The organism is Arthrobacter crusticola, assembly GCF_004357995.1.
In the GTDB taxonomy this organism is placed as follows: domain Bacteria; phylum Actinomycetota; class Actinomycetes; order Actinomycetales; family Micrococcaceae; genus Arthrobacter_D; species Arthrobacter_D crusticola.
Genome location: NZ_SMTK01000002.1, coordinates 450,029 through 563,546 on the forward strand (window position 1 = coordinate 450,029; position 113,518 = coordinate 563,546).

General features: G+C 70.2%; 102 protein-coding genes and 1 tRNA gene (2 of these 103 cut by a window edge). 62 read left to right on the top strand and 41 right to left on the bottom strand.

What is annotated here, in order from left to right; all coding sequences use genetic code 11:
* Both E2F48_RS06060 and E2F48_RS06065 read left to right on the top strand, forming a co-directional pair.
* Positions 1-700: the final stretch of a DUF5671 domain-containing protein gene (locus tag E2F48_RS06060; protein WP_246018543.1), read on the top strand. It extends 935 nt beyond the left edge of the window; 700 of the gene's 1,635 nt are visible here — the last part of the coding sequence; its start codon lies beyond the left edge, outside the window; the stop codon is at positions 698-700.
* A gap of 63 nt (positions 701-763) precedes the next feature.
* Complete coding sequence (locus tag E2F48_RS06065; protein ID WP_133403101.1) at positions 764-1,120, top strand: VOC family protein; 357 nt, start codon at positions 764-766, stop codon at positions 1,118-1,120.
* Between the two features lie 21 nt (positions 1,121-1,141).
* On the opposite strand, the gene E2F48_RS06070 is transcribed toward E2F48_RS06065, so the two are convergent.
* Both E2F48_RS06070 and E2F48_RS06075 read right to left on the bottom strand, forming a co-directional pair.
* Complete coding sequence (locus E2F48_RS06070; RefSeq protein WP_133403102.1) at positions 1,142-1,876, bottom strand: class F sortase; 735 nt, start codon at positions 1,874-1,876, stop codon at positions 1,142-1,144.
* A gap of 14 nt (positions 1,877-1,890) precedes the next feature.
* Positions 1,891-2,670, bottom strand: coding sequence for a CHRD domain-containing protein (locus tag E2F48_RS06075; RefSeq protein ID WP_133403103.1), 780 nt, complete (start codon positions 2,668-2,670; stop codon positions 1,891-1,893).
* A gap of 205 nt (positions 2,671-2,875) precedes the next feature.
* On the opposite strand from E2F48_RS06075, the gene E2F48_RS06080 reads away from it, so the two are divergent.
* The 5 genes from E2F48_RS06080 to E2F48_RS06100 all read left to right on the top strand — a co-directional run bounded on the left by E2F48_RS06080 (position 2,876) and on the right by E2F48_RS06100 (position 6,957).
* Positions 2,876-3,367: a hypothetical protein gene (locus tag E2F48_RS06080; RefSeq protein WP_133403104.1), complete on the top strand. Its 492-nt coding sequence runs from the start codon at positions 2,876-2,878 to the stop codon at positions 3,365-3,367.
* 92 nt (positions 3,368-3,459) lie between these two features.
* A complete protein-coding gene (locus E2F48_RS06085) occupies positions 3,460-4,260 on the top strand; it encodes an exodeoxyribonuclease III (protein ID WP_133403402.1) in 801 nt (266 codons plus the stop codon).
* A 17-nt stretch (positions 4,261-4,277) separates the two neighbouring features.
* Entirely contained in the window at positions 4,278-5,318 is a 1,041-nt protein-coding gene (gene trpS / locus E2F48_RS06090) for a tryptophan--tRNA ligase (protein WP_133403105.1), read from the top strand.
* Positions 5,319-5,333: 15 nt separating this feature from the next.
* Positions 5,334-5,915, top strand: coding sequence for a 2'-5' RNA ligase family protein (locus E2F48_RS06095; protein WP_185149796.1), 582 nt, complete (start codon positions 5,334-5,336; stop codon positions 5,913-5,915).
* The gene (locus E2F48_RS06100) at positions 5,881-6,957 is read left to right on the top strand and encodes a YihY/virulence factor BrkB family protein (RefSeq protein ID WP_133403107.1); all 1,077 of its coding nucleotides are present in this window, start codon (positions 5,881-5,883) and stop codon (positions 6,955-6,957) included. The genes E2F48_RS06095 and E2F48_RS06100 overlap by 35 nt, the downstream gene beginning before the upstream one ends.
* A gap of 160 nt (positions 6,958-7,117) precedes the next feature.
* On the opposite strand, the gene E2F48_RS06105 is transcribed toward E2F48_RS06100, so the two are convergent.
* The 4 genes from E2F48_RS06105 to sdhC are packed head-to-tail and all read right to left on the bottom strand — an operon-like array spanning position 7,118 to position 10,588.
* A complete protein-coding gene (locus E2F48_RS06105; protein ID WP_120167038.1) occupies positions 7,118-7,903 on the bottom strand; it encodes a succinate dehydrogenase iron-sulfur subunit in 786 nt (261 codons plus the stop codon).
* Positions 7,903-9,681, bottom strand: coding sequence for a succinate dehydrogenase flavoprotein subunit (gene sdhA, locus E2F48_RS06110; protein ID WP_133403108.1), 1,779 nt, complete (start codon positions 9,679-9,681; stop codon positions 7,903-7,905). The genes E2F48_RS06105 and sdhA overlap by 1 nt, the downstream gene beginning before the upstream one ends.
* 55 nt (positions 9,682-9,736) lie before the next feature.
* Positions 9,737-10,204, bottom strand: a complete 468-nt coding sequence (locus E2F48_RS06115; RefSeq protein WP_133403109.1) for a succinate dehydrogenase hydrophobic membrane anchor subunit — start codon at positions 10,202-10,204, stop codon at positions 9,737-9,739.
* Between the two features lie 3 nt (positions 10,205-10,207).
* A complete protein-coding gene (gene sdhC / locus E2F48_RS06120) occupies positions 10,208-10,588 on the bottom strand; it encodes a succinate dehydrogenase, cytochrome b556 subunit (RefSeq protein WP_120167033.1) in 381 nt (126 codons plus the stop codon).
* 228 nt (positions 10,589-10,816) lie between these two features.
* Here sdhC and E2F48_RS06125 point away from each other — a divergent pair, with 228 nt between their 5' ends.
* The 19 genes from E2F48_RS06125 (at position 10,817) to E2F48_RS06215 (ending at position 32,503) form a co-directional block, all read left to right on the top strand.
* A complete protein-coding gene (locus tag E2F48_RS06125) occupies positions 10,817-11,953 on the top strand; it encodes a mannose-1-phosphate guanylyltransferase (protein WP_133403110.1) in 1,137 nt (378 codons plus the stop codon).
* Positions 11,954-12,065: 112 nt separating this feature from the next.
* Positions 12,066-13,268, top strand: coding sequence for an amidohydrolase (locus E2F48_RS06130; RefSeq protein WP_133403111.1), 1,203 nt, complete (start codon positions 12,066-12,068; stop codon positions 13,266-13,268).
* Positions 13,269-13,511: 243 nt separating this feature from the next.
* Positions 13,512-14,612, top strand: a complete 1,101-nt coding sequence (locus E2F48_RS06135) for a BMP family lipoprotein (RefSeq protein WP_133403112.1) — start codon at positions 13,512-13,514, stop codon at positions 14,610-14,612.
* 141 nt (positions 14,613-14,753) lie between these two features.
* On the top strand, positions 14,754-16,298 hold the full coding sequence (locus E2F48_RS06140; RefSeq protein ID WP_133403113.1) for an ABC transporter ATP-binding protein: 1,545 nt from the start codon (positions 14,754-14,756) through the stop codon (positions 16,296-16,298).
* Complete coding sequence (locus E2F48_RS06145) at positions 16,295-17,692, top strand: ABC transporter permease (RefSeq protein ID WP_425455748.1); 1,398 nt, start codon at positions 16,295-16,297, stop codon at positions 17,690-17,692. Before E2F48_RS06140 ends, E2F48_RS06145 begins: the two co-directional genes overlap by 4 nt.
* Positions 17,689-18,978 carry an ABC transporter permease gene (locus E2F48_RS06150; RefSeq protein ID WP_133403114.1) on the top strand — a complete coding sequence of 430 codons (1,290 nt, stop codon included), beginning with the start codon at positions 17,689-17,691 and terminating at the stop codon, positions 18,976-18,978. The genes E2F48_RS06145 and E2F48_RS06150 overlap by 4 nt, the downstream gene beginning before the upstream one ends.
* A gap of 123 nt (positions 18,979-19,101) precedes the next feature.
* On the top strand, positions 19,102-19,518 hold the full coding sequence (locus tag E2F48_RS06155; RefSeq protein ID WP_120167346.1) for a cytidine deaminase: 417 nt from the start codon (positions 19,102-19,104) through the stop codon (positions 19,516-19,518).
* A 42-nt stretch (positions 19,519-19,560) separates the two neighbouring features.
* Positions 19,561-20,847: a thymidine phosphorylase gene (locus tag E2F48_RS06160; RefSeq protein WP_133403115.1), complete on the top strand. Its 1,287-nt coding sequence runs from the start codon at positions 19,561-19,563 to the stop codon at positions 20,845-20,847.
* Positions 20,848-21,098: 251 nt separating this feature from the next.
* A complete protein-coding gene (locus E2F48_RS06165; RefSeq protein ID WP_133403404.1) occupies positions 21,099-21,767 on the top strand; it encodes a DedA family protein in 669 nt (222 codons plus the stop codon).
* A 39-nt stretch (positions 21,768-21,806) separates the two neighbouring features.
* Positions 21,807-22,949: an adenosine deaminase gene (locus E2F48_RS06170; protein WP_133403116.1), complete on the top strand. Its 1,143-nt coding sequence runs from the start codon at positions 21,807-21,809 to the stop codon at positions 22,947-22,949.
* A gap of 6 nt (positions 22,950-22,955) precedes the next feature.
* The gene (locus tag E2F48_RS06175; protein WP_165968704.1) at positions 22,956-23,717 is read left to right on the top strand and encodes a MazG nucleotide pyrophosphohydrolase domain-containing protein; all 762 of its coding nucleotides are present in this window, start codon (positions 22,956-22,958) and stop codon (positions 23,715-23,717) included.
* 111 nt (positions 23,718-23,828) lie between these two features.
* Positions 23,829-25,109 (top strand): phosphopyruvate hydratase, encoded by a 1,281-nt coding sequence (gene eno, locus E2F48_RS06180; protein ID WP_133403117.1) that lies wholly within the window; start codon positions 23,829-23,831, stop codon positions 25,107-25,109.
* Positions 25,110-25,184: 75 nt separating this feature from the next.
* Complete coding sequence (locus E2F48_RS17590; RefSeq protein ID WP_246018544.1) at positions 25,185-25,883, top strand: FtsB family cell division protein; 699 nt, start codon at positions 25,185-25,187, stop codon at positions 25,881-25,883.
* A gap of 47 nt (positions 25,884-25,930) precedes the next feature.
* Positions 25,931-26,584, top strand: a complete 654-nt coding sequence (locus E2F48_RS06190; protein WP_133403118.1) for a DUF501 domain-containing protein — start codon at positions 25,931-25,933, stop codon at positions 26,582-26,584.
* On the top strand, positions 26,581-27,525 hold the full coding sequence (locus tag E2F48_RS06195; RefSeq protein ID WP_133403119.1) for a Ppx/GppA phosphatase family protein: 945 nt from the start codon (positions 26,581-26,583) through the stop codon (positions 27,523-27,525). The genes E2F48_RS06190 and E2F48_RS06195 overlap by 4 nt, the downstream gene beginning before the upstream one ends.
* Positions 27,526-27,529: 4 nt before the next feature.
* Positions 27,530-28,972 carry a S8 family serine peptidase gene (locus E2F48_RS06200; RefSeq protein WP_133403120.1) on the top strand — a complete coding sequence of 481 codons (1,443 nt, stop codon included), beginning with the start codon at positions 27,530-27,532 and terminating at the stop codon, positions 28,970-28,972.
* Between the two features lie 59 nt (positions 28,973-29,031).
* On the top strand, positions 29,032-30,474 hold the full coding sequence (locus tag E2F48_RS06205; protein WP_133403121.1) for an NAD(P)/FAD-dependent oxidoreductase: 1,443 nt from the start codon (positions 29,032-29,034) through the stop codon (positions 30,472-30,474).
* Positions 30,475-30,647: 173 nt separating this feature from the next.
* Positions 30,648-30,723 (top strand) — tRNA-Leu (locus tag E2F48_RS06210).
* Positions 30,724-31,099: 376 nt separating this feature from the next.
* Positions 31,100-32,503: an ABC transporter substrate-binding protein gene (locus E2F48_RS06215; RefSeq protein WP_133403122.1), complete on the top strand. Its 1,404-nt coding sequence runs from the start codon at positions 31,100-31,102 to the stop codon at positions 32,501-32,503.
* Positions 32,504-32,654: 151 nt separating this feature from the next.
* Here E2F48_RS06215 and E2F48_RS06220 read toward each other — a convergent pair whose 3' ends face one another.
* The 7 genes from E2F48_RS06220 to E2F48_RS06250 all read right to left on the bottom strand — a co-directional run bounded on the left by E2F48_RS06220 (position 32,655) and on the right by E2F48_RS06250 (position 40,906).
* Positions 32,655-33,359 carry a hypothetical protein gene (locus E2F48_RS06220; RefSeq protein WP_133403123.1) on the bottom strand — a complete coding sequence of 235 codons (705 nt, stop codon included), beginning with the start codon at positions 33,357-33,359 and terminating at the stop codon, positions 32,655-32,657.
* A gap of 209 nt (positions 33,360-33,568) precedes the next feature.
* On the bottom strand, positions 33,569-34,207 hold the full coding sequence (locus tag E2F48_RS06225; RefSeq protein ID WP_133403124.1) for a DUF305 domain-containing protein: 639 nt from the start codon (positions 34,205-34,207) through the stop codon (positions 33,569-33,571).
* Between the two features lie 61 nt (positions 34,208-34,268).
* On the bottom strand, positions 34,269-36,488 hold the full coding sequence (locus E2F48_RS06230) for a copper-translocating P-type ATPase (protein WP_133403125.1): 2,220 nt from the start codon (positions 36,486-36,488) through the stop codon (positions 34,269-34,271).
* 290 nt (positions 36,489-36,778) lie between these two features.
* Entirely contained in the window at positions 36,779-37,519 is a 741-nt protein-coding gene (locus tag E2F48_RS06235; protein ID WP_133403126.1) for an ABC transporter ATP-binding protein, read from the bottom strand.
* The gene (locus tag E2F48_RS06240) at positions 37,516-38,505 is read right to left on the bottom strand and encodes an ABC transporter ATP-binding protein (RefSeq protein WP_133403407.1); all 990 of its coding nucleotides are present in this window, start codon (positions 38,503-38,505) and stop codon (positions 37,516-37,518) included. The genes E2F48_RS06235 and E2F48_RS06240 overlap by 4 nt, the downstream gene beginning before the upstream one ends.
* A 110-nt stretch (positions 38,506-38,615) precedes the next feature.
* Positions 38,616-39,596, bottom strand: coding sequence for a branched-chain amino acid ABC transporter permease (locus tag E2F48_RS06245; RefSeq protein ID WP_133403127.1), 981 nt, complete (start codon positions 39,594-39,596; stop codon positions 38,616-38,618).
* A gap of 8 nt (positions 39,597-39,604) precedes the next feature.
* Complete coding sequence (locus E2F48_RS06250; RefSeq protein ID WP_133403128.1) at positions 39,605-40,906, bottom strand: branched-chain amino acid ABC transporter permease; 1,302 nt, start codon at positions 40,904-40,906, stop codon at positions 39,605-39,607.
* A 297-nt stretch (positions 40,907-41,203) separates the two neighbouring features.
* Between E2F48_RS06250 and E2F48_RS06255 the strand changes: the two genes are divergently transcribed.
* Positions 41,204-42,058: a Bax inhibitor-1/YccA family protein gene (locus E2F48_RS06255; protein WP_133403129.1), complete on the top strand. Its 855-nt coding sequence runs from the start codon at positions 41,204-41,206 to the stop codon at positions 42,056-42,058.
* Positions 42,059-42,183: 125 nt separating this feature from the next.
* Here E2F48_RS06255 and galK read toward each other — a convergent pair whose 3' ends face one another.
* Genes galK through E2F48_RS06270 form a run of 3 tightly spaced genes read right to left on the bottom strand, consistent with a single transcriptional unit; the run spans position 42,184 to position 45,259 of the window.
* Complete coding sequence (galK, locus tag E2F48_RS06260; protein ID WP_133403130.1) at positions 42,184-43,338, bottom strand: galactokinase; 1,155 nt, start codon at positions 43,336-43,338, stop codon at positions 42,184-42,186.
* Positions 43,335-44,468, bottom strand: coding sequence for a galactose-1-phosphate uridylyltransferase (gene galT / locus E2F48_RS06265; RefSeq protein WP_133403131.1), 1,134 nt, complete (start codon positions 44,466-44,468; stop codon positions 43,335-43,337). The genes galK and galT overlap by 4 nt, the downstream gene beginning before the upstream one ends.
* A complete protein-coding gene (locus E2F48_RS06270) occupies positions 44,465-45,259 on the bottom strand; it encodes a DeoR/GlpR family DNA-binding transcription regulator (RefSeq protein WP_133403132.1) in 795 nt (264 codons plus the stop codon). Before E2F48_RS06270 ends, galT begins: the two co-directional genes overlap by 4 nt.
* A 181-nt stretch (positions 45,260-45,440) precedes the next feature.
* Between E2F48_RS06270 and E2F48_RS06275 the strand changes: the two genes are divergently transcribed.
* The 4 genes from E2F48_RS06275 (at position 45,441) to E2F48_RS06290 (ending at position 49,593) form a co-directional block, all read left to right on the top strand.
* Positions 45,441-46,355, top strand: a complete 915-nt coding sequence (locus E2F48_RS06275; protein WP_133403133.1) for an aldose 1-epimerase family protein — start codon at positions 45,441-45,443, stop codon at positions 46,353-46,355.
* 169 nt (positions 46,356-46,524) lie between these two features.
* Complete coding sequence (locus E2F48_RS06280; RefSeq protein WP_133403408.1) at positions 46,525-47,688, top strand: AI-2E family transporter; 1,164 nt, start codon at positions 46,525-46,527, stop codon at positions 47,686-47,688.
* A gap of 71 nt (positions 47,689-47,759) precedes the next feature.
* A complete protein-coding gene (gene ilvA, locus E2F48_RS06285) occupies positions 47,760-49,004 on the top strand; it encodes a threonine ammonia-lyase (RefSeq protein ID WP_133403409.1) in 1,245 nt (414 codons plus the stop codon).
* A gap of 1 nt (position 49,005) precedes the next feature.
* The gene (locus E2F48_RS06290) at positions 49,006-49,593 is read left to right on the top strand and encodes a rhomboid family intramembrane serine protease (RefSeq protein ID WP_133403134.1); all 588 of its coding nucleotides are present in this window, start codon (positions 49,006-49,008) and stop codon (positions 49,591-49,593) included.
* A 30-nt stretch (positions 49,594-49,623) separates the two neighbouring features.
* Here E2F48_RS06290 and greA read toward each other — a convergent pair whose 3' ends face one another.
* Positions 49,624-50,115, bottom strand: coding sequence for a transcription elongation factor GreA (gene greA / locus E2F48_RS06295; protein WP_120166981.1), 492 nt, complete (start codon positions 50,113-50,115; stop codon positions 49,624-49,626).
* A 325-nt stretch (positions 50,116-50,440) separates the two neighbouring features.
* Complete coding sequence (locus E2F48_RS06300; protein WP_221411632.1) at positions 50,441-50,881, bottom strand: DUF4307 domain-containing protein; 441 nt, start codon at positions 50,879-50,881, stop codon at positions 50,441-50,443.
* 87 nt (positions 50,882-50,968) lie between these two features.
* Between E2F48_RS06300 and mca the strand changes: the two genes are divergently transcribed.
* The 3 genes from mca (at position 50,969) to E2F48_RS17720 (ending at position 54,422) form a co-directional block, all read left to right on the top strand.
* The gene (gene mca / locus E2F48_RS06305) at positions 50,969-51,892 is read left to right on the top strand and encodes a mycothiol conjugate amidase Mca (RefSeq protein ID WP_133403135.1); all 924 of its coding nucleotides are present in this window, start codon (positions 50,969-50,971) and stop codon (positions 51,890-51,892) included.
* A gap of 64 nt (positions 51,893-51,956) precedes the next feature.
* Positions 51,957-52,301: a hypothetical protein gene (locus E2F48_RS06310; protein WP_133403136.1), complete on the top strand. Its 345-nt coding sequence runs from the start codon at positions 51,957-51,959 to the stop codon at positions 52,299-52,301.
* Between the two features lie 3 nt (positions 52,302-52,304).
* Positions 52,305-54,422, top strand: a complete 2,118-nt coding sequence (locus E2F48_RS17720) for a thioredoxin domain-containing protein (RefSeq protein WP_133403137.1) — start codon at positions 52,305-52,307, stop codon at positions 54,420-54,422.
* Between the two features lie 14 nt (positions 54,423-54,436).
* Here the strand turns inward: E2F48_RS17720 and trhA are convergent, their stop codons facing one another.
* Positions 54,437-55,165: a PAQR family membrane homeostasis protein TrhA gene (trhA, locus tag E2F48_RS06320; protein ID WP_133403138.1), complete on the bottom strand. Its 729-nt coding sequence runs from the start codon at positions 55,163-55,165 to the stop codon at positions 54,437-54,439.
* A 155-nt stretch (positions 55,166-55,320) separates the two neighbouring features.
* Here trhA and E2F48_RS06325 point away from each other — a divergent pair, with 155 nt between their 5' ends.
* The 3 genes from E2F48_RS06325 to E2F48_RS06335 all read left to right on the top strand — a co-directional run bounded on the left by E2F48_RS06325 (position 55,321) and on the right by E2F48_RS06335 (position 58,191).
* The gene (locus E2F48_RS06325) at positions 55,321-56,082 is read left to right on the top strand and encodes an isoprenyl transferase (protein WP_133403411.1); all 762 of its coding nucleotides are present in this window, start codon (positions 55,321-55,323) and stop codon (positions 56,080-56,082) included.
* 114 nt (positions 56,083-56,196) lie between these two features.
* Complete coding sequence (phoH2, locus tag E2F48_RS06330) at positions 56,197-57,642, top strand: RNA 5'-3' helicase PhoH2 (RefSeq protein ID WP_133403139.1); 1,446 nt, start codon at positions 56,197-56,199, stop codon at positions 57,640-57,642.
* Positions 57,643-57,720: 78 nt separating this feature from the next.
* Positions 57,721-58,191, top strand: coding sequence for an NUDIX hydrolase (locus E2F48_RS06335; protein ID WP_133403140.1), 471 nt, complete (start codon positions 57,721-57,723; stop codon positions 58,189-58,191).
* Positions 58,192-58,311: 120 nt separating this feature from the next.
* On the opposite strand, the gene E2F48_RS06340 is transcribed toward E2F48_RS06335, so the two are convergent.
* The 5 genes from E2F48_RS06340 to E2F48_RS06360 form a co-directional block, all read right to left on the bottom strand.
* Positions 58,312-59,943 carry an MDR family MFS transporter gene (locus E2F48_RS06340; RefSeq protein ID WP_133403141.1) on the bottom strand — a complete coding sequence of 544 codons (1,632 nt, stop codon included), beginning with the start codon at positions 59,941-59,943 and terminating at the stop codon, positions 58,312-58,314.
* Positions 59,940-60,578 carry a TetR/AcrR family transcriptional regulator gene (locus E2F48_RS06345; RefSeq protein ID WP_133403142.1) on the bottom strand — a complete coding sequence of 213 codons (639 nt, stop codon included), beginning with the start codon at positions 60,576-60,578 and terminating at the stop codon, positions 59,940-59,942. Before E2F48_RS06345 ends, E2F48_RS06340 begins: the two co-directional genes overlap by 4 nt.
* Positions 60,579-60,711: 133 nt before the next feature.
* Positions 60,712-62,151 carry a class II fumarate hydratase gene (locus E2F48_RS06350; RefSeq protein WP_133403143.1) on the bottom strand — a complete coding sequence of 480 codons (1,440 nt, stop codon included), beginning with the start codon at positions 62,149-62,151 and terminating at the stop codon, positions 60,712-60,714.
* 22 nt (positions 62,152-62,173) lie between these two features.
* The gene (locus tag E2F48_RS06355; RefSeq protein WP_133403144.1) at positions 62,174-62,788 is read right to left on the bottom strand and encodes a carbonic anhydrase; all 615 of its coding nucleotides are present in this window, start codon (positions 62,786-62,788) and stop codon (positions 62,174-62,176) included.
* A gap of 20 nt (positions 62,789-62,808) precedes the next feature.
* Positions 62,809-63,453, bottom strand: a complete 645-nt coding sequence (locus tag E2F48_RS06360) for a DUF4245 domain-containing protein (RefSeq protein ID WP_246018546.1) — start codon at positions 63,451-63,453, stop codon at positions 62,809-62,811.
* A 160-nt stretch (positions 63,454-63,613) separates the two neighbouring features.
* On the opposite strand from E2F48_RS06360, the gene glpX reads away from it, so the two are divergent.
* Complete coding sequence (gene glpX / locus E2F48_RS06365) at positions 63,614-64,666, top strand: class II fructose-bisphosphatase (RefSeq protein ID WP_133403145.1); 1,053 nt, start codon at positions 63,614-63,616, stop codon at positions 64,664-64,666.
* 80 nt (positions 64,667-64,746) lie between these two features.
* Positions 64,747-65,895: a Gfo/Idh/MocA family protein gene (locus tag E2F48_RS06370; protein ID WP_133403146.1), complete on the top strand. Its 1,149-nt coding sequence runs from the start codon at positions 64,747-64,749 to the stop codon at positions 65,893-65,895.
* Positions 65,896-65,900: 5 nt separating this feature from the next.
* On the opposite strand, the gene E2F48_RS06375 is transcribed toward E2F48_RS06370, so the two are convergent.
* A complete protein-coding gene (locus tag E2F48_RS06375) occupies positions 65,901-67,658 on the bottom strand; it encodes a BCCT family transporter (protein ID WP_133403147.1) in 1,758 nt (585 codons plus the stop codon).
* A gap of 225 nt (positions 67,659-67,883) precedes the next feature.
* Between E2F48_RS06375 and E2F48_RS06380 the strand changes: the two genes are divergently transcribed.
* Positions 67,884-68,909, top strand: a complete 1,026-nt coding sequence (locus E2F48_RS06380; protein ID WP_133403148.1) for a lipid II:glycine glycyltransferase FemX — start codon at positions 67,884-67,886, stop codon at positions 68,907-68,909.
* Positions 68,910-68,944: 35 nt separating this feature from the next.
* On the opposite strand, the gene manA is transcribed toward E2F48_RS06380, so the two are convergent.
* The 4 genes from manA to E2F48_RS06400 are packed head-to-tail and all read right to left on the bottom strand — an operon-like array spanning position 68,945 to position 73,540.
* Complete coding sequence (gene manA, locus E2F48_RS06385) at positions 68,945-70,243, bottom strand: mannose-6-phosphate isomerase, class I (protein WP_133403149.1); 1,299 nt, start codon at positions 70,241-70,243, stop codon at positions 68,945-68,947.
* Between the two features lie 20 nt (positions 70,244-70,263).
* On the bottom strand, positions 70,264-71,844 hold the full coding sequence (locus tag E2F48_RS06390) for an LCP family protein (RefSeq protein ID WP_133403150.1): 1,581 nt from the start codon (positions 71,842-71,844) through the stop codon (positions 70,264-70,266).
* The gene (gene purE / locus E2F48_RS06395; protein WP_133403413.1) at positions 71,841-72,344 is read right to left on the bottom strand and encodes a 5-(carboxyamino)imidazole ribonucleotide mutase; all 504 of its coding nucleotides are present in this window, start codon (positions 72,342-72,344) and stop codon (positions 71,841-71,843) included. Before purE ends, E2F48_RS06390 begins: the two co-directional genes overlap by 4 nt.
* A 26-nt stretch (positions 72,345-72,370) precedes the next feature.
* The gene (locus E2F48_RS06400; protein WP_133403151.1) at positions 72,371-73,540 is read right to left on the bottom strand and encodes a 5-(carboxyamino)imidazole ribonucleotide synthase; all 1,170 of its coding nucleotides are present in this window, start codon (positions 73,538-73,540) and stop codon (positions 72,371-72,373) included.
* Between the two features lie 219 nt (positions 73,541-73,759).
* On the opposite strand from E2F48_RS06400, the gene E2F48_RS06405 reads away from it, so the two are divergent.
* Positions 73,760-74,317: a GtrA family protein gene (locus E2F48_RS06405; protein WP_133403152.1), complete on the top strand. Its 558-nt coding sequence runs from the start codon at positions 73,760-73,762 to the stop codon at positions 74,315-74,317.
* Positions 74,318-74,341: 24 nt separating this feature from the next.
* Here the strand turns inward: E2F48_RS06405 and E2F48_RS06410 are convergent, their stop codons facing one another.
* Positions 74,342-75,109: a TIGR03089 family protein gene (locus tag E2F48_RS06410; protein WP_133403153.1), complete on the bottom strand. Its 768-nt coding sequence runs from the start codon at positions 75,107-75,109 to the stop codon at positions 74,342-74,344.
* Positions 75,110-75,430: 321 nt separating this feature from the next.
* Here E2F48_RS06410 and E2F48_RS17600 point away from each other — a divergent pair, with 321 nt between their 5' ends.
* Genes E2F48_RS17600 through E2F48_RS06425 form a run of 3 tightly spaced genes read left to right on the top strand, consistent with a single transcriptional unit; the run spans position 75,431 to position 81,326 of the window.
* Positions 75,431-76,000 carry a WhiB family transcriptional regulator gene (locus E2F48_RS17600; RefSeq protein ID WP_133403154.1) on the top strand — a complete coding sequence of 190 codons (570 nt, stop codon included), beginning with the start codon at positions 75,431-75,433 and terminating at the stop codon, positions 75,998-76,000.
* Positions 76,001-76,002: 2 nt separating this feature from the next.
* Positions 76,003-79,527 carry a glycosyltransferase family 2 protein gene (locus E2F48_RS06420; protein ID WP_133403155.1) on the top strand — a complete coding sequence of 1,175 codons (3,525 nt, stop codon included), beginning with the start codon at positions 76,003-76,005 and terminating at the stop codon, positions 79,525-79,527.
* Positions 79,524-81,326 (top strand): DUF5719 family protein, encoded by a 1,803-nt coding sequence (locus E2F48_RS06425; RefSeq protein WP_133403156.1) that lies wholly within the window; start codon positions 79,524-79,526, stop codon positions 81,324-81,326. Before E2F48_RS06420 ends, E2F48_RS06425 begins: the two co-directional genes overlap by 4 nt.
* A gap of 61 nt (positions 81,327-81,387) precedes the next feature.
* On the opposite strand, the gene E2F48_RS06430 is transcribed toward E2F48_RS06425, so the two are convergent.
* The gene (locus tag E2F48_RS06430; protein WP_133403157.1) at positions 81,388-81,882 is read right to left on the bottom strand and encodes a metallopeptidase family protein; all 495 of its coding nucleotides are present in this window, start codon (positions 81,880-81,882) and stop codon (positions 81,388-81,390) included.
* Between the two features lie 102 nt (positions 81,883-81,984).
* Between E2F48_RS06430 and E2F48_RS06435 the strand changes: the two genes are divergently transcribed.
* From E2F48_RS06435 to E2F48_RS06450, 4 genes are all read left to right on the top strand, one after another.
* Positions 81,985-82,368, top strand: a complete 384-nt coding sequence (locus E2F48_RS06435; protein ID WP_133403158.1) for a DUF3499 domain-containing protein — start codon at positions 81,985-81,987, stop codon at positions 82,366-82,368.
* Between the two features lie 87 nt (positions 82,369-82,455).
* On the top strand, positions 82,456-82,665 hold the full coding sequence (locus tag E2F48_RS06440; RefSeq protein ID WP_133403159.1) for a Trm112 family protein: 210 nt from the start codon (positions 82,456-82,458) through the stop codon (positions 82,663-82,665).
* An 8-nt stretch (positions 82,666-82,673) separates the two neighbouring features.
* On the top strand, positions 82,674-84,173 hold the full coding sequence (gene ahcY / locus E2F48_RS06445; protein ID WP_133403160.1) for an adenosylhomocysteinase: 1,500 nt from the start codon (positions 82,674-82,676) through the stop codon (positions 84,171-84,173).
* Between the two features lie 112 nt (positions 84,174-84,285).
* Positions 84,286-85,566 (top strand): L,D-transpeptidase, encoded by a 1,281-nt coding sequence (locus E2F48_RS06450; protein WP_133403161.1) that lies wholly within the window; start codon positions 84,286-84,288, stop codon positions 85,564-85,566.
* A 33-nt stretch (positions 85,567-85,599) separates the two neighbouring features.
* Here the strand turns inward: E2F48_RS06450 and E2F48_RS06455 are convergent, their stop codons facing one another.
* Positions 85,600-86,403, bottom strand: coding sequence for an RDD family protein (locus E2F48_RS06455; protein WP_133403162.1), 804 nt, complete (start codon positions 86,401-86,403; stop codon positions 85,600-85,602).
* Between the two features lie 74 nt (positions 86,404-86,477).
* Between E2F48_RS06455 and E2F48_RS06460 the strand changes: the two genes are divergently transcribed.
* The 4 genes from E2F48_RS06460 (at position 86,478) to E2F48_RS06475 (ending at position 90,078) form a co-directional block, all read left to right on the top strand.
* The gene (locus tag E2F48_RS06460; RefSeq protein WP_133403163.1) at positions 86,478-87,470 is read left to right on the top strand and encodes a stage II sporulation protein M; all 993 of its coding nucleotides are present in this window, start codon (positions 86,478-86,480) and stop codon (positions 87,468-87,470) included.
* Between the two features lie 933 nt (positions 87,471-88,403).
* A complete protein-coding gene (locus tag E2F48_RS17605) occupies positions 88,404-89,138 on the top strand; it encodes a TIGR01906 family membrane protein (RefSeq protein WP_246018547.1) in 735 nt (244 codons plus the stop codon).
* A 158-nt stretch (positions 89,139-89,296) separates the two neighbouring features.
* On the top strand, positions 89,297-89,713 hold the full coding sequence (locus E2F48_RS06470) for a VOC family protein (protein WP_133403164.1): 417 nt from the start codon (positions 89,297-89,299) through the stop codon (positions 89,711-89,713).
* Between the two features lie 2 nt (positions 89,714-89,715).
* Positions 89,716-90,078 (top strand): VOC family protein, encoded by a 363-nt coding sequence (locus tag E2F48_RS06475; RefSeq protein ID WP_133403165.1) that lies wholly within the window; start codon positions 89,716-89,718, stop codon positions 90,076-90,078.
* Between the two features lie 11 nt (positions 90,079-90,089).
* Here the strand turns inward: E2F48_RS06475 and E2F48_RS06480 are convergent, their stop codons facing one another.
* The 6 genes from E2F48_RS06480 to E2F48_RS06505 form a co-directional block, all read right to left on the bottom strand.
* Positions 90,090-90,404, bottom strand: coding sequence for a DUF6510 family protein (locus tag E2F48_RS06480; protein ID WP_221411633.1), 315 nt, complete (start codon positions 90,402-90,404; stop codon positions 90,090-90,092).
* A complete protein-coding gene (locus E2F48_RS06485) occupies positions 90,401-91,132 on the bottom strand; it encodes an FAD-binding oxidoreductase (RefSeq protein WP_221411634.1) in 732 nt (243 codons plus the stop codon). The genes E2F48_RS06480 and E2F48_RS06485 overlap by 4 nt, the downstream gene beginning before the upstream one ends.
* Positions 91,129-91,722, bottom strand: a complete 594-nt coding sequence (locus E2F48_RS06490; RefSeq protein WP_133403166.1) for a sulfite oxidase-like oxidoreductase — start codon at positions 91,720-91,722, stop codon at positions 91,129-91,131. Before E2F48_RS06490 ends, E2F48_RS06485 begins: the two co-directional genes overlap by 4 nt.
* Positions 91,723-92,021: 299 nt before the next feature.
* Entirely contained in the window at positions 92,022-92,663 is a 642-nt protein-coding gene (locus E2F48_RS06495) for a phosphoribosyltransferase (protein WP_133403167.1), read from the bottom strand.
* A 135-nt stretch (positions 92,664-92,798) separates the two neighbouring features.
* Entirely contained in the window at positions 92,799-94,427 is a 1,629-nt protein-coding gene (locus tag E2F48_RS06500) for a dolichyl-phosphate-mannose--protein mannosyltransferase (RefSeq protein WP_133403168.1), read from the bottom strand.
* A 43-nt stretch (positions 94,428-94,470) separates the two neighbouring features.
* Positions 94,471-95,382, bottom strand: coding sequence for a cation diffusion facilitator family transporter (locus tag E2F48_RS06505; RefSeq protein WP_133403169.1), 912 nt, complete (start codon positions 95,380-95,382; stop codon positions 94,471-94,473).
* Between the two features lie 171 nt (positions 95,383-95,553).
* Here E2F48_RS06505 and E2F48_RS06510 point away from each other — a divergent pair, with 171 nt between their 5' ends.
* From E2F48_RS06510 to E2F48_RS06520, 3 genes are all read left to right on the top strand, one after another.
* On the top strand, positions 95,554-96,318 hold the full coding sequence (locus E2F48_RS06510) for a pullulanase X25 domain-containing protein (RefSeq protein WP_342772583.1): 765 nt from the start codon (positions 95,554-95,556) through the stop codon (positions 96,316-96,318).
* 182 nt (positions 96,319-96,500) lie between these two features.
* Positions 96,501-97,322, top strand: coding sequence for a 16S rRNA (cytidine(1402)-2'-O)-methyltransferase (gene rsmI, locus E2F48_RS06515; protein WP_281274794.1), 822 nt, complete (start codon positions 96,501-96,503; stop codon positions 97,320-97,322).
* Between the two features lie 185 nt (positions 97,323-97,507).
* Complete coding sequence (locus E2F48_RS06520; protein WP_133403170.1) at positions 97,508-98,989, top strand: NAD-dependent succinate-semialdehyde dehydrogenase; 1,482 nt, start codon at positions 97,508-97,510, stop codon at positions 98,987-98,989.
* A 39-nt stretch (positions 98,990-99,028) separates the two neighbouring features.
* Here the strand turns inward: E2F48_RS06520 and E2F48_RS06525 are convergent, their stop codons facing one another.
* From E2F48_RS06525 to E2F48_RS06535, 3 genes are read right to left on the bottom strand one after another with little or no spacing between them, the layout of a single operon-like run.
* Complete coding sequence (locus E2F48_RS06525; protein WP_133403171.1) at positions 99,029-101,389, bottom strand: transglutaminase TgpA family protein; 2,361 nt, start codon at positions 101,387-101,389, stop codon at positions 99,029-99,031.
* Positions 101,386-102,948, bottom strand: coding sequence for a DUF58 domain-containing protein (locus E2F48_RS06530; protein ID WP_246018635.1), 1,563 nt, complete (start codon positions 102,946-102,948; stop codon positions 101,386-101,388). Before E2F48_RS06530 ends, E2F48_RS06525 begins: the two co-directional genes overlap by 4 nt.
* The gene (locus E2F48_RS06535; RefSeq protein ID WP_133403173.1) at positions 102,917-103,948 is read right to left on the bottom strand and encodes an AAA family ATPase; all 1,032 of its coding nucleotides are present in this window, start codon (positions 103,946-103,948) and stop codon (positions 102,917-102,919) included. The genes E2F48_RS06530 and E2F48_RS06535 overlap by 32 nt, the downstream gene beginning before the upstream one ends.
* Positions 103,949-104,132: 184 nt before the next feature.
* Between E2F48_RS06535 and E2F48_RS06540 the strand changes: the two genes are divergently transcribed.
* From E2F48_RS06540 to E2F48_RS06570, 7 genes are all read left to right on the top strand, one after another.
* The gene (locus tag E2F48_RS06540; RefSeq protein ID WP_133403174.1) at positions 104,133-105,131 is read left to right on the top strand and encodes a TatD family hydrolase; all 999 of its coding nucleotides are present in this window, start codon (positions 104,133-104,135) and stop codon (positions 105,129-105,131) included.
* 332 nt (positions 105,132-105,463) lie between these two features.
* On the top strand, positions 105,464-106,636 hold the full coding sequence (locus E2F48_RS17725) for a resuscitation-promoting factor (protein WP_133403175.1): 1,173 nt from the start codon (positions 105,464-105,466) through the stop codon (positions 106,634-106,636).
* A 90-nt stretch (positions 106,637-106,726) separates the two neighbouring features.
* Complete coding sequence (gene rsmA / locus E2F48_RS06550; protein ID WP_133403176.1) at positions 106,727-107,599, top strand: 16S rRNA (adenine(1518)-N(6)/adenine(1519)-N(6))-dimethyltransferase RsmA; 873 nt, start codon at positions 106,727-106,729, stop codon at positions 107,597-107,599.
* A 46-nt stretch (positions 107,600-107,645) separates the two neighbouring features.
* Positions 107,646-108,617, top strand: a complete 972-nt coding sequence (locus tag E2F48_RS06555; protein WP_133403177.1) for a 4-(cytidine 5'-diphospho)-2-C-methyl-D-erythritol kinase — start codon at positions 107,646-107,648, stop codon at positions 108,615-108,617.
* Between the two features lie 38 nt (positions 108,618-108,655).
* Complete coding sequence (locus E2F48_RS06560) at positions 108,656-110,479, top strand: ABC-F family ATP-binding cassette domain-containing protein (RefSeq protein WP_133403178.1); 1,824 nt, start codon at positions 108,656-108,658, stop codon at positions 110,477-110,479.
* A gap of 117 nt (positions 110,480-110,596) precedes the next feature.
* Positions 110,597-112,633: an Hsp70 family protein gene (locus tag E2F48_RS06565; protein ID WP_133403179.1), complete on the top strand. Its 2,037-nt coding sequence runs from the start codon at positions 110,597-110,599 to the stop codon at positions 112,631-112,633.
* A gap of 6 nt (positions 112,634-112,639) precedes the next feature.
* Positions 112,640-113,518, top strand: partial view of a LuxR C-terminal-related transcriptional regulator gene (locus E2F48_RS06570; RefSeq protein WP_246018548.1) — the beginning only. 1,731 nt of this gene lie beyond the right edge of the window; 879 of the gene's 2,610 nt are visible here — the first part of the coding sequence; the start codon lies at positions 112,640-112,642; the stop codon falls past the right edge of the window.

Below are 113,518 nucleotides of genomic sequence, written 5' to 3' on the forward strand. Positions count from 1 at the left end.
CCGCCTCGCCGGCAGGCTTGTCACCTCGGGTGTTTCCCTCGCGGCTGCGGCGGCCGGCGTCGGGGTGATCGTCAATGCCCTCCTCGCAGCGCTCGCCTCGCCCGTGGTGGGCGCCGACCCCCGGACCCTGCTGCTGGGGGGAATCAGTTCGCTGGCGGTGGGCGGCCCGGTCTGGTGGTCTGCGTGGCGCCCGACGGCGGCACCCGGCGGCGGGGAACGGTCCCGGCGCAGGGTCTACCTCGTGGCGGTCTTCGGCATCAGCGCCCTGGTCGCCCTCATCACGCTGCTGGTGCTCGGATACCTGATCTTCGAGTTCCTGCTCGCCGACGTCGGCGGGGCGGCCCTGATCGAGCGCGTGCGGGCACCCCTGGGGCTGCTCCTGACGACGGGCGGCACGGCCGCCTACCACTTCAGCGTCTGGCGCCAGGACCGGGCGGCCGGAGCAACCGCGTCCGCGGACCGCGGGGCGATCGGCTCGGTGGTCCTCGTGGCCGGAGCCGGCGCTGAACCGCTTGCGGAGCTGATCGGCGGGATCACCGGCGCCGGGGTGACATTCTGGCGCCGGGCCGATCCCGCCGCGGACGCGGCGGTGCCCTCCGGCGAGGAACTCGCCCGGGCCCTCGACGGCGTGGTGGGGGAGAAGGTGCTGGTGATCGTGGGCGCGGGCCCGGGCATCGAGGTCATCCCGCTCGCCGGGTAGGGCACCGCCGGAGGTTGCCTCCAGCATCTACCGGAGGGGCGGGCCCCGACGCATACTGGGACGATGATTGGATCCTGGCAAGCAACTGTCCTTGACTGTCCCGACCCCGGGCAGCTCGCCACCTTCTACCAGAACCTGTTCGGCATGGTCCGGGTCGATGAGTCAGACGACTGGATCACCATCGGCGACGCCGCCGACCGGCCCGCGCTGGCCTTCCAGCTGGTGGAGGACTACACCCCGCCCCAGTGGCCAGGGCAGGAGGTCCCGCAGCAGATGCACCTCGATGTGCTCGTTGCGGACCTCGACGAAGCCGAGGCGCAGGTCCTCGCCGGCGGCGCCGTGAGCCTCAACGCGGGCACGGACACCTTCCGGGTCTACCTCGATCCGGCCGGCCACCCGTTCTGCCTGGTCGCCGGCTGAGGCCGGATCCGCCGGGCGGAGTCACACCACGAGTGCCGCGTACACCACGTAGTTGTCGTCGAACTCCCCGGTGGCGGGGTCGTAGCCGTCACAGGTGATGAGCCGCAGCTCCGCGCCGGGGGTGTTCCCATAGACCTTTGCGGTCGGGAAGGCCGCCTTGGCGTACGCTTCCCCGCGCAGCACCTGAAATTCGACGGTGCTTCCGTCCTCGCGCGCCACGCTGATGCGGTCGCCGGGCTTCATCGCCCGGAGGTCGGCGAAGACGCCCTTGCCGCCGTCGGTGGCGTTCACGTGGCCCAGCAGGACGGCCGGCCCCCGCTCGCCCGGGGTGGGGGACTCTGTGTACCAGCTGGCGGGGGCGCCGGGGCCGTCCGGCGGCACCTCGAGGGTCTTATCCGCGCGCAGCCCCAGCCGGAGCAGCTCCGAGGTGGCGCCGATCGAGGGGATGGAGAGGGATACCGGTGGAGAGGGGGCCAGGACCGCCGGCGCCTGCGGTGCAGGGGCCTTGGGGGAAGGTGCCCGTGCCGCAGGCGCCGGGGCCTTGGTGGGCGCCGTGGTCTCGGCCGGCGCCGGGGAGTCCGCGGTCGGCGCCGGGGAGCCGGGGGCCGCAGACGGATTGGGGGAGGATGTGCTCGTCGAGGGTGAGGACGTCCCGGGGCCGGAGGCGGCGGGGGCTCCGGCGCAGCCGCCAAGGAAGAGGAGGACGGCCGCCGCCGGGGCTGCGAAGCCCCAGCGGCGGCCGCATGTTCTGCTCATTGCGGGTCGAGGCGTTACGCGTTGTCCGCTGAGCGGCGGCGGACGGCGTAGGTGCCGCCGGCCGCTGCCGCGAGAAGCAGGCCGCCACCGAGGGCGATCATGGCGGTGTTATCGCCGGTAGCCCCCTGTTCGACGCCGGTGTCCGCACCGCCGTTAGGCATTGCCCCCATCTGGGAAGCGACGAGCGTGCCGCACAGTGCGGGCGAGGTGGCACCCAGCGGGAGGTCGGGGTTCAGGTCGCTGGGCGAGTTGAACGCCTCCTCCGAGCCGGTCGAGGTGGCGGGGTCGAGGCCATGGACCACCACGACGGCGGTTCCGGCTTCGAGAGCGGCCTTGGTGGCGTCGTCGAGCTCGATCGAACGCTGGATGGAGTAGGTTCCGCCCTGTCCGCCCAGTGCCAGGTTCAGGCCCTCGGCGGGGGTCGTGGCGCCGCTGGTGCTCAGCGTGGTCACGATGCCGCCGTAGCCCGGGGCACCTTCACTGACGCTGATGATGCCGTCGCCGTTGGCGTCGGCCTCGGGGGTGGGGCAGACGCCCTGGGCACCACCGTGGATGTGCTGGACGTGCGGGTAGGGCCCGTCCATGAAGGTCTCTGCGAGGCCGGAAACCTGAAGGTTGACCATGGCGGTGTTGCCGGTGACATCGACGGTGATGCTGCCGGTTCCCGTGGTCCCATTCAGCTGGCCAAGGGTCGATGAGTAGGAGCCGTCCGCGGCCAGGGCGGGGGATCCCGCCAGGGCGACCGCGCCGAGGGCAAGGGCTGGGGCTGCAAGGAGACGCATTTTCTGCTTCATAAGAATTTCCTCCATAAGTGCGGATGATGCAGGCCGGTAGTGGGCGCGCACACAGGAGGTTCGGGGTGAGATGGATCACGGATGGGTGGATCGGCGAAAACTTTTCCGGCCCCGGTGCGGTGAGGGCTCGCGCGCAGGCGTGCGTGGGCGTTCGCCGGTGGTGGAAGCCGTCGGGAGGGGGTTCGTTGTTTGGAAGAATGGGCCCATGCAGTCATTGGGAAGCACAGGAAAGCCCGCCCGCCGGGGTATCAGCGTCCGCATGGGGACGGTGGGCATGGCCATCATGATCGTCGTTTTCCTCGTCGCCGTGGTGTTCGCGGCCAACGAGAACGACGTCGTCGGCTGGCTCGTCGTGCTCATCTCCCTCGGCTGGCTGCTCATCTTCTCCTACGTGGTCTTCACCCTCCGCGGGGCCGCACGGAAGGCCGCTGACCGTTTCAGCGAGGCGCAGCAGGGCTTCGCCCCCGCACGGCGTACGGCCGGCCCCTCCGACGAGGCGGCCCGCGCCCGTGACCTGAAGCTCGATCACAGCTTCAAGATCGTCCAGGTCCAGGTGGGCGTCGTCCGGGAGTACCTCGGCCGCGACGAGGGCATGGTCGAGCGCGCCTTAGAGACCATCGAAATCACCTCGCACAACGCCCGGTCGATGATGAAGAACGCCGGTGAGGGGCCCGTCGAGGGCACCATCGTCGACTGAATCGGCCGCCGTTCCGATCGGGTTCTGCCAACATGATTCGCCCGGTGCTCCGGGGTAAGGTGGGTCGAGTGAGTGCCGCTTCCGATATCCCGATGAAACCCCTCCGGATTGCAACAGTAAACGTCAACGGAATCCGTGCCGCCTACAAGCGCGGCATGGACCAGTGGCTGGCCGGGCGCGATGTCGACATTCTCTGCCTGCAGGAGGTGCGCGCCCCCGACGCCGTGGTGCGCGAACTGCTCGGTGATTCCTGGCACCTGCTCCACGCCGAGGCGGAGGCCAAGGGCCGGGCAGGGGTGGCCATCGCCTCCCGCATTGAGCCCTCCGCCACCCGGTCCTCGATCGGGGAGCCCTACTTCGACACCTCTGGGCGCTGGGTCGAGGCCGACTTCAAGGTCAACGGCTCCTCCCTGACGGTGGTGAGCGCCTATGTCCACTCCGGCGACGTCGGCACTCCCAAGCAGGACGACAAGTACCGCTTCCTCGACGTCATGGAGGCCCGGCTGCCGGCGCTCGCCGCCGAGTCGGACCATGTGCTCGTTGTGGGGGACCTCAACGTGGGCCACACCGAGCGGGATATCCGCAACTGGAAGGGCAACCTGAAGAAGGCCGGCTTCCTGCCCGAGGAGCGCGCCTACTTCGACCGGTTCTTCGGAGACGGCGTCGGCTATGTCGACGTCCACCGGGCCCTCTCCGGCGACGTCGACGGCCCCTACACCTGGTGGTCCTGGCGCGGGAAGGCCTTCGACAATGACACCGGTTGGCGGATCGACTACCACCTCGCGACCCCCGGGCTCGCCGCGGCGGCGCTCGAGGCCACCGTCGACCGCGCACCGTCGTGGGACACCCGCTTTTCCGACCACGCCCCCGTGGTCGTTGACTACTCTCTCTAGACGACAGGAAGCGCGCCATGACACTCACCGCACCCACCGGCCGCCAGCGCATCCTTTCGGGGATGCAGCCCTCCGCGGGATCGCTCCACCTCGGCAACTACCTCGGTGCGCTGGTGCACTGGGTGAAGATGCAGGAGGACTACGACGCTGTGTTCTTCATCCCGGACCTGCATGCGATCACCGTGCCGCAGGACCCCGCCGAGCTCGCCGCACGGACCCGCATCACGGCAGCCCAGTACATCGCCGGCGGGGTGGACGTGGACAAGGCCACGCTCTTCGTCCAGTCCCACGTGCCCGAGCACGCCCAGCTGGCCTGGGTGCTCAACTGCATCACCGGGTTCGGTGAGGCCTCGCGGATGACCCAGTTCAAGGACAAGGCCTCCAAGCAGGGCTCCGAGCAGGCCAGCGTCGGCCTGTTCACCTACCCCATCCTGCAGGCGGCGGACATCCTGCTGTACCAGCCGGAGGGCGTCCCGGTGGGGGAGGACCAGCGCCAGCACGTCGAGCTCAGCCGTGACCTCGCGCAGCGGTTCAACGCCCGCTTCGGTGAAACGTTCGTGGTGCCCAAGCCCTTCATCCAGAAGGAATCGGCCAAGATCTATGACCTGCAGAATCCGACGGCCAAGATGTCGAAGTCGGCCTCGTCGCCGATGGGGCTGGTGAACCTGCTCGACGATCCGAAGGTCACGGCGAAGCGCATTCGATCCGCGGTCACCGACACGGGCACGTCGATCACGTTCGACCGCGAGGAAAAACCCGGGGTTTCGAACCTGCTGACCATTTACTCCGCCCTGACGGGGCGTTCCATCGCCTCGCTCGAGGCGGAGTACGAAGGCAAGATGTACGGGCACCTGAAGGTGGACCTGGCCGAGGTGGTCGCCGGGTCCCTCGGGCCCATCCAGGCGCGTGCCGCCGAGCTTCTCGACGATCCGGCCGAACTCGACCGCCTGCTCGCCAAGGGTGCGGCCAAGGCGCGGGAAACCGCCTCGGCGACGCTGGCCGACGTGTACGCGAAGGTGGGGTTTCTCCCCACTCCGGTCCCGGCCGGAGCCCGTTAAGCCATGCGGCAGCGGATGAGTGAGCTGCGCCGCGACCCGGCCGACGCCGGGCCTGGACTGCCGGAAACCACCTGCGTGGGGGTCACGCTGCCGGTACCCGAACCACTGGCAGGGGAGCTCGAACGCTGGCGGGCATCCTTCGGGGACCCGATGGCCTTCCTCGTACCCCCGCACATCACCCTCATCACCACGACGCCGGCCACCGACTGGGAGTGGACACTCGAGCATGTCCGCGCCGTGGCCGCGAAACAGGGACCCTTTACCGTGACGCTCAGCGGAACCGGCTCCTTCCGGCCGCTGTCACCGGTGGTGTTCCTCAACGTGCGGTCCGGATTCCGGGAGTGCGTCGAGCTTCACTCCCGGCTGCAGGCCGGACCCCTCGAACGCACCCTCGAGTTCCCCTTCCACCCGCACGTCACCGTCGCACACGACGTGAGCGAGGCGAGCATGGACGAGGCCGCGCAGCAACTGCGGTCCTTCGAGGCCTCCTTCGAGGTCCGTACCATGGGACTGTATGAGCATGAGCATTCTGGGCTGTGGAAACTGCGGGAAGAGCTGAGCTTTGGCGAAAACACCGAGGACCGCGAGGAGCGCTGATCCCGCCTCTCCGGCCGACCACGCCCGGCTGGTCCTGAGGATCCTCGAAGCACGCCAGAACCTCACCCGCGCCGAGCGGGACCACGCGGGCCCCGCGGCCGTCGCCACCGCCCGGCTGCGGGTGGCACTTGCCCGGCTGAGCGCCCTGCGCCCGCTGCGGGCGCTCCAGCTTTACGCGCTGCGCCGCGGAGCGCTGCTGGCCGCAGGCATCGCCTACCGCATGTTCTTCGCGATCGCTGCGATGCTCGTGGCCGGGTTCTCCATTCTCGGCCTGGTCATCGCGGGGGACACCCGGCTGCAGGAGCTGATCGTCCGCACGGTCGCGGCCACCACGCCCGGCCTCATCGACACCGGCGACGGCGGGCTCGCCACCCGGGAGGAACTGTTCTCGGGTGCGGGGTTCGGCGCCGCGCTCGTCATCTCGACGGCCGTCATGCTCCTCTCCTCGCTCGTCTGGATGGCCGGCATCCGGGCGGGCATGCGGAGCATCTTCGCCCTGGGCCCGGTGACCGAGAGTGCCCTGAAGATCATCCTCAAGGATCTCGCGGTGCTGCTCGTCCTGGCCGTCGCGCTGCTGGTGACAACGGGTGTCGGGTTTATCGCCAATACGATGCTCGACCTCGCCCTCGACCTGGTGGGACTGACCGAGGCGTCGCGTCCGCTGACCCAGCTCGCAGGCTTCGCCATCATGCTCGTCCTCGATACGGCGGTCGCCTCTCTCCTGCTCCACACCACCTCTGCGATCGACATGCCGCGGAAGGTCCTGCTGCAGGCCGCGGTCTTCGCCGGGGTGGGCAGCACGGTGCTGCGCACCGTGAGCGCGTCGCTCCTGGCAGGTCTTGCCTCGACGCCGCTGCTCGCCCCGTTCGCCGTGATCCTCGGCCTCTTCGTTTGGTTCTACGTGCTGAGCCAGGTGTACCTCCTGGCGGCGGCGTGGGGCGCCGTGGGAACGGCCGACGCCGCGGCGCTGGCCGCGCACGAACACCGGGAGAAGGCGGGGACGCTGCGGCAGCAGAGCCGGAAGGCCCGCCGCAGGCCCTGACCCGGTGGCGCCCGAAGCGGGGACGCAGCCCGGAGCGGGGACGCCCGGCCGGCAGGCGAAGGCGGGGCGCGGAAACGGCGGGGACGCGAAAAGGGCGGCCCCTGAGGGGCCGCCCTTGATCGGACGCACGGGTGGCCGGGGCCACCGGTACCGCGTCGGGTCAGATCTTGCGGGTAAGGATTGCCTGCTTGACCTCGGAGATGGCCTTGGTGACCTGAATGCCGCGCGGGCAGGCTTCCGAACAGTTGAAGGTGGTGCGGCAGCGCCACACGCCTTCCTTGTCGTTGAGGATTTCGAGGCGCATGTCACCGGCGTCGTCGCGGGAGTCGAAGATGAAGCGGTGCGCATTGACGATCGCGGCGGGGCCGAAGTACTGGCCGTCGGTCCAGAACACGGGGCAGGACGAGGTGCACGCGGCGCACAGGATGCACTTGGTGGTGTCGTCGTAACGCTCGCGGTCCTCGGCGGACTGCAGGCGCTCCCGGGTGGGCTCATGGCCCTTCGTGATGAGGAACGGCATGATCTCGCGGTAGGACTGGAAGAACGGCTCCATGTCCACGATCAGGTCCTTCTCCACCGGCAGGCCCTTGATCGGCTCGACCAGAATGGGCTTGGAGGTGTCGAGGTCCTTCAGCAGGGTCTTGCAGGCGAGCCGGTTGCGGCCGTTGATCCGCATCGCATCCGATCCGCAGACACCGTGGGCGCAGGAGCGGCGGAAGGACACCGATCCGTCGTGCTCCCACTTGACCTTGTGCAGGGCATCGAGCACGCGGTCGGTGCCGTACATGGTCAGCTGCCATTCGTCCCAGTGGGCCTCGTCGGAGACCTCGGGGTTGTAGCGGCGGACCTTGAGCGTGATGTCGAAGGAGGGGATTTCCCCGCCCCCGACGCCGGCGGGAAGCTCTACCTTTGAGGCCGGCTCTTTTTCGATGGTTGGGGTGCTCATCAGTACTTACGCTCCATCGGCTGGTAACGGGTGAAAATGACCGGCTTGGTTTCAAGGCGGACGCCGCTGGTCTCGACGGCGCTGGGATCCTTGTAGGCCATCGAGTGGGTCATGAAGTTCTCGTCGTCGCGGGTCGGGTAGTCCTCGCGGAAGTGGCCCCCGCGGGACTCCTTGCGGTGCAGGGCCGCGGCGGTCATGACCTTGGCCATGTCCAGCAGGAACCCGAGCTCAACGGCCTCGAGGAGGTCGAGGTTGAAGCGCTTGCCCTTGTCCTGGACGGAGATGCGCTTGTAGCGCTCCTCGAGCCCGTCGATGACGCGCAGCGCCTCAAGGAGGGTCTCCTCGGTGCGGAACACCTGGACGTTGGCGTCCATGATGTCCTGGAGTTCCTTGCGGATCTGGGCGACGCGCTCCCCGCCCTCGGAACTGCGGGCTGTATCGAGCAGGGCGACGGTATCGGCCAGCGGGTCCGCGGGGATGTCGACGAAGTCGGCGCTGAGGGCGTACTCCGCGGCGTAGATGCCGGCACGCTTGCCGAAGACGTTGATGTCGAGCAGCGAGTTCGTGCCCAGCCGGTTCGAGCCGTGCACCGAAACGCAGGCCACCTCGCCGGCGGCGTAGAGCCCGGGCACGATGGTGTCGTTGTCCTGGAGGACCTCGGCCTTGATGTTCGTGGGAATCCCGCCCATGGCGTAGTGGGCCGTCGGGAAGACCGGCACCGGCTCCGTGTAGGGCTCAACGCCGAGGTAGGTGCGGGCGAACTCGGTGATGTCCGGGAGCTTCGCGTCGATGTGAGCCGGCTCAAGGTGCGTCAGGTCGAGCAGGACGTAGTCCTTGTTCGGCCCGGCGCCGCGGCCCTCGCGAACCTCGTTGGCCATCGACCGGGCGACGATGTCGCGCGGTGCCAGGTCCTTGATGGTGGGGGCGTAGCGCTCCATGAAGCGTTCGCCCTCGGAGTTGCGCAGGATCGCGCCCTCGCCGCGGGCGGCCTCCGACAGGAGGATGCCCAGGCCGGCCAGGCCCGTCGGGTGGAACTGGAAGAACTCCATGTCCTCGAGGGGGATGCCCCGGCGGAAGGCGATGCCCATGCCGTCGCCGGTGAGGGTGTGGGCGTTCGAGGTGGTCTTGTAGACCTTGCCGACGCCGCCGGAGGCGAAGATGACGGACTTGGCCTGGAAGACGTGCAGCTCACCGGAGGCGAGGTCGTACGAGACGACGCCGGCGACGCGCTTCTGCAGCCGGGTCGCGCCGTTCTCGGTGACTTCCTGGTCGACCATCAGCAGGTCGAGGACGTAGTACTCGTTGTAGAACTCGACGTTGTGCTTGACGCAGTTTTGGTACAGCGTCTGCAGGATCATGTGGCCGGTGCGGTCCGCGGCGTAGCAGGACCGGCGGACCGGGGCCTTGCCGTGGTCGCGGGTGTGGCCGCCGAAGCGGCGCTGGTCGATCCGGCCCTCGGGGGTGCGGTTGAACGGCAGCCCCATCTTCTCGAGGTCGAGGACGGCGTCGATGGCTTCCTTGGCCATCACCTCGGCGGCGTCCTGGTCGACGAGGTAGTCACCGCCCTTGACGGTGTCGAACGTGTGCCACTCCCAGTTGTCTTCCTCGACATTGGCGAGAGCGGCGCACATGCCGCCCTGGGCGGCGCCCGTGTGGGAGCGCGTGGGGTAGAGCTTCGTCAGTACAGCCGTGCGCGCCCGCTGACCGGACTCGATGGCCGCGCGCATCCCTGCGCCGCCTGCTCCGACGATGACGACGTCGTACTTGTGGACCTGCATGCTTGTCGCTCTTTCTGTTGAAACAATGAGGCAGGCCGCCGGGCGGCCCGCGCCCCTACGCCGTGGGGCAGTACGAGGCGACGTGGGCCACGCCGTCGATGACCGGGCAGGGATCGAAGGTGAAGATGACCAGCGTGCCCAGGAGGATGATGACGACGGTGGCCGTGTAGAGCACGCCCTTGAGCCACATGCGCGTCGAGTTCTTCTCCGCGTAGTCGTTGATGATGGTGCGCACGCCGTTGGTGCCGTGCAGCATGGCCAGCCAGAGCAGCACCAGGTCCCAGACCTGCCAGACCGGGCTGGCCCACTTGCCGGCCACGAAACCGAAGTCGACCTGGCTGATGCCGTCGCCGGCCACCAGGGACGTCCACAGGTGGACGAAGATCATCACCACGAGGACCACCCCGGACAGGCGCATGAACAGCCAGGCGCCCATCTCGAAGTTGCCGCGGGAGGAGCGGGTGCGGGAGTAGGCGGGGGAGACGCGCCCCGAGCGGGGGCTTTCTACAGTGGGGACAGCCATGGCTTAGTGACCTCCGAAGACAACCGAAAGATGGCGGATGGAGAAGGCGAGCATTGTCAGCGCCCAGAGGCCGACGACGCCCCACAGCATCTGGCGGTGGTAGCGCGGGCCCTTCTTCCAGAAGTCCACGGCGATGACGCGGAGTCCGTTGAAGGCGTGGAACACGATGGCGCCGACGAGCCCGAGCTCGCCCAGGCCCATGATGGGGTTCTTATAGGCGGCGATGACCGCGTCGTACGCTTCCGGTGAGACCCGGACCAGCGATGTGTCCAGGACGTGGACGAGGAGGAAGAAGAAAATCACTACCCCGGTGATGCGGTGTGCTACCCACGACCACTGGCCCTCGCGGCCACGGTAGAGGGTGCCAGCTGGTGTCTTCGGCATTGAATTTACCTCCCTGCATCGCACGGGCGTTAGCGTGTCTTCCACGCAGGAATGTCGCCGGTGCGAGAGCACTCTAAGTCAAGGATAATCTAGGCCGGGGACGGCCCGCCTTCAATTTAGGCTCCCCTATACTGTGAGGCTGTTCACATTGACGGCCCGGCCGGTGGGGTGGATGTTTGCCAAATCGTTTCCCGCGCGCGCGGGTGGTGTCAGCTAACGTGGGAGGGGATGACTACCGAGAGGGCAGCCGCCCAACCCCAGAACGTGTTCGACCGCTTCCACGGCGTGATCCCCGCGGGCGGTGTCGGCACCCGGCTGTGGCCGCTCTCCCGCGCCGCCGCGCCCAAGTTCCTCCACGATCTCACCGGCTCCGGCAGCACCCTGATCCGGGCGACCTACGACCGGCTCGGCCCGCTCTGCCCGGGACGCACCATGGTCGTCACCGGCGTAGTGCACCGCGGGGCGGTCCTGGCCCAGCTGCCCGAACTCGAGGACACCAACCTCGTCCTCGAGAGCGAGCCCAAGGATTCGGCGGCGGCCATCGGGCTCGCCGCGGCCATCCTGTACCGCCGGGACCCGAACATCATCATGGGCTCCTTCGCCGCGGACCAGGTGATCACCCCCGTCGACGTCTTCCAGGCTGCGGTGCGCGAGGCGATCCACACGGCGGCCGAGGGCTATATCGTCACCATCGGGATCGAGCCGACGCACCCCTCCACCGGGTTCGGCTACATCCGGGCGGGCGAACCGCTTGCCATCGAGGGGGCGCCCAGCGCGCACGCCGTCATCGAGTTCGTGGAGAAACCCTCGGAGCCGGTCGCGCGCGGCTACCTCGAGTCGGGCAAATACAGCTGGAACGCCGGCATGTTCGTGGCGCCGGTGGCTCTGATGCTCAAGCACCTCGAGGCGAACGAGCCCGAGCTCTACGCAGGCCTGAGCGAAATCGCCGACGACTGGGACACCCCGCGCCGCGTGAAGACCGCGCGGCGGGTCTGGCCGTCCCTGCCGAAGATCGCCATCGACTACGCCGTGGCCGAGCCCGCAGCGGCGGCCGGCGACGTCGCCATGATCCCGGGCAGGTTCACCTGGGACGACGTCGGAGACTTCGCAGCGATCGGCAGGCTGCGCCCGGCCACCGAGAACAGCAAGATCATGGTGATGGGGGAGGGGGCGCGGGTCTTCGCCGAAAACGCCTCGGGCATCGTCGTGTCCGACACCAAGCGGGTGATCGCGCTGATCGGCATCGACGACGTCGTCATCGTCGACACCCCCGATGCGCTGCTGGTGACGACCAAGGAACACGCCCAGGAGGTCAAGAAGGCCGTGGAGCACCTGCGGGCCAGCGGCGACACCGACGTCCTCTGATCCGGTCACGCCGACGGGACCAGGCCCGGCCGGGGACGGCGTTGAGACCTTCGGTGACGCCTGCCGGCGCCCTCTTTACGGTTCCGGGGGCGAGGGTCGGTAGGCTTGGAGCGTGGAACTCAAACGCCCCGACGCAGCAGTACCGCACATCGGCGTGTGGCTCGCCCCCCTGCTCGAAGAACTGACCCGCTTCCGGCGCGACCTCCACTCCCATCCGGAACTTTCGTACAAGGAATACCGGACCACCGACCGCATCGTCGAACGCCTCGAGCAGGCCGGCCTGCAGCCCAAGCGGCTCGAAAACACGGGCGTGTGCGTCGATATCGGGCAGGGGCCCATCAAGGTGGGCCTGCGCGCGGACATAGACGCGCTGCCGATCGTCGAGGAGACCGGCCTGGCGTACGCCTCGGTCAACCCGGGCGTGGCCCACGCGTGCGGCCACGACATCCACACCACCGTCATGGTGGGGGTGGCGCTGGTGCTCGCCTCGATCGACGCCCAGACCCCCCTCGACGGCACGGTACGCATTATTTTCCAGCCCGCCGAGGAGACGATGCCCGGTGGTGCGATCGAGGTGATCGCCCAGGGCATCCTCGCCGACGTTCCGCGCATCCTCGCCCTGCACTGCGACCCCCGCATCGACGTCGGCCAGGTGGGCACCCGCATCGGGGCGATCACCTCGGCCTCCGACACCCTCCGCGTCGAACTCACCGGACGCGGCGGCCACACCTCGCGCCCGCACCTGACCGAGGACCTGACCTTCGCGCTGGCCTCGATCGCCGTCAATGTGCCCGCCGTGCTCTCCCGGCGCATCGACGTCCGCAGTTCGGTGTCGGTGGTGTGGGGCCAGATCCACGCCGGCTCGGCGCCCAACGCCATCCCGGCCCACGGTTTCCTCTCGGGCACGCTGCGCTGCCTCGACGGCGAGGCCTGGCAGTCGGCCGGCGACCTGTTCGACCATGCGGTGCGCCAGGCCGCCGCGCCGTTCGGGGTGGAGGTGCAGCTCGAACATATCCGGGGCGTGCCCCCGGTGATCAACTCCGAGGCGGAGACGGGACTGCTCGAGGCCGCAGCCCGCGCCGAACTGGGCCCCGACGCCGTCGTCCTCACCCCGCAGTCGATGGGCGGGGAGGACTTCGCGTGGATGACCCAGGAGGTCCCCGGCGCCATGATGCGCCTCGGCACGCGCACTCCGCGCGGCGAGACCTTCGACCTGCACCGCGGCGACTACGTTCCGGACGAGCACGCCATCGGCTGCGGCGTACGCGTCATGGCCGCCGCGGCGCTGCGCGCGGTGCTCGGACTGCGGCACTGAGGAGGGGTAGGACGGCCTTGGTGGGATAAGCTACGTGTAACAAATCCCAAACGATTATCAGGGGCCTGACGGCGGTGGTAGTGTCGCGCGTCGCCCGCCCATTAGAGTGTTTCCATACTGTGCCGCACACTCAAGGTGCGGCCAGCGCCGCGAACACCAGTGAACACCCAGGCTTCGAGCGCGACTCGTAACAGATTCTCACTGGCGATCTGCCGCGGGGCTAATTTTCTTATCGGAGGAATATTGAAGAACTCACTGCGCACACCCGGGCGCGGCGCCGCCCTTTCGGCTGCCGTCCTTGGTGCGTCGGCCCTCATTCTCAGCGCCTGCGGCGCACCGCCCGCCGAGGAGGCCGGTGGATCCGGCGAGAACTCGGACTACCTCGGCTGCATCGTCTCCGACTCGGGTGGATTCGACGACCGCTCCTTCAACCAGTCGAGCTACGAAGGATTGAAGAAGGCCGAGAAGGAACTCGGTATCGAGATCAACCAGGCCGAGTCCCAGGCTGAGACGGACTTCGGGCCCAACGTCGACCAGATGGTCCAGCAGGGCTGCGACCTCACGGTCACCGTCGGCTTCCTGCTCGCGGACACCACCAAGGAAGCGGCCGAGGCCAACCCCGATTCGCACTTTGCGATCGTCGACGACAACTCGATCGAAGCCGACAACGTCAAGCCGATCATCTACGACACGGCCCAGGCCGCGTTCCTGGCCGGCTACGCCGCGGCGGCGACCTCCGAAACCGGCAAGGTGGCCACCTACGGCGGTATCAACATCCCGACCGTGACCATCTTCATGGACGGCTTCGCCGACGGTGTCTCCTACTACAACGAGCAGAAGGACGCCGACGTCCAGCTGCTCGGCTGGGACAAGGAAGCCCAGAACGGCACCTTCATCGGCAACTTCAACGACCAGGGTGCGGGCAAGACCAACACCCAGAACTTCATCAATGAAGGGGCCGACGTCATCATGCCCGTCGCCGGCCCGGTCGGCCTCGGCACCCTCGACGCCGTGATCGAAGCCAATGAAGGCGGCAAGAAGGCCACCGTCGTGTGGGTCGACTCCGACGGCTACGAGACCGCAGGCAAGGGCGAGGAGTTCATCCTCACCTCCGTCATGAAGCTCATGGGCGACGCCGTCAACGAGGTCATCAGCTCCGACGTCGAGGGCGACTTCGACAACACCCCGTACATCGGCACCCTGGAGAACGGGGGCGTGGCCCTGGCCCCGTTCCACGACCAGGAAGCCAACGTTCCCGAAGAGCTGCAGGGCGAGCTCGACGAGATCAAGGAACAGATCGTCTCGGGCGACATCGCGGTTGAGTCCGCAGCGAGCCCCAAGTAGCACCGAGCAGTCCTTGAACCGCTTCCCTCCTGCGGGTCCAATCCCCGGGAGGGAAGCGGTTCGTTTTTGTGGACCGGGACGGGGGCACCCGGTGCCGGCACTTACAACGAAAGTCTCCGCACAGAACAGATTGGGTGGGTTGTGAAACTCGAACTCAAAGGAATCACCAAACGGTTTGGTTCCCTGGTCGCCAACGACCACATCGACCTCGTGGTCGAACCCGGACAGGTCCACAGCCTCCTGGGCGAAAACGGTGCCGGCAAGTCGACGCTGATGAACGTCCTCTACGGGCTGTACCAGCCGACCGAGGGCACCATCCTCGTCAACGACAAGCCCGTGACCTTCTCCGGCCCCGGAGAGGCCATGGCCTCCGGCATCGGCATGGTGCACCAGCACTTCATGCTGGTGCCCGTCTTCACCGTCGCGGAGAACGTGGCGCTGGGCAACGAATCGGTCGGCGCGGGCGGGATCCTCAACCTCGCCGAGACCCGCACCCGGATCCGGCAGATCTCCGACCAGTACGGGTTCGACGTCGACCCCGACGCCATCGTCGAGGACCTCCCGGTGGGCGTCCAGCAGCGCGTCGAAATCATCAAGGCCCTGGTCCGTGACGCCGAGGTCCTCATCCTCGACGAACCGACGGCCGTCCTGACGCCCAAGGAAACCGACGAGCTGCTCGGCATCATGGGCCAGCTCAAGGCCGACGGGAAGTCGATCGTCTTCATCTCCCACAAGCTGCGCGAGGTCAAGGCCGTCTCCGACGTCATCACCGTCATCCGGCGCGGCAAGGTGGTCGGCACCGCCGAACCGGGCGCGTCGACCACCGAGCTCGCCTCCCTGATGGTGGGCCGCTCGGTCAGCCTGACCCTCCAGAAGGCACCGGCGGCCCCCGGCGAGGTGACCTTTAAGGTGCGCGACCTCACGGTGCGCGCCGCCAACGGGCAGCACGTCGTCGACGGGCTCAGCTTCGACATCGCCCAGGGCGAGATCCTGGCCATCGCCGGCGTCCAGGGCAACGGCCAGACCGAGCTCACGGAGGCCATCATGGGCCTCCAGGAGCACGTGAGCGGCTCGATCACCCTCGATGGTGAGGAGCTGCTGGGGCGCAGCGTCCGCGACGTCATCAAGGAGGGCGTCGGGTTCGTCCCCGAGGACCGCAGCGTCGAGGGCCTTGTGGGCACCTTCTCGGTCGCCGAGAACCTCATCCTCAACCGCTACGACGAGGCGCCCTTCGCCCGCGGCCTGAGCATGCGTCCCGCCGTGATCGAGAAGAACGCGCAGGAGAAGATCGCCGAATACGACGTGCGCACCCAGTCCGCCGCGGCGGCGGCCGGAACGCTCTCGGGCGGCAACCAGCAGAAGGTCGTCATGGCGCGGGAGTTCTCCCGGCCGCTTAAACTGTTCATCGCGTCCCAGCCCACCCGCGGCGTCGACGTCGGCTCCATCGAATTCCTCCACAAACGCATCGTCGCCGAACGCGACGGCGGCACCCCCGTGATGATCGTCTCCACCGAGCTCGACGAGGTCCTCGAGCTCGCCGACCGCATCGCCGTGCTGTACCGGGGGCGCCTGATGGGCATAGTCCCGGCCGACACTTCCCGGGATGTGCTGGGCCTGATGATGGCCGGCATGCACGCCGATGAGGCCCTGGCGCAGGCCACAGAACTTCAAGGAGGGGACCAGTGAGTCCGCAGGAAAACCCGCCGGTGACACCGGATACCGCCGGCGGCCAGCCGCCCACCCGCCGCGCCGCCCAGGAGGCCGCCCGCGAGGAGGAACGGCGCCTCGAGGCCGCCGCCGAAACCGGCGGCGGGCAGGTGCCGCCGCCGGCCGTGCCCGCCTCCCCGGCCGCCCTCACCGCGGCCGGACCGGGGGATGAGCAGCCGCTGATGCAGCGGATCATGACCGGCAACGCCCTGGTGGCCGTCCTGGCCGTGGTCCTCTCGCTCATCCTGGGCGGGCTGCTGATCGCCGTCACCGACGAAGACGTGGCCCGCTCCGCCTCCTACTTCTTCTCCCGGCCGATGGACACCATCGGCGCCGCCTGGTCTGCCGCTTCCGGCGCGTACGCCGCCCTGTTCCAGGGCTCGGTCTTCAATGCGGGCGGCGACAGCTTCGCCCGCATGATCTACCCGCTGACCCAGACCCTCACCGTCGCCACGCCCCTGATCTGCGCCGGCCTCGGCGTCGCCCTGGCCTTCCGCGCCGGGCTGTTCAATATCGGCGCCCAGGGCCAGATCCTGATCGGCGCCACCCTCGCCGGCTGGGTCGGGTTCACCGCCAACCTGCCCTTCGGCCTGCACCTGCTGCTCGTGATCCTCGCCGGCATGCTCGGCGGTGCGATCTGGGGCGGGCTCGTCGGCGTGCTCAAGGCGCGCACCGGCGCCCACGAGGTCATCCTCACCATCATGCTCAACTACATCGCCATCAACCTGGTGCTGTACCTGCTGAGCACCCCCGGCTTCCAGCGCCCGGGCTCGACGAACCCGATCAGCCCGCAGCTCGAGGCGACGGCGCTGTACCCGCCGCTGCTGGGCAGCGGCTTCCGGCTCCACTGGGGCTTCATCGTCGCCGTGCTGGCCACGGTCTTCGTCTGGTGGCTGCTGAACCGCTCCACCGTCGGCTTCGAACTGCGGGCCGTGGGCGCCAACGCCACCGCCGCCCGCACCGCCGGAGTGAGCGTCAGCAGGGGCTACATCCTCGCGATGGCCATCGCCGGAGCCCTCGCCGGGCTCGCCGGTGTGGCGCAGGTCGCCGGCACCGAGAAGGTCCTCACCTCCGGGGTGGCCGCGAGCTTCGGCTTCGACGCCATCACCGTGGCGCTGCTGGGCCGCTCCAGCCCGTGGGGCACCTTCGCCGCGGGGCTCCTGTTCGGCGCCTTCCGCGCCGGCGGCGTCACCATGCAGGCCTCGACCGGAACGAGCATCGACATCGTCCTGGTCGTGCAGTCCCTGATCGTCCTGTTCATCGCGGCCCCACCGCTGGTGCGGTCGCTCTTCCGCCTGCCCACCCCGGGAGCCATCCCATCAGCCGGGGCCCGCAGGAACCGCAAGACCGCAGCCACCGGAGGCGCAGCATGAGTACAGTCACCACCGCAGCCCCGGACCGCTCCGCAGCACCCGCAGGAGCCGTCCGCAGCTGGAAGACCCCGATCCTGCTGGCGGTCCTGGCCCTCGTCGCCCTGCTGGTCTTCGGTGCGGGAGCACCCCGCAACAATGTGACGTTCCGGCTCTCGGACCCCAACGACGCCATCGTGCTGCCCGACCTCGTGCTGCCCGCCGTGGCGACCGGCTGGCTCACCGCCGTGGTGCTGGCCGCCCTCGCGGTCCTGGCGGTCCTCGCGGTCCGGCGCGGGGCGGCGGTGCCCGTGTGGCTCGTGGCCGTCTTCGCGGTGCTCTTCCTCATCGGCTTCCTCACCTGGGTGGTCGGCAGCGCCAACAACCCCAACGTCGCCCTGTACGGGCTGCTCGCCGGGTCGGTGACCCTGGCCGTGCCGCTGATCTTCGGCTCGCTCTCCGGGGTGCTCAGCGAACGCTCCGGCGTCGTGAACATCGCCATCGAAGGCCAGCTGCTCTTCGGGGCGTTCGCGGCGGCCGTCGCCGCGTCGGTCTCCGGAAGCGCCATTGTCGGCCTGTTCGCGGCCGCCCTCGCCGGCGTCATCGTCTCCTTCCTCCTGGCGGTGTTCAGCATCCGCTACATCGTCAACCAGGTGATCGTCGGCGTCGTGCTCAACGTGCTCGTCTCGGGCCTGACCGGCTTCCTGTTCTCCTCCGTGCTGAGCAAGGACGCAGAGATGTGGAACTCGCCCCCGCGGCTTCCCGTGCTGAGCATCCCGGTGCTGTCCGAGATCCCCATCCTGGGCCCGATCCTGTTCGAGCAGACCATCGTGGGCTACCTCATGTACATCGCCGTTGCCGTCGTCTACGTGGCACTCTTCCGCTCGCGCTGGGGACTGCGGACCCGCGCGGTCGGCGAGCACCCCAAGGCCGCGGACACCCTGGGCGTCAACGTCAACCGGATGCGGTTCATGAACGTGCTGCTCGCCGGTGTCGTCGCCGGCGTCGGGGGGTCCTTCTTCACCCTGGTCTCGGTCTCCGGATTCGGCCGGGACATGACGGCCGGACAGGGCTACATCGCGCTGGCCGCACTGATCTTCGGCCGGTGGAACCCGATCGGTGCGTTCTTCGCCGCACTGCTCTTCGGCTTCGCGACGAACCTCTCGAACGTGCTCAGCCTGCTCGGGACCCCGGTCCCTGACCAGTTCCTCCGCATGCTGCCCTACGTGGTGACGGTGTTCGCCGTCGCCGGCCTCGTCGGGCGCTCCCGCGCACCGGGAGCCAGCGGCATCCCCTACGTCAAGGGCTGAGCACCGGGGCCGCCCGCGCCATCCGCCGGGCAGCCCCGGGCTCCCACTGCAGCCACGCAACGCCCCCCGAATCCCCACGACCGACCCGATCCCGACAAGGGACCCCAACCAGATACAGGAGCGATACCGGTGACCGACCCGGCCCTCGAATCCCGCGACCTCCCCTGGGAGGAGCTGAAGCAGGCGGCTACCGCCGCAATGCAGCGCGCGTACGTCCCCTACTCGAAGTTCCCCGTCGGGGCTGCTGCCCTGATCGACGACGGCCGCATCATCTCCGGGTGCAATGTCGAGAACGCCTCCTACGGGCTGACCCTCTGCGCCGAGTGCGCGCTGGTGAGCAGCCTGGCCATGACCGGCGGCGGCCGCATCGTGGCCTTCAGCTGCGTCGACGGCTCCGGGAACACCCTGATGCCGTGCGGGCGCTGCCGACAGCTGCTCTACGAATTCCGCGCCCCCGGCATGGTGCTTCAGACAGTCAGCGGCATCCGCACCATGGACGAGGTCCTCCCCGACGCCTTCGGGCCCGAGAACCTCTCCTGAATCCCAGCGCGACCCACCCCCACGAACCCCAGAGGTAAAACCATGAGCGAAGCCTTCGACGCCGTCGACATCATCCGGACCAAGCGGGACCGGGGCACTCTCACCCCCGAACAGATCGACTGGACGATCGACGCCTACACGCGCGGCGCCGTCGCCGACGAGCAGATGGCGGCACTGAACATGGCCATCCTGCTCAACGGCATGGACCGGGCGGAGATCTCGCGCTGGACCGCCGCGATGATCGCCTCGGGGGAGCGCCTCGACTTCTCGTCCCTGGGCCGGCCCACCAGCGACAAGCACTCCACCGGCGGCGTGGGCGACAAGATCACCCTGCCGCTGGCACCGCTCGTGGCCGTCTTCGGGGTCGCCGTGCCCCAGCTCTCGGGCCGCGGCCTCGGGCACACCGGCGGCACCCTCGACAAGCTCGAGTCGATCCCCGGCTGGCGGGCACACCTGAGCAACGACGAGATGATGCGACAGCTCGCCGACGTCGGCGCCGTCATCTGCGCGGCGGGGACCGGCCTGGCCCCCGCCGACAAGAAGCTCTACGCGCTGCGCGACGTCACCGGCACCGTCGAGGCCATTCCGCTCATCGCCTCCTCGATCATGAGCAAGAAGATCGCCGAGGGCACCGGGTCGCTGATCCTCGACGTCAAGGTCGGCACCGGCGCCTTCATGAAGACCCGCGAGGACGCGCTCGAACTGGCACGCACCATGGTCGACCTCGGCACGGACGCCGGGGTGCGCACCGTGGCGCTGCTGACCAACATGAGCACCCCGCTCGGACTCACCGCAGGCAACGCCATCGAGGTCGAGGAATCCGTCGAGGTCCTCGCGGGCGGAGGGCCCGAAGACGTCGTCGAACTCACCGTGCGCCTGGCCGAGGAGATGCTCGCCGCGGCGGGCGTGCCCGACGCGGACCCCGCCGCGGCGCTGCGCGACGGCCGAGCCATGGACGTCTGGAACCGCATGATCGAGGCCCAGGGCGGCGATCCCCGTGCCACCCTGCCCGTGGCCCGGGAATCCGAAACCATCTACGCCCCCGCCGACGGCGTGCTGGTCGAACTCGACGCCCTCTCCGTCGGCGTGGCCGCGTGGCGGCTCGGCGCCGGCAGGGCCCGCAAGGAGGACGCCGTGCAGGCGGGCGCCGGGGTGCGGATGCACGCCAAGCCCGGTGCGCTGGTGCGTGCGGGAGAGCCCCTGATGACCCTGCTGACCGACACCCCGGAGCGGTTCGAGCGGGCCCGCGAGGCCCTCGCCGACGCCGTCGTGATCGCCCCGGAGGGCTCCCGCCCGGCCCAGGAACTCATCCTCGACCGGGTCTCCTAGCCCCGGGTGTCCTGGTGCGGCGCTCCTCGCCGGCCCGCACCCGGGCCGGCGGGGGCGCCAGTGCCTGAAGGGGCGCGGCAATGGGAGAGGTGGTCCGTTCCAGGGGTGCGAAGCAGGGGTGAGAGGGGGGGCAATTAGGGGGTCTCCCTGATGTGGGCCCTCCCGGCGCCGGAGCAGAATGATCCAATGCTTGATAACGAGGATCCCGCCCGGCGGGGACCCGCGGCGGCCGGCGGCTCCCCGTGGACCTGATGTTCTCCCTGCTCGCCGGGATCAACGGGTGGGTCATCGACGCCGCGGCACAGCCCTGGGTGTACCTGGTGGTGTTCCTCTGCTGCACCGTCGACGGGTTCTTCCCGCCCTTCCCCAGCGAATCGGTGGTCGTGGGCCTGGCGTCCCTGATCCTCACCCAGGGCCACCCCGACCCCTGGCTGCTGATGCTGGCGGCCTCGCTCGGGGCCTTCCTCGGCGACAACACCGCCTACGCCATCGGCCGGGGGATCGGACTGACCCGTTTCCGGTGGATGCGCCGGCCCCGCATGCGCCGCTCCTTCGCCTGGGCGAAGTACGAGCTCGACAAGCGGGCCGCCTCACTGCTCCTGGTGGGCCGCTTCCTGCCGATCGGCAGGGTGGCGGTGAACCTTGCCGCCGGCACCACCGGCTACCCGCGCCGGCGCTTCGTCGCCCTGTCCGCCCTCGCCGGGGGCGTCTGGGGTGCGTACTCCGTAGGCATCGGCGCGCTGGCAGGTGCCTGGTTCGCCGGCAACCAGCTGCTGGGGGTCGCTGTGGCCATCGCGGTGGCCGTGGCAATCGGCGTGGCCGTCGACCGGGTGCTCAGCGCAGCCTCCGGCAGGGCGGCGCCCCGGGTGCTTCCGGCGGCGGCCGGTCCCGAGGTTCCCGACCTCGACCAGGCCGCCTGAGGGTGCGGCCCGTCCGGGCCCACCTGTAGGGTTGACCGCGTGACGAACTCCTCCCAGACTCCCGCCCCTGGCACCTCCTTCGACATCCGCAGCCTCCCCAAGGTCTCCCTTCACGACCACCTCGACGGGGGCCTGCGCCCGGCGACCATTCTCGAGCTGGCGGCCGAGGTGGGGCATACCCTGCCGGCCTCCGACGCGGAAGCGCTCGGCCGGTGGTTCCGCGACTCCGCCGATTCCGGGTCGCTGGTGCGCTACCTCGAAACCTTCGACCACACCATCGCCGTCATGCAGACCCGCGGCGCCCTGGCGCGGGTGGCCCGCGAATTCGTCGAGGACCTCGCGGCCGACGGCGTCGTCTACGGCGAGGTGCGCTGGGCCCCCGAGCAGCACACCGCCCAGGGCCTGAGCCTGGATGAGGCCGTCGAGGCCGTCCAGGAAGGGCTCTCCGCCGGCGTCGCATCCGCCCGGGCCGCCGGTCGGGTCATCCAGGTCGGCCAGCTGATCACCGCCATGCGCCACGGCGACCGCGGCCAGGAAATCGCCGAGCTCGCCGTCCGGCACCGCGACCGCGGCGCCGTGGGCTTCGACATCGCCGGAGCCGAGAAGGGCTTCCCGCCCTCACGGCTTGCCGACGCGTTCACCTACCTCGCCGCCCACCAGTTCCCCGCCACCGTCCACGCCGGCGAGGCCGACGGGCTGGAGAGCATCGTCGACGCGCTGGTTTCCGGGCGCGCACTGCGCCTAGGGCATGGGGTGCGGATCGCCGAGGACATCTCCCTCGAGGACGCCGATGCCGCCGGAAACGGGGACGAGGGCGTCGAGACCGCCGTCCTGGGCCGGGTCGCCGCCTGGGTGCGCGACCGCGGAATCGCCCTGGAGCTGTGCCCGTCGTCGAACCTGCAGACCGGGGCGGTTGAGGCCTTCGGGAACGACATCGGCAGCCACCCGATCGACATGCTGTACCAGCTGGGCTTCAAGGTCACCGTGAACACCGACAACCGGCTGATGAGCGGGGTGAGCCTGACCGGGGAGTTCGAACTCCTCGCCGACACCTTCGGGTACGACCTCAGCGACCTGCTGGAGCTGACCCTCAACGCCGTCGACGCCGCCTTCCTCCCCCTTGAGGACCGGGAGGCCCTGACGGAGTTCGTGGTGTCCGAGTTCGAGACCGCAGCCTCCTAGGCCGTCATGCCCGACGCACCAGGATCCGCCGACCTGGCGGGCGGCGCCGGCGCCGCGGTTGACCGCCTCGTGGAGGTCATCGCCGTCCTGCGGGCCCGGTGCCCGTGGATGGGCGCCCTCACCCACGCCTCGCTCGTGCAGTACCTGATCGAGGAGAGCTACGAACTCGTCGAGGCCCTCGAAGCGCTCGGAGGGCCCGCTGGAGCGGAGGCCGGGAACCCCGGGGCGCGGACCGAGCTGCTGGGGGAGCGGGGCGACGTGCTGCTGCAGGTGGTGCTCCACGCCCAGCTCCAGCACGAGCAGGGCGGCTTCGGCCTGCGGGAGGTCGCCGAGGGGCTGACGGCCAAGATGATCCGCAGGAACCCCCACGTCTTCGCGGCCGACGGCTCGCTGCTGGACCCCGACGGCGGTGCGGGCGCCAGCAGCGAGCAGATCGCCAGGACCTGGCAGACGGTGAAGGAGCGGGAACGCCCGGACCGCGCCTCCGCCTTCGACGGCATCCCGCGGCACCTCCCCGCCCTCGCCCGCGCCGCCTCGAGCCTGCACCGGGCCGGGACGCTCGGCGCGGAGCCCGCCCCCGACGGAGCGGCCGGCCCCGAGAGAGCCGCCGCGGCCGGCCCGCGCACCGAGGAGGAGCTCGGCGACGCCCTCTTCGCGCTGGTGCGCGGAGCCGCCTCCCGGGGGCTTGACCCGGAGCGGGCCCTGCGCGCCGCCGTCCGGCGGTTCCAGGACTCGGTGGCCGGTTCACCACCGGCCGGGGCCGGGTGACGGGCGTCCGCCGCCCGCGGCGGTGAACTACGCTTAAGGCGGCACTGCCAACGCTTTGACCACCGTCCCCGCGGTGGAATCTCGACCCCTCCAACCCAAAGGAGCATTTCCATGGCAATCATCGACGCCATCCACGCGAGGGAAATCCTCGACTCCCGCGGCAACCCCACCGTTGAGGTGGAGGTCCTGCTCGACGACGACACCTTCGGCCGCGCCGCCGTCCCCTCCGGCGCCTCAACCGGTGCCTTCGAAGCCAACGAACGCCGCGACGGCGACAAGGCCCGCTACCTGGGCAAGGGCGTCCTGCAGGCCGTCGAGGCGGTCATCGACCAGATCCAGCCCGCCCTCCTCGGCTTCGACGCCGCCGACCAGCGTGCCATCGACCAGGCGATGCTCGACCTCGACGGCACCGAGAACAAGTCAAGCCTCGGCGCCAACGCCATGCTGGGCGTCTCCCTCGCCGTGGCCCGCGCCGCCGCCGAATCCTCGGCCCTGCCGCTCTACCGCTACCTGGGCGGCCCCAACGCGCACGTCCTTCCCGTGCCCCTGATGAACATCCTCAACGGCGGCTCCCACGCGGACTCCGACGTCGACATCCAGGAATTCATGATCGTCCCCCTCGGTGCCGCCTCCTTCTCCGAGGGCCTGCGCTGGGGCGTCGAGGTCTACCACGAGCTCAAGGCCGTCCTCAAGGAAAAGGGCCTCGCCACGGGCCTCGGCGACGAGGGCGGCTTCGCCCCGAACCTTCCGTCGAACCGGGACGCGCTCGACCTGATCACCACCGCGGTGGAACGGGCCGGCTACAAGCCCGGAACCGACATCGCCTTCGCCCTTGACGTCGCGGCCTCCGAGTTCTACAGCGACGGGGTCTACACCTTCGAGGGCAGGTCCCTCAGCACCGCCGAGATGAGCGCCTACTACGAAGAGCTGGTGCGCGACTACCCGCTGGTTTCCATCGAGGATCCCCTGGACGAGGAGGACTGGGAGGGCTGGAAGGCCCTCACCGCGTCCCTCGGCGACAAGGTGCAGATCGTCGGCGACGACCTGTTCGTCACCAACCCCACCCGCCTCGAGCGCGGCATCACCGCCGACACGGCCAACTCACTGCTGGTCAAGGTCAACCAGATCGGCACGCTGACCGAAACCCTCGACGCGATCTCGCTGGCCCAGCGCTCCGGCTACACCACGATCACCTCGCACCGCTCCGGCGAGACCGAGGACACCACGATCGCCGACATCTGTGTTGCCACGAACGCCGGCCAGATCAAGACCGGCGCCCCCGCCCGGTCAGAGCGCGTCGCGAAGTACAACCAGCTGCTGCGCATCGAAGAGGAACTCGACGACGCCGCCCGTTATGCCGGGCGCAGCGCCTTCCCGCGTTTCACTGCATAGTTGAACCGGAGGGCAGTTACCCTCGTTAGACGGGGTCCGTAGGGATCCCGTCGCAGAAACCAGCCGAGGAGTGCCATGTCTGCCCGCCGCCCCAATGTGCCGCATGCCGTCCGTCCGTCGCCCCACACGGCGGACCGGACGGCTGCCGGGGCGCCGCCGGCGAAACCCGGCGCCCATCCGGGCCAGGTCGGAGGGCCGGCGGCGGACCGGGTCCGGACCAAGCCCGCCGCCGGCGCGGCACCCGCACCCCAGCCCGCCCCGACCCGGAAACACGCAACGCCATCCGAGGTCCGGGCCGCCGAACGTGAGCAGCTCGCCGGGGCCATCCGCAGGGCCGGGGCCAGCGCCGTTCGGCCCCGGAACCGCGTGATCGTTCCGGCCGAGGACGCCAAGCCCATTCCCGCGCAGTCGTTTTCCGGGCGCATGCTGGCGCTGGCCCTCGTCCTCGTAGCGGTGATCGTGCTGCTCGTCCCCTCGGTGAGCAACTACCTCCGCCAGCAGGGCGAGGTGGCGGCCCTGCGGGAGCAGATCGCCGAGCAGCAGCAGGCCCAGGAGCAGCACCGGGCGGACCTGGCCCGCTGGGACGACCCCGCCTACATCAAGCAGCAGGCCCGCGAACGCATCTTCCTCGTGATGCCGGGGGAGAAGCGTTACCTCGTCAAGGGCGGCTCGGGCATCGAGGAATCAACCGGCACCGGCTCCGCCGGACAGCCCGAGGACCTCCCGTGGGTCGATTCCCTGTGGGAATCGGTCTCCCGCGCCGCGACGGACTGACAACACCAGAACACCTGCCCGCATCGGGCAGCAAGGAAGGACCATAAGTGGCTCAGCAGGACGAGCGGACCCCCACGGCCCGGGACCACGAGGTCCTGAGCCGCCAGCTCGGGCGCCCGGTCCGCGACGTCGTCGAGATCGGGGCACGGTGCGTGTGCGGCAATCCGCTGGTGGCCGTGACCGCACCCCGCCTCAGCAACGGCATTCCCTTTCCCACCACCTACTACCTGACCCACCCGGTGATCACCTCCGCCGTGTCCCGGCTCGAAGCCGACGGCGTGATGACGGAAATGACCGAGCGGCTCGGCCGCGACGCGGACCTCGCCGCACGGTACCGGGCCGCGCACGAGGCCTACCTCGCCGCACGCGAGGAGGTCGGGAAGCGGGCCGGAACCGGCCCGGTGCCCGAGATCGCCGGGGTATCCGCCGGCGGCATGCCCACCCGGGTGAAGTGCCTCCATGTCCTGGTCGGGCATTCGCTGGCCGCGGGCTCCGGCGTCAACCCGCTGGGCGACGAGGCGCTCCAGGGCATCGCCGAATGGTGGACCGCCGACGTGTGCTACTGCACCGGCGCCTGGGACACCTCCGGCGACCCGCCGTCGGCCGACCTCAGCCGGCACACCAAGACCCAGGGACTCAGCCCCGAAGAGCTCGAGCGCAAGCGCGCCGGGCGACGAGCCGAAGCACAGGAGAAACAATGAGGACCGCCGCGGTTGACTGTGGAACGAACTCCATCCGGCTGCTGATCGCCGACATCGAGGACGGCGTGCTGACCGACGTTGAACGGCGCATGAGGGTCGTGCGCCTCGGGGAGGGGGTCGACGCCACCGGCCGGCTCTCCGAGGCCGCCCTGGCCCGGACTTTCGAGGCCACCGAGGAATACGCCGAACTGATCCGCCGGCACGGCGCCGAAGGGCTCCGCTTCGTCGCCACTTCCGCCTCCCGCGACGCCGAGAACCGGCACGTCTTCATCGAGGGCATCCGCCAGCGCCTCGGCGTCGAGCCCGAAGTGGTCAGCGGTGACGAGGAGGCGTCGCTGTCCTTTCGCGGCGCTGTGAGCGTGCTGGACGTGCCCGACACGGACACCGTGATGGTCGTGGACCTCGGCGGCGGCAGCACCGAGTTCGTCGCGGGGCGCGGCGGCGCCGTGACCGCGGCCCGCAGCATGGACATGGGCTGCGTCCGGTTCACCGAACGCTTCCTGCGCTCCGATCCGCCCACCGGAGCCGAAATCGAGGCGATGGAACGCGAGGTCCGTGCGCTGATCGGCGAGGCCGGACGAGAGGTGCCCTTCGGGGAGGTGAGCACCCTGATCGGTGTCGCCGGAAGCATCACCACGGTGACAGCGCACGCGCTGCAGCTTCCCTCCTACCTTCCGGAGCGCATCCACGGCGCACGCCTGAGCACCGCCGTCATCGCCGGCGCCGCCGACGACCTGCTGCGGCGCGACCGGGCCGCCCGCGCGGCCCTGCCCTACATGCACCCCGGCCGGGTCGACGTCATCGGCGCCGGGGCCCTGATCTGGAAATGTGTCGTCGAATACATCGCCGAGGCCACCGGCGGGCGGGTCGACTCCGCCGTAGCCAGCGAACACGACATCCTCGACGGCATCGCCCTCAGCGTTCCCGCCCTCCGGAAGTGATTTTTTGACCTTTTCGCACTCCAGCACCGCACCTGTTCCCACCCAAGCAGCCCGCCGTAGAGCCTCCCGTGCCTCCGCCGCGGTCGTCGCCGCGGCACTGCTGCTGTGCACTGCGGCTCCGGCCCGGGCCGACGCCGTCCGGGACAAGCAGTACTGGCTGCAGGACTACGGGGTGACCGAGGCCTGGAAGTCTACCCAGGGCGAAGGCGTCAAGGTCGCGGTGATCGACAGCGGTGTGGACGGCTCCCACCCCGACCTCAGCGGCGCCGTCGCCGGCGGGATCGACGCCTCGGGCGCCGGCCGCGCGGACGGCCAGCAGGGCATCGGTGAGGTGCCCGAGCACGGAACCCTCGTCTCCACACTCCTGGCCGGCAGGGGGCACGGGCCGCGCCCCACCGAGGGCGCCGCGCCGTCCCCGCTCGCCGCGTACGGCGAGGGCCCCGACGGCATTGTCGGGGTGGCACCGAAAGCGGACCTGCTCGCCGTGTCGGTCTGGATCGAGGGGCCCAACAGCGGCCCCAACCCCGCGGGAATCGGCACGGACGAGCAGATCCCGAATGCGGTGCGCTGGGCGGTGGACAACGGGGCCAAGGTCATCAACATGTCTCTCGGGAGCACCTCGACCACCTGGCCCGAGAGCTGGGACGAGGCGTTCCTCTACGCCGAGAAGCGCGACGTCGTCATCGTGGCCGCCGCGGGCAACCGGGCCGGCGGGCTCACCCAGGTCGGCGCACCCGCCACCATCCCCGGCGTCCTGTCGGTCGCGGGGCTGGACCGCAGCGGGGTGGCGAGCAGGGAATCCTCATCCGAGGGCATCAGCATCGCCGTCGCGGCGCCGTCGGAGAACCTCGTCGGCGGGCTGCCCGGGGCGTTCTACGCCGAATGGTCGGGAACCTCGGGCGCGGCGCCGCTCGTCTCGGGGGTGGCGGCGCTGATCCGCTCCAAGTACCCGGAGCTGAGCGCCGCGCAGGTCGTCAACCGTATTGTGGGCACTGCCCGCGACGCCGGTGCGCCGGGCTTTGACACCATTTACGGGCACGGCATCCTCGACGTCGCCGCTGCCGTCGGTCCAGGGGTCGAGGTTCCCAAGGCCAACCAGCTCGGCAGCATGGAGCAGTGGATCCAGGTGTACCGGCGGGGGAAGCCGCCCGCCGAGGCGGCACCTCCGGCTCCAGCCGAGAACACGGCCGCCCCCGACATCCCGGCAGCCCCGGTCCCGCAGGCCCACGAAGGGGCCGGATCCTCGACGGTGCTGCCCCCGGTGGTGGTCCTGGGTTTCTCCGGCCTGTTCGTCCTGCTCCTGGTGGGCGGAACCGTCCACGTCCTGCGGGTCCGGCGCGCCGAGCGCCTGGCGCCCCAGCGGGAGGAGCCGGACACCGGTGCCTTCGACGTCCCGCAGCGGGCCGACCGCCCCGCGGAAACCGGCCACGGAAGCCCGCGCAGCTGAGCAGGTAGAGGTTCCTCACAGTTAGTGAAGACTTTCACAAAGTCCGGTACTATCGAGCCATGGCATCGAACTCACTGTTCTCTGATCGTCCGCGTATCCTCGTCGTCGGAGGCGGCTATGTCGGCCTCTACGTGGCCCGCAAGCTGCAGAAGAAGGTCAAGTCCCACGGTGGCATCGTCACCCTGGTCGATCCCCTTCCCTACATGACGTACCAGCCGTTCCTCCCCGAGGTGGCCGCTGGAAGCATCGAGGCGCGCCACGCCATTGTCTCGCACCGTGTGCACCTTCCCCAGACTGAACTCATCAGCGGCCGGGTCACATCGGTCGACCACGCCGCGCGGACCGCCACGATCGAGCCCGCCGGCGAGGGTGAGCCGTTCACACTCGGCTACACCGACATCGTCATGGCCGCCGGCGCCATCACCCGCACCTTCCCCATCGAGGGGCTGAAGGACCAGGGCATCGGCCTGAAGACGATCGAAGAGGCCGTCGCGCTGCGCAACCAGATCCTCGAGCGCATCGAGACCGGCTCGCTGATGCCCGCCGGCCCGGCCCGGGACCGGATGCTGACCTTCGTCGTCGTCGGCGGCGGATTTGCCGGCATCGAAGCCATCACCGAGATGGAGGACATGGCCCGCGATGCGGTGAAGAAGAACGCCCGCCTCAAGCGCTCGGACGTCCGCTTCGTACTGATCGAGGCCATGCCGCGCGTCATGCCCGAGGTCAGCGAGCAGCAGGCCGTCTGGGTCGTCGAGCACCTGCGCTCGCGCGGCATCCAGGTCCTGCTCAACACCTCGCTCGCCAGCGCCGTCGACGGAAACCTGAAGCTGATCAACATGCCGGACAAGACCCCGGCCGATGAATTCGCCACCGACACCCTCATCTGGACCGCCGGTGTGCAGGCCAACCCGGTCGTCCGCTCCACCGACTTCCCGATCGATGACCGCGGCCGCCTGCGGGCAAACGCCGAGCTGCGCATCACCGGCGACGACGGACCCCTCCAGCACGCCTGGACCGCCGGGGACGTCGCGGCCGTGCCCGACCTCAGCGGCGGCGGTGTGGGCGGGTTCTGCGTCCCCAACGCCCAGCACGCGGTCCGCCAGGCGAAGCGCCTGGCCAAGAACATCTATGCCCAGAACTACGGTGTGGGCCGCGTCCAGGAGTACAAGCACACCAACCTGGGTGCCGTCGCGGGCTTCGGCACCTTCAAGGGTGTCGCCAACATCATGGGCTTCGGAATGCGCGGGTTCCCGGCGTGGCTGGCCCACCGCGGGTACCACGGCATGGCCATGCCGATGTTCGAGCGCAAGGCGCGGGTCATCTCCAACTGGTCGATGAGCTTCATCTTCGGCAGGGACCTGGCTCCGATCGCGGACCTGCAGACCCCGCGCCGCCAGTTCCGCAACGCCGCCACCCCGCCGCCGAAGAAGGACACAGCCCTTCAGTCGGCACCTCCGGCCCCGGCCGGAAAGGCGAGCGGCAAGGCCGCCTCGAACGCCTGATCCATCCGGTCCGCCGGAGACGACGGTGGGTTCCCGCAGACGCGGGGGCCCGCCGTCGCCGCTTAACCCGTGATGCCCTCCAGCCGGGGTTCATGCGGCGCCCTGCGACGCCCGCCGCCCCCGGGGGCGGGCGCGGGTGGCCCGGCGCGATATTCTTGACCTGCGGAGCATCCGCCCCAGTAGCCCAATGGCAGAGGCACCAGACTTAAAATCTGTTCAGTGTCGGTTCGAGTCCGACCTGGGGTACCACGGGCCTGCGGGCGCGGAACCTGGACAATCCCTCCCCATCGGTCGGCTGCCGCCGCCGGGCCGAGCCCCCTTTGAGGCCCGCCGACGCTGCGCTGACACCGCGCTGACGCTGCCGCGGGCCCGCCCGACCGGTTCCCACGGTCCGCAGCGATCCCGTCCTGATCCTCGACGCAGCTGAGGGGACGCAGCCCCGCCCGATCACTGCCCGGCCGCCCCGGTGTCAACCCCGCCAGGGCCCCGGTGTGACGAGCGTTACAAGGTCGTAACCCGATTCCCTTATGTTGGGCCCGTTTTTGCATTAGCTTTTCTACATACCAGGAACACCTGGTGAGTGCATCAAAGGCTGACGACGCCTTTCGGTCGAGGAGAAAAATTGATGACTGTAACACGCAACCCGATGCGGTCCGGCATCGGGGAGAATGCTCCGCGCGCAGCGAAGATCGCAGCCCTCAGCCTGGGTATTGCACTCTTTGCCTCGGGCTGTGGCGGCGGAGGCGGCGGATCCACGGCACCCGAAGACGGTGCCGATCCCAGCGCCTCGGCGTCCGCCCAGACCGCGGGCGCACTGTCCTGCCCGCCCAGCGAGGGCGGCAAGGCAGCAGAAGCCGGCGAGAAGGGCGACCCCTCCGCTGTCCCCGAGGCGAAGACCGTCACCGACACACCCCTGAAGTTTGGATCCATCCTGCCGACCACCGGAGCCCTCGCGTTCCTCGGCCCGCCGGAAATCGCGGGCGTGAACCTCGCTGTCAAGGAAGTCAACGAAGCAGGCGGCGTCCTCGGCAAGGAAGTTTCGGTGGTCCACCGCGACTCGGGCGACACCACCACCGACATCGCCACCCAGTCGGTCACCGAGCTGCTGTCCCAGGATGTCAGCGCCATCATCGGCGCTGCCTCGTCCGGTGTCTCCAAGACCGTCATCAACCAGATCACCGGAGCAGGCGTTGTGCAGTTCTCCCCGGCGAACACCTCCCCGGAGTTCACCGACTGGGATGACAAGGGCCTGTACTGGCGCACCGCCCCCTCGGACGTCCTGCAGGGACGCACCCTCGGCAACTACATCATGTCCTGCGGCGCCCAGACCGTCGGCATGATCGTCCTCAACGACGCCTACGGCACCGGCCTGCAGGCCAACATCACCGAAACCGTCGAGGGAGCCGGCGGCAAGGTCGTGGCCGCCGAGCTGTTCAACGAAGGTGACTCCCAGTTCAGCAGCCAGGTCGATGCGGTGGTTGCGGCCAAGCCCGACGCCATCGTCATCATCACCTTCGACCAGGCCAAGAGCATCGTTCCGCTGCTCACCGGCAAGGGCATCGATCCTTCGAGCATGTTCATGGTCGACGGCAACACCACCGACTACAGCAAGGACCTGGAGCCGGGCACCCTCGAGGGCGCCCAGGGCACCATCCCCGGTCCCTTCACCGGAGACGCCTTCCAGAAGGCGCTGCTTGAGCTCGATCCCAAGCTGACCAGCTGGAGCTACGCCGGTGAAAGCTACGACGCCGTGAACCTGATGTCGCTGGCAGCCGAGGCTGCGGGCAGCACCGAGGGTACCGCCATCGCCGGAGAGCTCGAGGCTGTCTCGAAGGACGGCGAAAAGTGCTTCGACTTCGCCGGCTGCGTGACCCTGCTGCGCGACGGCGAGGACATCGACTACGACGGTATCTCCGGCCCGGTCTCCTTCGACGAGAACGGCGATCCCACCGAAGCCGCCATCGGCATCTACCAGTACGACGAGAACAACGTGCCGCAGCCGAGCCGTTCCGAGGTTGGCAAGCTCTAACCTCAGGATCTTGGGTCAGCACATCCGCTGTACCGGAAGGCCCCGTCCACCAGGGCGGGGCCTTCCGCCTGTCCTGGCCCTTCCGTGCGCCCATGCCCTCCCGTGCGCCGCTTAACGACGAACGCACCCGATATATCGGGTGCGTGGGTCGTTATCGGGTGCGTTCGTCGGTTTCATTGTGCCGGGGGGAACGGGCGACGGCGTAGGAGCCCCGGCGCAGCTCCGCGGCCCACTCGTAGGTCGATGCCGTGGGCAGGGGATTGCGGACCGGGTCGAACCGCAGGTCCTCCTGGCCCTGGTCGGGGTCAACGGTGAGCGTGAGGGTTCCAAACCGGATCCAGGGCCCCAGCGGACTGGCATAGGACAACTCCATCGGCCAGGCACGTCCCGCGAGCCTGCGCCGGAAGGCCGGCAGCGATGCCGGCAGCCGGGCGGGGGTGCGCCGTCCGGAATGATCGGGGGTGGGCCGCTGCCCGGTGGTCCGGGCGGCCAGCAGGACCGGCCCCTGCGCTCCCCGGTACGGCATCATGGTGGTCAGCGGGGAGCGGGCGATGTTCAGCCGGGGGATCAGCACGAACCGGCCCAGCGGGGAACTCCCCGTCGAGGCCAGCAGCAGATCGGCGTACGCGTCACCCGAGGGAATTCTCACCGCGAGTCCGATGATGTCCGGCAGGGGACCCGGCAGGCCCACCGACCGTGAGAGCCGCGCCTCGACCGGGGTACTGCCCGCGGTGTCGAGCCACGGGATGCCGCTCGAGGCGCCGCCGTCGACGGCGAGGTATCCTGTCAGGCGTACCCCGCGGGGATGGATGGGGCGGGACGGCCGGAGCACCTTCAGCGCCCGAAACGCCCCCATAAACCCCCTGCCGACCAGCCGGGCCGGTAGTGTGCCCCTCGGTTCTGTGCCCCCTCGTTCTGGGATCCTCGGTGCCCTGCCCCTCCGCGCCGCGCCCTTCATATGCGTGCGCCCTGGTGCCGCGCTCCCTTGCCCTGCGATCATCGCGTCCTTCCCCGTCCGCCGTGGAAAACCGTCCAGGCCCTGCGGTCGAGACGGTCCCCGGCAGTCTAAAGGCCCGCCAGCAGGGCTTCCATCTCCTTAATTTCGGCCTCCTGCGCTTGCACTATCGACGCGGCGAGGTCCTTGGCACCGGGATCGGCGCCCGCATCCAGCTCCTGTTCCGCCATATCGATAGCACCCTTGTGGTGTTCGATCATCCCGGCAAGGAACAACCGCGACGCTTCCGCGCCCTCGGCGCCCGCGAGCTCCTCAAGCTGTTCGCCGCTCATCATCCCGCCGCCCCCGCCGGCGGCCTCCCCGCCGTGTCCGGAACTGTGGCCGGCTCGGCTGCCGCCGCCCGCGTCGGGCTTTCCCCAAGTTTCGAGCCAGGCCTTCATCGTTCGGATCTCCGGCGCCTGGGCGGCCTTTATGCGGGTGGCCAGAGCAGTCACCTCCGGGTCGATCCCGGTCTTGGTGAGCATCGAATCGCTCATCTCCACGGCCTGCTCGTGGTGCGGGATCATTCCGGCGGCGAACTCGACGTCGGCGGCGTTGGGCAGCCCTGCTGACACGGTCGCAGAGCTGGACGCCCCCGGCTGCGCCTGCCCGGAGTCATGGCCGGAGCCGTGTCCGGTCTCCGGGCCGGCTCCACAACCGGCAAGGACAAGGACCAGGGCGAGGCCGGTCAGGGTCGAATAGCGTTTCATGGTAATCATCCTTTGAGTACTCGAGTGGACCGGCACTTCGGTCCCGGGGTGTTCACGGCGTTCAGCGCGGGGTTCCCGCGAGGCGCCGCGGGTCGAGATTGAGCCGGCGCAGCAGCTGGGCGTTGAGTGCCACGACGATCGTCGAGACGCTCATCAGCACGGCTCCGGCCGCAGGCGACAACAGCACCCCGGCGAACGCCAGCACGCCGGCCGCCAGCGGCACCGCGGCGACGTTGTACCCGGCGGCCCAGACGAGGTTCTGAATCATCTTCCGGTAGCTGGCCCGCGACAGGTCGATCATCGACAGCACCGCGCGCGGGTCGTTGCCGGCAAGCACCACCCCGGCGGTCTCGATGGCGACGTCGGTCCCGCCGCCGATCGCGATTCCGACCTCCGCCCGTGCCAGCGCCGGGGAGTCGTTGACCCCGTCACCGACCATCGCCACCGTCAATCCCCGCGCCTGGAGCTCTGCGACCTTCGCGTCCTTGTCCTGCGGGAGGACCTCGGCGAAGACCTCGTCCACGCCCAGATCGCGGGCCACCGCGTCGGCGACCTGCCGGGCGTCGCCGGTGATCATCGCGACCTTGACCCCGCGGTCCTGCAGCGCCCTCACCGCGGCCCGGGACTCGTCCCGCACGCGGTCCTCAAGCGCCAGCGCCCCGATGACGCTGCCGTCACGGACCACGGAGAGCACCGACGCCCCACGGGAGGTCCACTGGGCCACCGGCCCGGCGATGCCCGCCGGGATGTCGAGGGAGAGCTCCCGCAGGAGGTTCGGCCCACCGACAAGGACCTCGGACCCGGCCACGGTGGCCCGCACGCCGCGTCCGGTCATCGAGGAGAACCCGGTCCCCACATAGGCGAGCTCCGCCGCACCGGCGTCCCCGGCGGCGGCCTGGGCCACGGCCCGTGCCACGGGATGCTCGCTGTCGGCCTCGGCCGCCCCCGCAAGCGCCAGCAGCTGGGAGTGGCTCACGCCGGGCACCGCGGCCATGCCGGTGACCTCCGGGTGGCCCTCGGTGAGAGTCCCGGTCTTATCGAAGAGGACGACATCGATGGTGCGCATCCGCTCCAGCGCCAGCCGGTCCTTGATCAGCACCCCGGCCCGGGCGGCCCGCTCGGTCGACAGTGCGATCACCAGTGGGATGGCCAGGCCCAGGGCGTGGGGGCAGGCGATGACCAGCACCGTCACCGTGCGGACGACGGCGTCCTCGGGGCTCCCGAGGGCCAGCCAGGCGAGGAAGGTCACGATGCCGGCGCCCAGGGCAAAGTAGAACAGCAGGGCGGCAGCCCGGTCCGCAAGGGCCTGCGCCCGGGAGGAGGAGGCCTGCGCGTCGGCGACGAGCCGCTGGATGCCCGCCAGTGCCGTGTCACCGCCGACTGCTGTCACCGCCACGCGCACGGCGTTGTCGGTGGCCACAGTGCCCGCCGTTACGGGGTCGCCCTGTCGGCGCAGCACCGTGCGCGATTCGCCGGTGATCATCGATTCGTCGAACTCCGCCGCGCCCTCGGTGACCGTGCCGTCGGCGGGCACCCGGGCCCCGGACCGCACCAGTACGACGTCTCCGGGCGCCAGGGATGACACCGGGACGGTTTCGATCCCGTCCGCGGTGACGCGATCGGCCTCGTCGGGCAGCAGGGCGGCGAGGGCGTCGAGGGCGCCGGCGGCTGAGCCGAGGGCGCGCATCTCCATCCAGTGCCCCAGGAGCATGATGACGATCAGCAGGGCGAGTTCCCACCAGAAGTCCAGGTCGAACCCGCCGAGGCCAAGGGTGGTGCTCCAGGAGGCGGCGAAGGCCACGGTGATGGCCATGGCGATGAGCAGCATCATTCCGGGCCGCCGCGACCTCAGCTCGCCCCACCCGCCGCGGAGGAACGGGGTGCCGCCGTAGATGAAGATGGCCGTGCCGAGCACCGGGGAGATCAGTGCCGCGCCCGGGAAGGTCGGCAGGCTGTACCCCAGGATCATGGCGAACATGGGGCTGAAGGCGACGACCGGGACGGCGAGGGCGAGGCTGATCCAGAACCTGCTGCGGAACATGGCGGTGCTGTGGCCGGCGTGCTGGCCCGAGGCATGGACCTCGTGGTCTCCGTGACCGGCATGACCGGCAGGATCGGCATGACCGCTGGGTGGGGCGCCGTGGTGTGCCACCGCGGGTGTGGACTGCTGTTGGGGCCGGCCGGGCGGAGAGCCCGGGGACCCGCCGGGGCGCGGGGGAGAGCCGGGCGCCGCAGGGGAGTGCTGGTGCGCCTCGGGGGAGTGCTGGGTTCGATGCTGCATGGGGGGGCTCCTTGACCTGGCCCGGGAATCCTGACGTACGGAAACATATACCCCCAGGGGGTATCCGTCAAGGGGTTTCGACCGAGGAGTCCCTGACTCCTTTCACGCTCCCGTCTGTCCGGCCGCGGACCGGGGAGGTTGCAGGGGAGGCCGCCCTGCCGGGGCGCCGGCCCGCGCCTGCAGGGTTCAACGGCTGCGCGGCGGCCCGCCTATCGGGTGCAGCGGCTACGGGGTTAAAAGGCTGCGGGCGGCCCGTTTCCGGTGCCGCCCGCAGTCGTGTATTGAGGAGGTCAGGCCGTGTCCGCCAGGGTGCCCAGATACAGCTGGATCACCTTGGGGTCCTTCATCAGCTCGCGCCCGGTGCCGGTGTAGGCATCCTTGCCCTGGTCGAGCACGTAGGCGCGGTCGCAGATCTGCAGGCACCGCCGCGCGTTCTGCTCGACCATGATCACCGAGACGCCGGCCCGGTTGATCTCGTGGACGCGCAGGAACGTCTCGTCCTGTTTGACGGGGGACAGGCCCGCGGAGGGCTCATCGAGCAGCAGCACCGCGGGCTCCATCATCAGCGCCCGGCCCATGGCCACCATCTGGCGCTCGCCGCCGGAGAGGGAGCCGGCCCGCTGGGCGCGCCGCTTGCCCAGTTCCGGGAACAGGCCGGTGACGAAGTCGAACCGCGTCTTGAAGTCCTTGGGCCGCTGGTACATGCCCATCTGGAGGTTTTCCTCAATGGTCAGCGTCGAGAAGACGTTGTTGTTCTGGGGCACGAAGCCCACGCCCTGGCTGACCAGGCGGTTGGCCTTGAGGCCGGTGAGGTCCTTGCCGCGGACCATCACCTGCCCTGAGTGGATTTTCACCAGACCGAACATCGCCTTCAGCAGGGTCGACTTGCCGGCGCCGTTCGGTCCGATGATGCCGATCAGTTCGCCCCTGCGGGCCTCGATGCTGCACCCGTTGAGGATGTTGACCCCGGGCAGGTAGCCGGCCACCAGGTCGGTGACCTTCACCACGGAGTCGCCGTCGTACTCGCTCATCGCTTTGTCTCCTCAGTGCCGGTCGATCCGGTGCGGGTGGATCCGGGTTCGCTGACCTCGGTGATTGAGTGGCCGAGGATTCCCTCGTCCTCTGTGCCGACGACCGACTCGGAGTCGTGGGCGAGCTCCTCTTCGAGGCGCTCGACGCCGGTCGAGTCGCCAAGGTCGACGTCGTGGTGGGCGCCCAGGTACGCGTCGATGACGGCCTGGTCCTTCATGACGATGTCGGGCGGTCCCTCGGCGACGACCTTCCCCTCGGCCATCACCACCACCCAGTCGGCGATGTGGCGGACCATGTGCATGTCGTGTTCGACGAACAGCACCGTCATGCCTTCGGCCTTGAGGTTCTTGATGTGGTCGAGCAGCGACTGGGTCAGGGCCGGGTTTACGCCGGCCATGGGCTCATCGAGCATCACCAGGCGCGGCTTGACCATGAGGGCCCGTGCCATTTCCAGGAGCTTGCGCTGCCCACCCGAGAGGGAGGCGGCGTAGTCGTCGCGCTTGGTGTCGAGCTTGAACTTGGCGAGCAGCACCTCGGCCTGGGCGGTGATCTCCTTTTCGCGGGCACCCCACAGGCCCTTGAAGAGCGCCCTGGCCAGGCTCTCGCCGGGCTGCTTGGTGGCGCCGAGCCGCATGTTCTCGATGACGGTGAGCTTGCCCATCACCTTGGTGAGCTGGAAGGTGCGCACCATACCCATCCGGGCCACCTTGTACGGCGGGACCTTCGCGAGCGGCGTGCCGTCGAACTCCCAGTCTCCGCTGTTGGGGGTGTCGAACCCGGTCAGCAGGTTGAACAGCGTCGTCTTTCCGGCGCCGTTGGGGCCGATCAGGGCCGTGATCTTGTTGCGCGGGATCTCGAGGTATTCGACGTCGACGGCGTTGATGCCGCCGAAGCTGCGGGTGACGTTCTTCGCGACGACGATCGGGTCCCGCTTGCGGCAGCCCGGGCCGGTCTCGCCGGTGGCGATGGGCCGGGTGTCGTTCATGTAGTCCTCGCCCGCGGGGGCCTGGGCGACGGCGGACCCCGCCGCCGAATCCGACGGCGTGGCGCGGTGCGCGCCGCCGCCGGACGGGACGTGGTTGGTGGAATTCTCGCTCATGCGAATGCCAGCTCCTTCTTATTGCCCAGCACGCCCTGCGGTCGAAAGACCATCAGCAGCATCAGGGCGATACCGACGAGGATGTAGCGCAGCTGCCCGGCCTGGGTGTTGGTGAGGAAGGTGATGGCACCCGACTCGATCGCCCCGTACAGGATGCCCTGGGTCAGCGACAGAACCACCCAGAACATCATGGCGCCGATCACCGGTCCCAGCACGGTGGCCATGCCTCCGAGCAGCAGGCAGGTGTAGAGGAAGAACGTCAGCTCGGTGGCGTAGTTTGCAGGCTGGACGGCGCCGCGCGGGAGGGTGAACACCATCCCCGCGAGCGAGCCGAGGATGCCGCCGATCACCAGTGCCTGCATCTTGTAGGCGTAGACGTTCTTGCCGAGGGCGCGGACGGCGTTCTCGTCCTCCCGGATGCCCTTGAGCACGCGCCCCCAGGGGCTGCGCATGAGCAGCCACACGGTGAGGCACGCGAGGATGACGACCGTCCAGCCCACGACGCGGATCCAGAAGTTGCGCTCGTTCATCGCCAGGGGGCCGATGTTGTAGGTGCCCGCGGGGAAGGGGTTGAGGGCGTAGAACCCGCCCTCGAAGGCCGCCAGTCCGTTGGCCGAACCGGTGACCTCCGTGAGGTCATTGGTGGTCACCACGTACCGGATGATCTCCGCGGCGGCGATCGTGACGATTGCGAGGTAGTCGGTCCGCAGGCGCAGTGTGGGTATGCCCAGCACGATGGCGAACACCACCGACGCGAGCATTGCGACGAGCACCGCGACCGGCAGGGGGGCGTTGAAGGTCAGCGTGGAGATGGCGAAGCCGTAGGCTCCGACGGCCATGAAGCCGGCCTGGCCGAAGTTGAGCAGGCCCGAGTAGCCGAAGTGGACGGCGAGGCCGAGGGCGGCCAGCGCGTAGGCTGCCGTCGTCGGGCTGATGAGTTCGCCGAAGGCGTTGACAAGGATGTTTCCGAAATCCATTGGAACCCCTAACCTATGCGCTCGCGGCGGCCGAGGATACCCTGCGGCCGGAAGAGGAGCACGAGAATCATGATGAGCAGAGCGCCGACATACTTCAGGTCGGCCTCAAGCCAGAGCGTTGAGATTTCGACGAACAGCCCCACGATGATCGACCCGATAAGCGCGCCGAAGACCGTGCCGAGGCCGCCGAGCACAACGCCGGCGAAGATCAGCAGCAGGATCTGCTGGCCCATGTTGAAGGAGACCCCCGGGCGGTAGTAGGCCCACAGGATGCCGCCCAGTGCGGCGAGCATGCCGCCGATCACCCAGACGATCCGGATGACCCGGTCGACGTCGATGCCCGACGCCGCCGCCAGGGCGGGATTGTCGGCCACCGCGCGGGTCGCCTTGCCGATGCGGGTCTTCAGCAGCAGGAACGCCACCAGCAGGATGACGACGAGGCTCACGATGAGCGAATTCAGGTTGTTCCGCGAGATGGAGAGCGCCCCAAGATTGATGATCTCGCCCTGGGAGCCGGGAAGCTGGGTGGTTGCCCCGCCGAAGTTGAACTGGATGATGTAGCGCAGCGCCAGCGCCAGGCCGATGCTGACGATCATCATTGGGACGAGGCCGGTGCCGCGGTTCCGCAGCGGCTTCCACAGGGCGGCATCCTGTACGTAGCCCAGCACGCCGCCGCCGATCACCGCCAGGACGATGGCGACCGGCGCGGGGAGCCCGAGCGCGGCGAAGCCGAAGGTCAGGACGGCCCCGAGGGTGACCATCTCGCCGTGGGCGAAGTTGGTCAGGCCCGTGGTGCCGAAGATCAGCGAGAGTCCGACGGCGCTCAGCGCGAGGAGCAGCCCGAAGCTGAAGCCTGCGAGGGCGCGTTCGCCGAGGGTGTCCCAGAAGGTTCCGCCCTGGGCGACGATTCCCTCGCCGAACAGGAAGAGGGTCGTGGCGTTGGAGGTTCCGGCGAAGGTGACCGTGCGCGGGTTCTCCTGGCCCTCGGCGAGGGTGATTCCCTCGGGGAGGGTGTCTTCGTCGACCTCGACCTCATAGGAGCCCTGTTCCGGCACGCCGATGGACCAGAAGCCGTTCTCGCCGGAGGTGGTCTCACCTTCGAAGCCGTTGCCCGTGGCCGTGATGGTGACATCGGCGATGGGTCCGTCGACGCCACGGAGGACGCCGCTGATGCGGTCCTGGAACTCTTCCGCCTGAACAGCTGCAGGTACTGCCGAATTCATCGCCCTTCCGGGCGGCTGGGTGAACGCCTGCGCTGACGGTGCGCTGAGAAGCACGGCGAGAAGGACGCTGAAAAGGGCAGCGAACATCCTCCCGAGCCGTGCAGGCGTCGGTTGGGTTATCAAGATAGGAACCTCCACTGTGGGGGCCGCCTGCCGGACGGGCAGGAGATCATGCGTGTGACTGGTGTCACTCAATGTGGAGCTTATGTTACTCGGGCGCAGTTTCCGTTCCGCACCAATCGGCCCCGTGCAGGTAGCGATTGGATAACAACTGCGTGCAACGGCGCGGAGGACGCGGCCCGGGGCGGGAACAAAAGCCCACTTACAGCGTTGATATGGGTAGGGTTGGAACACTTACAGCCCCCAATTGGAGGACTACACAAAATGGCAATCGGCGGAAATCCGGTTTTCAACGGAAAGACCTTCCGTTCTGCCGCGCGCGGCACCAGCCCGGCGGCCTATGGCACGACGACCTTCGCGGGTCAGTCGGCCCTGAACCAGCAGCAGCTGGAGCACATGTACAACCGCCCTGCGGCGGGACCGGCCGAAACCGGCCGGATGACCTACGACGACGTCATCGTCAAGACGATCCTCTCCATCGCAGTCGTGCTTGTGGGTGCGGCCATCCCGGTGTTCCTCGTGCCGGGGCTTGCGCCGGTCCTGATGATCGTTGGCCTGATCGGCGGCTTCGTCCTGGGCCTGGTCAACTCCTTCAAGCGTGAGCCGGTCCCGGCCCTCATCCTTGCCTACTCGGCGCTCGAGGGCCTGTTCCTCGGCGGGATCACCATGATCCTCGAGGCGCGGTTCGAAGGCATCGCGTTCCAGGCCCTCCTCGGCACCCTGACGGTGTTCGGCGTGACCCTGGCCCTGTTCAAGAGCGGCAAGGTGCGTGCGACGCCCAAGGCGATGAAGTTCTTCATGATCGCCATGCTGAGCTACCTGGCGTTCTCGCTGATCAACCTCGGTCTGATGGCGTTCAACCTCAATGACGACCCGTGGGGCCTGCGCAGCGCCGACTTCCTGGGCACCGGCATTCCGTTCGGCGTCATCATCGGCATCCTGGCCATCGGCCTGGCCGCGTTCTCGCTGATCATCGACTTCACCTCGATCGACGAGGGCGTCAAGCACGGCGCCCCGCAGCGCTACTCGTGGACGGCCGCGTTCGGGCTCACGGTCACGCTGGTCTGGCTGTACGTCGAGTTCCTGCGCCTGCTCGCGATCCTGCGCGGCGACGAGTAACCGACAGGCAGCACCGCTGACGAACTGAAGAAGCACAAAGGAAGGGCCCGCAGCAGGTGCTGCGGGCCCTTCCTTTTGGATCCGGTGATACCTGCCGGTACCACCGGATCGTCGGCGGCCGGGGCTCAGGCCACCCGGCGGGCCCCGGCGTCGGGCCGAACGCTGAAGATCACCGGCGACCTGAACCCGGCGTCGGCGAAGGCGGCGGTGACCGCCTCGGAGACGGTGCCGGCGTCCTCGGTGGGAACGAGGGCGATCGCGGCGCCGCCGAAGCCGCCGCCGGTCATACGCGCACCCACGGCTCCGGCCGAGACCGCGGTGTCGACGGCGAGGTCGAGTTCGGGGCAGCTGATTTCGAAGTCATCGCGCATCGAGGCGTGGCTCTGGTTCAGCAGCGGCCCCAGGGCGCCCGGGCCCTTGGTGGTCAGCACGGCAACGGCGTCCTCCACCCGGGCGTTCTCGGTCACCACGTGGCGCACCCGCCGGAAGGTCTCCTCGTCGAGGATCCCCGCGGCATTGCCGAGGTCGGACACCGAAAGATCGCGCAGGGCGGGCACGCCCATCTGCCGGGCTCCCTCCTCGCAGGATGCGCGGCGGGAGGCATAGCCGCCGGTCGAGTGGGAGTGGCTTACCCGGGTGTCCATCACCAGCAGGGTCAGCCCCGCACCGTCGAGGTCGAGCGGCACGAGCATCGTCTCGAGGCTGCGGCAGTCGAGGAAGACGGCGTGGCCCACCTCGCCCAGCAGCGAGGCCGTCTGGTCCATGATGCCGGTGGGAGCGCCCACCATTTCGTTCTCGGCCAGCCGCCCGATCGAGGCGAGCTGGGAGCGCGAGAGTCCCGCCGAGGCCAGGTCGTTCGCCGCCGCGGCGACGGCGCACTCAAGCGCTGCCGAGGAGGAGAGCCCGGCCCCGACCGGCACGGAGGAGTCGACGAGCAGGTCCATGCCCGGGACCGCGTGGCCCGACCGGCCGAGCGCCCAGAGGACGCCCACCGGGTAGGCCGCCCAGCCCTCGACATCGCCCGCGGCCAGCCCGTTCAGGTCGGCAGTGACGACGTCGCCCTCGCTGAAGGTGGAGGCGACCCGCACGGTGCTGTCGGTGCGGGGACGTGCGGCGACCAGAGTCGAGCGGTCGATGGCGAAGGGAAGCACGAAGCCGTCGTTGTAGTCGGTGTGCTCACCGATCAGGTTCACCCGGCCGGGAGCCGACCAGACGCCGGCCGGCTCGGTGCCGAAGCGGGCGGTGAACGCCGCGGCGAGTTCTGCTGCGGAGAGAGTCATGAGGTTGCCTTTCCTGGGGTTCCCGGCAAGGCGTTGCGCAGTCGGTCGGCAACCTGCTCGGGTGTGGTGTCGTTGATGAACGCTCCCATGGCCGCTTCGGAGCCGGCGAGGAACTTCAGCTTGTCCTCCGCGCGGCGCGGCGAGGTCAGCTGCAGGTGGAGATAGCTGGCGGGGCGGATGCGCGCATCCAGCGGTGCCTGCTGCCAGGCGGCGATGTACGGGGTGGGGGTCGAGTAAAGGGCGTCGACCTTGCCCAGCAGGTTCAGGTAGACCTCGGTGAGGTCGTCGCGCTCGGCCGGGTTCAGGGCCGCGAGGTCGGGGACCTGGCGGTGCGGCACGAGGTGCACCTCGAGCGGCCAGCGCGCGGCGAAGGGGACGAAGGCGCTGAAGTGCCTGCCCTCGAGGATCATCCGCTCCCCGGAGTCCCGCTCCTTCTTCAGGGCGGCGCCCATCAGCGTCTCGCGTCCGCCGGAGGCCTCGTAGAAGGCGGTTGCCTGCGCACCGAGCTGCGCCGCACGCGGCGGGATGAAGGGGTAGGCGTAGATCTGGCCGTGCGGGTGGAGCAGGGTGACGCCGATTTCGGCGCCGCGGTTCTCGAAGGGGAAGACCTGCCGGATGCCTTCCATCGCCGAGAGGGCCTCGGTGCGCTGCGCCCACGCGTCGATGACGGTGCGGGCACGTTCAGGGGAGAGGGAGGCGAAGGAGCCGTCGTGTGCCGGGTCGAAGGCGATCACCTCGCAGCGGCCGAAGGCCGTCGTCGTCGTGCCCCACTCCGGGGTATCCGGCAGCGAGCCGAGCTGCGGGCCGAAGGAGGCGAACCGGTTCTCGAACACCACGACCTCGTAGTCCGGGGCCGGAATCTCCGAGGCGTAGCGCTCGTTCGAGGCGCACAGTGGGCACTGGTCGGCCGGGGGGAGGTGCGTGCGGGTCTGGCGGTGCGCGGCCACGGCGACCCACTCGCCGCTGAGCGCGTCGTAGCGGGCATCGCCTGTGGCGGTGCCGCGGGGGTCGAGGCCGCGGCGGTCGGCCGTCGCGGCGGGGTCGGAGTGCAAGGCGGCGGAGGCTTCGGTGGCGTCGAAGTAGATGAGCTCCCGGCCGTCCGAGAGCATGGTGGGGGTGATATGCGTCATGTGAGGGCTTTCCTTGCGTCCTTGATGGTCTCGGGGGTGGTGACGAGGGTGTGCCGTGCGAAGCCGGGCTCCGCAGGGAGGGTGTCGGTGATCAGGCATGAGGTTTCCTCGAGGCCCGTGATGCGGGCCAGGCTCACGACGCCGAACTTGGTCGAGTCGGCAAGCACCACGAGGTGCCCGCAGCCGTCGGCGAAGGCCCGGTTGGTGTCGGCCTCGGCGAGGTTCGGGGTGGTGATGCCGGCATCGACGTCGACGCCGTGGACGCCCATGAAGCACAGGTCGACGTTGAGTGCGCGGATGGCGGCCGTCGCCAGCGGGCCCACGAGGGCCTCGGAGGGCGAACGTTCCCCGCCGGTGAGCAGCACGGCAGGCCCGCGGCCGCCGGCGGTGAGCCGGTGGAGCCGGTCGGCGGCAGGCAGGGAGTTGGTGACGACGGTGAGCCCCTCGATCTGCGCCAGGTGGTCGACGAGCTGGACGGTCGTGGTGCCGCCGGTCACCGAGATGGTCATGCCCGGGAGCACCAGCTGGGCCGCCGCCCGGGCGATGGCCCGTTTCTGGGCCGCCTGGCGGCGCGCATTGGCGGGGAAGCCCGGCTCGGCCGCCGCCAGCACTCCGGCCCGCGCCGCGCCGCCGTGGATGCGGTGGACCGAGCCCGCGGCCTGAAGGGCGTCGATATCGCGCCGTACGGTCATCTCGGAAACCCCGAGCTTGCCGGCGAGTTCGGCGACGCGCACTACCGGGCGGCCGTCCAGGGCGGCGAGGATGGCGGCGTGCCGTTCGGCTGCGAGCATCGCACCTCCCGGGCAGGTGTGGGGAAGACAGTGCCGGAACCGCTCCGGCTCTGGATCGAGATCGTGCTAACAAAATCGAACAGAAACAAACATATCCGAAAGTAGCGGCCGGGGAAAGCGCGTCCTCCCCGCGGGGCCGTCCTGGCGGGCGCGCTCACCCCTGCAGCGGTAGCATCGGTGCATGGACACTCCGCGGCGGCCGGCCTCCGGCACGAACTACCTCCTGACCTCCGGAAGCTCCACGGCGGTGATCGCCTCCCTCGCGGCGGCCCTCCGCTCCTACACCGTGGACGGGGTGCACCTCACCGAGACCTGGGGCGAGGACTCGATTCCCGCCGGCGGCGCGGGGATCCTCCTCGCGCCCTGGGCCAACCGCGTCGACCGCGGCGTCTGGCTGCTCGACGGCGCCGAGCAGCGACTCGACATCACCGAGCCGTCCAAGGGCAACGCCAGCCACGGACTGCTGCGCAACACCGGCTACTACGCCCAGTCGGTGGCCGAGGACGCCGTCGTCCTGGCCGCCGAGATCTTCCCCCAGCACGGCTACCCGTTCCACCTCACCCACACTGCGGCCTACGAGCTCAACGGCGGGGGACTGCAGGTCACCCAGTCGCTGACCAACCACTCCGACGCCCGGGCGCCGTTCGGGCTGGGCGCCCACCCCTACCTGAAAATCTCCGGGGTGCCCACCGAGGACCTCACCCTCACCGTGAACGCCGACACCGTCTTCGACACCGACGAACGCTCGATTCCGGTGGGTCGTGTGTCGGTCTCCGGCGATCGGGACCTGCGCGGCGGGAAGCGGGTCGGCGACATCGAGTTCGATTCGGCCTTCACCGGGCTCACCACCGTCGACGGGCGCTTCGAGCACACCCTCACCGCGCCGGACGGCCGGTCGGTGACCCTTTGGGCCGATCCGGAGTTCGAGTTCGTGCATGTGTTCATCAGCAGGACCTACCCCGGCGTTGACCGCGCGGTCGCCGTCGAACCGATGACGGCGCCGGCCAACGCCTTCAACTCGGGCTACGGCCTGAGGTGGCTCGAGCCCGGGGCCACCTTCGCCGCCCGGTGGGGAATCCGCCCGCGTCTCGGATAACTCGCGGCGCAGGCTTGTGTGGAAAGATTGGCTCATGCAGCGACTCTCCGGAGGTTTCCCCAAGCGGGCCCTCCAGCGCGCCGTTCCCGCCGCCGCCACCCCCGGCGCCGCTGACGGCGAGGCTGCATCACCCGCCACCGCCCCCACCGGGGTGGGCGACCCCGCCGGAATGTCCTCCCGCGCACCCCGCGGTACTGACGGCGGAGCCCCTGCACGGCGCGGACGCCCCGCACCCCAGGACGATGTTCCCTACGCACTGAGGGTCGGCGCCGCCTGGTCCTGGCGCGTGGGCATTGTCCTGGTCGTCGCCGGCGTGCTGATCTGGCTGCTCAGCCACATCTCGCTGATCGTCATTCCGCTGATGATTGCGGGCCTGCTCGCCTCGCTGCTGCTGCCGCTGACCAGCTTCCTGATTCGCCACAAGGTGCCCACCGGGCTGGCTGTCACCCTGACGGTCCTCGGGCTGGTGGTCCTCGTCGTCGGAGCGCTCTCACTCGTCGGACGGCAGCTGGCGCTGGGCTTCTCGAGCCTGTGGGGGGAGACCCGAGCGGGCATCGAGCAGCTCCTCGCCGGGCTGTCCGACGGGCCGCTGAACATCACCACCGATCAGGTCATCGGCTTCCTGCAGGAGGCAGGGGACGCCATCCAGAACAACGGTGGAACCATCGTCAGCGGGGCGCTGTCCTTCGGTTCGAGCGCCGGGCACTTCGCTGCGGGTTCGCTGCTGACCGTGTTCGCCCTGTTCTTCTTCCTGCTCGACGGCGGGCGGATCTGGCGCTTCATCGTCGGCCTGGCGCCGGTGCGCGCGCGGGCGGCGATCGACGGCGCGGGCCGGCGCGGCTGGACCTCGATGGGCAGCTACGTCCGGGTCCAGCTTCTCGTGGCCTTCGTTGACGCCGCCTGCATCGGTGCGGGCGCGGCCATCATCAACGTACCGCTGGCGCTGCCGCTGGCGGTGCTGGTGTTCATCGGCTCCTTCATCCCGATCGTCGGAGCCCTCGCCACCGGTATCGTGGCCGTCCTGCTGGCCCTGGTGGCCAACGGCTGGGTCAACGCCCTGATCATGCTCGCGATCGTGCTCATCGTCCAGCAGCTCGAGGGCAACTTCCTGCAGCCCATGATCATGGGACCGGCGGTCGCCCTGCACCCCCTCGCGGTGGTGCTCGCGGTGACCGGCGGAACCCTCGTCGCGGGAATCCCGGGCGCCCTGTTCTCCGTGCCGCTGCTCGCCGTGCTGAACACCTCCGTGAAATACATTGCGCGGCGGGCCTGGGAGACCGACCCTGCCCTGCGCGGGTCGCACCCGGCCCCGGGCCCGCTGCCGCTACCCTAACCCCGAAAAGGAACTACCCTGTGACAGAGCAGACCGCCCTCGGCGCCGCGTCCACCCACACCCTCGAAGAGATGTCCCGGCTCCCGGTCACCCTGAGGGACATCGAGGCCGCGCAGGAACTGCTGGCCGGCGTCATTGCGCGCACGCCCATCGAGGAGTCCCGGGCGCTGGGCCGGCTCATTGGCGCCAACGTCTGGCTCAAGTGCGAGAACCTCCAGCGGGCCGGCTCCTTCAAGGTGCGCGGGGCCTACACCCGGATGGCAAAGCTCACCCCGGCCGAACGCGCCCGCGGCGTGGTCGCGGCCTCCGCCGGCAACCACGCCCAGGGCGTGGCGGTGGCGGCCAGCCGGCTGGGAATCCAGGCCCGGATCTTCATGCCGCTGGGGGTGGCGCTGCCCAAGCTCGCCGCCACCCGCGGACACGGCGCGGAGGTGGTCCTCCACGGGCACAACGTGGACGAGGCCCTGACCGAAGCCAAGCGCTACGCCGACGAGACCGGCGCGGTCTTCGTCCACCCCTTCGACAATGTCGACGTCGTCGCCGGGCAGGGCACGATCGGCCTTGAAATCCTTGAGCAGTGCCCCGAGGTCGACACCATCCTGATGGGCGTCGGCGGCGGCGGGCTCCTGGCCGGGGTCGCGGTGGCGGTCAAGGCCCGGGCGCGCGAACTCGGCCGCACCATCCGCATCATCGGGGTGCAGGCCGAAAACGCCGCAGCCTACCCGCCCTCGCTCGCCGCCGACGCGCTCGTGCCCCTGACGAAGGTCTCGACCATCGCCGACGGCATCGCCGTGGGCCGGCCGGGGCAGCTGCCGTTCTCCATCATCCGCGAACTCGTGGACGACGTCGTCACCGTCAGTGAGGACTCCCTCGCGCGGGCCCTGATCTTCCTGCTCGAACGCACCAAAATGGTCGTCGAACCGGCCGGCGCCGTCGGGGTCGCAGCGCTGCTCGACGGCAAGCTCACCGAGAACGGCGCTCTGCCGGGCAACACCGCCGTCGTGCTCTCCGGGGGCAACATCGACCCCATGCTCATGCTCAAGGTGATCCAGCGCGGACTCGCCGCCGCCGGCCGCTACCTCGTGGTCCGTATGCTGCTCGACGACCGGCCCGGCTCCCTGGCCACCATCTCGCGGATCATCGCCGAATCCGATGCCAATGTCACCGGCGTCGACCACACCCGGGTGGGCGGCTCCATCAGCATGGGCGACGTCGCCATCACCATCAACATGGAGACCAAGGGCGACGAGCACTGCGAACAGGTCCTGAGCAACCTGCGGGCCGAGGGTTTCCAGCCCGTCGTGATCCAGGGCTGAGATGCTTGCCCGGCGCGCGAAGCTCGGCCTCACCACCGTCCTGGCCTTTGCCGCGGTGCTGTGGGCGCTCTACCTGATCGACACGTTCTCCGGGCGGGGGCTGACCTCGGTCCTCGCCATTGAGCCGCGCCGGGTCCGCGGGCTTGACGGGATTCTGTTCGCGCCGCTGCTCCACGGCGGCGTCGGGCACCTGGTGAGCAACACGCTGCCGCTGGTGGTGCTCGGGTTCCTCGCGTTCCTCGAGGGCCTCCGGCGGTTCGCGGTGGCCCTGGGCACCAGCTGGCTGGCCAGCGGGCTCGGCGTCTGGCTCACCGGCGGAGGGGTGACCATCGGTGCCTCGGGGGTGGTGTTCGGCCTGTTCACGTACCTCGTGGCCCGCGGCTTCTACAACCGCAACTGGAGGCAGATCCTCCTGGCGGTGCTGCTGTTCCTGATGTACGGGTCGATCCTGTGGGGGGTCTTGCCGGTGGTCGGGTCGAACGTCTCGTGGCAGGCGCACCTGTTCGGGGCCCTCGGCGGGATCCTCGCGGCGTTCCTGCTGCGCAAACGGCCCGTCCCTTCCGGAACGGGCCGCGTCCTGCGCCGCTGAGCCGCCGCCCGGCCGGGCGGCGAAGTGCTGCTAGCCCGCGTAGGGCTTGGCGGAGAGAATCTCCACCGTGATGTTCCGGCCGTTCGGTGCGGTGTAGCTGACGGTGTCGCCGGCCTTCTTGCCCTGGATGGCGGCACCGAGGGGCGAGCGCTCGCTGTAGACGTCGATGTCGGTGTCTCCGGCAACCTCGCGGCTGCCCAGGAGGAAGGACTCGACGTCGCCGGCGATTTTCGCCTCGACCATCATTCCGGGCTCGACCACGCCGTCGTCGGCGGGGGCCTGACCGACCTGGGCGTTGTTGAGCAGTTCGGTGAGCTGGCGGATGCGGGCCTCGGCCTTGCCCTGCTCCTCCTTGGCGGCGTGGTAGCCGCCGTTCTCCTTGAGGTCTCCCTCGGAGCGGGCCTGCTCGATGCGAGCAACGATCTCTGTGCGCCCGGGCCCGGAGAGGTGTTCCAGCTCGGCCTTGAGGCGCGTGTAGGACTCCTGCGTGAGCCAGGCAACGGGTGCGCTGTTAGTGGACACGGGGCATCTCCTTAGGTATGTCCGGATCCGCGGAGGCGGGCCGGCTCTTGATGTTCTGCCGCGGCCGGCACCGAAAGGCCGACCACAAGCAAGAACCCCGCCGTCTGGGTGACCGCGGGGGTCTCCGTCGGGGCGGGGTGGGTATGCCTCCAGTCTAGTCAGCACTTGCAGATAACCCAAGAAAAAACCCAGCGCCCTTCTTCTGGCCGCGGCCCTTGCGCTGCCGAGGCCTTTTCGGGAGAGCGGTTTTCCCGCCGAGTGTGCAGCTCACCACCCTCTGCGAGCGGCAAAGCGGGGTAACGTGCAGATCCGGCGGGCGGGACCCTCAGTCGCGCGTTCCGGCGATCCAGCAGCTGTCCACGCCGCCGGAAACGCCCGGGGAGTCGGTGCGCAGCTCGACCTGCTGCGCCGTGGTGCGCCCGCCGGCGGCACCCTCGGAGGCGGGACCGGGCCCGATGGTCACAACCTTCCACCCGACGACGGCGTAGTTTTCGCTCAGCACCTGCACCGCGCAGTGGGCGGTGGCGTCGGTGGGCTTGGTCACCTCGAAGTCAACCCGTGCCTGCTGGTCGGAGGAGAAGGAGAACCCGACGTCCTTGAAGGAAACCCGCGGGGTCACCGTGGAAAAGGCGAAAATTCCGATGGCGATCACGGCCGCGGCGAGGGCCCCGATGACCCACCAGCGGCGCCGTCCGGCCGCACGGGCCGGCTTGGGGGCACCGTAGCGATTGGCTACTCTTGGGGTAGGCGCATTTCCGGAGCTCACCTCCGTATTTTATCGTCGATTCGCGGGGCGGTTTGCCTGTGCCGCGGAGCGCACCCCCGCCTCACCCGACCCTCACCAGGAGCCTCCTTGTTCAGCACGGATAACCCCGCCGCGTCCCATTCCGGATTCCGCCTCCTGGCGGTCCATGCCCACCCCGACGACGAGTCGAGCAAGGGTGCGGCGACCATGGCGAAGTACGCGGCCGCCGGCGTCGACGTGCTCGTTGCCACCTGCACCGGAGGCGAACGTGGATCCATCCTGAACGCGGCGATGGAGGGCGATCCCCACGCCCGCCGCGACCTGGCCGGCCTGCGGCGCCTGGAGATGGCCCGCGCTGCGGAAATCCTCTCGGTGAAGCAGCGCTGGCTGGGCTTCGCCGACTCTGGGCTGCCCGAAGGAGACCCGCTGCCGGACCTGCCGGCGGGCTGCTTCGCCCTGCAGCCGCTGGAACGCGCCGCAGCGCCGCTGGTCCGGCTCGTGCGTGAGTTCCGCCCGCACGTGATCCTCAGCTATGACGAGAACGGCGGGTATCCGCACCCGGACCACATCATGGCCCACCGGGTCGCCGTCGAAGCGTTCGAGGCGGCAGCGGACCCCTCCCGCTATCCCGGCACCGGCGATCCCTGGCGCGTCGACAAGCTCTACTACGACCGCGCCTTCAACCCCGAGCGTTTCCGGGCCCTGCACTTCGCCCTCGAGGAGGCCGGGATCCAGTCGCCCTACTCCGAGCGCATCGCCCAGTGGCTCGAGGCCGACGCCGAGGGGCACCAGCCGCCGGCACCCACGCACGCGACCACCACGCAGATCGACGCCGGCGACTACTTCGGGCTGCGGGACAAGGCGCTGATGTCGCACGCCACGCAGGTCGACCCCGAGGGGTTCTTCTTCGCTGTCTCCGCCGAGATGCAGCGCCGGGTGTGGCCCTGGGAGGACTATTCGCTGATCCACTCCCACGTCGAGTCCACCCTTCCGGAGGATGACCTGTTCGCCGGAATACCGGAGCCGCGCTGAGCCCGGGCCACGTAGAATTGGAAGGTGGCGGGCTCTCTGCCGCCGGATTTGAAAGTGGTGCAAAGTGAACCTCCCGCTCAACCTGGCCGCCATCGTGGCTTCCTCGACCGGGGATGACCTTCGGCCGGGTCTCGACCCGGAGTCCGTGACGCCGGGAACCCTGGGCTTCATCTTTACCGTGGTGATCGTCGTCGCCGTCATTCTCCTCATCCGGGATATGAGCAAGCGGATCCGCCGCGTCCGGTACAACGCCATGCTCGAAGAGGGCGGGACCGGACCCGGCCGCGCCGCCCGGCCGGGAACACAGGACCGTCCGGAGTCCACGAATCGCCCCGAATCAAGGAACCGGTCGGAGTCCGGGCCGGGCGCGGGCACCGGCACGGCTCCCGGAACGGCCGGACGGGACTGACCCGTGGGCGGGCGCCTGCAGGCCCAGGCATCGGCCTACCTCCGCCAGCACGCGGACAACCCCGTCGACTGGTGGCCGTTCGGCGACGAGGCGTTCGCCGAGGCCCGCGCCCGGGATGTCCCGGTGTTCCTCTCCGTCGGCTATGCCGCCTGCCACTGGTGCCACGTCATGGCCCACGAGTCCTTCGAGGACGACGTTGTCGCGCAGTACCTCAACCAGCGGTTCGTCAGCATCAAGGTCGACCGCGAAGAGCGCCCGGACGTCGACGCCGTCTACATGGGGGCGACCCAGGCCATGACCGGGCAGGGCGGGTGGCCGATGAGCGTCTTCGCCCTCCCCGACGGCCGCGCCTTCTTCGCCGGAACCTATTTCCCGCCCCTGCCCATCGCCGGGCGCCCGTCCTTCCGCCAGGTCCTCGAAGCGGTCTCCGAGGCGTGGGACCAGCGCCGGGAGGAGGTGGAGCGCAGCGCCGCGGCGCTCGCCGAGGGCCTGGGCGCGGCACAGCGGCAGAAAAGCGCCCTCGTTGGAGCCCTCGGCCTGGACTGGGAACCGGATCCGGTGCGCATTCCCGCCGGGTCCGGCTCGCCCGTGGAGGACGCGGTGCTTGAGGCGGCGGTGCGCGCGCTGGCCGAAGGGGAGGACCGTGTGTACGCCGGGTTCGGCGGCGCACCCAAGTTCCCGCCATCCACCGCGCTCCGGTTCCTGCTCGCCCACGCCCGGGGCACCTCGGCCACGGCGGAAGAGGCCGCCGGGCTCGCGGGCCGGACCCTCGAGGCCATGGCCGTCGCCGGCATCTATGACCGCCTCGGCGGCGGCTTTGCCCGCTACGCGGTCGACCGGGCCTGGGCGGTGCCGCACTTTGAAAAGATGCTCTACGACAATGCCCAACTGCTGCGCCTCTACGCCGAATCCGCGCTGACCGCGCGCACCGACGGCCAGCGGGCGCTCGCCGCCGACGTCGTGCGCGGCACGGCGCAGTGGCTGCTCCGAGAGATGGTGGTCGACGGCGGCGCGTTCGCCTCATCGCTCGACGCCGACACGGTGATCGACGGGCGCTCCGTCGAGGGCGGAACCTACGTGTGGACCCGGGCGGAGCTGGAGGCGGTGCTCGGCGCCGAGGCGCAGCCCGTCGCGGACCTCTTCGACACCGCCGCCGGTGCGGTCGAGGGCGGCGCCTTCACCCTCCATGCCGGCAGGGCCTTCACCGCCGCCGAACGCCAGGTCTGGGACCGGGCCGCACCACGGCTCCGCGCGGCCCGGGCCGCGCGCCCGCAGCCGGGCCGGGACAGCAAGGTCGTCGCGGGCTGGAACGGCCTGGCCGTCGCGGCGCTGGCGGATTCCGGGGCGGCCCTCGGCGAGCGGCCGCTGATCGACGCAGCCGCCGCCGCGGCGTCCTACCTGCTGAAGGTTCACTGGGACGGCGCGGTGCTGCGCCGGGTCTCCCACGACGGGCGCGCCATTGGCATCGAGGGACTGCTCGAGGACTACGCCGGGTGCGCGGAGGGTCTCTTCGCCCTGTTCGCCGCGACCGGGGACACCACCTGGTACGCCGCCGCGGAGCGGCTCATCCTCACCGCCGAACGGCGGTTCCTGCGCGGCGGACGCCTGGCCGACTCCGCAGCCCCGGACGGGCCGCTGCTCGCCGCCCAGGGCTCCGAGGAAGCCTCCGATCCCCTCGACGGCCCCACCCCGAGCGGCACGGCGCTGTTCGCCTCGGCCCTGCTCACCTACGCCGCCTACAGCGGGTCCGCCCGTCACCGGGCGCTGTCCGCCGAGATCCTGCGCTACGCGGCCCACCTGGCCGACCGCGCCCCGGCCGCTGTCGGCTGGGCGCTGGCCGCGGCCCAGGCCTTCGCCGCCGGCCCGCAGGAACTCGCCGTCGTCGGGGGCGCACCGGAGGCCGCGGCGGCGCTCGCCGATGCGGGACGGCGTTTCGGCCGGGCCGGCCTCGTCCTCGCCCCGGCGGGTCCGGAGGGCGCCGGAGGCGGTGTCGTGCCGCTGCTGGCGGGAAGGACACCGGGGGAGGCCGGGGCGGCCCGGGCCTATCTATGCCGGGGGATGGTCTGCCAGCGTCCGGTTGAGACTCCGGCGGAACTCCTGGAGCTCCTTAGGGCGCCCTGAGCGCGGCCGCCGGGTCAGGCGGTGACCGGATCGAGCACGGCGAGCAGGATCGCCGCAAAATGGGCGGCGAACGCGGCCACGGTGAAGGCGTGGAAAAGCTCGTGGAAGCCGAAGCGTTTGACGCTGAAGTTCGGACGGCGCAGCGCGTAGAACACCGCCCCGGCGATGTAGAGCGCGCCGCCGGCCAGGATAAGCACCGTGACCAGGGGATCGGCCGCCCAGAAGGCGGGGAGGTAGAACAGGGCGCCCATGCCGAGGGCCACATAGACCGGCACGTAGAGCCAGCGCGGCGCGTTGAGCCACAGGATCCGAAACAGGACCCCGATGAGCGCGCCCGCCCAGATGATCCACAGCAGGGTCACTGCGGTGCTGCGCTCGAGCATCGCCCAGGCCAGCGGCGTATAGGACCCGGCGATGACCAGCATGATGTTGGTGTGGTCGAGCCGCTTGAGCACCAGGCGCGTCCGCGCACTCCAGTTCCCGCGGTGGTAGACGGCGCTGACCCCGAAGAGCAGGACGCCGGTGGCGGCATACACGGCCGAGGCCGCCCGAAGCCCGCCGGTCGGGGCGGCGAGAATGAGCACGATGCCCGCCGCCAGGGCCAGGGGAGTGGCAACCGCATGGATCCAGCCCCGCCAGGACGGCTTCGCCAGGGCCCCGGCCACGTCGTCGAGGGCCGCCTCCACCGGTCCCGGCCGGTCCGCGGGGGCTGGCTTCTTCCGGCGCTGAGAAGGCGAAGTCATGGAACGAGAGTAACCTACGGTGGCGTAAGTTACCGACGGGTAGCGATGCGGGAGGGCCAGCCTCCGGGTGATTTCCCGCCGGGCCGGTACCGTAGGGGTAGCGCTCCGGAAGGCGCTGACATTGGACCGAAAGGAAGGGCGACCCGGGCGTGTTCCTGAAAATCCCAGAATTCGCCTACAGCTTTTATGAACGGCGGCTCCAACGGGGGCTGAGCCCGGAGCGCATTCCGCACCATATCGGCGTCATGGTCGACGGCAACCGGCGGTGGGCGAAACTCGCCGGCGCCCCGACGAGCCACGGGCACCAGGCCGGGGCCGACAAGATCCACGAGTTCCTCGGCTGGTGCGAGGAACTCGGCGTGGACGTCGTCACCCTCTACATGCTCTCCACCGACAATATGGGCCGTCCGCAGGAGGAGATCGAGCAGCTCCTCGACATCATCGCCAACACCCTCGACCGGCTCGGCGAGAGCAACCGGGTCCGCGTCCAGCCCGTGGGCGCCCTCGAACTGCTCCCCGAGGACCTCGCGGGGAAACTTGCGGACCTCGCGGCCCAGACCGCGGAGATCGACGGGGTCCACGTCAACGTCGCCGTTGGCTACGGCGGACGGCGGGAGATCGTCGACGCCGTCAAGGAACTTCTCCTTAACTCCGCGGAGAAGGGTAAATCCCTCGAGCAGCTCGCGGCGGAGCTGACCGATGAGCACATCTCGTCGTTCCTCTACACCCGCGGCCAGCAGGATCCCGACCTGGTCATCCGCACCTCGGGGGAGCAGCGCCTTTCCGGCTTCCTGATGTGGCAGAGCGCCTACAGCGAGTTCTACTTCTGCGAGGCGCTCTGGCCGGACTTCCGCCGCGTCGAATTCCTCCGGGCCCTGCGCGACTTCGGGCGCCGGCAGCGCCGCTTCGGTTCATAACGGTTCATCGGCAATTCATTGTCGACACGGTAATTCTGCTGCTCGTCCCGGCTGCTGTCGGCGTAGTCTTTCTCCATCCACCGGCGCCTCCGCCGGCGGACGGAGAGGCCGCCCATGACGCCGGAACGCACACCCGTTCCGTTGAGCCCGGGGAGGCCGGACCCGGCCTCGGCCCGGGCCGCCTCGCCCCACCTCGAACTCGGGGTGCGCGCACCCCGGAGCGGAGTCCACGTGGCACCAACCAACACCACCTCATCCGCGGCCGGCGACGGCCGGCGCAGCTACGTCATCGACACCTCGGTCCTGCTGTCGGACCCGCGGGCGGTGCTCCGGTTCGCCGAGCACGAGGTGATCCTTCCCGTCGTCGTCATTTCCGAGCTCGAAGGCAAGCGCCACGACCCGGAGCTCGGCTACTTCGCGCGGAAGGCGCTGCGGCTGCTCGATGACCTGCGGGTCAAGCACGGCGGGCTGGACACGGCGGTCCCTCTCGGGGAAGAGGGCGGAACGCTGAAGGTCGAGCTCAACCACGTCTCGCCGGAGGTCCTTCCGGTCGGGTTCCGCAGCGCCGGCAACGACGCGCGGATCCTGGCCGTGGCCAAGCACCTCTCCCTCGAGGGCCGGGACGTCACCGTGGTCTCGAAGGATCTCCCAATGCGGGTGAAGGCCTCCGCCATGGGACTGCTCGCCGACGAGTACCGCAACGAACTCGTCAAGGACTCCGGCTGGACCGGGGTGGCCGAGCTCGATGTGTCGGTGGAGGACCTCAACGCCCTCTACGACCACCGGCCGGTGCACTCGGATGCCGGCGCGGAGCTGCCAGTCAACACCGGTGCGATCCTCCACTCGCCCCGCGGTTCGGGGCTGGCGCGGGTCGGCGCGGACAAGCAGCTCCGGGTGGTGCGGGCCGACCGTGACGTCTTCGGGCTTTCCGGCCGTTCCGCCGAGCAGCGCCTGGCCATCGACCTGCTGCTGGACAAGGAGGTCGGCATCGTGTCCCTGGGCGGGCGGGCCGGCACCGGCAAGTCGGCGCTGGCCCTGTGCGCCGGGCTGGAGGCCGTCCTGGAGCGGCGGGAGCACCGCAAGGTCGTGGTGTTCCGGCCGCTGTACGCCGTGGGCGGGCAGGAGCTCGGGTACCTTCCCGGCAGCGAAAACGACAAGATGAACCCGTGGGCGCAGGCGGTCTTCGACACCCTGGGTGCGCTGGTCTCGCAGGAAGTCGTTGAGGAGGTGCTCGACCGCGGCATGCTCGAGGTGCTCCCGCTGACCCACATCCGCGGACGCAGCCTCCACGACTCCTTCGTCATCGTCGACGAGGCGCAGTCCCTCGAGAAGAACGTGCTCCTGACGGTGATGAGCCGGATCGGGCAGAACTCGCGGATCGTGCTCACCCACGACATCGCCCAGCGCGACAACCTCCGGGTGGGCCGGCACGACGGCATCGCCGCCGTCGTCGAGACCCTCAAAGGCCACCCCCTGTTCGGGCACATCACCCTGACCCGCTCGGAGCGCTCGCCCATTGCGGCGCTGGTGACCGACCTGCTCGAGGGCGCCGAGATCTAGGGGCGGTATCGGCCGCGGCACCCGGCCCACCGGACGGGCGGACGGCCGGGGGTGCACGGGTGGCATAGGGTGTTTTGCATGCCTACACCCGACTTCGTCCTTGAACTGAGGGAAAAGATCGGCCACGCCCCGCTCTGGCTGCCCGGGGTGGGCGCCGTGGTCTACAACGCGGCGGGGGAGGTGCTGCTGGGCCGGCGCGCCGACAACGGCCGGTGGACGATCATCACCGGCATGGTGGACCCGGGGGAGGAACCGGCCCAGGCGATGCGCCGGGAGGTGTACGAGGAGACGGGCGTGGACGTTGAGGTCGAGGTGCTCCTCAATGTCGGCGTCGTCGGGCCGATCACCTTCCCCAACGGCGATGTCTGCACCTTCCTGAACCTCGACTTCCGCTGCCGATACCTGGGCGGGGAGGCCCGCGTGAACGACGACGAGTCCCTCGAGGTGGGCTGGTTCGCTCTGGACGCCCTGCCCGAACTCAACCAGCGCCACCGGGAGCTGGTGCTCACGGCCGCCGCCGCCGACGGCGTGCCCACCTTCCACCGCTGAGGCCAGCCCCCGACGCGCCCCTTAACGACGCACGCGCCCGTTAACGACGAACGCACCGGATAAACCCGGTGCGTTTGTCGTTAACGGGCGCGCAGGGCGCTTCGGTGCAAACCGGAGGGGTCAGGGGGAGCGCGGAACCGTCGGCAGGGCGCCCTCAGCCCGCTCGCGCTCGAGCCGTTCGGCTTCCTCCCCGCCGATCGCCTCGCCCCGGGCGACCATGCCAGAGGTTTCCGAAAGGGGGATCTCCTTGAGTGTCAGTGCGAGAACCAGTGCCGCCACGAGGAATGGAACCAGGTACCAGAACACCGGTGCGAGGGAATCCGCGTAGGCACCGACGACGGCGTCGCGGACTGGACCGGGCAGTGCCGAGAGGGTCTGCGGATCCAAGGTCGACGTCGCCTGGCCGGCGTCCGCGGTGCTGGCGCCGGACTGGGTGAACACTACATTGAGGCGTTCGGCGAGCCGGCTCGTGAAGATTGCACCGAACACCGCAACGCCCAGGGAGGCACCCACCTCGCGGAAGTAGTTGTTGGTGCTTGTGGCAGTGCCCACCATGCCGGGGGAAACGGAGTTCTGTACGACGAGGACGATCACCTGCATGATCAGCCCCAGCCCGGCGCCGAAGACGAACAGCTGGGCGCAGATGACCCAGATGGGGGTCGCGGCCGTCAGCGTCGTCATCCAGAGCAGGCCCGCAATGCTCAGCAGCGTCCCCAGGATGGGGAACCTGCGGTAGCTTCCCGTCCTCGAGATGGCGATCCCCGAGTAGATGGAGGTGCCCATCAGGCCGATGATCATCGGCACCAGCAGGAGCCCGGAGACGGCGGCGGAGGTGCCGGAGGCCATCTGGAGGAACGTCGGCATGAAGGCGAGGGCCGCGAACATGCCGAGGCCGAGGGTGAAACCGATGGCGGTGCTGTTGATGAAGGTTCGATTGCGGAACAGGGACAGGGGAATGATCGGATCCTCGGCCCGGCGCTCGACCATCACGAAGGCCCACGCCGCAAGGAGCGTCCCGGCCCCGAAGGCCCAGGTCAGCGGCGAATCCCAGCCCTCGGCCGAGTCTCCGCCGAAGTCGGTGAAGAAGATGAGGCAGGTCGTGGCCAGGGAGAGCAGGACGACGCCGGGGATGTCCATTCGCCGCACCGCCTTCTTCGACGGAAGCCGCAGGGTGAACCAGGCGATGGCGAAGGCCGCGACGCCGACGGGGATATTGATGTAGAACGCCCAGTTCCAGGTCAGGTGATCCACGAAGTATCCGCCCAGCAGGGGCCCGGCGACCGCTGAGAGGCCGAAGATGGCTCCGAGCGGTCCCATGTACCTGCCGCGGTCCTTCGCCGGGACGATATCCGCGATGATCGCCTGAGAGAGGATCATCAGGCCGCCGCCGCCCAGGCCCTGAACGGCGCGGAACACGACGAACGCCCAAAAATCGGTGGCGAAGGCGCAGGCGACGGACGCAACGGTGAACAGGGCGATCGCGAAGAGGAACAGGTTGCGCCGGCCCAGGACGTCGCCGAACTTCCCGTAGATCGGCATGACGATCGTTGTGGCCAGGAGGTAAGCCGTCGTAATCCAGGTCTGGTGCTCGACGCCGCCGAGCTGCCCGACGATGGTGGGCATCGCCGTGGAGACGATCGTCTGGTCAAGGCTTGAGAGGAGCATGCCGGCGATAAGGGCCGAAAAGATGATCCAGATGCGTTTTTGGGTCAGCAGCAGCGGGCCCGGCAGTGCGGCTGGCGGTGCGGTCATTGAAGGTCCTTGGTCAGCGGGGTGAAGAGGATGGCGACTGCTTCGACGTTGCGCCGGAGGACGTCGCTGTAGGAGAGGGTGTTGTGGGGTTCGAAGAATTCGTCGACGGAGCGCCGTGCGAGTCCGCCGATGAGGAAGGTCGCAACCTTGGCCCGGCGGTCGTCCGGCTCGAAGTCTTCACGCCGGGTGATGAGATCGATCAGGTCCTGTTGACGTGCCTCGGTCCGGGCGAAGATGCGCGCCAGGAGCTGCGGCTCTTTTCGGATGACCTCCGAAATGACGAGGTACTCCTCACGGGACAGGGCGAGCCTGGCGCCCAATTCCGCGAACAGGGTGGTCAGGGCCTCGAGCAGGGGCGGGCGGGCGTTCCCGGCAGATCCTGCGAGGAACTGCTCGACGAGATCCTCCGGCAGCCCGGCGTCGGGGTGGCCGAGGATGGCGTCCTCCTTGGCCGGGAAGTAGTTGAAGAACGTCCTGCGCGAGATCCCCACCCGGTCGCAGAGCTGTTCGACGGTGAAGCCGCCGAGGCCATGCTCGAGGGTGAGCGCCCTGGCCGTTGCGACGATGGAGGAGCGGGTTCGGAGCCGTTTCTGCTCCCGGAGGCCGCCGTCGTCAATTTTTGCACTATCAGGCATAGAGTAAATAATTGCACTTTTTGGGTTAGAGTGCAATCTACAGCTGTGCACCCGTTAACGACGAACGCACCGGATAAAACCGATGCGTTCGTCGTTTTCGGGTGCGCCGGCCGCGTGCGGGCGCTCGAAGGGGTCAGGCCTGCGGCGGGCGGGTCATCGACAGGACGTCGAGTGCCGTATCGAGCTGCTCCTCGGTGAGCTCGCCGCGCTCCACGAAGCCCAGGGCGAGCACGGCCTCACGCACGGTGAGCCCCTCGGCGACGGCCTTCTTGGCGATCTTCGCGGCGTTCTCATAGCCGATGAACTTGTTCAGCGGAGTCACGATCGACGGCGAGGCCTCGGCGAGGAAGCGGGCCCGCTCCACGTTCGCGGTGATCCCGTCGACCATGCGGTCGGCCGAGACGCGGCAGGAGTTGCTGAGCAGGCGGATCGACTCGAGCACGTTGCGGGCGATCACCGGGATGCCGACGTTCAGCTCGAACGCGCCGTTGGTGCCGGCCCAGGCCACGGTGGCGTCATTGCCGATGACCTGCGCGCAGACCATGAGCACGGCCTCCGGGATGACCGGGTTGACCTTGCCGGGCATGATCGAGGAGCCCGGCTGCAGGTCGGGCAGGGCGATCTCGCCCAGGCCCGTATTGGGCCCGGAGCCGAGCCAGCGGAGGTCGTTGTGGATCTTCGTCAGGGACACCGCGATGGTGCGCAGCATCCCCGAGACCTCCACGAGGCCGTCGCGGTTCGCCTGGGCCTCGAAGTGGTCGCGGGCCTCGGTCAGCGGAAGGGCGGTGTCGGCGGCGAGCAGCTCGATCACGCGCGCCGAGAATCCGGCGGGGGTGTTGATGCCGGTGCCGACGGCGGTGCCGCCCAAGGGGACCTCGGCGACGCGGGGCAGGGACGCCTGAATCCGCTCGATGCCGTAGCGGACCTGCGCGGCGTAGCCGCCGAACTCCTGACCCAGGGTGACGGGGGTGGCGTCCATCAGGTGGGTGCGCCCGGACTTCACCACGGTGCTGAACTCCTCGGCCTTGCGCTCCAGCGCCGCGGCGAGGTGCTCAAGGGCCGGGATCAGGTCGTTGGTCAGCGCCGAGGTCGCCGCGACGTGCACCGAGGTCGGGAAGACGTCGTTGGAGGACTGGGAGGCGTTGACGTGGTCGTTGGGGTGGACCGTCACCGCGCTGCCGGCGGCCTCGAGGGCACGCGTCGCAAGGGTCGCGATGACCTCGTTGGCGTTCATGTTCGATGAGGTGCCAGAGCCGGTCTGGTAGATGTCAACGGGGAAGTCGCCGTCGTACTTTCCCGCCGCCACCTCCTCGGCCGCGGCTTCGATGGCCCGGGCGCGCTCGCCGTCGAGCACCCCCAGTTCGGCGTTGGCGGTCGCGGCTGCCTTCTTAATGCGGGCCAGCGCTTCGATGTGCGCCCGCTCCAGGGTGGTGCCGGAGATCGGGAAGTTCTCGACGGCGCGCTGGGTCTGCGCGCGGTACAGGGCGTTGGCCGGAACGCGCACCTCGCCCATGGTGTCGTGCTCGATCCGGAATCCGGCGTCCTGGGAAGTGGTGTTCGGGGTTGGCGTCATGGGCCAATTCTCGCCTCAGCGCTTACAGTGCGCCAAATCCGGAGACCCGGACCACCTTGCCCTCCGCCAGCCGGTACGATACCCCGACGACGGCGGTCGAACCGGCCTCCACGGCGTCGGCGATTACCCGGGAGCTGTCCACCAGCCGCTTGGAGGTCTGCCTCACGTGCTCGACGGCGGTGCCGTTGACCTCCGTCGTTCCGTCGCGCCGGGCCGTCAGCACCGAGGGGGTGATGCGCTCCACGAGGTCCCGCAGGAACCCGGTGGGCATGTTCCCGGTGTCGATGGCGTCCATCGTCGCAGTGACCGCCCCGCAGTTGTCGTGCCCGAGGATGACGATCAGCGGCACGCCCAGCACGCTCACGCTGTACTCGAGGGAACCAAGCACGGCGTCGTCGATCACCTGGCCGGCGGTGCGGACGACGAACACGTCGCCGAGGCCGAGGTCGAAGATGATCTCGGCGGCGAGCCGGGAGTCGGAGCACCCGAAAATCACGGCGAAGGGGTTCTGGTTGTGCACCAGGGTTCTCCGGCGCGAGGCGTCCTGGTTGGGGTGGGAGGAATCCGCGGCGACGAAGCGCGCGTTGCCTTCCTGAAGTCGGTGCCAGGCCTGGGCGGGGGTCAGTTGCTCAGTCACGCCCCCACTCTACCGGTGGGTCAGGGGGCCTCGGCAGTCGGCGGCGCGGGTTCGACGTCGGCCAGGACCGCCTCGGCCAGCACGTCGAATTCGGCGAGGTCGGCCTCACCGCTGAGGATGAGGGTGGATCCGTCCACCTCGGAGGTGAGCACCGTATCGCCGTTTGAGGCATCGAGCAGCTCCCACTCGACCCCGCCGATGCTGCGCCCGCCGGAGACCTGCGCCTCACCGGCCTGCTGGGCCGTCCAGGTCGGGTTGCCCTCGACGGTCTGGGTGAACTGGATGAAGCCCTTATCCGGGGTGAGGTAGCCGACCTCCCAGTAGTCGACGCCGTCGCTGGTGCCCGCGGTCCAGCGCGCGAAGTTCGAATTCCAGTCCTCGGGCAGCTCCGGGGCGGCCGGTTCGTAGCCGGCGTCGCCCGCGGCCTGGCCCGCGACCCGCTCGACGTCGATGTCGCGCTGGTAGGTCTCGGCGGTGTGCGTGGGATTGATCAGGACGACCGGGACGACGATTGCGACGGTCGCGGCCACCGCCATCACCATCCCCACCACCGTCGAGTTGGCGCGTTTGGCCTGGGCAGGTGTCAGGACCGGCTTGGGCGCCGGGGTGTCGGGGCCGGGCCGGGCGCCGTCGGGGCCTGCGGTCTCCTGCTGTGCATCGCTCACCTTCCCATTTTCCCCCACGGGAGGCCCCCGGCCTAAACGGATGCCCCAAGCCCGGCTCCACTGGCGGACCGCCCCCACTATGATGGCTTCAGGGACTGTGCCGGCCCCGCCGGCGGAACCGGACCTGCGACAAACACTGCCTTCAACGACGAGGACCCACGTGACCGACAACGCCGCAAACCCCACCGCCCAGAACGCCCAGTACTCCACCCTGTCGCCTGCCCTTGCCGTCGGCGACCAGGAGCCTGACCGCAACCTCGCGCTGGAACTGGTGCGCGTGACCGAGGCCGCGGCCATCGCCGGCGGGCACTGGGTGGGCTTCGGCGATAAGAACCTCGCGGACGGCGCCGCGGTCGACGCCATGCGTTCCCTGCTCTCCACGGTCCACTTCAACGGGATCGTCGTCATCGGTGAGGGCGAGAAGGACGAAGCCCCGATGCTCTACAACGGGGAGCGGGTCGGCGACGGCAGCGGGCCGCTGTGCGACGTCGCGGTCGACCCCATCGACGGCACCCGGCTGACCGCCCTAGGCATCAACAATGCGCTCGCCGTGCTCGCCGTCGCCGAACGCGGCACCATGTTCGACCCGTCGGCGGTGTTCTACATGGAGAAGCTGGTCACCGGCCCGGAGGCCGCCGACATGGTCGACCTGCGCCTGCCGGTGAAGCAGAACCTCCACCTGATCGCCAAGTCCAAGGGCAAGAAGGTCAGCCAGCTCAACGTCATGGTGCTCGACCGGGACCGCCACAAGCCGCTGATCGAGGAGATCCGCGCCGCCGGGGCCCGCACGAAGTTCATCATGGACGGCGACGTCGCCGGCGCGATCGCCGCCGCCCGCGAGGGCACCGACGTCGACGCCCTGATGGGCATCGGCGGAACACCCGAGGGCATCGTGGCCGCCTGCGCCATCAAGACCCTCGGCGGCGTCATCCAGGGCCGGCTGTGGCCCACCAGCGACGAGGAGAAGCAGAAGGCCATCGACGCCGGGCACGACCTCGACCGGGTCCTCTCGACCGATGACCTGGTCACCAGCGACAACTGCTACTTCGCCGCGACGGGCATCACCGACGGCGACCTGCTGCGCGGGGTGCGGTACAACAAGGACAAGGTCCTCACCCAGTCGATCGTCATGCGCTCGAAGTCCGGGACCATCCGGGTCGTCGACGGCGAGCACCAGGCCCACAAATGGGAAAGCTACGCCCGCATCAAGTAGGCAGAACGAGCAGGCAGATCGAGCAGGCACATCAATCAGGCACGGCGCCGGCTCCGCCGGGGAAAGGGCCGGTGAGGTCAATGGCTCCGCAGCGTGAGTCAACCCGCCCGCTGGGCGTGGCCGTGATCGGCTACGCGTTCATGGGCAAGGCCCACTCCCATGCCTGGCGCAATGTCGCCGGGTACTTCGAGGTGCCGGCCTTCGAACAGAAGGTCCTCGTCGGGCGGGACGCCGACTCGGTGGCCGACGCGGCCCGGCGGTATGGCTGGCAGGAATCCGAGACCGACTGGCGGAAGGTCCTCGACCGGCCCGACATCGACATCGTCGACATCTGCACCCCGGGGTGGCTTCACGCCGAGATTGCCGTGGCCGCCCTCGAGGCCGGAAAGCACGTCCTGGTGGAGAAACCGCTGGCCAACACCGTCGCGGAGGCCGAAACCATGGTCGCGGCCGCCCGCGCGGCCCGGGCGCGCGGCGTCCAGTCGATGGTCGGGTTCAACTTTCGGCGGGTCCCGGCGCTCGCCCTGGCCCGCACGCTCATCGCCGAGGGCCGGCTCGGGGAGATCCGCCAGGTCCGCACGGCGTACCTCCAGGACTGGCTGGCCGACGCCGAGGCGCCCATGGTGTGGCGGCTGCAGAAGGAGAAGGCCGGCTCCGGGGCGCTGGGGGACATCGCCTCCCACGCCATCGACCAGGTGCAGTTCCTGCTGGGGGACACCGTCGCCGACGCCACCGGCCGGATGCGCACCTTCGTCGGATCCCGCCGCGGGCCCGACGGCCCGCAGGAGGTCACCGTCGACGACGCCGTCTGGGCGAGCCTGTCCCTGACCTCCGGGGCGGTGGCGAGCGTCGAGGTGTCACGGATGGCGCTGGGCCGGAAGAACGCGCTGCGGATCGAGGTGTTCGGCACCCGCGGGTCCCTTTCCTTCGACTCCGAGTCGCTCAACGAGCTCTCCGTGTTCGACGGCGCGGTAGCCGCCGCCGGGCAGGGGTTCACCCGCGTCCTGGTCACCGAACCCGAACACCCCTACCTCGAGGCGTGGTGGCCGCAGGGCCACCTGCTCGGTTGGGAGCACTCCTTCACCCACGAGATCCGCGACTTCCTGGTGGCCGTGGCGGCCGGCACGGAGCCGAGCCCGTCCTTCGAGGACGGGCTGCAGCTCCAGCGGGTGCTCGCCGCGGTCGCCGAGAGCGCGGCGTCGGGCAGCGCGATCGTGAAGGTCGCCTGACGCGCTTACTGCAGCTGCCGCCGGCGGCCGCGGAGGAGCCGGGCGCGCCGCTGCCGGGCCTCACGGAGCGACGCCGAGCGGGCGCGCCGCTGCCGGGCTTCGCGCAGCGACGCCGGGCGGGCGCCCGTCACGGCCGGATCGCGGACCAGGTCCATCATCAGCGCCGTGCACAGGCCGATCATGATGAGCAGGAACGGCGCGGCGGCGATGATGGTCAGCGTCTGCAGGGCCTGCAGGCTTCCCACCCAGAGCAGGACGGCAGCCACCGCCCCCGTGAGCAGCCCCCACAGCACGGTGATCCACTTCGGCGGCACGGCCGCGCCGAAGGAGGACAGCGAGCCGAGGACGATGGAGGAGGCATCGGCGCCGGAGATGAAGAACACGGCCACGAGGAGAACCACAACGACCGAGGTGATGGCCGCCAGCGGGTAGTCGGCCAGCAGGGCGAACATCGCCGATTCCTGGCTTTCGGCGTTCGCGGCGGCGATGTCGGTCCCGGAATTCTGTGCGGTGATGGCGGTTCCACCCCAGACGCTGAACCAGATAACGCTGATGACGCTGGGCACGGCGACGACGCCGATCACGAATTCCCGGATGGTGCGCCCGCGGGAGATCTTGGCGAGGAAGGACCCGACGAAGGGGGTCCAGGAGATCCACCAGGCCCAGTAGAAGATGGTCCAGGTGGAGAGCCACTCATGGCCGCCGAATGCACCGGTGCGCGAGGCCATCTGCGGCAGGCTGACGAGGTAGCTGCCGGCGGAGGCGGGGATCAGTTCAAGGATGAACACCGTAGGGCCGACGACGAAGAGGAAGAACAGCAGGGCCAGGGCGAGGATCATGTTGCCGTTGGAGAGCCACTTGATGCCGCGGCTGATGCCGCTGACGGCGGAGACGACGAAGCAGATCGTCAGCAGGGCGATGATGCCGATCTGCAGGCCGAGGCTGCTGCCGGTGCCGAAGACCTCGGTGAGGCCGCCGTTGATCTGCATCACGCCGAGGCCCAGGGAGGTCGCCGATCCGAAGAGCGTGGCGAAGATGGCGAAGACGTCGATGGCGCGCAGCGCACCGGGTGCGGGCCTGCCGCGGAACAGGGGCAGGAAGGCGCCGCTGAAGCCGGCTCCGCGGCCCTTGCGGTAGGCGGAGTAAGCGAGGGCCAGGCCGACGACCGCGTAGATGGCCCACGGGTGGATGGCCCAGTGGAACAGCGTGTAGTTCATGGCCTGGCGCGCGGCCGCGGGGGTCCCCGGTTCGATGCCTTCCACGGGCGGCGTGAGGTAGTGCGAGATGGGCTCGGTGACGCCGTAGAACATCAGGCCGATGCCCATGCCGGCGCTGAACATCATGGCGATCCAGGACGGCGTCGAGTAGCGGGGTTTTTCGTCGTCGCGGCCGAGCCGGATCTTGCCGTACCGGCTGAAGACGAGGAAGAGGGCGAAGGCGACGAAACCGGTGGCGGTGGCCACGAAGGCCCAGCCGAAGTTGGTGACGAGACCGGCCAGGACCGCGGCGGTGACGTCGGTGAACTCCGACGGAAAGACCGCGGCGGCCAGGACCAGTGCCGCGATGACGCCGAGGGCGGTGAAGAACACCGGCCGGTCAAGCCGGGCAGAGCCGGCGGCGCGGGAGGGCTGGGGATTGGAGCCCGGCCGGGCGGGAGCCGGGCGGGTTTCAGTGCCGGATTCAGGGCCGGATTTTGGGAGGTCGGGAGCCGGTGCGTCGTGCTGTCCGGGTGGTCCTTCGGATCGTGCGGCGGTTCTAGGCATACTTTCCACCCTACGCGCGGGTACGCCACGGGCCCGCCCGGAGCCGCCCCAGGGTGTCTCTTGTCACACGGGCAGGTGTTCAGGATCTCGTGCGACCGGAGGGTGCCACCTGCGCCCGGGATGCAGTAACGGCGGCGCCGGGGCCGGCCGGGCGGTCGGTGCTGCGTCCCCGATGGAGGGCCGGGCGGCGCAGGTCCTCAGGCGCCGTCCCGATAGAGTTGGCCCATGAGCCTCTCCGTAACGCCCTGCCTTGACCGCGCCCTCTGGGATGCCGGTGTGAACGCCCTGTCCGGCCACCCCCAGCAGCTGTGGGGGTGGGGCCAGACCAAGGCGGACCACGGGTGGTCGGTCGAGCGCGTCGAGGTGCGCGACGGCGGCACGACGGTCGGCTCGGCGCAGGTGCTGCTGCGGAAGCTCCCGTTCCCCCTGCGCAGCCTCGCCTACATCCCGCGGGGACCTCAGGCCCTTGAAGGCCGCGAAGTCGAGGTCCTCGACGCCGTCGCGGCGCACGTTTCCTCGTCCCACGGCTCCGTCGCGCTCTCGATCGAACCGGACTGGGAGGCCGGCAGCGCGGTCGAGGCGCGCCTGGCCTCCGCCGGCTGGAAGCGCAGCGCCAATACGATCCTCATCGGGCGCACCCTGATCCTGGACCTCACGCAGTCCACCGAGGACCTGCTGGCGGGGATGAGCAAGAAGCACCGCCAGTACATCCGCAAGTCCGGCCGTGAGGCCCTCGACTACCGGCGGGTCGTCCGCGGGGAGCTGCCGGCCTGCCTGGCCGTCTACCGCCAGACGGCGGAGCGGGCGGGCTTCGGAATCCACGAGGACGCCTACTACTTCGACATCTTCGACAACCTGGGCGAGGCCTCCCCGGTGTACGCTGCGTTCTCCGGCACCGAGGTGGTGGCCTTCCTCTGGCTCTCCGCCAGCGACGCCACGTCCTTCGAGCTGTACGGCGGAATGACTGAGGAGGGCGAGAAGCTCCGCGCGAACTACGCCCTGAAGTGGTTCGCCATCGAGGAGATGAAGCACCGGGGGATCACCCGCTATGACTTCAACGGACTCCTCAACGATGGTGTCTCGAAGTTCAAGATGGGCTGGGCCGGCCACGAGGATCAGCTGATGGGCACCTGGGACAAGGCGCTCTCGCCCCTGTACCCGGTGTTCGCGTCGGCCTTGCCGCTGGCCAAGACCGCGGTGCGGGGCGGCCGGGTGCTGGTCGGGGCAGCCGCGGCCAAGCTCCGCCGCTGACCTTGCCCCGCCGCTGACCTTGCCCCGCGCCGGGCTCAGGCGCCGTCGGCCCCGTCCACATCTCCACCGACGGTGACGGCGAAGGCGAGGACGCCCTCGTCGGTGCTATCCCCGGCCGGCCGCACCAGGACGGGCGCTTCCCCGGCGGGGATGAAGGCGCTTTGGCCCCGGGTCAGCAGCAGGTCGGAGGCGGGGGAATCGAGCAGGATCGAGCCGGAGACGGCGAGGACCACCGTTGGCCCGTGCTGCGCCAGCGGCACGTGGGAGGGGGCCATGCTTCCCTCCTGCCCGGGACCGGACACCGGGCCGAGAGCGATGCGCTGGAGTTGGAACTCCGCGAACGGCGGGCGGTACAGCTCCTGGCCGAGCATTGTGCGCTCGGGCTGCAGCGCCGGAGGTGCGAGCGGCTCGAACACGACGGTCCCCAGGAGCTCGCGCGTGTCGACGTGCTTGGGGGTCAGCCCGCCGCGGAGCACGTTGTCCGAGGAGGCCATGACCTCGATGCCGAGCCCGCTGAGGTAGGCGTGGATGTTTCCGGCGGGAAGGTAGAGGACCTCCCCGGGCTGCAGTGAGACCCGGTTGAGCAGCAGGGCGATCAGGACGCCGGGGTCGCCGGGGTACTGCGAACCGAGTTCGGCCACGGTCGCCAGGTCTCGGGTGAATCGGGGGTCGCCGGCGTCCCCGGATCCTTCCGGCGGGGCCGATACGGCGGCCTCGACCGCCGCGACGATCTCCGGACCGGCGGCGATAAGCATCTCGAAGCCCGAACGCAGCCCGGCGGAGCCGGAGCCGAGCTCCGCGGCCACCGCGCCGAGCACCTCGGCCTCCTCCGAGCCTGGCTCCACCAGGGTTTCGAGGTGGGTGAAGACGGCGGCGGCGTCGGCCAGCGGCCGGAACCCGCACAGCGCCTCAAAGGGGGAGAGGGCGAACACCATCTCGGGCTTGGCGCTGCGGTCCTTGTAGTTGCGCTCGGGCGCATCCGCCGGGACACCGGCGCGCTCCTCGGCGTCGAAGCCCGCCTCCGCCTGCCCGGTGCTGGGGTGCACCTGCAGCGAGAGCGCCGACCCGGCGGCGAGCACCTTCATCAGGTAGGGGAGCCGGCGCCCGAACCGCGCCGCCACCTCCGCGCCCAGGGTTCCGTCGGGGTCGGCGTCGATGACCGCGTTCAACGGGGAGCGTCCGTCCGGCAGTTCCGCGACGGACGGCGCTCCGGGGTGGGCGCCGATCCACAGTTCTGCCTCCGGCCCGCCGGAGGGGGCCCTTCCCAGGAGCTCGGCGATCGCGGTCCGGGAGCCCCACGCGTAAGGCCGGATGGTGTTCTCGAGCAGGTACATGGCGCTCCTCTTCGTCGGGGTCAGGCCGGGGAGCATTCCCCGTTGTTGGCCAGCAGCGTGCTCAGGGTGGCGTCGTCACCGATGGCGGCGAGCTGGTCGAGGTATTCCTGGGTGATGCCCGGATCCGTGGTCTGCGCAGGCAGCACGGTGGCGAAGCCTGCGCGCTCGAGACCGGGCAGTTCCCCGGCGGCTCCGGCATCGGTTCCGGAGGCCGCGGCGAGCTCCTGCTGGACGCGGGAGTGGATGTCGTCGAAGTTGGGGTAGGTGACGAAGTTGTCGGCCGGGGTGCCGAAGTCCGGCGGGCCGATGGTCAGGCGCCGCGTCTCGTGCTCCTTGGCCTTCAGCGCCAGGTCCACGAAGCTTCCCAGCTGGTCCTGGGGGATGTCGGTCTCGACGACCTGGGTTCCGGCCGCGGCAATCGCCTGGAAGTGGGTGAGCAGCGTCGCCGGGTCGAGCTGGGCGATCATGGCCTGCTGCACGCACTGCTGCCGGGCGATGCGGTCATAGTCGGTGACGAACTCGCGCGAGCGGGCGTACCAGAGGGCGTGGAAGCCGTCGAGGGTCTGGACTCCCGGCGGAATCCAGCCTTCGGGCGGGTAGTGGCGCACCGGGTCGGTTCCCGGGATGTCCGGGCCCGAGATGGGAACCCAGCCGCCGGCGTTGATGCGGATGCCGCCCATCGCGTCGATGAGCTCCTCAAAGCCGTTGAGGTCGACGAGGAGGTAGCCCTGCACCTCGAGGCCGAGCACTCCGGACGCGGCGTCCATCATGGCCTCGGCCCCCGGGTCCTTGCTGCCCGGGTAGAGGTCGGCGTAATTCTGCGACACCGTGGTGTAGAGGCTGTTGATGATGCACTCGTCGCCGCAGTTGTAGCCGTCGGGGTACACCTCGCGCATAGGCGAGTCCTCCGGGAACGGAGCGTTCTGGAAGTTGCGCGGGATGCTGAAGGTGGTCGTCGCCCCGGTCTTGGCGTCGACGCTGATGACGGAGATGCTGTCGGGGCGGCGTCCGGTGCGGTCCTCCCCGGCGTCGCCTCCCATCAGCAGGAAGTTGTAGCGGCCGTCGACGGGTTCGAAGGCCGGCCCGGCCTGGAAGATCGAGCCGACGGTGGAGCGGCCCAGCCCCAGCAGGTAGGCGCCGTAGGCGAGCGAGCCGCTGGTGGCGAACATGACGACGGCCAGGGCGGCGGCCACCACGGGCCGCGTTCCGCGCTCGAGCAGCGGCAGGCAGATGATCCGCAGGGTGTTGATGAACAGGAACGCCCAGCCGGCGGCCAGCGCCAGCAGCACGGCGATCAGGAGCAGCGACCACAGCTGGTGGGTTACGAGGGTCACGAGGATCTGCCGGTTCACGGCGGCCAGGACGGCGCCGCCGATGGCCAGGACCCAAACGCTGAGGGTGACCCGCAGCGCCCGGCGGCCGAGGCGCCGGTCGCCGGCGACGATTTGGGCCGAACCGGGCAGGAACAGTGTCAGGACGAGCAGGAAGAAGGCACGCTTGGTCCGCACCTCGGCAGGGGCCGACTGGGGGTAGCGCACCGGATCGGTGAGCTGCCCGCGGTCGCCACGCGCGGGGGTGGGGGCACTGGGGTTGTCGATCATGGGGCCTCCGTCGCCCGGTGGGCGGCGCGCCCGCGCAGGGCGGCGCCCTTCGCTGTGGCCGTCTCCTTCAGGTCCGCCGCGAAGGAGATGAGTCCGGTCCGCAGCCTATCGGCGGTTTCGCCCTCACCGGCGGCAAGGATGCGGGCGGCGAGCAGTCCCGCGTTGCGGGCTCCGCCGATTGAGACGGTGGCCACGGGCACACCCGCGGGCATCTGGACGATGGAGAGCAGCGAGTCCATGCCGTCGAGGTACTTCAGCGGGACGGGCACGCCGATCACCGGCAGGGGGGTCACGGCGGCGAGCATCCCGGGCAGGTGCGCGGCTCCGCCCGCCCCGGCGATCAGGACGCGCAGCCCGCGCGCGTGCGCCTGCCGGCCGTACTCGATCATTTCCACGGGCATCCGGTGCGCCGAGACGACGTCGGCCTCGTAGGCGATCCCGAACTCGTCGAGGGCCGCGGCCGCCTGCTCCATGACGGGCCAGTCCGAATCCGAACCCATCACCAGTCCCACCAGGGGGTTGCTCACTATTGTTCCTTCCAGGAATCGGTGCCGTCGCGCAGGATCGCAGCGGTCCTGCCGGCCCGGGCCCGGACCGTCTGGAGGTCCTCACCCGCCGCGGCAACGACGTTCACGTGGCCGATCTTGCGGCCCGGGCGCACCTCTTTGCCGTAGAAGTGCACTTTAGCCGACGGGTCCGCGGCGAGGGCCGCGGCGTAGGCGCCGAAGATGTCGGTGTTGGCCCCGCCCAGGTAGTTCTTCATCACCACGACCGGTCCGGTCGGGGAGGTGTCCCCGAGCGGAAGGTCGAGGACGGCCCGCAGATGCTGTTCAAACTGGCCGGTGACGGAGCCGTCCATTGTCCAGTGCCCCGAGTTGTGGGGGCGCATCGCCAGTTCATTGATGAGGAAGCCCTGAGGGGAGGCGGGCGTTTCGAAGAGTTCAACGGCCATCACGCCGGTCACCTCCAGCGCCTCGGCGAGGCGCAGCGCCGCCTCGGTAGCGGCGGCGGCCACCGACGGGTCGAGCCCCTGGGCCGGTGCGATGACCTCGTCACAGACGCTCGCGACCTGGATCGAGTGCACGACGGGCCAGGCCCGGGTCCTGCCCGACGGCGTGCGTGCCACGAGGACCGACAGTTCGCGCTCGAACGGCACGAACTGCTCCGCGAGGAGATCGCCTGCACCGAACCAGGCGGCGGCCCGGGGGAGGTCCGCCGGCGTCTCCAGGACGAGGACGCCCTTGCCGTCATAGCCGCCGCGGGGGGTCTTGAGGACCACGGGCCAGCCGGCGGAGCGGCCGAAGGCCTCAAGGGCGCCGAGGTCGGCGACGGGGGCCCAGCGCGGGTTGGGCAGGCCAAGGTCCTCGACCGCCCGGCGCATCCGCAGCTTGTCCTGGGCGTGGGCGAGGGCCGAGGGGCGCGGCTGCACATTGACCCCTTCGGCGGTCAGCTGCTCCAGCAGCTCGCCGGGAACATGCTCGTGGTCGAAGGTCAGCACATCGACTCCAGCGGCGAATGCGCGCAGCGCCGAGAGGTCGGTGTAGTCACCGACGGTTGACGAGGCGACGGCGGCCACGGCCGATACACCGGGCCCCTCCGCCAGGACCCTCAGTTCCAGGCCCAGCTCAATCGCCGGCGCTGCCATCATGCGGGCCAGCTGGCCACCGCCCACTACGCCAATTACGGGAAAAGTCACTATCTCAGGGTACCTACCAGCGCAGCCATCGCTGGGATGCGGGGAGCCGAACGGGGCGGAAGAGGTAGGAAACGCACAGGTTCGGACCGTAAGATGGGGGCTCGTACGCCACGCGCCGGCGCGGAGCGGAACACCGCCCGGTGTTCCGCCGGACCGCCCGCCGCGGCGCGCCGGACGCTCCGCGGTGGACGGTAATTACCCTTTGACCGCGGAGGTCGCATGTCAGCAGTTACGGAACGCATCCGGGGCCTCGTCTCCCTCTTCTGGCGGGAACTTGCCAAGTTCGGGGCCGTCGGGGGAGTGGCGTTTGTCATAGACAACGGGCTCTTCTGGTGGCTGATCCACGGCCCGATGGCCGGCAGTGAGGTCAAGGCCCGTTTCGTCTCCGCGTCCGTGGCGACCGTGTTCGCCTGGGTCGCCAACCGCTACTGGACCTTCCGGCGCCGCAGGCAGCCCAACCCGCTGCGCGAATTCTCGATGTTCGTCCTGATCAACGTGGTCGGAATGGGCATCGCCGCCGGCTGCGTGTGGCTCGCCAAGTATCCCTTCGGAATCCTCGACCCCAACCTGCTGTTTCTCGCCGGAATCGCCGGCACGGTGCTCGCGACCGCCGTGCGGTTCGTGGCCTACCGGTTCTGGGTCTTCAACGCCGAACTCGACGCGGACCCGAACTTCAGCCAGGACCACGAGCTCCTGCATCTCCACACCGGTGCCCTGCCCGGGGCGGGGGCGGGCGGAAACGTCCGCATCGGCACCGGGGACCCCGACCCGAAGTAGTCCGGGTCCGGCGCTCCTCCGGACTCAGCCGGCGTCTGCGGTGAAAGCCGCGCGGGTGCCCACGCGCTCGCCGTCGAGCAGGCTCTGCGTCACGGCTACCTCGGGGTGCACCACCACGAGGGTCCCGTCGACGCTCCAGACCGCCAGTGCCGCCGCCAGCGCACGCGGCAGGGATGTCTCCGCTCCCAGGAGCACGACGCCGGAGGGCTCCGGTGACGCCGCAAAGAGCCGGTTCAGCCCGGCGACCGTCAGGGCATCCGGCGTGGTACCGGACTCGTTTGGTCCGGCGCCTTCGAACAGGACCGTGGAGGCTTCCTGGGCGACGGCGTCAGCGAAATAATCGCCGTAGGAACGCACCTCGGCGGCGTAGTCGACCGCGCCCGCCGGCAGCGGAGCGGGCCAGCGCAGGGCCAGCGCGCCAAGGGCGACGGCGACCTGCACCGCCGGCGGGGCCACCTCCCGTTCGGCCGAGGTCACCACAAGGTCCGCGCCCGACGCCGGGCCGGGATCGGTTCCCGGCGCGGCGGGTACCGGGGCGAGGACCGCCCCCACCTGCCAGCAGGCCAGCGCCCACACCAGGGACTTCCAGTGGACCGGAAGGTCCAGCTCCACGCGCGTACCGGTCCCGGCATCGAGTTCCTCAACGAGGAGGTTCGCCGTTTTCGCGACCCAGTTGTCGAACACCCTGCCCGACAGTTCGATGCGGCCGTCGGGGCCGTACCAGACGAGCCGCGGCGAGGTGGCTTGGCGCAGACGGGAGAGGACGGCCGAGGGAGTGGGGTGCTGGTCCATTGGATATTTCTCCGAAGGTGGGGACGGGTGACGCGCGATTAGAAGGACGTGCGCTTCCCAGCATAGAATCGATGGGACGTGCGCACGGTGGGGAGGGCAGCTTCGGCATCCCGGGACCTTTCCAAGTAGTACGGAGGGTAATTCGAGTAGGTTTTCCCGCGTGGCGTTCGCCCGCAAATGGAATTCTGCTCTGTAAAATTGCCGCCCCCGCTTGACTCCTGTGTATTACACCCTTGTAATTAGGTATCGGATTTTTTCCAGCACCCCGGCGCGAGCGTCGACCGGGATGAGGCTGGGACGGGGACACCGGAAGGGCTGACTATGGGGAATCCAGAACGCGTCGAGGACCAACGCCACATCGCAGCGCATGCTTCGGCGCGCTACGGTTCACGGGGGGTGCCCGACGACTGGTTCCTTGACCCCGCCGACCCCGGTGCCGCCGAGCGGTACCGCGAGGACGTGCGCACTTCCCTGGAGGACCAGGCCACCGCGTTCCTCGCGGCGCATGAAGCACTGACCGACCTGCCGGAGGTCGAGCCGGGCCCGAGCAGCCTCCTCGTCCTGCCCGGCCGCTCCGACGACGCGTGGAGCGCTGCCGAACCGGCCCCAAGCGAGCGGAAGGCGCAGCCCGAGTGGCCCGCACTGCCGCCGGCCGGCGGCTATGACGACGGCGAACTCGGCTGGCAGTCGGACGCGCTGTGCGCCCAGACCGACCCGGAGGCCTTCTTCCCCGAGAAGGGCGGCTCGACGCGGGACGCCAAGAAGGTCTGCGGTGCCTGCATGGTGCGCTCGGAATGCCTTGAGTACGCGCTTGAAAACGACGAACGCTTCGGCATCTGGGGCGGCCTCTCCGAGCGCGAGCGGCGCCGGTTGCGGAAGCGAGCAGTCTGATTCTGCTTGACCTCCGCGTTACGGCCGTCGTCGTAGCCCACAACGGCGCCCGCTATCTCCCCACCACCCTTGATGCCCTCGCCGGCCAGAGCCGCCCGGTCGACTTCAGTGTCGGCGTAGACACCGGCTCCACCGACGATTCGGCGTCGATCCTTCAACTGGGCCTTCCCGTCGGCGCGCCTGTAGTGGGCTCGCCGGCGCGGGCCGGGTTCGGGGCCGCCGTCAGGACGGCCGTCGCGCAGATACCCCAGCGGAAGGCCGCCGCGGAGGGTACGGAGAACCAGGACTGGCTGTGGCTGCTGCATGACGACTCGGCACCCGGACCCACGGCGCTCGAGGAGCTGCTCCTGGCGGTCGAGCGCGCACCGTCGGTGACGGTCGCGGGGACCAAGCAGGTGCACTGGGACAACCCGCGGGAACTCCTTGACGTCGGGCTCTCCATCAGCCGGTGGGCTGAGCGGCTCACCCTCATCGACGTGGACGAGCACGACCAGGGCCAGTACGACGCCCGCAGCGACACCTTCGCCGTGAACTCCGCCGGGATGCTCATCCGCCGCGACGTCTGGGACGCCCTGGGTGGATTCGATCCGGCCCTGCCGGGCGTGGGCGACGACATCGACTTCTGCTGGCGCAACCGCCTCGCCGGGCACCGGGTGGTCGTGGTGCCGGCCGCCGTGATGCGCCATGCCTCCTCGCGCGGGACAGGGCCCGTCGGCAGCAGGGCCGCGCGCCGGGCGGAGGTCTTCCTGCGGCTCAAGCACGCCCCGCTGTGGCAGGTGCCCTTCCTCGCCATTGGCGCAGTGCTCGGTGGTGTCGGCCGGCTCCTGCTCGGACTGCTCGCCAAGGATCCCGCCCACGGAACGGGGCAGCTCCTGGCAAGCCTCGCCGCGGCGCTTCGTCCGGTGGTCCTGACCAGGGCCCGGCGCGGCGCCCGGCGGACCCGGCGGCTCCCTCGGGGCGTCGTGCGCCCGCTGCTCACTCCACGCCGCGAGGTCTGGGCGCACCGCCGCTCCGTCCTTGAGGCGTTCACCGCCCGCGGAGCCGTGGCCGGAGGAGGCGGCACGGGAGCCGTTCCCGAGCAGGACGTGCCGGCCGGTGACAGCAATGACGATTTCGCCGCGCTGGCCGCGCCCGGCCGCGCCTGGGTCGGAGCGGGGGCTCTCGCCGCCGCGGCCGTGCTGCTCGGTGTGTCCCTGCTGGCCCTCCGCTCCTGGATCGGCGCCCCATCCCTGGCCGGGGGAGCGCTGCTTCCCCTTCCGCCCACGCCGGGGGAGATCTGGGAGAAAGCCTCTGCCTGGTGGGTGCCTCTGGGCTCCGGTGCGCCCGGGCACGGAAGCCCCTTCTCCTACCTGCTCTGGGCGCTTTCGGCGCTCGGGCTGGGGAACCCCAATGCGGCGCTCGTGACCATCCACCTGCTCGCGCTGCCGTTGGCCGGGCTCGCCGCGTGGTTCGCCGCGGGCGCGCTCACCCGTTCCCGCGGGCTGCGGCTGTGGGCGGCGTTCTTCTGGGCCGCGGTGCCGGCCCTGCAGGTCGCCCTCGGCAGCGGCAGGCTCGGCGCCCTGCTCGCACACCTCCTGCTGCCGCTCGTGCTCCTGGGCCTGGTCCGTGCCGTCGGCGCCGCCGCCTCGGCACCCTCGGCGACGGGTGAAGTCCGGCTGCGGCCCGGCACGAACGGGACTCCCAGCTGGACCGCCGCCGCAGCGGCCGGCCTACTCCTGGCCGCCGTCACCTCGGCGGCGCCCTCCCTGCTGCCCGCCGCCGTGCTCGGTATCGCTGGAGCGTGCCTGATCCTGCGCCGGAGGGCCCGGACCCTCTGGTGGTCGTTGCTTCCTCCCCTCGTCCTTGCCCTGCCGGTCGCCCTCTCCGTGGGGCTCGAGCCCCGCGGCCTCCTCGGGGACCCCGGGGTGCCGCTTCAGTTTTCCGCCGCCGCGGCCTGGCAGCAGGTGCTGGGTTACCCGGTGTCCTTCGACGCCCTGGCCGCCCCGGCCGGCGTCCCGGCCGCCGGGCCGTGGGCCCTGGTCGCCGCCCTCGTCGTGGGAGCGCCGGCCGTCCTGCTCGCCGCCGGCGCGCTGTTCTCCGGGCGTCGCCGGCCGGCAGCGCTTTCCGCGTGGGCCGTCGCCCTCCTGGTGCTGGCCTCCAGCGCGGCCTCGGCGCACCTGCCCGTCGCCGCGGGCCCGACCTCCCTCATTCCGCCGTTCCCCGGCCCCATGGTCTCGGCCTTCAGCCTGGCCGTGCTCGCCGCCGCGCTTCTCGGCGCCGACCGTTTCACTAGCTCGATGCCGGCCACCGGCGGGCGCCGGCGCGGGGTCCGGCCCCTGCTGGTGGCGGGGGCGGTCGTGCTGGCCCTCGGTCCTGTCGTCAGCCTTGGGCTGTGGACCCTGCCCCACGTGCTCACGACGCCGGCCTCCGGGACGGCGGCACCCGCCTCCGCCGGTGCTGCCACCGCGGCGAACGGGACTGCGGACACCTCTTCGGACGGCAGGGCGGCGGCCTCCAGCACCCGGTTCGGAACCGACGTCCAGATCTCAGCCAGCCCGGCCCGGACACTGCCGGCGACCGCCGCCGACCGCGGCAACGGACCGGACCGCACCCGGACCCTGGTGCTCCGCCGGACGGAGGAGGGCGCCATCGATGCCGCCCTGGTCCGCGGCGGCGGCACCACCCTCGATGCGCTGTCCCCGTTGTATGCGGCCCGCGCCGTCCAGGGCTCCCCGGGGGCGGCCGACGTGCGCGGCGACGACGATGCGACGGCGACACTCCGCACCTCCGTCGCGGCGATCACCGGGGGAACCGGCATCGACCCGCGGGAGGACCTGCGCACACTTGGCGTCGGCTATGTCGTGCTCCGGCAGAGCGGAACGGCAGCGGAGCTGCTGGCCGGGCAGCTCGACTCCGTCCCAGGCCTTGCCGCTGTCGGCAGCACACCCTCCGGCTGGCTCTGGCGCGTCGTGCCGCCGGCAACACCGGCCGGCGTCGAGGACGCCGGTGCGCAGACCGCGCGGGTGCGCATCCTCGATGCCTCAGGCAACGCGGAGGCACTCGTTCGCTCCGGCCCGCTCACCGTCGACGCCGACATCCCGTCGGGGTCGGAGGGCCGCACGCTGGTGCTCGCGGAACGGGCCGATCCGGGCTGGAAGGCCACCCTCAACGGTCGGGTCCTGGACAGCCAATCGACCGGATGGGCCCAGACCTTCGCGCTGCCCGCCGCCGGCGGCGAGCTCGAGGTGAGGTTCGTCAGCCCCTGGCAGCCCTGGGTCGAGGCCGGCCAGGCCGCGGTCCTGCTCATCACGCTGCTGCTCGCGCTGCCGCTTCCGACCCGTCTGAAGCTGTCGCGCCTCCCCGCGGCGGCGCGTCCGGAGCACGGGCGGCCCCCCGCTCCGTCGGGCCCCCGACGGGGAGGGCGTTCGCCGGAGGAACCCATGCGGCACCGGTCCGGCTCCCTGCACACAGGAGCCGACCGCGGTGGGGACCAGCACGGGACCGGACCCGGTCTCGTGGGATCGAATCCTGGAAAGACGAAAGCATGAGCGGCGGAACCGACAGGGGAACCGGGAACGGACGCACCGGGGACGAAGAGCCGGGGCGGTCCGCCCCGCAGGACGGACTGACTCAGGAGGTACCCCCGCAGGAGGTAGCCCCGCAGGAGGTAGCCCCGCAGGAGGGGCTCACGGAGCGCGAACCCGCCTCCACCCAAGCATCCTCCGCCGCAGGCGCGTCGGCCGTCCGGATTCCGCGCCGGCGTGGACTGCAGGGCCCGCCCGGAGCCGTGGCCGCGGTGCTGGTACTCGGAGCCACGGTGGCGCTGGCCACCGGCGCCCTGATTCCCCGCCCGGCGGCCGACGCCTTCAGCTACGACATCCCTGGAACGGCCGTGCCCGCCGGGGACTACACGGCCGTCTGCGCCGGACCGCCGCGGCTGCTCGGAGTCGATGCCGGAGGCATCGACCCGGAGTTCAGCCCCGTCTCCAAGTCGGCGAAGACCCGAGTCAGCGCCATGGTCCTGGGCGACCTCTCCGGAGCGCTCCCGGGCAGCGACCTTTCCCCCCTCAGCGGCGGCGACCCGCTGGCAGTGCTCGCGACGGGACCCGCTGAGGGCGAGGAGGCTGCCCCTCCGGCGAGCAGCGACTCCAGCGGGCTGACCAGCCGGACCGCCGGAGTGGCCGGCGGCACGGCTGTTCAGGATGCCTCGGTGTTCCGGGCCGAACCGCTCGGTGCGCAGACTCCGGTGGCCGGCGCCATGTTCAGCTACACGGCCCGGGACGGCGACCTGCGCGGGCTCGCCGCCGCCCCGTGCCAGGCGCCCTCGAATGACCTGTGGATCCTCGGGGCCGACACTACCGTTGGCTCCACCTCGGTGCTTCTCCTGTCCAACCCCACCCAGACCCCGGCCACCGTCGACCTCGAACTCACCGGCGCCGAGGGGCCGGTGGAAGCCTCTGGTGGTACCGGGCTGCTCGTGCCGCCCGGCCAGACCCGCCAGCTGGTCCTTGGCGGGCTCGCGGCCGGCCAGGAGCAGCTCGCGGTGCGGGTCCGCAGCACCGGAGGCCGGATCACCGCCTTCGTCCAGCAGAGCGTGCTGCGCGGGCTCACTCCCGGCGGGGTGGAGCTGCTGACACCGACCGCCGGCCCCGCGGACACCCAGGTCCTTCCCGGGGTGGCCATCCAGGATGCCGCCACCGCGCGGCGCATCCGGGAGCAGAAGGGGTACGAAGGGGCCGCTCCGGCCCTGCAGGTGCTGGTGCCCGGCACCAGCGACGCCGTCCTCGACGTGGTGGTCCTCGGCCCCGACGGAGAGCTGACCCTCGACGGCGGCGGGGTCGTCACGGCCCGGGCAGGAGCGTTGACGACGCTGCCGCTCGATGAGCTGCCGGAAGGGAACTACACCGTCGCCATCAGCGCCGATGTTCCGGTCTCGGCGGCCGTGCGGGTCAGCCGGGGGACAGGCCCGGGCAAACCCGTCGACCAAGGGCTCGCCGTCGCCGCGGCGCGGATCGGCGGAGATTCAAGTGTCGTCTTCGCCGACGGCACTGACGCCTCCCTGGTCTTCGGTTCACCGTCGGGCCGTTCAGAGGTGAGCGTGACAGGTATCCGTGCCGACGGGACCCTTGGCACCCCGAAAATCTTCAACCTCGCCGGCGGCACCTCGGTGGCCGTGACTGCCTCGGACCTGATGAAGGGGGCCGCCGCGGCGGTCATCAGCGCCACGGGGGATCCCGTGTACGGAGCCCAGGTCAACACCCTCTCCGACGCCGCCGGCATCTCGGTGAGCGCCGTGCCGCCCGGAGCCACAGGACGCGAGAGCATCCCGATCGTCCTCGGGTACTGAGCCTCACCGCAAGGGTCACCGCGGCGCCGGACCGGAGGCCGGCGCCGAAAAGCGCGGCCGGTCAGGCCTGGGAGCGCCCGTAGGCGGGGTCAACGGCCTCCGGCGCCATGCCGAGCAGCTCGGCGGCCTGCTCGACGACGACGTCGTGAACCAGTTCGTTGACCGGCATCACGCCCTTTGCCGCCATCTCCACCGGGTGGCGGTACACGGTGATCGCCGCCGGACGGCCCGGCGCGGCCGGCGTCACCGAGCCGAGCAGGTCCCGTATCTTCTCCCGGGTCAGGTCCTCGAGCCCGTCGGGGATCTCCTGGACGATGATCTGAAGGTCCTGGATCCGCTCGCCCCAGAGCCGCTCAAGGCGCTGGGCCGATTCCATCACCCAGTCATCGAACCGCTCCGCCCGCGTCCGGAAGCCCGGCAGATGCGACCCGATCAGGTCCCCCCGAAGGCCCCTGCCACGCCGGTTCCTGCGGCGCTCGAAATAGGAACGGCCCCCTCGGGGCGCCGCCGACTCGGCGCCGGAGAGGTTAACCGAAAATGTTGAAGCATCCCGCATGGTAGAACTGTATGCCCATCGCACCCCCGATGCATCCATCCGGCTGCCCGCCGCGGCGGTGCTCCCGGAGTTTGACTCCGGCAGCGGGTAGGCTTGCCGATCGTGGGATCCCTCCGTTCATGCTCTCGTTCCGCGTGCCAGCGCCCTGCCTACGCCACGCTCACCTACGTCTATGCCGACTCGACCGCCGTGCTCGGCCCCCTGGCGACCTATGCGGAGCCGCACTGCTACGACCTGTGCGCCCAGCACGCCGAAACCCTGACGGTGCCCCGCGGCTGGGAAGTGGTCCACCTGATGCTTCCCTCGACGCCCCCCGGGCCGAACCCGGACGACCTGCTCGCTTTGGCCGACGCCGTCCGCGAGGCCGGCGTCGACCGCGCCCCGGAGCCCGGGCAGGTCTCCCAGCGCTCGAGCCGGACCCCCATCGAGCCGCCCGCCGAGGGCACCGGACCGCGCCGCGGACACCTGCGCATCCTCAAGGAATAGGCGCACCTCCTGAGGGTTTCCCGCCTCCACCGGCCCGGCGGTAGGCTGGACGAAGGCCTGCATCCCCTCTCCAGAAAGCTGTAATCCATGGCACATCTGTCCAAGCAGCTGCTCGAGGTGCTGCGCTGCCCGGTCACCGGGGCCGCCCTGGTGGAGCGGGACGGCGTCCTGGTCTCCGGGGAGTCCGGACCCGACGGGCTCCGGCGCACCTACCGTCTCGAGGAAGGCATCCCGGTGCTCCTTGCCTCCGAAGCACAGACAGCGGCATCCGATGCCGCCCATCCCGGCACACGATGAGGAACCCCATGACCTTCGATTACAAGATCGCCGACATCTCCCTCGCCGAGGCCGGCCGGCACCAGATCCGCCTGGCCGAACACGAGATGCCCGGGTTGATGGCGCTGCGCCGCGAATACGCCGACTCGCAGCCGCTCAAGGGGGCGCGCATCGCCGGCTCCCTGCACATGACCGTGCAGACCGCCGTCCTCATCGAAACCCTCATCGCGCTCGGCGCCGAGGTGCGCTGGGCCTCGTGCAACATCTTTTCCACCCAGGACGAGGCGGCGGCCGCCGTCGTCGTCGGTCGGGGCACGGTGGAGGAACCGGCCGGCGTGCCCGTGTTCGCCTGGAAGAACGAGACCCTCGAGGAATACTGGTGGACCGCGGCCCAGATCCTCACCTGGCCCGGCCAGGCCGAGGGCCTCGGCCCGAACATGATCCTCGACGACGGCGGCGACGCCACCATGCTCGTACACAAGGGCGCCGAGTTCGAGGCCGCCGGGGCCGTCCCGGCGAACCCGGCCGACAACGACGTCGACTACTCCCACGAGTACACCGTGTTCCTCGACGTGCTGCGCAGCACCATCGACACCGAACCCGGGAAGTGGACGGCGATCGCCGCCGGCATCAAGGGCGTCACCGAAGAGACGACGACCGGCGTGCACCGCCTGTACCAGCTGGCGGCACAGGGCAAGCTGCTGTTCCCGGCGATCAACGTCAACGACTCCGTGACCAAGTCGAAGTTCGACAACAAGTACGGGATCCGGCATTCGCTGCCCGACGGCCTCAACCGCGCCACCGACGTCCTTATCGGCGGCAAGGTCGCCGTCGTGTGCGGATACGGCGACGTCGGCAAGGGCGCCGCCGAGGCGCTGCGCGGCCAGGGTGCGCGCGTGATCGTCACCGAGATCGACCCGATCTGCGCGCTGCAGGCCGCCATGGACGGCTACCAGGTGGCAAGGCTCGAATCCGTGCTGGCCCAGGGTGACATCTTCATCACCACCACCGGCAACAAGGACGTCATCATGGCCTCCCACATGGCGGGCATGAAGCACCAGGCGATCGTGGGGAACATCGGCCACTTCGACAACGAGATCGACATTGCCGGCCTCGCGAAGGTTCCCGGGATCACCCGGATCGAGATCAAGCCCCAGGTCCACGAGTGGGTCTTCCCGGAGGACGCCGCCGCGGGCACCGGAGCGCACTCGATCATTATGCTCTCCGAGGGGCGCCTGCTGAACCTCGGCAACGCCACGGGGCACCCGTCCTTTGTCATGAGCAACTCCTTCGCCAACCAGACCATCGCGCAGATCGAACTGTTCACCAAGGTGGGGCGCGAGGACGCGGACGGGTCACAGGTCTACGACAAGCAGGTCTACGTGCTGCCGAAGATCCTCGACGAGAAGGTCGCCCGGCTGCACCTGGGCGCGCTCGGCGTCGAACTCACCGAGCTCACCAAGGCCCAGGCCGAATACCTCGACCTCGACGCCGCCGGCCCGTACAAGACCGACCAGTACCGGTACTGAGGCCGCCGGCACGCCGATCGTTGGCAGTTCGTAACCGTTCCTGCGTGGCGCGGCGGGCCCCGGCACGTAAGATCGCACTTCGGCAGCATTCTTCAAGGAACGGGTTGGGCGTATGACGCAGTCAGCTGGGCAGGGCGGATCGGGCCGGCACGCAGGGAAGGCCGTGGCGATCGCCGTCGCCGGCCTCCTCGTCGTCGGCGGCGGGGTCGGACTGGCGGTCGCCTCGCCCTGGGACGATTCCCCCAGTGAGGCCGGGCCGGGCCCGTCCGCGCCGGCCGGCGCGAGCTCCACCCCGGCCGAGCCCGCGCCGACCACCGCGCCCCCGGCGCGCGACGTCACGGTGAATGCCGTTCCGGCCGACGGCGCCGCCGCGGTCAACCCGGTCACCGTGGCCGAGGTCAGCGCACGCAACGGCAGGATTTCCGACGTCACCCTGGAGCCGGTCACCGGCGGCGCCCCGGTCAACGGGACGCTTTCGGCGGACGGCACGAAGTGGACCGCGGGGGAGCGGCTGGCGTTCAACACCCAGTACGCGTTCACCTACACGGTGAGCGATACCTCCGGAGGCAAGACGACCCGGGAACAGACCTTCTCCACCGTCGAACCGGCCAACGAGGCCGACGCCGCCCTGTACCCGCTCGACGGAACCACCGTGGGCACCGGCCAGCCGCTGGAGATCAACTTCAGCGAGCCGGTGGTGAACAAGGACGCCGTCGAGAAGGCCATCAAGGTCACGAGCACCAGCGGACAGCCCGGAGCGTTCTACTGGCTCACCGACACCAAGGTGCGCTACCGGCCCCAGGAGTTCTGGGCCCCCAACAGCACCATCACCGTGGACATGAAGCTCTTCGGCGTGGACTTCGGCAACGCCATGATCGGGAACTTCGACCGGACGTTCACCGTGAAGACCCACGACACCCGCCTCGCGGTCGTCGATGACAAGACCAAGACCATGAACGTCTATATCGGCGGCAAGCTCCAGCGCACCTTCCCGGTCACCCTCGGCACCAAGGAATGGCCCTCCACGGTGGGCTACCACGTGGTGATGGAGAAGTACGAGTCGACCAAGTTCACCGCCGAGTCGATCGGGCTGAAGCCCGGCGACGACGCCTACTACCCGCCCACGGTGGTCAAGCACGCCAGCCGGCTGAGCAACGGCGGCGCCTTCGTCCACGAGGCGCTGCCCGCCGCGCAGGTGGCCCTCGGCTCGATCAACGTCTCCCACGGCTGCGTCGGGATGTCCCCGGAAGGGGCGAAGTACTTCTACGACAACTTCGGGCCCGGGGACGTGGTGCAGATCCTCAACACCAACTACGGCCCGATGTACGTCCACGACGGTTTCGGCGACTGGAACCTGTCCTGGGAGGACTACGTGAACGGCACCCGGCAGTAGCGCCGGTCCCCGCCGTCCTGCCGGGCCGGCCTGCTACCGGCTGAAGGGAAGCCGGTGCAGCCGTTCAGCCGTCGAACCAACGACCTCCTTTTGGCGGAGCATGCGGGAATAGTCCCGCCCGCGGCGGGCGGCGGCCACCGCGGCCAGGAAATCCTCCGGGTGGGTTCCCCGCGGCGGGGCCGGCGCGACGGCGGTGCCGACCTCGCGGGCCAGCTCGGCCGCGAGGGCCGCCCGGGACTGCGGAGTGAGACGGGGTGCCTGCGCCAGGAACTGGGAGACCCGGCGGGCCAGCGGATCGGGAAGCCGCCCGATATCCGCGGTCGACGCCCAGGCCTGGAGGTGGTGCGGCACCTCGGGCACCGCGCGCGGCTTCACGACCACCCGCTCACGCAGCGCGTACGTCCCGGCCAGCAGGTCCCCAAGCCGCTTCGAGCGTTCGTTGAACAACGCGACGACGAAGGCGAGCGAGCCGACCAGCAGGTAGATCTCAAGCACCGCGAGCATGCCGCGGATGAACGCATGCCGGAACCGGATGGCGCCGCCGTCGTCGCGCACGATCCGCAGCCCGAGCATCACCCGGCCAAGGGACTTGCCGCGGGTGAGGGTTTCAATGGTGACCGGCAGGATCAGGAACACCAGGATGACCAGCACCAGTGTCAGGGCCCGGGTCAGTGCCGGATCAAGAATCCCGCCGAGGGTGCTCCCAACGAGGAACAGGATGCCGAGGAACACCACGATCTGGGCCACGGTGTCGATGATCGAGCTGAGGGCGCGGGCGGCGAAGCCTGCCGAGCGCAGTTCGAGGACCACTGCCTCGCCGGTCACCACTGAATCCACTGACGTTCCCCCTTCGCACCACCGGCTGTCCGGGCTCCACCCTATCTTCCACCCCGCGCTATAGGGTGGGCAGCATGGACGTCGACGCCTTCAGTGAAGTGCACCGCCCCGACTGGGAGCGGCTCGATGAACTGGTGCGGCGCCGCAGCCTCACCGGCGCGGAGGCGGACGAACTCCTGGTGCTGTACCAGCGCGTGTCGACCCACCTGTCGATGATCCGTTCCGTCGCCCCGGAGGGGGAACTGTCGGGCGCCCTGTCGATGCGCCTGTCGCGGGCGCGGACCCGTTTCAGCGGCGCCCGCTCCCACTTCCTTGAAGATATCGCGCTGTTCTTTGTCGTCTCGCTCCCTGCCGCGTTCTACCGCGTGCGCTGGCTCACCGTTGTCGTGGGGGTGCTGTTCACCGCCGTCGCCTGGGCGTACGGGGCGTGGGTGGTGAACACGCCGGGAGTGATCGCGGCCCTCGGAACCGACGAGGACCTGCGCCGGTACGTCGAGGAGGACTTCATCGACTACTACTCGGAGAATCCGGCGGCGTCCTTCGCCGGCCTGGTGTGGACCAACAATGCCTGGATCGCCCTCCAGGCGGTCGCCTTCGGGGTCACCGGGATCTGGCCACCGTTCATCCTGTACCAGAACGCGCAGGGTGTCGGTCTCGCCGGCGGGATGCTGGCCGCCTTCGGCAAGCTCGACGTGTTCTTTCTCTACATCCTCCCGCACGGGTTCATGGAGCTGACGGCGATCTTCATCGCCACGGCCGCCGGTTTGCGGATCTTCTGGGCCTGGGTGTCGCCGGGGCGGCGGACCCGGGCCGCAGCGCTGTCCGAGGAGGGGCGGTCCCTGATCACGGTCGCCCTCGGACTCGTCCTGGTCCTGTTTGTCTCAGGCCTCGTCGAAGGCTTCGTCACCCCCAGTGGGCTGCCGCACTGGGCGCGCCTGGGCATCGGTCTCCTCGTCCTCGCCGCGTACTGGGCGTACACCCTGATCCTTGGCAGGCGCGCCGTGCGGGCCGGGGCCACCGGAGATCTTGCGGCCCTTGACCGGGGAGGGGCGGCGCGCACGGCGTAAGGAACGCCGTGCGGGGCTCTTCTTCCGGGTGCGCGGGCGTGCGGCCCGGTAGTCTCGAAGGGGAAATCCGCGACGCGGCGGATCATGGCAAAACAAGGAGACATCCCAGTGGCTGAGACCGACGGAACCGGCACCGAGCAGGACCGCCAGGGGCGTGCCCCGGAGTCCGTCCCGGCTCCCATCGCCCAGCGCAACTCGCTGCCCATGCGGAGGGCAAGCACCATGCCCGATGTGTCGAGGTATGTCCCCGCGGGGGCCTCCGACAGCGAATGGCACGGCTCCTCGGCGGCGTCGACCACAGGAGCCGGAACGCCCGGGCAGGTACCGGACCCCGCGGGTTCGATGACGGCGGTGGCGGAACCGTCGCCGCCGGCACCCGGGCCGGGCCTCAAAGGGTCCGAACCGGTCGGGGACTCCGAACCAGTCAGGGGCTCCGAACCAGCTGCGGACTCCGAACCAGCTGCGGACTCCAAACCAGCGAGGGATTCCGAACCAGGCAGGGGCTCGGAACCAGCGAGGGATTCCGAATTAAGCGGGAGCTCGGAACCAGCGAGGGATTCCGAACCAGGCAGGGGCTCGGAACCAGCGAGGGATTCCGAATTAAGCGGGAGCTCGGAACCAGCGAGGGATTCCGAACCGGCTGCGGACTCGGAACCAGCTGCGGACTTCGAACCAGCTACTGCCGCGCTGCCGGTCAGTGATGCCCCGCGGCACGAAACGGCATCGGGCGCGACCGGTGCCGGAGCCACGTCCGCCTCCGGGGCCTCCGCCGTCGGTGCCTCCGCCGGGGAGTCCGGAGAAGTACGGCCCCCGCGCGGCGGGAAGGACGCACGCCGGGAACCGGAGAACGAACCGGATTCCGACACCGGGGCGCTGCTGCTGCGCCCGTCGGAGCAGGAGGTGCGGCGTCGCGCCCTCGAACGGGAACACGCCGTGGCAGCCAAGCCGGCCCTCGCACGGTTCCTGCAGGTGGTCGTCGCCGCAATCTTCCCGATCGTGGTGCTGGCCGGGGCGGTCCGGGCCGTCACCTCCTCCTTCTTCCTCTGGGCCGAATACCACCGCCCGGGCTTTCCCGCCGACGAGTTCGGATTCTCCACCCAGGACCGCCTGACCTACGGGTCCTACGCGCTCGACTACGTCCTCAACTTCGCCCCCGCCCGCTACCTGGGCGGGCTGGTCAACCCCGGCGGACAGCAACTGTTCCTCGACAGCGAGGTCAGCCACATGGCCGACGTGAAAGCTGTCCTCCAGTTGTCCTTCGCCGCCGCGTTCGTGCTGCTGGTGGTCGGAATCGCTGCCTGTGCCTACCTCGCCCGCCGGTACAAGGGCGGAATCCGCAGGGCGCTGTTCTCGGGTGCCGTGCTGACCCTGGTCCTCATCGTGGTCCTTGCCGTGTCGGCGGTGCTCGCCTGGGAGGTCTTCTTCACCTCGGTCCACGCGGTGTTCTTCGCCGACGGCACCTGGACCTTTCGGGTGGATGACACCCTGATTCGGCTGTTCCCGGAGCAGTTCTGGACCGACGCGGCCGCCACCGTGGGCTTCCTGGTGCTCGCGGCGACGCTGCTGACCCTGGTGCTCACCTGGCCCACCCGGCGGCGCCGGGAAAAGTCGCAGGCCGCCCAGGACGAGCTTCAGGCCCGGCACCGCGCCGCACTGTCCGGCTCCTAGGCACCCGCGCCCGCAGGTCACGCCGCCCGGCCGATGGACTGCGGAAATCCCCCTCGACCTACCGCACGGCCGTCCCGGGGCCCATAATCGGTGCTGTACCACGGAGCAGCACACCGATTCGAACCGCCAAGCAGCACCGACCTTGAGGAGAAAGCGCGATGACCACACGCCTTAACCCGTATCTGGGGTTCCGCGATACGGCGAGGGATGCCATGGAGTTCTACCATTCGGTGTTCGGCGGTGAGCTCACCCTGAGCACCTTCGGCGATTTCCAGGCCAGCGAGGATCCCGCGGAGCAGGACAAGATCATGCACGGAATGCTCGAGACCGAGGGCGGATTGGTGCTGATGGGCGCCGACACTCCGAACAGCATGGATTACACCGTGGGCACCAACTACTCGGTCTCCCTGAGCGGCACCGACGAGGCCGAACTGCGCGGGTACTGGGACAAGCTCAGCGACGGCGGCACGGTGACGCTGCCGCTCGAACGGGCACCCTGGGGCGACAGCTTCGGCATGTGCAGCGACAGGTTCGGGGTCAGCTGGCTCGTCAATATCGGCGCGCCGGAATCCTGAGGATGGCAAGCCGCATCGCCGTCGTCGCTTTTGACGCCGCCGATCCGCGGGCCGTCGCGGCATTTTGGACGGCGGCACTCGGCTGGCAGGTGACCGGGGAGGATGAGGGCGTCATCAGTATTGGTGGCGCGGACGGCCGGGAGCCGGGCATCGACATCGTCGCGGTGCCCGAGGCGAAGACGGGCAAGAACCGCCTTCACCTCGACCTGCGGGCCGATGGCTCCCCGGCCGCGGAGGTGGAGCGGCTCCTCGGGCTGGGGGCGCGCAGGATCGACATCGGCCAGCCGGCGGACGCGACCTGGACCGTTCTCGCCGATCCCGAGGGGAACGAGTTCTGCGTCCTGTCCGGACCCGGCGGAGAATAAACCCGGTACGGTCAGTCCCGCTTGATGCTCAGGTAGCTCAACCCACGCAGGTCAAGGACCGTCCGTCCCCCCGCCTCCGTCAGCCGCAGCAGCACCGATCCGCACCCCCTGCACCGGGCGGTCATCCCAGGGGCGTGGGCATAGACGCGGGTCGTGGCCAGCACGCCCGTCATCCCGCAGTTCTCGCACCGGCCCTCGGCCACGGTGAGATCCCCTGCAGAGAATTCGGAGAGCGGTCCCGCGAGGGCGTTTCCATCGAGGTAGTCCTGCCCGCCGGCCTCCGCCCCGGTGCCGCCGGCCAGCCCATCGTCGAGTCCAAGGCTCATGATCCGTCTCCTGTTCCACCGTAGCGTTCGGTCTTGATGCGGCTTTCCGTGTACCCGGCCTCCACGAGCCAGGCGGCCACCGTTTCCACGAAGCCCGTGGCACCGCAGATGAACACCGCCGGGTCGGCTGCCGGCGGCAGGATCCGTGGCATCAGCGTGGCGGGGGAGAGCCGCCCCACGGGCTCCCCGGGGGGCGCCTCCCGGGTGTAGACGTACTCCACCGGCAGGGGCGGCGAGGAGGCCTCGAGTTTTTCGAGTTCCCCGCGGTAGATAATGCTCGAGGGCCCACGGACCGAATAGAGGAGCTGCATCGGCACGGTACTGCCTGCGGCGCGGTGGGAGCGCACCATGGCCATCAGGGGCACCACCCCGGAACCTCCGCCGATGAGCTGCACCGGGGAGGTGTCCGAGGGCTGCCACACGAACCAGCCGCCGACGGGTCCCCGCATCTCCAGCTGCTCGCCCACCGTCAGGTCGCGGACGAGGTACGGGGAGACCTCGCCGTCCTCCAGTTCCTCAACGGTGATTTCAAGGCCGGTCGGCGGCAGGGTCCCGGCCACCGAGAACGACCGCACGGCGGTGTACCCGTCGGGGGCCGTGAGCCGGATATCGACGTGCTGGCCGCCGATGCTGCTGACGGGTTCGGGAAACTGGAGGGCGAGGGTCCGTGCGGTGGCAGTCTCGAACCGGGCCTCGACGACGTCGGCGGTCCGCCAGGTGCTGCTCACCAGTACCGTTCCTCGAGCCAGGGATCGCCGTGGAGGTTGTAGCCGTTGGTCTCCCAGAAGCCCGGGTCGTTGCGGTCCATCATCCTCAGTCCCCGGACCCACTTGGCGCTCTTCCAGAAGTAGAGGTGGGGGACGAGCAGCCGTGCGGGGCCGCCGTGGGCGGGCTCGAGATCCTCGCCGTCGAACTGGTGGACGATCCACGCCTTCCCGTTGAGGATGTCCTCCATCGGCAGGTTCGTGGTGTAGCCGCCGTAGCTTGAGAACATTGTGTAGGGGTGGGAGGTGTCAACGTCCTGGAAGAAGGTGTCGAGTGACACTCCCTTCCAGCGCGTGCCGAACTTCGACCAGCTGGTCACGCAGTGGATGTCGACGGTGAATTCCTCCTGCGGCAGGTTCTGGAACTCGTCCCAGGACCAGGAGTGGGACTGCCCGGTCTCGGTGGTGAGCTGGAACTCCCACTCCGCGGTGTCGATCCTCGGTGTCGGACCGGCGGAGAGGACCGGAAAGCTTTCGGTCAGGTACTGCCCGGGCGGCAGGCCGGGCTGGTCCTTGTTCCTGCGCCCCCGAAAACCTGATGAGATGATGCCCATGTCTTCCTCCAATCGGATGCGGAGCCCTGCCGTCGGAACGGACAGGCCTGCCCCTCGGGGAGCCCTGAACGCTTCGCCGAGCGGTAGGGATTGCGCCTCGTCGCTCGTTCTATCACTTCGCCGGGGCAATGGAAAGAACAAGTCCCTTTCGTGTCAGCGCCCACCGGCCCGCCCGGCGTATCCGACGACGGGCGGACCGGAGACGACGCGCGCACCCGCAGGCGCCGGATGCACCCGAAAGCGACGGGCGCGGCCGATAAAGCGGGCCGGTTTGTCGCGATGGGACGTCTTCGGTGGCCTCAGTCCGGCCGGCCGGCGGCCGCGGCGTTGAGCAGGGAGATGACCTCGGCCTCCTCCACGGGGGAGAAGTCGCCGTAGTGCTCGCCGACGGACCGGAAGCGGCGGGGAGTGGCGAGGAACACGTGGGCGTCGGCCTCGGGGATGCGGGCGGCGGCATCGAACGGCGCGACCGGTGCCGCCAGGACGACCCGGGCGGCATCGAGGCCGCGCACCACCCTGCACGCCACGCGGGCGGTGGCGCCCGTGGCGACGCCGTCGTCGACCACCACCGCCGTGCGGCCGGTGAGGTCGATGCGCGCGCGTCCCCGCCGCAGCAGGGCCGTGCGGGCCTGGAGGACAGACCGCTCCCGTACCTCGACCGCCCGCAACTCCTCGTCGCTCACGCGGGCGCGCTGGATCACGCGCTCCTCGAGGACGCGGATGCCGTCCTCGCCGATCGCCCCCATCGCCAGTTCGGGCTGGGAGGGCACTCCGAGCTTGCGCACCACCACCACATCCAGCGGCACCCGCAGGGCCGCCGCGACCTCCGCCGCCACGGGCACCCCTCCCCGGGGCAGGCCGAGGACCACCACCGGGCCCGAAAGATCGGCCAGCCGCCCGGCGAGCTGCCGTCCCGCATCGATCCGGTCCCGAAAGAGCATTCTTCCCACCCCCGCCCGTCGTCCCCGTGCCCTCTTCCTCTGCCCGGCCTTGTGCCGGCAGGCCCATACCGGTAGGCCGTGCCGCTGCCGGCCCTTACAGTATCCGCCGGTGCGCGCTGCCCCGGGAGTGCAGGCTCAGATCCAGCGCGGGAACCACATGCGCTGCCGCCACTGCTCGTAGGGAATCACGTCGGCGGTCCAGATCGGCAGGAAGTAGGCGGAGACGAGGACCGCGGCGGCAAGGAACGCGCCGACGAGCAGGACGCCGACGCGCCTGCGCCGCAGGGAGTCGGACGGCCCGCCCAGCACCAGGCCCAGGCAGTAGACCAGGGCGAGGATGAGGAAGGGCTCGAAGGCGACGGCATAGAAGTAGAACATGGTGCGCTCGGGGTAGAGGAACCACGGCAGGTAACCGGCGGCGACGCCCACGAGGACCGCCGCGGCCCGCCAGTCCCTGCTGCGGATCCACACCGCCAGCAGGATGAGCAGGGCGAGGGCCGAACTCCACCAGATCAGCGGATTGCCCAGCACCGTGACCGCCTGGGAGCACGCCTCCGCGCCGCAGCCGGCCGGCTTCTCGTAGAAGAAGGAGGTGGGGCGGCCGAGGATCAGCCAGAGCCCCGCGTGGGCCTCATACGGGTGGTCCGAGGCCAGGCCCTGGTGGAAGGAGTAGGCGCTGCGGTGGTATTCGGCCAGCGACCTCAGGGCAGGGGGCACCCAGTCCCACTGGGCAGAGGGGTTGGCCGCGGCCCACTGGCGGTCGTAGGCGTCCCGGGAGGCGAACCACCCGGACCAGGTGGCGAGGTAGGTCAGCGCGGCCACCGGCACGATCGAGGCGAACGCCTGCAGGCCGTCCTTCACTACGGCCCCACTGGCCCACCGGCGGATGCCGGCGACGCGCCGGGCACCCAGGTCCCACGCCACGGTGAGCAGGCCGAACGCAGCGATGTAGGGAAGGGCGGACCACTTCGTCCCGAGGGCAAGCCCCAGGCAGATCCCGGCCGTGATGCGCCAGGGGCGGAGGCCGAGCCACGGGCCGAAGCGCAGGTGGGCGGCGGATGGCGGGCCTCCCGTGCCGTCGGCCACGGCCGCCAGCCGGCGCGCCAGGCGCCGCCGGCCCTGCTCCCGGTCCAGCAACAGCGCGGCAAAGGCCAGCAGCAGCCAGAACATCAGGAAGATGTCAAGGAGGGATGTGCGTGAGTGCACCAGGTGGTGCCCGTCGACGGCGAGGAGCAGCCCGGCCGCCGCCCCCAGGGCGGGAGAGCCGAGGAGGCGCCCCGCGACGAAGGCCAGCAGGAGGATTGACAGGGTTCCGACCAGGGCCGCGGAGAAACGCCACCCGAAGGGGTCACCGGGGCCGAAGAGCAGCAGGCCCAAAGCGATCATCCATTTGCCCAGCGGCGGATGCACCACGTAGTCGGCCGTGGGAAGGATGACGGTCGGATCGCCGGCGTTGAAGGAATCGTTGGCGTCCTCGGGCCACTCGCGTTCATAGCCGGAAAGCAGCAGCGAGTAGGCGTCCTTGACGTAGTAGGTCTCGTCGAAGACAAGGCTGCCGGGCTCGCCGAGTCGGACGAAGCGCAGCACCCCGCCCAGGACGGCGAGGGCCACCGGCAGCAGCCAGGCCAGCACGCCACCCGGCGCCGGCGCACCGAGGAGCCGGGTCCGCAGCGCCTGCTCGGTGAAGGCCGCCCGGGGGGATTCCACCCACCTGCGAGACCCCGGCAGGGACTTCCCGGGTTCCAGGACGGCGGCGTGGCTCACCCTGCCATGCTACCGGGGCGCGGCGTTCCCGCCGGGCGCCCTCCTAGTGGGCGAGGCCCTCCTCGTGGAGGCGGTGGCTGGCCGGTTCGATCTGGAAGGTGCTGTGCTCGATGCTGAGGTCGAAGTGCTGCCCGACGCACACCTGCAGCTGGTCGAGGACCTTGTGGGCGTTGCCGCTGGTATAGCACTCGTCCTCCACCACGACGTGGGCGGTCAGGACGGGCAGGCCCGTGGCGATCTGCGTGATGTGGAGGTCGTGGACGTCGGTGACGAAGGCAAGGTTGGAGATATGGGAGCGTACGGCGTCCGGATCGATGCCGGCAGGCGTCGATTCGAGCAGGACGCTGACCGTCTGACGCAGCAGGCGGAGGGTGCGGGGAACGATCAGCGCTCCGATCAGCAGGGCCACCACCGCATCGGCGCGCACCCATCCGGTCAGGGTGATGACGACGGCGGCGATGATCACTGCCACCGACCCGAGCGCGTCGTTGAGCACCTCGAGGAAAGCGGCGCGGAGGTTGAAGTTCGCCGAGCGGTGGCGTGCCAGCACCGCCAGCGCCGCGATGTTTCCCGCCAGGCCGATGACGCCGAAGACGATCAGTTCGGGCCCGGCGACCGGGGTCGGCTCGATGAGCCGGCGTACGCCCTCGATGAGCACGTAGAGCCCGACGGCGAGGAGCAGCCCTGCCTGGGCCATGGCCGCGACGACCTCGGCCCGGCGGAAGCCCCAGGTGCGCCGTGCGGTGGCCGGCCGCAGGGCCAGGGTGGCCGCCGCCAGCGCGAGGCAGAGCCCGGCGGCGTCGGTGAAGACGTGGGCCGAATCGAAGAGCAGGGCCAGGCTGCCCGTGAGGGCGGCGCCGATGACCTGGAGAACAAAGACGGCCACCGTGATCGCCAGCGCGGCGGCCAGCGGCCCGCGGTGCGTGGAGTCGTGTCCGTGGTGGTGGTTCCCCATGCGCCAAGGGTACCGTGCCCCGCACGCGGGTGAGGAACCCGCGACGTGGAAAGTCAGCCGCCTGCTGACCTATTGGACCGATGCCTCGGACGTCACTTAGCGTTGACACTGACGGAATGCGGCACCGGCTCCGCATTGCCGGGTGTAGAGACGAACCCATGGAGGGCGATTGTGAAGACGAAGGCGCAGGACGGCACCACCCAGAGGCTGAAGGCCGTACTCGATGTCCTTGCCGATCAGGCGAAGGGAGCCGCCGGCGGCCCCGGGTCCGCCGTGCTGGCCGAGGCCATCGCCCGCGTGCCCCTGAACGAGCGCGAAAGCGAGCTGCTCAGCGGCGGCGTCCCGCGGGGATTCAAGGCCCTGACGATCGCCTCGGCGAAGCTCGTCAAGGCGGGCTGGATGGTTAAGGGCCGCAGCGGCTGGACCATCACCGAGGAAGGGCTCAGGGCGACGGTGGCGTTCCCCGACGAGGAATCCTTCGCCTCGGCCCTGGCCGCCGGCGCGGCCGTGCCCGCCGGCACCCCGCTTCCGGCGGCGGCAGGCCCGGCGGACGAGGCGGCCGCGGCCGCCGGCGCGGACACCGCCCCCGCCACGGCGGAGGACCAGGCCCCGGCCCGGGCCTCCGATCAGGCTTCCGATCAGCCGGCGGCCGTCGCGATCGCGGGCAACTTCGGCTCCCACCTCGGGGCGGCCGAGGACTGGGCTCCGCACTTCGATGAGGTGCAGATGGTGTTCGATCAGGACGAAAAGGTCTGGAAGATCACCACCGACCTTCCGGCGGGTGCTTACTCCTACAAGGTGGCCATTGACCGCTCCTGGGTGGAAAACTACGGCGCCTTCGGCGTCCGGGACGGTTCGGACCACGAGCTGCACCACCCCGGTGGGCAGGTCACCTTCCGTTACAACCATGCCACGAAGGACGTCAGCACCTCCTGAGCCTGGCCCCGGCCGGCGGGGCCGGGCCGCAGTGCAGGGGCTACCCTTGAGTAGTGAAAGAACCCGCAGGAACTGCCCCGGCACCCGCCCCCGACGACGCCGCAGGATCGGGGGCCGACGCCGCCCCGCCGGCCTTCGCTGCCTACCGGGGAACCGCCGGTGACGGCGGAACCCGCGGCCGGGTGGTGCTTGCGGGCACCCCGATCGGCAATATGGGTGATGCGACGGAGCGGCTCGTTGGGCTGCTGGGCAGCGCCGACGTGGTCGCCGCCGAAGATACCCGCAGGCTCCACCGGCTGGTGCAGGCGCTCGAGGTGACGGTGGCCGGGAAGATTGTGAGCTACCACGAGCACAACGAGGCCTCCCGAACCGCCGAACTGCTCGAGGAGGTGCGCTCGGGGGCGACCCTCCTGATGGTCACCGACGCCGGAATGCCGTCGGTCTCCGATCCCGGCTACCGCCTCGTGGAGGCTGCCGTCGCCGAGGGTATCGACGTCACCGCCGCGCCGGGACCCTCCGCCGTGCTGACTGCCCTGGCGCTCTCCGGGCTCCCCACGGACCGTTTCTGCTTTGAGGGTTTCCTTCCGCGCAAGGCCGGTGAACGGTCAACCCGGCTCGCCGAACTGGCGGCGGAGCGCCGCACCATGGTCTTCTTCGAGGCGCCGCACCGCCTCGAGGCGATGCTGCGGTCCCTGCGCGCGGCCTTCGGTGGGGACCGGCCGGCCGCGGTGGCCCGTGAACTGACGAAGGTGCACGAGCAGGTCCTGCGCGGATCCCTGCTCGAGCTCCTCGAATGGGCGCAGGACGGCGAGGTCCGCGGGGAGATCGCCGTCGTCGTCGGCGGAGCTCCCGCCGCGGCGCCCTCGCGCCCGGAGGACCACGTGGCGGCGGTGCAGGAACTGGTGGGGAACGGACTGCGCCTCAAGGAGGCCGTGGCCGCCGTCGCCGAGGACGCCCGGGTCAGCAAGCGCGAGCTTTACGCCGCCGTCATCGCCTCCCGGTAGCTTCGGCGCGGCCCGCGCCGTTCCAATCGGCGGGTTGTGCAGGTGAACAACATCTCCGGCAGATTGTGGTGCACCGGAGTATGGACAGGCCCGGCTGCCCGGCGCTACCGTGAGCGGGAATCCGGGCCGCGTCCGCCGCAGCCCCAGTGCCGCTTCCACCGCCCCTTACCGTCGAGGAGTTCATCATGACTGTCACCGTCGAGCGCGAACAGGACCTATTGGCCCGGGTTCCCACCGGTCTCCTGATCGGCGGGGAGTGGCGCGACTCCTCCACCGGCGCCTCCTTCGACATCGAGGACCCCGCAACGGGCAAGACCCTTATCTCGATCGCTGACGCCACCCCGGCCGACGGCGCGGCCGCGCTTGACGCAGCCGTCGCCGCGCAGGAGGACTGGGCCCGGACGGCCCCGCGCGAGCGCGGCGAGATCCTCCGCCGGGCATTCGAACTCGTGACAGCGCGCGCCGATGACTTCGCGCTGCTGATGACCCTCGAGATGGGCAAGCCCCTGGCCGAGGCCCGCGGCGAGGTCACCTATGGCGCCGAGTTCCTCCGCTGGTTCTCCGAGGAGGCGGTGCGGGCCTCCGGGCGGTACTCCATGGCCCCGGACGGGAAGTCCCGGCTGCTCGTGACCAAGAAGCCCGTGGGGCCGTGCCTGCTGATCACGCCGTGGAACTTCCCGCTGGCCATGGCCACCCGCAAGATCGCCCCCGCGGTCGCCGCGGGCTGCACCATGGTGCTCAAGCCCGCGAACCTCACGCCGCTGACCTCCTCCCTGTTCGCCCAGGTGATGGAGGAGGCCGGGCTGCCGGCCGGCGTGCTCAACGTCATCCACACCACCGATGCGCAGGGGGTCACGGGTCCGCTGGTCGAGGACCCGCGCCTGCGCAAGCTCTCCTTCACCGGCTCCACCCCGGTGGGGCGGAACCTGCTGGCCGCCGCGTCGAAGAACGTCCTGCGCACGTCGATGGAACTCGGCGGCAACGCGCCCTTCCTGGTGTTCGAGGACGCCGACCTCGACGCCGCCGTCACCGGCGCGCTGGCGGCCAAACTGCGGAACATGGGCGAGGCCTGCACCGCCGCGAACCGCTTCCTGGTGCACGAGTCCGTCGCCGACGAGTTCGCCGCCCGGCTGGGCGAACGGATGGCCGGCATGCGGACCGCCCGCGGCACCGAGGACGAATCGAAGCTCGGCCCGCTGATCGACGGCAAGAGCCGTGACAAGGTCCACAGCCTGGTCACCGACGCGCTCGCCGACGGCGCCGAGGCCGTGACCGGCGGCGCGCCGGTCGAGGGCCCCGGCTACTTCTACCAGCCCACGGTCCTCAAGGGCGTCGCCCGGTCCTCCCGGATCCTGAAGGAGGAGATCTTCGGCCCGGTCGCACCCATCGTCACGTTCTCCACCGAGGACCAGGCCGTACAGCTGGCCAACGACACCGAGTACGGGCTGGTGGCCTACGTCTTCACCCGTGACCTCAACCGCGGGCTGCGCATGGGTGAACGCCTCGACACGGGGATGCTTGGCCTGAACGCCGGCGTCATTTCCAATGCGGCGGCCCCGTTCGGCGGAATCAAGCAGTCAGGGCTCGGCCGCGAGGGCGGCGCGGAGGGGATCGAGGAGTACCTCTACACCCAGTACATCGGCATCGCGGACCCCACCGCCTCCTGATCCACCGCCTCCCGACCCACTGCCTCTTGACCGGGGCCGCTACCGGGTCGGGCGCAGCAGCGACCGGGGAAAGAATCGGGCCCGCAGCCGGGCCGGCAGGCTGCTCCGCTCCCGAAGGGCAGCGGTCACCGCGGTGACGTCGTCCCAGCTGGCCGCCGGAGCGGCAAGGAGGGCAACCCCCGCCCCGGCGGCCGGGGCCGCCTCGGGGCCGGCGTATTCCTCGCGCTCGAACGCCCGCTGAAGCCTTTCCAGCGAGACCGCCGCGGGCCCGTGCAGGCCGGCGTCGGCACGCAGCCGCTGCGAGAACGCGCGCGGGGTGTCGGTCGGCAGGGCCGGGTGTCCGTAGTCCCCGGCGGCCTCGGTCGTCTGGACCCAGGCGGCGGCCGCGGCACCGGGGCCGCCGCCGGAGAGCACCCTGCGCCGCCGCGACGCCGTGCGTGCCGAGCGGATCAGCAGGGGCAGGAGCGCAAGCAGCAGCCCCGCGGCCACCGCGGTCCCGGCCGCGGCGGCACGGGACTGTGCTGCGGCCGGATCGGCGGCGGCGGCGGCGGTCGCCTCAGGATCGGCGGCCGTGCCCTGCGGCACGTCCGCCGCGCCGGGGTTGAGGTTGTCGTAGTCGTCGACGCGGACATTGAACGGCGAGGTGATCGTCTGCGCGTAGTCCGGAACAACGCCGCGCGAGGGAGTGGGCTCGAACCGGACCCAGCCGACCCCGTTGAAGTACAGTTCGGGCCAGGCGTGGGCGTTGCGGGAATCCACGGCGAACTCGCGCAGCTCCATGCCGTCGGGCCCGGCCTCCAGGTCGCCCGTCGTGCTGCCCGGGGTGTAGCCGACGGCGACCCTGCTGGGGATGCCCGCGGCCCGCGCCATCACGGCCATCGTGCCGGCGTAGTGCACGCAGTAGCCGGCGCGCGTCTCCAGGAACCGGGCCATCACGCCCATGCTGCTTCCGTCGTAACCGCCCTCGACCGGCGCATCCACCGAATAGGTGAAGTCCCGGCTGCGGAGGAAGTTTTGGATGGCGATCGCCTGGTCGTAGGGGTTGCGCAGCCGCCCGGTGACCTCTTCGGTGGTCTCGAGCACGATGCCGGGGGTGTCCTCCGGCAGCTCCGTGAAGACCGGGGCCACCGCGCCCTTCGGTGCCGGCCGGATGGCGCTCAGGCGCTCCTCGGTGAGGTCGGGCAGCGTGCTGATCACCTCGTATTCCTGGCGCACCGAGGTGCCGCCGTCGTAGGAGAGGATACTGAGGTTCTTCGGGTCCCAGGTCCAGCGCCCGTTGAGGCTCGCGACACTGACCGGCGCGTAGGGGGCCAGCAGCCACGGGCTGGTGTAGCTGTCGGTGTTGATCCGGGTGAACGCCGTAGCGCCGAACTCCCCGGCCGAACGGACCGACTCGGAACCCATGCCCTGGAGCCCGGGCTCGCGTTCGTCCCGGCGCTGGTCGGGTTCCCACCGCTGCCCGGCGAAGTCTTCAAGTGTCACTGCCCGCAGGTACACCGGTTCGGGAGAGTTCGTGGCGTAGGTGACCCGGCCGAAACCGGCCGGGTTGCGCAGGTCATTGCCGAGGGTCACCGCCGGATTGAGCCCGGAGGAGCTGCCCCACACGTTCAGCCGGGCACCCTGCGGGAAGGCCCCGCTGTTGAACCCGGGAATGGCCAGGGGCAGGAGCACCGTGACGGCGACCGCCGCCGCGCCCACGGCCAGACCGCGCCCGAGGTACCCGGTGGAACCCGTGTCCGCCGAGGCGGCCAGGAGGCCTTCGCGCCACTGGGCGCAGCCCAGGAGCAGCAGGTAGGCGGCCACCGTCAGAAGGAACGGCACCATCCCGACGCCCAGCGGCTTCACCACCGCGGGAACCACCATCAGGGCCAGCAGCCCGATGCCGCTGACGGCGGGCATCCGCAGGGTGGTGGCAAGGGTGTCGACGGCAATGGCGATCAGTCCAATGGCCGCGCAGGTCACGAGGAAGATGCCCGCCCCGGGGAGGACCGGCGCCGCCTGGGAGGTGACGGTGTCTTCGGCATGGTTGAGCAGGATCTGCAGCTGGACGCCGGTTCCGGGTCCGGGAATCACCCCGAGGATGCTTTGGTCGGGGACGAACCGCGAGGTCAGGCAGCCGCCCAGGGCCAGCAGGCCCGCAAGGAGGGTGACCAGCCCGGGCAGCCGCAGGGTCCGTGCCAGCGACATGGCGATCATCACGGGAAGCACGGTGTTGAACACCGGCCCGAACCAGGTCCAGGGCTCGATGACGCCGTTGAGGCTGGTGGACGCGGCGAGAACGCCGGCGCCTGCCGCTGCGCTGACCGCCCAGTGCGCGTAGTCGGGACGGGCCGGGCCCTCGGCGGCGGTGCCGGGGGCCTGCCGGGAGTCGGCCACGGGGCGTTCGAGCGTCGCTGTCACCGGAGACCTTCCTGGGGGGTGGAGGTGCGCGGGCCGGCCGGGACGGTCGGTGCGGAGTGGCCGAGGCCCGCCCAGACGGCGGGCATGTCGGCGCGGGGGGAGGCGGCGGCCGCATGCCAGCCGGCGGTGCGCAGGATGTCGATCTGGGCGGCGGCCTCGGCCGGCCGGTCGACGACCACGAGGGCCAGGGCCACCGATCCGTAGCCGGAGGCGGTAGCGAGGCTCCGCGCTTCCTCGGGAGTGAGCAGTCCGAGGACGGCGATCAGCGGGCCCCGGTGCCGGTTGGACGCGAGCCGGTCGAGCAGGTCGTCGCCGAAGGGCGAAGCGGGGTCGAGCTGGTGAGGATCCTCCCGGCGGGAACCGCGGGCAGGCGGCACCGCCTCTGAGGGTCCTGCCGGGCTGCTCCCGCTGCGCCGCTGCCCCGGCCGGCGGGCAGGGCCGGTCCCCGCAGCGGTGCTTCCGCTGCGCCGGCCGCTGTCGTGGGCGGGGCCGAGCGCCGCGAGCCCTTCGGCGATGGCGGCCAGCGCGCCGGGGCCCTGGAATTCCTCATCCCCGGGAAAAGGTGCGGAGGGGGACCGCAGCAGGGCGGGGGCCCCGTGGTGATCGAGGAACCTCAGCGCGTAGCTGCGCTCAAGGAGATGCGCGCTGATCGACACCGCCGCCGTCACGGCCCACTCAAAGGCCGGAATTGTGGAGATGCCGGCTGCGCCGTGGCCGGAATCGGCGCCGAACACGGCGTTGAAGCCGTAACTGAAACTCGACTGCCGCTGGTCCATCAGGAGCGTGGCCTCGGGAGTGGTCACGGATTCCTCCTGCCGCACCATCAGTTCGTTGTGCCGGGCCGTGGCGGCCCAGTGCACGCGGCGCATCGAATCCCCGTGCCGGTATTCGCGCGTCATCACGTCGTCGTCGCTGGGGTTCGCCTGGCGGCGCGTGGCGGCCGTGCCGTCGGTGCCGCGCGATCCCGAGAGCGGGGCGGCCACGAGATCCAGCGGCGCCGGGGTCACCACCAGGGGGTCGGGGTGGCCGAGGAGGTGCCGGGAGGTGCCCAGCCCGAAGGGGTCGGTGAACTGCGCGGTCACCGGGCCGATGTCGAAGAGGCCGCGGGTTGAGGACCGGAGGCGGTACTCATAGAGGCTCACCCCGTCGCGCGTCGGATTGCGGGAGGGGAAGGTGAACTGCGGGGCGCGCCCGAAGCGCGGCGGCACGTGTTCCTCCATGGTGACCGGCGGCCCCGGCGGGCCGTTGGATGCCACGGCCAGGGAGACGGTGGTCGTGGAGCCGGTCTCCATGGTGGAGGGGGCGAAGCTGCGTTCGATGGTGAACCTCGGCTTGATCAGCCGCAGCATGAGCACCGACAGGGCCGGAAGGCAGGCGAGGAAGACCCCCACATAGAGCAGGTCGCGGCGGCCCAGGATCTGCGCGGCCAGCAGCGCCGCGCCGCCCGCGATCACGAAGCCCCACCCGCGCTGGGTCAGGACGTTCGTGGGAAGTCGGTCGAGCAGCGCCATGGCCGGCCGGAACCCGTCAGCGGCCCCGGGTCCCGGCCCCGCGCGCATCACGCGGAACCGGCACCTTCGACAGCACGTTCTCGACGACGGAGGCTGCGGTTTCCCCGGCGCTCGCGGCCCGCCGGTCGAGCATCAGGCGGTGGGCGAGGACGGGCCCGGCCATGGCCGTGATGTCATCGGGAAGCACGAAGTCCCGGCCCTCAAGGGCCGCCGTGGCCTTGGCCGCGCGGAGCAACTGAAGCAGGGCCCGCGGGCTGGCCCCCAGCCGCAGCCTCTGGTGGGTGCGGGTCGCGGCGCCCAGGGCCACCGTGTACTCCTTCACCGCGGGGGAGACATAGACGGTGCGCACGGTGCCCATCATCGCGGCGATGCCTGCGGCCGTCGTCGAGGGCCGGACCTCCGCCAGGGGCGAGAGGGACTGGTGGGTTTCAAGCATCTCGATCTCGGAGCGGGCGTCCGGGTAGCCCATGGAGATGCGGGCCATGAAGCGGTCCCGCTGGGCCTCCGGCAGCGGATACGTCCCCTCCATTTCGATGGGGTTCTGGGTGGCGACGACCATGAATGGATCTTCGAGGGCGTGGGTGCGCCCGTCGACGGTGACCTGGTGTTCCTCCATGCACTCAAGCAGCGCCGACTGGGTCTTGGCCGAGGCCCGGTTGATCTCATCGCCGATCACGATGTTCGCGAACACCGGGCCGCGGCGGAACTCGAAGCGGCGCGAATCCTGGTTGTAGATCGACACCCCGGTGACGTCCGAGGGAAGGAGGTCCGGGGTGAACTGGATGCGGTTCACGGTGCAGTCGATGGTGCGCGCGAGGGTCTTGGCCAGCATCGTCTTGCCGACCCCCGGCACGTCCTCAAGCAGCAGGTGTCCCTGCGCCAGCAGCACCGTCAAGGCCAGCCGCGCCGCATCGGGCTTGCCGTCGATCACCGTGTTGATCGAGTCGAGGATCCCCGACGACACCGCGGCAAAGGACTCAACCACCGGGTCCTGTCCCGCCTCGCCCGGCAGGTGGGAATCCTCGACGGTCGTGTTCTGGACGTCCATGGGTGCCTTCCGCGCTTCGGCAGCTACGGGTCGGAGTCCGGCGGAAAGCGGCCGGAGGATACGACGCGCAGGCGATGACCTCGGCGACCGCCACGGTGGGGGTGCTTTGGCTGACTAGATACTTAGATTACTAGGTCAACCTCCCGCACGGGTGGAAAGTTCCCGTGCTGGATAGGCTGGGGCCATGAGCAACAGTTCCGAGTACTCAGCAGGCTCCATTCCCGGGCCCTACCGGCCGTCGGGCACCCCCGAGGGCAACCCTGATGGCACCCCCGCCGGCTCCGGCGGCCCAGCTTCCGGCCCGGCCCCGGTGAGGGCGCGGAAGTCGGAGGCCGATGGCGGCCAGCGGCGGAAACTGGACTACCCCCCGCTGCCCGAACCGCTGCCGGTTCCGGTCATCGACAACCACACCCACCTCGACTTCCGCGACGGGCTGGTCGAGGTCAGCCTGCGCGCCGCCCTCGACGCTGCCGAGGCGGCGGGGGTGGCCGGGGTGGTCCAGGTGGGCTCGGACCTTGAGTCCTCACGCTTCACCGTGAAGGCCGTCGACGCCGATCCGCGGATCCTCGGCGCCGTGGCCCTGCACCCCAACGACGCTCCGAAGCTCGCCGCGGAGGGCTCGCTCGAGGCGGCGCTCGAGGAGATCGAACAGTTGGCGGCGCACCCGCGCATCCGGGCCATCGGTGAGACCGGCCTCGACTACTTCCGCACCCCCGGGGAGGGCATCGAGCGCCAGCGCTACTCCTTCCGGCGCCACCTCGACATCGCCAAGCGCCTCGGCCTCGCCCTGCAGATCCACGACCGGGACGCCCACGACGACGTCGTGGCAACCGTCCTGGAGGAGGGTGCACCGGAGCGCGTGGTCCTCCACTGCTTCTCCGGCGATGCGGCCCTGGCCCGGATCTGCAACGAGAACGGCTGGTACATGTCCTTCGCCGGCACCGTCACCTTCAAGAACGCCGGCAACCTCCGGGAGGCCCTCGCCATCGCAGAACCCTCGCTGATCCTCGCCGAGACGGACTCCCCGTTCCTCACACCGCACCCCTACCGGGGCCAGCCGAACGCGTCCTACGTGGTGCCGTACACCGTGCGGGCCATGGCGGACGTGCTCGGCGCCGACCTCGAGGAACTGTGCGGAAGGATCCTGGCCAACACCACCGCCGTCTACGGGTCCTGGGACTGATCGGTTTGCGGGACTAATCGGTTCCGGGGCTGATAGCGGCCGTCCGGCGGGACGCAGGGCGGGAGCGGTGGGACAGATGGAACGCAGGGGTTTGGAGTTGAGATCACGGGAAGGTTACGGTTAGCACCTGTTAGCCGGGGTCGGGGAAGGCATTCGGACTGACACCGCCTGCAGCATGGGCGCCGGAGGAGCACCAGTGCTCCGCCGCCGCCTTTGCAGGCACCTTCAGCAGCTCCGGGCCGTCCGCGCGCCCGGTGGTGTTCCGTGCGTCCTGCACTGTCAGCGCGCTCCGGTTCCCGCGCTGCGATTCCCCGTGCCCGGAGATTTCGTACATGGGGGACCCGGTGGGGAAAAGGGTGCGCAGGCACTGGCTGAAGCGGACGGGCCAGACGGTGGTGATGATAAGCCTCGTCTCGGGGCTCGTCGCGTTCGTCGGCAACGGCAAGCAGGTCGAACTGACCGTCGAGGGCCGCACCTCGGCGGTGCAGACCTACGGCGGCACGGTCGAGGAGATCCTGGCCAAGGCCGGGGTGCCGCTGGGCCCGCACGACGCCGTCATCCCCGCCCGCACCGCGGAGGTTCCCGACGGGGCCGCGATCGAGGTGCGCAGGGCGCAGGAGATCGACCTGGTCCTCGACGGCGTCCGCTCGACGCACCCCACCACGGCGAGGACCGTCGCCGACCTGCTGGCCGAGCTGGGACTGGCCCGCACCGCCGAGGTGTCGCTGCCTCCCGCCACCGCGCTCTCAGCAGTGGATTCGGCCATCACCATCCGGACCCAGAAAAGGGTGACCCTCACCGTGGGCGGAACCACCTCCGTGCGCACCACCTCGTCCGTCTGGCTCCCGGAACTGCTCGCCGAGGCGGGTATCGCCCTCGGGGCGGAGGACCGCATCTCCGTCCCGGCCTCCACCGCCGTCATCGACGGGCTCGGCGTGAAGATCACCCGCATCACGAGCAAGGCCACCCGCACGCTCACCGAACCCATTGCCTTCCCAAGCGTGGAGACCGAGGACCCCGGTCTTCGCCGCGGCGAACGGAAGGTCACCGTCGAGGGCATCGACGGTGAGCGCACCAGCGTCTACGCCGTCCGGCTCGAGGACGGCAGGGAGGTCTCCCGCCGGCTGCTCAGCCGGAAGGTCACCCGGGAACCGGTGTCCGAGGAGATCGCCGTCGGAACCCGCCCCGCCGCCAAACCCCGGCCGACCCCCGCACCGGCGAAGGAGCGCGACCGGCCCGCCGGGGGACCGGCCCCGCAGGGGAACGTCTGGGCCGCTCTGGCCGACTGCGAGTCCGGGGGCAACTGGTCGATCAGTTCCGGCAACGGCTACTACGGCGGCCTGCAGTTCAGCAGGTCGAGCTGGCTGGGCGCCGGCGGCGGCAAGTACGCGCCGCTGCCGCACCTTGCCTCGCCGGCGGAGCAGATCGCCACGGCGGAGGTGCTCAAGGGCAACGGCGGCTGGGGCCACTGGCCCTCCTGCGCGTCGAAGCTCGGCCTGCGCTGAACCCTCCACGCGGCCTGCGGCGGGCCTGTGGGCCCGGGCCCGCCACGGCCCCTGGGCCGGAGGGGGCCGCCCGGCGGCTACCATAACTAGGTGACAATGCCTTCGACACCGCCGCCCGCACCGCTGCTTGGTGCAGCCGACATCCGCCGGCTGGCTGCGGAACTCGACATCCGGCCCACCAAGACGCTCGGCCAGAACTTCGTGATCGACGGCAACACCATCCGCAGGATCGTCGCCGCGGCCCAGCTGGGCGAGGGCGAGACGGTGCTCGAGGTGGGCCCCGGGCTGGGCTCGCTGACCCTCGGCCTGCTCGACGCCGCCGAACGCGTCGTGGCCGTGGAGATCGACCCCGTCCTGGCCGGACGCCTGCCGGCGACGGTGCGGCAGTGGCGCCCGGAGCGGGCGGACGCGCTCGACGTCGTGCTGGCCGACGCCCTGCGCGTCACCGAGCTGCCGCACCCGCCGACCGCCCTCGTGGCGAACCTCCCCTACAACGTCGCGGTGCCCGTGGTGCTGAACCTGCTCGCCCGGTTCCCCTCGCTGCGCTCGGGCCTGGTCATGGTGCAGGACGAGGTGGCCGACCGGCTCGCCGCAGGCCCGGGGTCGAAGGTCTACGGCGTCCCCTCGGTCAAGGCGGCCTGGTACGCGCGCATGGCCAAGGCCGGGGTGATCGGCATGAACGTCTTCTGGCCCGCCCCCAAGATCGCCTCCGGGCTGGTGCGATTCACCCGGCACGACCCGCCCGCCACGACGGCATCCCGCGAGGAAGTCTTCGCCGTCATCGACGCAGCCTTCGCCCAGCGCCGCAAGACCCTGCGGGCAGCCCTGTCCGGCTGGGCCGGCAGCCCCGCCCTGGCGGAGCAGGCCCTCGTGCGGGCCGGCATCGACCCGACCGCGCGCGGGGAGGTCCTCGACATCGCCGCCTACGCTCGGATCGCCGAGGGGAAGGCCCCGACCGCCTGAGGCCCGCGATTTTCCGCACGCAAGCGCGTGATCTAAGTTTGACCCTATGGAGTCGGGAAGAGCTGGACAGTTGCGGGGTGGACCGCGCAGGGTCCGGGTCCGGGCTCCGGGAAAGATCAATGTCTCCCTGCGGGTGGGCCCTCCCCGCGAGGACGGCTACCACGGGATCGCCAGCGTGTTCCTCGCCGTCTCCCTGTATGAGGAAGTCACCGCGACCCGCGTGGACGGCGACGGCGTCACGGTCAGCGTCAACGGCCAGGGCACCCTCAACCTTCCCCTCGGTGCGGTTCCCCTCGACGCGACCAACCTCGCCGTCCGCGCGGCGCGGCTGCTCGCCGAGGTGAGCCCGGGCTCGACCGGAGTGCACCTCGACATCACCAAGCGTGTACCCGTCTCCGGCGGGATGGGCGGCGGATCGGCCGACGCGGCCGCGGCCCTGCTCGCCTGCGACGCCCTCTGGGGCAGCGGCTTCTCCCGGGACGAACTCGCGAAGATCGCCGTCAGCCTCGGCGCCGACGTCCCCTTCGCACTGCTCGGCGGCACCGCCGTCGGCCTCGGCGTGGGCGAGCAGTTGACCCCTGCCATCTCAAAGACACCGCTGCACTGGGTGCTGGTGCCCGCGGACTACGGCCTGTCCACCCCCCAGGTGTACCGGCTGCTCGATGAGATCCGGCTGCGCACGGGGACTCAGGCACCGCTCCAGCCCGAAATCGATCCGGCCATCCTCGGCGCTATGCGGGCCGGAGACGCCCCGGCCCTGGCGCCCCTGCTCCACAATGACCTCCAGGAGCCGGCGCTGGAACTCGCACCGGGCCTTGGCGATATCCTTGAGGCAGGAACAAAGGCCGGCGCCCTGGCCGGGATCGTCTCCGGTTCGGGACCGACCGTCGCGTTCCTGGCCCGCAGCCCGCGGCATGCCGTGGAGCTCGAGTCCCGGCTCGAAGCCGCGGGAATGACCGCCACCGCGGTCCACGGCCCGGCGCACGGCGCGCGGATCGCCTCCGACCCCGCCGGCTGAGTCCGCCGGCCGACACCCCTTACCGAAAGCAGTTCGCATTGGCACACCTTCTCGGCGCTGAAAACCTCGGCGTCGCCTTCGTTACCCGCACCATCCTCGATGGGGTGTCCCTCGGCCTCGAGGACGGCGACCGCATCGGGATGGTGGGGCGCAACGGCGACGGCAAGTCAACGCTCATGCGCCTGCTCGCCCAGCGCACCACCCCCGACTCCGGGCGCGTCACCCGCCGGCGCGACGTGAGCGTCGGCTACCTCGACCAGACCGACGTGCTCGACGGCTCCCTCTCCGTGGGCGAGGCGATCGTCGGCACCCAGGACGACCACGAATGGGCCTCGAGCCCGAAGATCCGCGACGTCATGGGCGGGCTCGTCTCCGAGGTGGACTGGCACGCCCCGGTCTCCTCCCTGTCGGGCGGCCAGAAGCGGCGGGTGGCGCTGGCGAAACTGCTCATCGGCGACCACGACGTGATCATGCTCGACGAGCCCACCAACCACCTCGACGTCGAGGGCGTGGCCTGGCTCGCCGAACACCTCAAGCAGCGCTGGCGCCCCACCGAAGGCGGGCTCCTGGTGGTCACCCACGACCGCTGGTTCCTCGACGAGATCAGCACCCGCACCTGGGAGGTCCACGACGCCATCGTCGACGGATTCGACGGCGGCTACGCCGCCTACGTCCTCGCCCGCGCCGAACGGGACCGGATGAATGCGGTCATCGAGAGCAAACGCGTCCAGCTGGTCAAGAAGGAGCTCGCCTGGCTGCGCCGCGGTGCGCCGGCGCGCACCGCGAAGCCGAAGTTCCGCATCGAGGCTGCCAACGAGCTGATCGCCGACGTCCCGGAACCCCGCGACACGCTCGCCCTCAACAAGATGGCGATGTCCCGCCTCGGCAGGGACGTGCTCGACCTGGAGGACATCAGCCTCACCATCGACGCCGGCGGGCAGGAACGCCAGCTGTTCTCCAACGTGACCCTGCGCCTGGCACCGGGACAGCGCCTCGGCCTGGTCGGGGTAAACGGATCGGGCAAGACAACCCTGCTGCGCATGCTCAACGGCGAGGTGGCCCCGACGAAGGGGCGGCTGAAGCGCGGCAAGACGGTGCAGACTGCCGTGCTGTCCCAGGAGGTCCGTGAGCTCGACGAGCTGGGGGACAGCCGGGTGATCGAGGTGATCGAGGCCGAAAAGCGCGTCTTCAGCGTCGGCGGCAAAGAGGTCTCGGCCAGCCAGCTCGTCGAGCAGCTCGGCTTCACCAACGAAAAGCAGTGGACCCGCGTCAGCGAACTCTCCGGCGGGGAACGCCGGCGGCTCCAGCTGCTGCGGCTGCTCGTGGGTGAACCGAACGTCCTGATGCTCGACGAACCGACGAACGACCTGGACACCGACACCCTCTCGGCCATCGAGGACGTCCTCGACGGCTGGCCCGGCACCCTCGTTGTGGTCTCCCACGACCGGTACCTCCTCGAACGGGTCACCGACACCCAGATGGCCCTGCTCGGCGACGGGCGCCTGCGGGACCTTCCCGGCGGGGTGGACCAGTACCTCGAGCTGAGGCGGGCCGCGCCGTCCCTGGCGGTGACCGGCTCCTCGGCGTCCCCCGCCATCTCGAAGGACAGCGGTGCGGGCAACGGATCGTCCGAAGCGGATCTGCGCCAGGCACGCAAGGACCTCGCGCGGATCGAGCGGCAGATCACGAAGATCGATGCCCAGAAGGGCCGGCTTCACCAGCAGATGGAGGAGGCGGGCGCGAAGCCCGACGCCGATTTTGAGTACCTTGCGGATCTGAACGCGAAGCTCACGGCCCTCCAGGAAGAGACCGACGGATTGGAAGAGCAGTGGCTGCTCGCCGCGGAGGTCCTGGGCGAGTAATCGGCGCCTAAATATGAGTAGCGGTTACGCGGAATTTCCGTCGTCGGCCGCGGAACCCCGGTGTTAGCTTGATGGAACCCAGTGGTGACCGAATACGCTCATTTTTAGGAATTCTGCATGCCGTACGTCCTAGGCGTTGATATCGGAACGAGTTTCACGGCCGCCGCGATCACCCGACTTGGCGGTGACTCGGTGGCGGCGCCGTCGAGTCTGGGCCTTGGACTGCGCGGAGGCGCGGTGCCCACCGTGGTGTTCCTCGACGAGGACGGGCGGTTGCTCGTGGGGGAGGCCGCAGAGCGGCGGGGACTTGAGTGCCCCGAGCGCATGGTGCGTGAGTTCAAACGCCGGATCGGCGACCCGGTTCCCTTCGTGATCGGCGGGGTGAGTGTCGCCGCCGAGGACCTCTTCGCCACCATGGCGCGCTGGGTGGTGGACCGTGCCGGGGAGCGCGAAGGCGAACCTCCCGTAGCGGTGACCCTCTCCCACCCGGCGGGCTGGGGCGACCACCGGACCGGCCTGGTCCGGGGCGCGCTGGCCGGCGTGGGACTTGCCGACGCCGTACTCCTGAGCGAACCGGAGGCGGCGGCCCTCCACTATGCCTCCCAGGAGCGGGTCGAGCCGGGCAGCACGATCGCCGTCTACGACCTCGGCGGCGGAACTTTCGATGCCGCGGTGCTGCGCAAGAACGACACCGACACCTTCACGGTGCTCGGACGGCCCGGCGGCATCGAGCGGCTCGGCGGAGCAGACTTCGACCAGGCCGTTTTTGCGCATGTGTGCGCCGGAGCCGGACCGGCCTTCGCGGACCTCGACGCCTCCGACCCCGGAGTCCTGTCGGCTCTCGCACGGCTCCGCCGGGAATGCACCGAGGCAAAAGAGGCCCTGTCCGCCGACTCCGAGGCGACCATCCCGGTGCTGCTGCCCGAGGCGCACACTTCCGTGCGGCTCGTCCGCTCCGAGTTCGAGGCGATGATCGAGGATCCGGTGCGTTCGACCGTCGAGGTGCTTGCCGGGGTCCTTGAGGCCGCCGGCGTCGGGGCCGGGGACCTCGACGCGATCCTGTTGATCGGCGGCTCCTCAAGGATTCCCCTGGTTGCCGAACTGCTGTCGGAGGAACTCGAGCGGCCGATCGCCATCGACGCCGACCCCAAGGCATCAATCTCCCTGGGGGCCGCGTTCGCAGCCGCCGGGCTCGTGGAGGAGGACCTCGACGGGGACGGCGGCGGCGTGCCGGTCGGTGTGCCCGGGAGTCCCGAGCGGCCCGAGCGGCCCGCAATGCCCTCCGGTGCGCCGCCTGTCCTCGACCCGGCCGGCGCCGCTTCGGCCCGCTCCCGCACGGGCGTGCGGATCGGGGCGGTGGCCGTGTCCGTCGCGCTGCTCACCGGTCTCACCGCGACGGCGGCACAGAGCCCGCGGTTCTTCGGGGGCCTAAGCGCCGCCGCTGAGGCCGATTCGAGCACTCCCACGCCCGGTTCCCCGACCGGGGAGCCGAAGGCCGGAGACAGCAATCCGGACGCACCGGACAGGAACTGGTTCTCGCAGCTGACGGATCCGGTGGAGCCCCCGGCCACGGCCTCGAAGGTCCCGGCGGGGATCGCAGCGCTCGGACCCGGCGGTGAATCAGGATCAGGCACGACGCAGGGGGAGGACTCCGGGGCGGGCGATGATGATTCGCTTCCCGCCGAAGGGAAGGACTCCCCGGGCACCACCTCCGCCGACCCCGGGACGGCGGGCGCGGAAGGCAGCGGGGAACCCTCCACCGGGCGGCCGGCCCCTGGATCCCCCGACCCGACCCCGGGCGCCCCATCCAGCTCGCCGTCGCCGTCCCCGGTGCCCGAGCCGATACCGCCGGTGACGGAGCCGACGCCCCCGCCGGTGACGCCTCCGCCGGTGACGGAGCCTCCGGTGACGGAGCCGACACCTCCGCCGGTGACCGAGCCCCCGGTGACGGAACCGCCCCCGCCACCGGCAACCCAGCCGCCGCCGACAACGGAGCCTGCTCTGCCGCCGGCGACCGAGCCACCGCCGACGGCCGAGCCGACGCCGCCGGCCGGCCCGGTGCCCACACAGGCCGCTCCGGTCGACCCCGGCCCGGTACCGGATGTCGCTGTCGAAACCGCTCCGGCCCCACCGCCGGCAGCGCCGGAAGGCTGACCGGAGGTGCAGGGAGGAAGTCTGGGGGTCTCATTGCCGTGTCCGCTGCGGAGAACGGTTGCCGCGTCCTTCCTCGACGCCGCGGACCGGTCCGCCTCGGATCCGCAACGGCGGCTTGTCGCGGGGATCTCGGGGGCCGGCGGATCGGGCAAGAGCGCCCTTCTCGACCTCGCCGAGGAGCGCTACCGGGCCGCCGGAGTCGGCGTCGTCCGTGGCCCTGCCGCCCTCGGCACTGAATTTCCCGAAACCGGAGTGGACGGGACCCGCAGGGCGGTCCTCGTCGATGACGCGCACCTCCTCGACGACGCCGCACTGGCCCGGCTACGGTCGATTCTTGAGAACCGCTCCGACCATGTGATCGTCTGCTACCGTGGCTGGCCCCGGAGCCCGGCACTTGAGGGTCTCGCCGCCGTCCTTGAACAACATCACCCGCGGGTGGTGTTGGGTCCCCTGGGCGGGGACGATCTCGCCCGCTATCTCAGTGCCGCGCTGGGCCACCCGGTGCCGCCGGCGACCTTTGACCTGGTCGCGGACCTCACGGGCGGGATGCCGTGGCTCGTGCAGCGGGTCGCTGCGGGCCTGCAGCAGGAGCCCGGGGGAACGGGTTCCGCCCCGGAGGTTCCCGGCGGCGTCATGGATCTGCTCGGGTACGAACTCGACGGCGTCGATACCGCGCTGCGGGAGCTGCTTCTGGCGATGGCCGTCGGCTTCGTTCCGCCGCGGCAGGTTCCGCCCGGCCTGGCCGCAGCCGGTACCCCGGTCGATACCCTGCTCGCCCGGGGGCGGGCCGACGGGATGCTGCTTCCCGACGGACGGCTCGCGCCCCTGATCCGCCGCGCCCTGCTCGCGGCCACTCCCGCCTACCGCATCCGGGAGCTGCAGCAC

Excerpts from the sequence above, each read along its gene's own strand:
- E2F48_RS06375 (WP_133403147.1), bottom strand. The coding sequence starts at position 67,658 with ATGCCTAGAACCGCCGCACGATCCGAAGGACCACCCGGACAGCACGAC.
- E2F48_RS06220 (WP_133403123.1), bottom strand. The coding sequence starts at position 33,359 with ATGGGGGCGTTTCGGGCGCTGAAGGTGCTCCGGCCGTCCCGCCCCATC.
- E2F48_RS06175 (WP_165968704.1), top strand. The coding sequence starts at position 22,956 with ATGCCCGACGCACCAGGATCCGCCGACCTGGCGGGCGGCGCCGGCGCC.
- E2F48_RS17725 (WP_133403175.1), top strand. The coding sequence starts at position 105,464 with ATGGGGGACCCGGTGGGGAAAAGGGTGCGCAGGCACTGGCTGAAGCGG.
- E2F48_RS06270 (WP_133403132.1), bottom strand. The coding sequence starts at position 45,259 with ATGCTCGCAGCCGAACGGCACGCCGCCATCCTCGCCGCCCTGGACGGC.
- trhA (WP_133403138.1), bottom strand. The coding sequence starts at position 55,165 with ATGACTTCGCCTTCTCAGCGCCGGAAGAAGCCAGCCCCCGCGGACCGG.
- phoH2 (WP_133403139.1), top strand. The coding sequence starts at position 56,197 with ATGACGCCGGAACGCACACCCGTTCCGTTGAGCCCGGGGAGGCCGGAC.
- sdhC (WP_120167033.1), bottom strand. The coding sequence starts at position 10,588 with ATGCCGAAGACACCAGCTGGCACCCTCTACCGTGGCCGCGAGGGCCAG.
- E2F48_RS06250 (WP_133403128.1), bottom strand. The coding sequence starts at position 40,906 with ATGTTCGCTGCCCTTTTCAGCGTCCTTCTCGCCGTGCTTCTCAGCGCA.
- E2F48_RS06565 (WP_133403179.1), top strand. The coding sequence starts at position 110,597 with ATGCCGTACGTCCTAGGCGTTGATATCGGAACGAGTTTCACGGCCGCC.
- E2F48_RS06275 (WP_133403133.1), top strand. The coding sequence starts at position 45,441 with ATGGACACTCCGCGGCGGCCGGCCTCCGGCACGAACTACCTCCTGACC.
- E2F48_RS06405 (WP_133403152.1), top strand. The coding sequence starts at position 73,760 with ATGTCAGCAGTTACGGAACGCATCCGGGGCCTCGTCTCCCTCTTCTGG.
- E2F48_RS06240 (WP_133403407.1), bottom strand. The coding sequence starts at position 38,505 with ATGAACGACACCCGGCCCATCGCCACCGGCGAGACCGGCCCGGGCTGC.
- E2F48_RS06340 (WP_133403141.1), bottom strand. The coding sequence starts at position 59,943 with ATGACCGCACCGCCAGCCGCACTGCCGGGCCCGCTGCTGCTGACCCAA.
- ilvA (WP_133403409.1), top strand. The coding sequence starts at position 47,760 with ATGTCCCGGCTCCCGGTCACCCTGAGGGACATCGAGGCCGCGCAGGAA.
- E2F48_RS06535 (WP_133403173.1), bottom strand. The coding sequence starts at position 103,948 with ATGGACGTCCAGAACACGACCGTCGAGGATTCCCACCTGCCGGGCGAG.
- E2F48_RS06235 (WP_133403126.1), bottom strand. The coding sequence starts at position 37,519 with ATGAGCGAGTACGACGGCGACTCCGTGGTGAAGGTCACCGACCTGGTG.
- E2F48_RS06540 (WP_133403174.1), top strand. The coding sequence starts at position 104,133 with ATGAGCAACAGTTCCGAGTACTCAGCAGGCTCCATTCCCGGGCCCTAC.
- E2F48_RS06530 (WP_246018635.1), bottom strand. The coding sequence starts at position 102,948 with ATGCGCGCGGGGCCGGGACCCGGGGCCGCTGACGGGTTCCGGCCGGCC.
- E2F48_RS06475 (WP_133403165.1), top strand. The coding sequence starts at position 89,716 with ATGGCAAGCCGCATCGCCGTCGTCGCTTTTGACGCCGCCGATCCGCGG.
- E2F48_RS06290 (WP_133403134.1), top strand. The coding sequence starts at position 49,006 with ATGCTTGCCCGGCGCGCGAAGCTCGGCCTCACCACCGTCCTGGCCTTT.
- E2F48_RS06555 (WP_133403177.1), top strand. The coding sequence starts at position 107,646 with ATGGAGTCGGGAAGAGCTGGACAGTTGCGGGGTGGACCGCGCAGGGTC.
- trpS (WP_133403105.1), top strand. The coding sequence starts at position 4,278 with ATGACACTCACCGCACCCACCGGCCGCCAGCGCATCCTTTCGGGGATG.
- E2F48_RS17600 (WP_133403154.1), top strand. The coding sequence starts at position 75,431 with ATGGGGAATCCAGAACGCGTCGAGGACCAACGCCACATCGCAGCGCAT.
- E2F48_RS06430 (WP_133403157.1), bottom strand. The coding sequence starts at position 81,882 with ATGCGGGATGCTTCAACATTTTCGGTTAACCTCTCCGGCGCCGAGTCG.
- E2F48_RS06480 (WP_221411633.1), bottom strand. The coding sequence starts at position 90,404 with ATGAGCCTTGGACTCGACGATGGGCTGGCCGGCGGCACCGGGGCGGAG.
- E2F48_RS06450 (WP_133403161.1), top strand. The coding sequence starts at position 84,286 with ATGACGCAGTCAGCTGGGCAGGGCGGATCGGGCCGGCACGCAGGGAAG.
- galT (WP_133403131.1), bottom strand. The coding sequence starts at position 44,468 with ATGACGCATATCACCCCCACCATGCTCTCGGACGGCCGGGAGCTCATC.
- E2F48_RS06390 (WP_133403150.1), bottom strand. The coding sequence starts at position 71,844 with ATGATCGACAACCCCAGTGCCCCCACCCCCGCGCGTGGCGACCGCGGG.
- E2F48_RS06105 (WP_120167038.1), bottom strand. The coding sequence starts at position 7,903 with ATGAGCACCCCAACCATCGAAAAAGAGCCGGCCTCAAAGGTAGAGCTT.
- E2F48_RS17590 (WP_246018544.1), top strand. The coding sequence starts at position 25,185 with ATGTCTGCCCGCCGCCCCAATGTGCCGCATGCCGTCCGTCCGTCGCCC.
- galK (WP_133403130.1), bottom strand. The coding sequence starts at position 43,338 with ATGACTCTCTCCGCAGCAGAACTCGCCGCGGCGTTCACCGCCCGCTTC.
- E2F48_RS06095 (WP_185149796.1), top strand. The coding sequence starts at position 5,334 with ATGAGTGAGCTGCGCCGCGACCCGGCCGACGCCGGGCCTGGACTGCCG.
- E2F48_RS06230 (WP_133403125.1), bottom strand. The coding sequence starts at position 36,488 with ATGCAGCATCGAACCCAGCACTCCCCCGAGGCGCACCAGCACTCCCCT.
- E2F48_RS06195 (WP_133403119.1), top strand. The coding sequence starts at position 26,581 with ATGAGGACCGCCGCGGTTGACTGTGGAACGAACTCCATCCGGCTGCTG.
- E2F48_RS06380 (WP_133403148.1), top strand. The coding sequence starts at position 67,884 with ATGAGCCTCTCCGTAACGCCCTGCCTTGACCGCGCCCTCTGGGATGCC.
- E2F48_RS06410 (WP_133403153.1), bottom strand. The coding sequence starts at position 75,109 with ATGGACCAGCACCCCACTCCCTCGGCCGTCCTCTCCCGTCTGCGCCAA.
- purE (WP_133403413.1), bottom strand. The coding sequence starts at position 72,344 with ATGGGTTCGGATTCGGACTGGCCCGTCATGGAGCAGGCGGCCGCGGCC.
- E2F48_RS06280 (WP_133403408.1), top strand. The coding sequence starts at position 46,525 with ATGTCCTCCCGCGCACCCCGCGGTACTGACGGCGGAGCCCCTGCACGG.
- E2F48_RS06425 (WP_133403156.1), top strand. The coding sequence starts at position 79,524 with ATGAGCGGCGGAACCGACAGGGGAACCGGGAACGGACGCACCGGGGAC.
- manA (WP_133403149.1), bottom strand. The coding sequence starts at position 70,243 with ATGTACCTGCTCGAGAACACCATCCGGCCTTACGCGTGGGGCTCCCGG.
- eno (WP_133403117.1), top strand. The coding sequence starts at position 23,829 with ATGGCAATCATCGACGCCATCCACGCGAGGGAAATCCTCGACTCCCGC.
- E2F48_RS06225 (WP_133403124.1), bottom strand. The coding sequence starts at position 34,207 with ATGAAACGCTATTCGACCCTGACCGGCCTCGCCCTGGTCCTTGTCCTT.
- E2F48_RS06335 (WP_133403140.1), top strand. The coding sequence starts at position 57,721 with ATGCCTACACCCGACTTCGTCCTTGAACTGAGGGAAAAGATCGGCCAC.
- E2F48_RS06470 (WP_133403164.1), top strand. The coding sequence starts at position 89,297 with ATGACCACACGCCTTAACCCGTATCTGGGGTTCCGCGATACGGCGAGG.
- E2F48_RS06065 (WP_133403101.1), top strand. The coding sequence starts at position 764 with ATGATTGGATCCTGGCAAGCAACTGTCCTTGACTGTCCCGACCCCGGG.
- E2F48_RS06075 (WP_133403103.1), bottom strand. The coding sequence starts at position 2,670 with ATGAAGCAGAAAATGCGTCTCCTTGCAGCCCCAGCCCTTGCCCTCGGC.
- E2F48_RS06460 (WP_133403163.1), top strand. The coding sequence starts at position 86,478 with ATGGACGTCGACGCCTTCAGTGAAGTGCACCGCCCCGACTGGGAGCGG.
- E2F48_RS06205 (WP_133403121.1), top strand. The coding sequence starts at position 29,032 with ATGGCATCGAACTCACTGTTCTCTGATCGTCCGCGTATCCTCGTCGTC.
- E2F48_RS06245 (WP_133403127.1), bottom strand. The coding sequence starts at position 39,596 with ATGGATTTCGGAAACATCCTTGTCAACGCCTTCGGCGAACTCATCAGC.
- E2F48_RS06165 (WP_133403404.1), top strand. The coding sequence starts at position 21,099 with ATGTTCTCCCTGCTCGCCGGGATCAACGGGTGGGTCATCGACGCCGCG.
- sdhA (WP_133403108.1), bottom strand. The coding sequence starts at position 9,681 with ATGCAGGTCCACAAGTACGACGTCGTCATCGTCGGAGCAGGCGGCGCA.
- E2F48_RS06255 (WP_133403129.1), top strand. The coding sequence starts at position 41,204 with ATGGCAATCGGCGGAAATCCGGTTTTCAACGGAAAGACCTTCCGTTCT.
- E2F48_RS06080 (WP_133403104.1), top strand. The coding sequence starts at position 2,876 with ATGCAGTCATTGGGAAGCACAGGAAAGCCCGCCCGCCGGGGTATCAGC.
- E2F48_RS06345 (WP_133403142.1), bottom strand. The coding sequence starts at position 60,578 with ATGCCTGATAGTGCAAAAATTGACGACGGCGGCCTCCGGGAGCAGAAA.
- ahcY (WP_133403160.1), top strand. The coding sequence starts at position 82,674 with ATGACCTTCGATTACAAGATCGCCGACATCTCCCTCGCCGAGGCCGGC.
- E2F48_RS06160 (WP_133403115.1), top strand. The coding sequence starts at position 19,561 with ATGAGCGAAGCCTTCGACGCCGTCGACATCATCCGGACCAAGCGGGAC.
- E2F48_RS06520 (WP_133403170.1), top strand. The coding sequence starts at position 97,508 with ATGACTGTCACCGTCGAGCGCGAACAGGACCTATTGGCCCGGGTTCCC.
- E2F48_RS06125 (WP_133403110.1), top strand. The coding sequence starts at position 10,817 with ATGACTACCGAGAGGGCAGCCGCCCAACCCCAGAACGTGTTCGACCGC.
- E2F48_RS06070 (WP_133403102.1), bottom strand. The coding sequence starts at position 1,876 with ATGAGCAGAACATGCGGCCGCCGCTGGGGCTTCGCAGCCCCGGCGGCG.
- E2F48_RS06495 (WP_133403167.1), bottom strand. The coding sequence starts at position 92,663 with ATGCTCTTTCGGGACCGGATCGATGCGGGACGGCAGCTCGCCGGGCGG.
- E2F48_RS06115 (WP_133403109.1), bottom strand. The coding sequence starts at position 10,204 with ATGGCTGTCCCCACTGTAGAAAGCCCCCGCTCGGGGCGCGTCTCCCCC.
- E2F48_RS06150 (WP_133403114.1), top strand. The coding sequence starts at position 17,689 with ATGAGTACAGTCACCACCGCAGCCCCGGACCGCTCCGCAGCACCCGCA.
- E2F48_RS06505 (WP_133403169.1), bottom strand. The coding sequence starts at position 95,382 with ATGGGGAACCACCACCACGGACACGACTCCACGCACCGCGGGCCGCTG.
- E2F48_RS06085 (WP_133403402.1), top strand. The coding sequence starts at position 3,460 with ATGAAACCCCTCCGGATTGCAACAGTAAACGTCAACGGAATCCGTGCC.
- E2F48_RS06350 (WP_133403143.1), bottom strand. The coding sequence starts at position 62,151 with ATGACGCCAACCCCGAACACCACTTCCCAGGACGCCGGATTCCGGATC.
- E2F48_RS06370 (WP_133403146.1), top strand. The coding sequence starts at position 64,747 with ATGGCTCCGCAGCGTGAGTCAACCCGCCCGCTGGGCGTGGCCGTGATC.
- E2F48_RS06215 (WP_133403122.1), top strand. The coding sequence starts at position 31,100 with ATGACTGTAACACGCAACCCGATGCGGTCCGGCATCGGGGAGAATGCT.
- E2F48_RS06490 (WP_133403166.1), bottom strand. The coding sequence starts at position 91,722 with ATGGGCATCATCTCATCAGGTTTTCGGGGGCGCAGGAACAAGGACCAG.
- E2F48_RS06440 (WP_133403159.1), top strand. The coding sequence starts at position 82,456 with ATGGCACATCTGTCCAAGCAGCTGCTCGAGGTGCTGCGCTGCCCGGTC.